The 114,535-nt window shown below is 70.9% G+C and carries 98 protein-coding genes, 1 tRNA gene and 1 riboswitch (1 of these 100 running past the window's edge); of the genes, 49 read left to right on the top strand and 50 right to left on the bottom strand.

Translation table 11 applies throughout. The features are described from left to right. Positions 1-187 carry the final stretch of a thiopeptide-type bacteriocin biosynthesis protein gene (locus ACIBAE_RS20660; RefSeq protein WP_399287391.1) on the top strand. 812 nt of this gene lie to the left of the window's left edge, so only the last 187 of its 999 coding nucleotides appear in the window; its start codon lies off the left edge, out of view; the stop codon is at positions 185-187. Between the two features lie 548 nt (positions 188-735). Here the strand turns inward: ACIBAE_RS20660 and ACIBAE_RS20655 are convergent. The 6 genes from ACIBAE_RS20655 to ACIBAE_RS20630 form a co-directional block, all read right to left on the bottom strand. Further along, a complete protein-coding gene (locus ACIBAE_RS20655; RefSeq protein ID WP_399287388.1) occupies positions 736-1,425 on the bottom strand; it encodes a type I-E CRISPR-associated protein Cas6/Cse3/CasE in 690 nt (229 codons plus the stop codon). Between the two features lie 59 nt (positions 1,426-1,484). After that, positions 1,485-2,333 (bottom strand): type I-E CRISPR-associated protein Cas5/CasD, encoded by an 849-nt coding sequence (gene cas5e, locus ACIBAE_RS20650; RefSeq protein WP_399287386.1) that lies wholly within the window; start codon positions 2,331-2,333, stop codon positions 1,485-1,487. Continuing rightward, positions 2,330-3,673, bottom strand: coding sequence for a type I-E CRISPR-associated protein Cas7/Cse4/CasC (locus tag ACIBAE_RS20645; RefSeq protein WP_399287383.1), 1,344 nt, complete (start codon positions 3,671-3,673; stop codon positions 2,330-2,332). The genes cas5e and ACIBAE_RS20645 overlap by 4 nt, the downstream gene beginning before the upstream one ends. Before the next feature lie 22 nt (positions 3,674-3,695). Then, positions 3,696-4,286, bottom strand: coding sequence for a type I-E CRISPR-associated protein Cse2/CasB (casB, locus tag ACIBAE_RS20640; RefSeq protein ID WP_399287380.1), 591 nt, complete (start codon positions 4,284-4,286; stop codon positions 3,696-3,698). Then, the gene (locus tag ACIBAE_RS20635) at positions 4,279-5,892 is read right to left on the bottom strand and encodes a type I-E CRISPR-associated protein Cse1/CasA (protein WP_399287377.1); all 1,614 of its coding nucleotides are present in this window, start codon (positions 5,890-5,892) and stop codon (positions 4,279-4,281) included. Before ACIBAE_RS20635 ends, casB begins: the two co-directional genes overlap by 8 nt. A gap of 715 nt (positions 5,893-6,607) precedes the next feature. Next, complete coding sequence (locus ACIBAE_RS20630) at positions 6,608-6,784, bottom strand: hypothetical protein (RefSeq protein WP_399287374.1); 177 nt, start codon at positions 6,782-6,784, stop codon at positions 6,608-6,610. Between the two features lie 221 nt (positions 6,785-7,005). Between ACIBAE_RS20630 and ACIBAE_RS20625 the strand changes: the two genes are divergently transcribed. After that, positions 7,006-10,842: a hypothetical protein gene (locus tag ACIBAE_RS20625; protein ID WP_399287372.1), complete on the top strand. Its 3,837-nt coding sequence runs from the start codon at positions 7,006-7,008 to the stop codon at positions 10,840-10,842. 1,850 nt (positions 10,843-12,692) lie between these two features. Here the strand turns inward: ACIBAE_RS20625 and ACIBAE_RS20620 are convergent. From ACIBAE_RS20620 to ACIBAE_RS20595, 6 genes are all read right to left on the bottom strand, one after another. Beyond that, positions 12,693-13,298, bottom strand: coding sequence for a DNA sulfur modification protein DndB (locus ACIBAE_RS20620; RefSeq protein WP_399287425.1), 606 nt, complete (start codon positions 13,296-13,298; stop codon positions 12,693-12,695). Between the two features lie 563 nt (positions 13,299-13,861). Further along, positions 13,862-14,692: an SDR family NAD(P)-dependent oxidoreductase gene (locus tag ACIBAE_RS20615; RefSeq protein ID WP_399287369.1), complete on the bottom strand. Its 831-nt coding sequence runs from the start codon at positions 14,690-14,692 to the stop codon at positions 13,862-13,864. Positions 14,693-14,727: 35 nt separating this feature from the next. Beyond that, positions 14,728-16,164, bottom strand: coding sequence for a hypothetical protein (locus ACIBAE_RS20610; RefSeq protein ID WP_399287366.1), 1,437 nt, complete (start codon positions 16,162-16,164; stop codon positions 14,728-14,730). 75 nt (positions 16,165-16,239) lie between these two features. After that, entirely contained in the window at positions 16,240-16,884 is a 645-nt protein-coding gene (locus ACIBAE_RS20605) for a guanylate kinase (protein ID WP_399287363.1), read from the bottom strand. Next, positions 16,881-17,483, bottom strand: a complete 603-nt coding sequence (locus ACIBAE_RS20600) for an AAA family ATPase (RefSeq protein WP_399287360.1) — start codon at positions 17,481-17,483, stop codon at positions 16,881-16,883. Before ACIBAE_RS20600 ends, ACIBAE_RS20605 begins: the two co-directional genes overlap by 4 nt. A gap of 794 nt (positions 17,484-18,277) precedes the next feature. Next, positions 18,278-19,633, bottom strand: coding sequence for a cytochrome P450 (locus ACIBAE_RS20595; protein ID WP_399287357.1), 1,356 nt, complete (start codon positions 19,631-19,633; stop codon positions 18,278-18,280). A 163-nt stretch (positions 19,634-19,796) separates the two neighbouring features. Between ACIBAE_RS20595 and ACIBAE_RS20590 the strand changes: the two genes are divergently transcribed. Both ACIBAE_RS20590 and ACIBAE_RS20585 read left to right on the top strand, forming a co-directional pair. Next, entirely contained in the window at positions 19,797-20,303 is a 507-nt protein-coding gene (locus ACIBAE_RS20590; protein WP_399287354.1) for a DUF5949 family protein, read from the top strand. 9 nt (positions 20,304-20,312) lie between these two features. Continuing rightward, positions 20,313-20,948: a vitamin K epoxide reductase family protein gene (locus ACIBAE_RS20585; protein WP_399287351.1), complete on the top strand. Its 636-nt coding sequence runs from the start codon at positions 20,313-20,315 to the stop codon at positions 20,946-20,948. A 182-nt stretch (positions 20,949-21,130) separates the two neighbouring features. Here ACIBAE_RS20585 and ACIBAE_RS20580 read toward each other — a convergent pair whose 3' ends face one another. Together ACIBAE_RS20580 and ACIBAE_RS20575 are read right to left on the bottom strand one after the other, a co-directional pair. After that, the gene (locus ACIBAE_RS20580; RefSeq protein ID WP_399287348.1) at positions 21,131-21,412 is read right to left on the bottom strand and encodes a hypothetical protein; all 282 of its coding nucleotides are present in this window, start codon (positions 21,410-21,412) and stop codon (positions 21,131-21,133) included. Positions 21,413-21,704: 292 nt separating this feature from the next. Further along, the gene (locus ACIBAE_RS20575) at positions 21,705-21,944 is read right to left on the bottom strand and encodes a chaplin (protein ID WP_399287346.1); all 240 of its coding nucleotides are present in this window, start codon (positions 21,942-21,944) and stop codon (positions 21,705-21,707) included. Positions 21,945-22,437: 493 nt separating this feature from the next. Between ACIBAE_RS20575 and ACIBAE_RS20570 the strand changes: the two genes are divergently transcribed. From ACIBAE_RS20570 to ACIBAE_RS20535, 8 genes are read left to right on the top strand one after another with little or no spacing between them, the layout of a single operon-like run. After that, positions 22,438-23,634, top strand: a complete 1,197-nt coding sequence (locus ACIBAE_RS20570; protein ID WP_399287344.1) for a glycosyltransferase — start codon at positions 22,438-22,440, stop codon at positions 23,632-23,634. Further along, positions 23,631-25,265, top strand: a complete 1,635-nt coding sequence (locus ACIBAE_RS20565) for a sugar transferase (protein ID WP_399287342.1) — start codon at positions 23,631-23,633, stop codon at positions 25,263-25,265. The genes ACIBAE_RS20570 and ACIBAE_RS20565 overlap by 4 nt, the downstream gene beginning before the upstream one ends. Next, positions 25,265-26,647 carry an O-antigen ligase family protein gene (locus ACIBAE_RS20560; protein ID WP_399287340.1) on the top strand — a complete coding sequence of 461 codons (1,383 nt, stop codon included), beginning with the start codon at positions 25,265-25,267 and terminating at the stop codon, positions 26,645-26,647. The genes ACIBAE_RS20565 and ACIBAE_RS20560 overlap by 1 nt, the downstream gene beginning before the upstream one ends. Then, on the top strand, positions 26,644-28,428 hold the full coding sequence (gene murJ / locus ACIBAE_RS20555; RefSeq protein ID WP_399287337.1) for a murein biosynthesis integral membrane protein MurJ: 1,785 nt from the start codon (positions 26,644-26,646) through the stop codon (positions 28,426-28,428). The genes ACIBAE_RS20560 and murJ overlap by 4 nt, the downstream gene beginning before the upstream one ends. Beyond that, complete coding sequence (locus ACIBAE_RS20550) at positions 28,418-29,230, top strand: polysaccharide deacetylase family protein (protein WP_399287335.1); 813 nt, start codon at positions 28,418-28,420, stop codon at positions 29,228-29,230. Before murJ ends, ACIBAE_RS20550 begins: the two co-directional genes overlap by 11 nt. Further along, complete coding sequence (locus ACIBAE_RS20545) at positions 29,227-30,399, top strand: glycosyltransferase (protein WP_399287333.1); 1,173 nt, start codon at positions 29,227-29,229, stop codon at positions 30,397-30,399. The genes ACIBAE_RS20550 and ACIBAE_RS20545 overlap by 4 nt, the downstream gene beginning before the upstream one ends. A 7-nt stretch (positions 30,400-30,406) precedes the next feature. Then, a complete protein-coding gene (locus tag ACIBAE_RS20540) occupies positions 30,407-31,072 on the top strand; it encodes a lipopolysaccharide biosynthesis protein (protein WP_399287330.1) in 666 nt (221 codons plus the stop codon). Positions 31,073-31,104: 32 nt separating this feature from the next. Continuing rightward, complete coding sequence (locus tag ACIBAE_RS20535) at positions 31,105-32,346, top strand: GNAT family N-acetyltransferase (RefSeq protein WP_399287328.1); 1,242 nt, start codon at positions 31,105-31,107, stop codon at positions 32,344-32,346. 68 nt (positions 32,347-32,414) lie between these two features. Here ACIBAE_RS20535 and ACIBAE_RS20530 read toward each other — a convergent pair whose 3' ends face one another. The 4 genes from ACIBAE_RS20530 to ACIBAE_RS20515 form a co-directional block, all read right to left on the bottom strand. Further along, positions 32,415-33,623 carry a glycoside hydrolase family 26 protein gene (locus ACIBAE_RS20530; RefSeq protein WP_399287325.1) on the bottom strand — a complete coding sequence of 403 codons (1,209 nt, stop codon included), beginning with the start codon at positions 33,621-33,623 and terminating at the stop codon, positions 32,415-32,417. Between the two features lie 262 nt (positions 33,624-33,885). Further along, positions 33,886-34,800 (bottom strand): chaplin, encoded by a 915-nt coding sequence (locus ACIBAE_RS20525; RefSeq protein WP_399287323.1) that lies wholly within the window; start codon positions 34,798-34,800, stop codon positions 33,886-33,888. 108 nt (positions 34,801-34,908) lie between these two features. Then, a complete protein-coding gene (locus tag ACIBAE_RS20520; RefSeq protein ID WP_399287422.1) occupies positions 34,909-35,100 on the bottom strand; it encodes a chaplin in 192 nt (63 codons plus the stop codon). Positions 35,101-35,496: 396 nt separating this feature from the next. Further along, the gene (locus ACIBAE_RS20515) at positions 35,497-35,907 is read right to left on the bottom strand and encodes a rodlin (protein WP_399287419.1); all 411 of its coding nucleotides are present in this window, start codon (positions 35,905-35,907) and stop codon (positions 35,497-35,499) included. Between the two features lie 203 nt (positions 35,908-36,110). On the opposite strand from ACIBAE_RS20515, the gene ACIBAE_RS20510 reads away from it, so the two are divergent. The 3 genes from ACIBAE_RS20510 to ACIBAE_RS20500 all read left to right on the top strand — a co-directional run bounded on the left by ACIBAE_RS20510 (position 36,111) and on the right by ACIBAE_RS20500 (position 38,030). Next, complete coding sequence (locus ACIBAE_RS20510; RefSeq protein WP_399287320.1) at positions 36,111-36,521, top strand: rodlin; 411 nt, start codon at positions 36,111-36,113, stop codon at positions 36,519-36,521. Positions 36,522-36,713: 192 nt separating this feature from the next. Then, a complete protein-coding gene (locus ACIBAE_RS20505; protein ID WP_399287317.1) occupies positions 36,714-37,121 on the top strand; it encodes a rodlin in 408 nt (135 codons plus the stop codon). Between the two features lie 111 nt (positions 37,122-37,232). After that, a complete protein-coding gene (locus ACIBAE_RS20500) occupies positions 37,233-38,030 on the top strand; it encodes an exodeoxyribonuclease III (protein ID WP_399287313.1) in 798 nt (265 codons plus the stop codon). Here the strand turns inward: ACIBAE_RS20500 and ACIBAE_RS20495 are convergent, their stop codons facing one another. Further along, the gene (locus ACIBAE_RS20495) at positions 38,031-38,711 is read right to left on the bottom strand and encodes a MerR family transcriptional regulator (protein WP_399287416.1); all 681 of its coding nucleotides are present in this window, start codon (positions 38,709-38,711) and stop codon (positions 38,031-38,033) included. A gap of 147 nt (positions 38,712-38,858) precedes the next feature. Here ACIBAE_RS20495 and ACIBAE_RS20490 point away from each other — a divergent pair, with 147 nt between their 5' ends. The 4 genes from ACIBAE_RS20490 to ACIBAE_RS20475 all read left to right on the top strand — a co-directional run bounded on the left by ACIBAE_RS20490 (position 38,859) and on the right by ACIBAE_RS20475 (position 42,597). Beyond that, positions 38,859-40,376 carry a flavin-containing monooxygenase gene (locus tag ACIBAE_RS20490; protein WP_399287311.1) on the top strand — a complete coding sequence of 506 codons (1,518 nt, stop codon included), beginning with the start codon at positions 38,859-38,861 and terminating at the stop codon, positions 40,374-40,376. Further along, positions 40,373-41,332 carry an alpha/beta fold hydrolase gene (locus ACIBAE_RS20485; RefSeq protein ID WP_399287308.1) on the top strand — a complete coding sequence of 320 codons (960 nt, stop codon included), beginning with the start codon at positions 40,373-40,375 and terminating at the stop codon, positions 41,330-41,332. The genes ACIBAE_RS20490 and ACIBAE_RS20485 overlap by 4 nt, the downstream gene beginning before the upstream one ends. Next, positions 41,329-42,222 carry an SDR family oxidoreductase gene (locus tag ACIBAE_RS20480; protein ID WP_399287305.1) on the top strand — a complete coding sequence of 298 codons (894 nt, stop codon included), beginning with the start codon at positions 41,329-41,331 and terminating at the stop codon, positions 42,220-42,222. Before ACIBAE_RS20485 ends, ACIBAE_RS20480 begins: the two co-directional genes overlap by 4 nt. A 75-nt stretch (positions 42,223-42,297) precedes the next feature. Further along, positions 42,298-42,597, top strand: a complete 300-nt coding sequence (locus ACIBAE_RS20475) for a hypothetical protein (RefSeq protein WP_399287302.1) — start codon at positions 42,298-42,300, stop codon at positions 42,595-42,597. A 146-nt stretch (positions 42,598-42,743) separates the two neighbouring features. On the opposite strand, the gene ACIBAE_RS20470 is transcribed toward ACIBAE_RS20475, so the two are convergent. Next, positions 42,744-46,094: a S41 family peptidase gene (locus ACIBAE_RS20470; protein ID WP_399287299.1), complete on the bottom strand. Its 3,351-nt coding sequence runs from the start codon at positions 46,092-46,094 to the stop codon at positions 42,744-42,746. Between the two features lie 184 nt (positions 46,095-46,278). Here ACIBAE_RS20470 and ACIBAE_RS20465 point away from each other — a divergent pair, with 184 nt between their 5' ends. Together ACIBAE_RS20465 and ACIBAE_RS20460 are read left to right on the top strand one after the other, a co-directional pair. Beyond that, positions 46,279-46,851, top strand: a complete 573-nt coding sequence (locus ACIBAE_RS20465) for a TetR/AcrR family transcriptional regulator (RefSeq protein WP_399287296.1) — start codon at positions 46,279-46,281, stop codon at positions 46,849-46,851. A 159-nt stretch (positions 46,852-47,010) separates the two neighbouring features. Beyond that, entirely contained in the window at positions 47,011-49,275 is a 2,265-nt protein-coding gene (locus ACIBAE_RS20460) for an MMPL family transporter (RefSeq protein WP_399287293.1), read from the top strand. Between the two features lie 206 nt (positions 49,276-49,481). Here the strand turns inward: ACIBAE_RS20460 and ACIBAE_RS20455 are convergent, their stop codons facing one another. Continuing rightward, on the bottom strand, positions 49,482-49,895 hold the full coding sequence (locus ACIBAE_RS20455) for an SsgA family sporulation/cell division regulator (RefSeq protein WP_399287290.1): 414 nt from the start codon (positions 49,893-49,895) through the stop codon (positions 49,482-49,484). Between the two features lie 284 nt (positions 49,896-50,179). Here ACIBAE_RS20455 and ACIBAE_RS20450 point away from each other — a divergent pair, with 284 nt between their 5' ends. The 5 genes from ACIBAE_RS20450 (at position 50,180) to ACIBAE_RS20430 (ending at position 54,976) form a co-directional block, all read left to right on the top strand. Beyond that, on the top strand, positions 50,180-51,325 hold the full coding sequence (locus ACIBAE_RS20450) for an energy-coupling factor ABC transporter permease (protein ID WP_399287287.1): 1,146 nt from the start codon (positions 50,180-50,182) through the stop codon (positions 51,323-51,325). A 1-nt stretch (position 51,326) separates the two neighbouring features. Next, positions 51,327-52,088 carry a cobalt ECF transporter T component CbiQ gene (cbiQ, locus tag ACIBAE_RS20445; protein ID WP_399287284.1) on the top strand — a complete coding sequence of 254 codons (762 nt, stop codon included), beginning with the start codon at positions 51,327-51,329 and terminating at the stop codon, positions 52,086-52,088. Further along, entirely contained in the window at positions 52,085-52,891 is an 807-nt protein-coding gene (locus ACIBAE_RS20440) for an energy-coupling factor ABC transporter ATP-binding protein (RefSeq protein ID WP_399287281.1), read from the top strand. The genes cbiQ and ACIBAE_RS20440 overlap by 4 nt, the downstream gene beginning before the upstream one ends. A gap of 149 nt (positions 52,892-53,040) precedes the next feature. Further along, positions 53,041-54,219, top strand: coding sequence for a serine hydrolase domain-containing protein (locus ACIBAE_RS20435; RefSeq protein WP_399287278.1), 1,179 nt, complete (start codon positions 53,041-53,043; stop codon positions 54,217-54,219). After that, on the top strand, positions 54,206-54,976 hold the full coding sequence (locus tag ACIBAE_RS20430) for an SDR family NAD(P)-dependent oxidoreductase (RefSeq protein WP_399287275.1): 771 nt from the start codon (positions 54,206-54,208) through the stop codon (positions 54,974-54,976). The genes ACIBAE_RS20435 and ACIBAE_RS20430 overlap by 14 nt, the downstream gene beginning before the upstream one ends. Positions 54,977-55,062: 86 nt before the next feature. Here the strand turns inward: ACIBAE_RS20430 and ACIBAE_RS20425 are convergent, their stop codons facing one another. From ACIBAE_RS20425 to ACIBAE_RS20410, 4 genes are all read right to left on the bottom strand, one after another. Next, positions 55,063-55,419 carry a YrdB family protein gene (locus ACIBAE_RS20425; RefSeq protein WP_399287272.1) on the bottom strand — a complete coding sequence of 119 codons (357 nt, stop codon included), beginning with the start codon at positions 55,417-55,419 and terminating at the stop codon, positions 55,063-55,065. A gap of 11 nt (positions 55,420-55,430) precedes the next feature. Further along, complete coding sequence (locus tag ACIBAE_RS20420) at positions 55,431-56,282, bottom strand: EamA family transporter (RefSeq protein WP_399287270.1); 852 nt, start codon at positions 56,280-56,282, stop codon at positions 55,431-55,433. Positions 56,283-56,431: 149 nt separating this feature from the next. After that, positions 56,432-58,075, bottom strand: coding sequence for a penicillin-binding transpeptidase domain-containing protein (locus ACIBAE_RS20415; RefSeq protein ID WP_399287267.1), 1,644 nt, complete (start codon positions 58,073-58,075; stop codon positions 56,432-56,434). A gap of 173 nt (positions 58,076-58,248) precedes the next feature. Further along, positions 58,249-59,970 carry a dolichyl-phosphate-mannose--protein mannosyltransferase gene (locus ACIBAE_RS20410; protein WP_399287264.1) on the bottom strand — a complete coding sequence of 574 codons (1,722 nt, stop codon included), beginning with the start codon at positions 59,968-59,970 and terminating at the stop codon, positions 58,249-58,251. Positions 59,971-60,052: 82 nt separating this feature from the next. Here ACIBAE_RS20410 and rsmI point away from each other — a divergent pair, with 82 nt between their 5' ends. The 9 genes from rsmI to ACIBAE_RS20365 all read left to right on the top strand — a co-directional run bounded on the left by rsmI (position 60,053) and on the right by ACIBAE_RS20365 (position 70,839). Then, positions 60,053-60,931, top strand: a complete 879-nt coding sequence (gene rsmI, locus ACIBAE_RS20405) for a 16S rRNA (cytidine(1402)-2'-O)-methyltransferase (RefSeq protein ID WP_399287262.1) — start codon at positions 60,053-60,055, stop codon at positions 60,929-60,931. Positions 60,932-61,059: 128 nt separating this feature from the next. Further along, positions 61,060-61,491, top strand: a complete 432-nt coding sequence (locus ACIBAE_RS20400; RefSeq protein WP_399287260.1) for a hypothetical protein — start codon at positions 61,060-61,062, stop codon at positions 61,489-61,491. Positions 61,492-61,548: 57 nt separating this feature from the next. After that, positions 61,549-62,415 carry a TatD family hydrolase gene (locus ACIBAE_RS20395; protein ID WP_399287257.1) on the top strand — a complete coding sequence of 289 codons (867 nt, stop codon included), beginning with the start codon at positions 61,549-61,551 and terminating at the stop codon, positions 62,413-62,415. A gap of 134 nt (positions 62,416-62,549) precedes the next feature. Further along, positions 62,550-63,449 carry a 16S rRNA (adenine(1518)-N(6)/adenine(1519)-N(6))-dimethyltransferase RsmA gene (rsmA, locus tag ACIBAE_RS20390; protein WP_399287254.1) on the top strand — a complete coding sequence of 300 codons (900 nt, stop codon included), beginning with the start codon at positions 62,550-62,552 and terminating at the stop codon, positions 63,447-63,449. Beyond that, positions 63,446-64,354, top strand: coding sequence for a 4-(cytidine 5'-diphospho)-2-C-methyl-D-erythritol kinase (locus ACIBAE_RS20385; protein WP_399287251.1), 909 nt, complete (start codon positions 63,446-63,448; stop codon positions 64,352-64,354). The genes rsmA and ACIBAE_RS20385 overlap by 4 nt, the downstream gene beginning before the upstream one ends. A gap of 119 nt (positions 64,355-64,473) precedes the next feature. After that, positions 64,474-66,303 carry an ABC-F family ATP-binding cassette domain-containing protein gene (locus ACIBAE_RS20380; protein WP_399287249.1) on the top strand — a complete coding sequence of 610 codons (1,830 nt, stop codon included), beginning with the start codon at positions 64,474-64,476 and terminating at the stop codon, positions 66,301-66,303. A gap of 178 nt (positions 66,304-66,481) precedes the next feature. Continuing rightward, positions 66,482-68,086 (top strand): PQQ-binding-like beta-propeller repeat protein, encoded by a 1,605-nt coding sequence (locus ACIBAE_RS20375; RefSeq protein ID WP_399287246.1) that lies wholly within the window; start codon positions 66,482-66,484, stop codon positions 68,084-68,086. A gap of 81 nt (positions 68,087-68,167) precedes the next feature. Further along, positions 68,168-69,985 (top strand): hypothetical protein, encoded by a 1,818-nt coding sequence (locus tag ACIBAE_RS20370; protein ID WP_399287243.1) that lies wholly within the window; start codon positions 68,168-68,170, stop codon positions 69,983-69,985. A 176-nt stretch (positions 69,986-70,161) separates the two neighbouring features. After that, positions 70,162-70,839: a response regulator transcription factor gene (locus tag ACIBAE_RS20365; protein ID WP_399287240.1), complete on the top strand. Its 678-nt coding sequence runs from the start codon at positions 70,162-70,164 to the stop codon at positions 70,837-70,839. Between the two features lie 198 nt (positions 70,840-71,037). On the opposite strand, the gene ACIBAE_RS20360 is transcribed toward ACIBAE_RS20365, so the two are convergent. After that, entirely contained in the window at positions 71,038-71,364 is a 327-nt protein-coding gene (locus ACIBAE_RS20360) for a hypothetical protein (protein ID WP_399287237.1), read from the bottom strand. Positions 71,365-71,405: 41 nt separating this feature from the next. Beyond that, positions 71,406-73,076, bottom strand: a complete 1,671-nt coding sequence (locus ACIBAE_RS20355) for a sodium:solute symporter family protein (protein ID WP_399287234.1) — start codon at positions 73,074-73,076, stop codon at positions 71,406-71,408. A gap of 217 nt (positions 73,077-73,293) precedes the next feature. On the opposite strand from ACIBAE_RS20355, the gene galT reads away from it, so the two are divergent. The 4 genes from galT to ACIBAE_RS20335 all read left to right on the top strand — a co-directional run bounded on the left by galT (position 73,294) and on the right by ACIBAE_RS20335 (position 77,975). Beyond that, positions 73,294-74,337 (top strand): galactose-1-phosphate uridylyltransferase, encoded by a 1,044-nt coding sequence (gene galT, locus ACIBAE_RS20350; RefSeq protein WP_399287232.1) that lies wholly within the window; start codon positions 73,294-73,296, stop codon positions 74,335-74,337. 8 nt (positions 74,338-74,345) lie between these two features. Continuing rightward, the gene (galE, locus tag ACIBAE_RS20345) at positions 74,346-75,338 is read left to right on the top strand and encodes a UDP-glucose 4-epimerase GalE (RefSeq protein ID WP_399287229.1); all 993 of its coding nucleotides are present in this window, start codon (positions 74,346-74,348) and stop codon (positions 75,336-75,338) included. Positions 75,339-75,355: 17 nt separating this feature from the next. Beyond that, positions 75,356-76,615, top strand: coding sequence for a galactokinase (galK, locus tag ACIBAE_RS20340; RefSeq protein WP_399287413.1), 1,260 nt, complete (start codon positions 75,356-75,358; stop codon positions 76,613-76,615). Between the two features lie 508 nt (positions 76,616-77,123). After that, positions 77,124-77,975 (top strand): LuxR C-terminal-related transcriptional regulator, encoded by an 852-nt coding sequence (locus ACIBAE_RS20335; protein ID WP_399287226.1) that lies wholly within the window; start codon positions 77,124-77,126, stop codon positions 77,973-77,975. Here ACIBAE_RS20335 and ACIBAE_RS20330 read toward each other — a convergent pair. Continuing rightward, a complete protein-coding gene (locus ACIBAE_RS20330) occupies positions 77,934-78,431 on the bottom strand; it encodes a MarR family winged helix-turn-helix transcriptional regulator (protein WP_399287222.1) in 498 nt (165 codons plus the stop codon). The two genes, ACIBAE_RS20335 and ACIBAE_RS20330, sit on opposite strands and share 42 nt — an antisense overlap. Positions 78,432-78,562: 131 nt before the next feature. Between ACIBAE_RS20330 and ACIBAE_RS20325 the strand changes: the two genes are divergently transcribed. Further along, on the top strand, positions 78,563-79,387 hold the full coding sequence (locus ACIBAE_RS20325) for a trans-aconitate 2-methyltransferase (RefSeq protein WP_399287219.1): 825 nt from the start codon (positions 78,563-78,565) through the stop codon (positions 79,385-79,387). Positions 79,388-79,415: 28 nt separating this feature from the next. Here the strand turns inward: ACIBAE_RS20325 and ACIBAE_RS20320 are convergent, their stop codons facing one another. From ACIBAE_RS20320 to ACIBAE_RS20310, 3 genes are all read right to left on the bottom strand, one after another. Next, positions 79,416-80,015, bottom strand: a complete 600-nt coding sequence (locus tag ACIBAE_RS20320) for a Uma2 family endonuclease (protein ID WP_399287217.1) — start codon at positions 80,013-80,015, stop codon at positions 79,416-79,418. A 134-nt stretch (positions 80,016-80,149) separates the two neighbouring features. Then, on the bottom strand, positions 80,150-80,845 hold the full coding sequence (locus ACIBAE_RS20315; RefSeq protein ID WP_399287410.1) for a TetR/AcrR family transcriptional regulator: 696 nt from the start codon (positions 80,843-80,845) through the stop codon (positions 80,150-80,152). Then, positions 80,845-81,837, bottom strand: coding sequence for an acyl-CoA desaturase (locus ACIBAE_RS20310; RefSeq protein ID WP_399287214.1), 993 nt, complete (start codon positions 81,835-81,837; stop codon positions 80,845-80,847). The genes ACIBAE_RS20315 and ACIBAE_RS20310 overlap by 1 nt, the downstream gene beginning before the upstream one ends. Positions 81,838-82,050: 213 nt before the next feature. On the opposite strand from ACIBAE_RS20310, the gene ppc reads away from it, so the two are divergent. Then, positions 82,051-84,780, top strand: coding sequence for a phosphoenolpyruvate carboxylase (ppc, locus tag ACIBAE_RS20305; protein ID WP_399287211.1), 2,730 nt, complete (start codon positions 82,051-82,053; stop codon positions 84,778-84,780). 159 nt (positions 84,781-84,939) lie between these two features. Here the strand turns inward: ppc and ACIBAE_RS20300 are convergent, their stop codons facing one another. The 7 genes from ACIBAE_RS20300 to ACIBAE_RS20270 all read right to left on the bottom strand — a co-directional run bounded on the left by ACIBAE_RS20300 (position 84,940) and on the right by ACIBAE_RS20270 (position 90,641). Further along, positions 84,940-85,410, bottom strand: a complete 471-nt coding sequence (locus tag ACIBAE_RS20300) for a hypothetical protein (protein ID WP_399287208.1) — start codon at positions 85,408-85,410, stop codon at positions 84,940-84,942. Positions 85,411-85,507: 97 nt separating this feature from the next. Beyond that, on the bottom strand, positions 85,508-86,104 hold the full coding sequence (pth, locus tag ACIBAE_RS20295; RefSeq protein ID WP_399287206.1) for an aminoacyl-tRNA hydrolase: 597 nt from the start codon (positions 86,102-86,104) through the stop codon (positions 85,508-85,510). Positions 86,105-86,229: 125 nt separating this feature from the next. After that, a complete protein-coding gene (locus tag ACIBAE_RS20290) occupies positions 86,230-86,823 on the bottom strand; it encodes a 50S ribosomal protein L25/general stress protein Ctc (RefSeq protein ID WP_399287203.1) in 594 nt (197 codons plus the stop codon). A gap of 209 nt (positions 86,824-87,032) precedes the next feature. Beyond that, entirely contained in the window at positions 87,033-88,010 is a 978-nt protein-coding gene (locus tag ACIBAE_RS20285; protein ID WP_399287200.1) for a ribose-phosphate diphosphokinase, read from the bottom strand. A gap of 109 nt (positions 88,011-88,119) precedes the next feature. Continuing rightward, entirely contained in the window at positions 88,120-89,577 is a 1,458-nt protein-coding gene (glmU, locus tag ACIBAE_RS20280; RefSeq protein WP_399287197.1) for a bifunctional UDP-N-acetylglucosamine diphosphorylase/glucosamine-1-phosphate N-acetyltransferase GlmU, read from the bottom strand. Between the two features lie 109 nt (positions 89,578-89,686). Further along, a tRNA-Gln gene (locus ACIBAE_RS20275) sits at positions 89,687-89,757 on the bottom strand. 11 nt (positions 89,758-89,768) lie between these two features. Next, on the bottom strand, positions 89,769-90,641 hold the full coding sequence (locus ACIBAE_RS20270) for a hypothetical protein (RefSeq protein ID WP_399287195.1): 873 nt from the start codon (positions 90,639-90,641) through the stop codon (positions 89,769-89,771). A gap of 129 nt (positions 90,642-90,770) precedes the next feature. On the opposite strand from ACIBAE_RS20270, the gene ACIBAE_RS20265 reads away from it, so the two are divergent. Continuing rightward, positions 90,771-92,087, top strand: coding sequence for a sensor histidine kinase (locus ACIBAE_RS20265; protein ID WP_399287191.1), 1,317 nt, complete (start codon positions 90,771-90,773; stop codon positions 92,085-92,087). A gap of 138 nt (positions 92,088-92,225) precedes the next feature. Here the strand turns inward: ACIBAE_RS20265 and ACIBAE_RS20260 are convergent, their stop codons facing one another. Together ACIBAE_RS20260 and ACIBAE_RS20255 are read right to left on the bottom strand one after the other, a co-directional pair. After that, positions 92,226-92,714, bottom strand: a complete 489-nt coding sequence (locus tag ACIBAE_RS20260; RefSeq protein WP_399287188.1) for an SUKH-3 domain-containing protein — start codon at positions 92,712-92,714, stop codon at positions 92,226-92,228. Between the two features lie 2 nt (positions 92,715-92,716). Continuing rightward, on the bottom strand, positions 92,717-93,217 hold the full coding sequence (locus ACIBAE_RS20255) for a YwqJ-related putative deaminase (protein ID WP_399287185.1): 501 nt from the start codon (positions 93,215-93,217) through the stop codon (positions 92,717-92,719). Between the two features lie 314 nt (positions 93,218-93,531). On the opposite strand from ACIBAE_RS20255, the gene ACIBAE_RS20250 reads away from it, so the two are divergent. The 3 genes from ACIBAE_RS20250 to ACIBAE_RS20240 all read left to right on the top strand — a co-directional run bounded on the left by ACIBAE_RS20250 (position 93,532) and on the right by ACIBAE_RS20240 (position 98,141). Further along, positions 93,532-94,509 carry an SMI1/KNR4 family protein gene (locus tag ACIBAE_RS20250; protein ID WP_399287182.1) on the top strand — a complete coding sequence of 326 codons (978 nt, stop codon included), beginning with the start codon at positions 93,532-93,534 and terminating at the stop codon, positions 94,507-94,509. Further along, on the top strand, positions 94,506-96,926 hold the full coding sequence (locus ACIBAE_RS20245) for an SUKH-4 family immunity protein (RefSeq protein ID WP_399287179.1): 2,421 nt from the start codon (positions 94,506-94,508) through the stop codon (positions 96,924-96,926). The genes ACIBAE_RS20250 and ACIBAE_RS20245 overlap by 4 nt, the downstream gene beginning before the upstream one ends. 324 nt (positions 96,927-97,250) lie before the next feature. Next, positions 97,251-98,141, top strand: a complete 891-nt coding sequence (locus ACIBAE_RS20240; RefSeq protein ID WP_399287176.1) for a cellulose-binding protein — start codon at positions 97,251-97,253, stop codon at positions 98,139-98,141. Positions 98,142-98,224: 83 nt separating this feature from the next. On the opposite strand, the gene ACIBAE_RS20235 is transcribed toward ACIBAE_RS20240, so the two are convergent. Next, on the bottom strand, positions 98,225-99,895 hold the full coding sequence (locus ACIBAE_RS20235) for an MFS transporter (protein WP_399287407.1): 1,671 nt from the start codon (positions 99,893-99,895) through the stop codon (positions 98,225-98,227). 655 nt (positions 99,896-100,550) lie between these two features. On the opposite strand from ACIBAE_RS20235, the gene ACIBAE_RS20230 reads away from it, so the two are divergent. The 4 genes from ACIBAE_RS20230 to ACIBAE_RS20215 all read left to right on the top strand — a co-directional run bounded on the left by ACIBAE_RS20230 (position 100,551) and on the right by ACIBAE_RS20215 (position 104,567). Then, positions 100,551-101,339 carry an ABC transporter ATP-binding protein gene (locus ACIBAE_RS20230; protein ID WP_399287173.1) on the top strand — a complete coding sequence of 263 codons (789 nt, stop codon included), beginning with the start codon at positions 100,551-100,553 and terminating at the stop codon, positions 101,337-101,339. Next, the gene (locus ACIBAE_RS20225) at positions 101,336-103,912 is read left to right on the top strand and encodes an ABC transporter permease (RefSeq protein WP_399287171.1); all 2,577 of its coding nucleotides are present in this window, start codon (positions 101,336-101,338) and stop codon (positions 103,910-103,912) included. Before ACIBAE_RS20230 ends, ACIBAE_RS20225 begins: the two co-directional genes overlap by 4 nt. A 116-nt stretch (positions 103,913-104,028) precedes the next feature. After that, a complete protein-coding gene (locus tag ACIBAE_RS20220) occupies positions 104,029-104,301 on the top strand; it encodes a type II toxin-antitoxin system Phd/YefM family antitoxin (RefSeq protein WP_399287169.1) in 273 nt (90 codons plus the stop codon). Beyond that, on the top strand, positions 104,298-104,567 hold the full coding sequence (locus ACIBAE_RS20215) for a type II toxin-antitoxin system RelE/ParE family toxin (RefSeq protein ID WP_399287167.1): 270 nt from the start codon (positions 104,298-104,300) through the stop codon (positions 104,565-104,567). Before ACIBAE_RS20220 ends, ACIBAE_RS20215 begins: the two co-directional genes overlap by 4 nt. A gap of 52 nt (positions 104,568-104,619) precedes the next feature. Here the strand turns inward: ACIBAE_RS20215 and ACIBAE_RS20210 are convergent, their stop codons facing one another. The 9 genes from ACIBAE_RS20210 to ACIBAE_RS20170 all read right to left on the bottom strand — a co-directional run bounded on the left by ACIBAE_RS20210 (position 104,620) and on the right by ACIBAE_RS20170 (position 114,096). Further along, complete coding sequence (locus ACIBAE_RS20210; protein WP_399287164.1) at positions 104,620-105,561, bottom strand: exopolyphosphatase; 942 nt, start codon at positions 105,559-105,561, stop codon at positions 104,620-104,622. Continuing rightward, positions 105,558-106,103, bottom strand: a complete 546-nt coding sequence (locus ACIBAE_RS20205) for a DUF501 domain-containing protein (protein WP_399287160.1) — start codon at positions 106,101-106,103, stop codon at positions 105,558-105,560. The genes ACIBAE_RS20210 and ACIBAE_RS20205 overlap by 4 nt, the downstream gene beginning before the upstream one ends. A gap of 147 nt (positions 106,104-106,250) precedes the next feature. Then, the gene (locus ACIBAE_RS20200; RefSeq protein ID WP_399287157.1) at positions 106,251-106,724 is read right to left on the bottom strand and encodes a septum formation initiator family protein; all 474 of its coding nucleotides are present in this window, start codon (positions 106,722-106,724) and stop codon (positions 106,251-106,253) included. Between the two features lie 143 nt (positions 106,725-106,867). Continuing rightward, positions 106,868-108,157: a phosphopyruvate hydratase gene (eno, locus tag ACIBAE_RS20195; RefSeq protein WP_399287154.1), complete on the bottom strand. Its 1,290-nt coding sequence runs from the start codon at positions 108,155-108,157 to the stop codon at positions 106,868-106,870. A gap of 319 nt (positions 108,158-108,476) precedes the next feature. Continuing rightward, positions 108,477-109,178, bottom strand: coding sequence for a transglycosylase family protein (locus ACIBAE_RS20190; RefSeq protein ID WP_399287151.1), 702 nt, complete (start codon positions 109,176-109,178; stop codon positions 108,477-108,479). A 2-nt stretch (positions 109,179-109,180) separates the two neighbouring features. Continuing rightward, positions 109,181-109,354: riboswitch (cyclic di-AMP (ydaO/yuaA leader) on the bottom strand. Positions 109,355-109,629: 275 nt separating this feature from the next. Continuing rightward, positions 109,630-110,637, bottom strand: coding sequence for a transglycosylase family protein (locus tag ACIBAE_RS20185; RefSeq protein ID WP_399287148.1), 1,008 nt, complete (start codon positions 110,635-110,637; stop codon positions 109,630-109,632). 253 nt (positions 110,638-110,890) lie between these two features. After that, a complete protein-coding gene (locus ACIBAE_RS20180) occupies positions 110,891-112,132 on the bottom strand; it encodes a cytochrome P450 (RefSeq protein ID WP_399287146.1) in 1,242 nt (413 codons plus the stop codon). A gap of 223 nt (positions 112,133-112,355) precedes the next feature. After that, a complete protein-coding gene (locus tag ACIBAE_RS20175) occupies positions 112,356-113,348 on the bottom strand; it encodes a nucleoside triphosphate pyrophosphohydrolase (protein WP_399287143.1) in 993 nt (330 codons plus the stop codon). 91 nt (positions 113,349-113,439) lie between these two features. Continuing rightward, entirely contained in the window at positions 113,440-114,096 is a 657-nt protein-coding gene (locus ACIBAE_RS20170; RefSeq protein WP_399287140.1) for a SurA N-terminal domain-containing protein, read from the bottom strand. Positions 114,097-114,535 lie beyond the last annotated feature (439 nt).

Here is a 114,535-nt window from a genome sequence, read left to right as displayed (position 1 = left end):
CGAGTCAGTGCACCTCGGAACGCTGGACCGCGGCCTTCGCCAAGTCCTCAGGTACCACGTCCTCTTCCACTGGAACCGTCTCGGCTTCTCGCTCCGCACCCAAAGCACTCTCGCCTGGGCAGCCCGAGCCGCGATCCTGGGTGGGAGTAGGTCTTCCGTGCGCTCAACGACGAAGTCGTCTCCATGAGCACGGCGAGCGGACGCACGTCGCGGACAGCTTGTCGCGCCACACGGGTCCATCCCCGCAGGCGCGGGGAGCGGTCGCGCGGCGGCGGCGTCCAGGAGCCGACCTCGGGTCCATTCCCGCATGCGCGGGGAGCCGGGCGAGCAGATGTTCGTCGTCGACACGATGGTGGGTCCATCCCCGCAGGCGCGGGGAGCGGGCCCGCAGCTTGACCTCCGCCGCGCCCCGCACAGGTCCATCCCCGCATGCGCGAGGAGCAGTACGGCACCGAGTACGGCTACGGGTACGAGTGAGGTCTATCCCCGCGAGCGCGGGGAGCAGAATCACGGGGAATACCTCACCCACCCTTATGCGCCGGCCTCGCAGCCACCACCCGAACGGAACCCCGGTTCGAAACGCATCCCGCATGGTCGGAACGACAACAGCGACTCATCAACCCGCGCGCCACCAAAGCAAAGAACAAAAGAGCGCGTTGGGGGCAACCCCGCACGAGTTCGAATCTCATCTCCTCCGCATCGGCGTATTTGTTCGGGGTACTGCCCAAAGCTGGTTCACCGCACCAGCAGCAGGCCGCAGCTGTACGCCCTGGCGTGGCCGACGCCTCGGGAGAGGGCGGTGACGAAGGCGGTGGGGTCGGTGACGGTGAGGGTGCCCTTGAGTTCTGCTCGGGCGATGCGCAGGTTCTTGTGCGTGGCGGAGCTGGAGACGCGTGGCAGCATACGTACGGCGAGTCTTTCCAGGTCTGTGTCAGCGCCGATGCGGACGCCCCCGTCCGGAGCGGTCGGAGGATGGCCGAGCGGTTGCAGACGACGGGCGAACCAACGCTTCACATGCTCCGGGCGGGTGTGCGGGACCCGGGTTCCACGGGTCTTCGGCGGGGAGCCGGGTGGCGGTGGCATGGCACGGACCGGGTTGACGATCGTACGGAAGTCGACCCGGTCGCCGAGACGGAAAGTGCGATCGAGCGTGAGGGTGTGCGGAGCCTCGGCCAGGGCTGCGGTTGGAAGGCTGGTCCAGTCGGCGGGGACCGATGACTGGACCACCAGGCTGAGCCGGGCCTGACGGAGGTCGACGGTCCAGGTCGACAGGACGCCCATCTGTGCCCGGGGGTCAGGGCTGCCGTCGTCCACCCAACCCGGGAAGCCGCTCATCACGGTCCGGTGCATGTCTTGGGCGTCGACGAGCGACTTGGCAGCGAACGGATGCCGGGCGTCGAGGGTCAGCAGCGTCTGAGTGGCCACGAACCTGGCGAGGCCCGGTGCGGGCGCCGGGGTCGAAGGGGCGGGAGATGGGGTCGTGTTCACAGGATGATGTCCCATCCGGGGGCGTGCGGGGTGATCGTGATGCGGTGGCGGGTCTCCCAGCGGAGGCTGTGGACACCGCCGTCTGCGTCGAATCGGACGGGCTGGTCCGGCACACCGGCGCCGGGCAGCGGCCGGGGGCTCTCGATCCATGCCCGGGGGCGGGTACTCGTGGCACCCTGCGGGACGGCCGCGTCGGGGAGCAGGGCGTGCGACTCGAATGCTTCTCGCAGCGTCCCCGGCACGACGCCGAGGGCCAGGTCGCCGGTGGGTGGGCATGCTTTGCGGCCCAACCAGAGCAGGCGTTTCGGATGCTCCAAGGCGTAGGCGACCCGCCCAAGGAGGGCCGGGTCCGCATACTCCAGGCCGACCAGGAACGCGGCGTCGGCGAGGTACCAGCGCTCGGTGATCAAGGCGTGGCGGCGGACCTCCTTGGAGACCAGGGCTCCGGATGCCGGATCGGTGGTGACGTACTTCGGGGAGCCGTACCAAGCTGGCAGGTCCACTCGGCCGAAGACACTGGGTGGCGCGGTTGTGGTTGCGGTGGCTTTCGCGGCGCGCTGGTGATCGGTGATCAGATCGCGCGGGCGAAGTGGAAAGGTGCCTCCGCCGACGGTGTGGAAGTCGCGGACGCGGGTGCCGGGGCGGTCGGCGCGAACGCCGAAGCGGACCTCGGAGAGTTCTCCGAGCGGTTCCTCACGGTCGAGGCCGAGGGCCGCCGCGCAAAGGCCGATCACCCCTGATTTGGTGGGCCGGCTGTGGGTGTCCCGGTGGGCGAACCGGCCCGCGATTCCCCATGACTGGAGAGGTCCGGACAGCCGGATGAGCAGAACGTGGCGGTCGGTCACGAGGTGAGCTCCTCGGCTCGCGTGACCGATTCGAGGGAAGTCGGAAGCCCGAGGTCCGCCAGCAACGAGTCGATCTCGGCGTCGTAGGTGAGGAGCTTGGCCGCATGGAGATCGTCGCGGCGGCCGCTGACGAAGAGGTGGTGGCGCAGCAGCCTGCTCACGGCGACAGGGCCGGCCGGGCCTTCGGCCGCTTCGTTGACCGGCCGCTGGAACGCGGACGCGTAGTTGTACGGGCGTTCGCCCTCGAACGCGAGGACGAGCACGGGAAGGGAGCCGGTCGAGGCGGTCGAGTTCTTCTTCGCCTCCGGGAATGCTTCCACGAACGCGATCACAAATTCCCGTTCGGCCTCGGACGCAGTCTGCTCTGCCTCTTCCTCCGTCATCCCGGCCACTCGCAGATTGGTGCGGAGTTGTACTCGGTCGAGGACGGCGTGCCGGTAGAACGTTCCGGAGATGAGCGACTGGTAGCCGGTCATTCCCGCGCCCGCGTCGTCGGCGGCGTCAAGAAAGTTGAGAGCGTTGCGTTTACGGTCGAGTTTTGCGTCGTCCGCCGCCGCGTAGAAGTCCTCGATCTGTTCGGACTCATGCACGGTGAAGGCGTGGCCTGTCTGAACCGCGCCGTCGACGTTCGGGGAGTCAGGAATCTCGGCGAGGAAGCGACCATAGAGGGCAATGTCCACGGCGTCGCGGGGAGCGAGGGCGAGCAGAACGGCGTCGCGGGTGGCCTTGGGCAGAGGCGGTGGAGTCGCTTGACCGGGCGCCGCGCCCTCTGTTGACCCTTCCGGCTCCGCCCCTTCGGCCTTCTTCTTGGCAGCGGTACGGCGGGTTTTCTTCGCGGCTTCGGCACGGGCCAAGGCCTCGGCGTACTCGGCGTACCACTCCTCGACCGCGACCTCGTGGGCGGCGAGGTGAGCGGCGATCCTCGTCGCCGTGTCCGACGGCGCGAAGACGAGCACCTTCGTCAGGTTGGCGACGGTCTTCTTCTGCGGGTCGCCGAACTTGAGGCCGCACCCCTCCATGACCGCACGGACGACGGCTACGGCGTGCTCGCGGTTCCATCCATGCGCCGACTCCAGTTCACGGCCGGCCAGCAGTGCCCATTCGCGGGTACGGACCCCCATGCTGCGCCCGTTGAGGGCCCCACGGCCGGCGTTGGCCCGGTTGCGGGCGTGGACCCGCTCGGCACGGCGGCGGGCCTGGCTGGTGATCATGTGCCGTTCCACGCCGCCGAAGACCAGCGTTTTGGGCTGGCCGTTCTCATCGCGGACAGGCAGGACGGCGGCCAGGGTTTCGATGACGTGGAGGGAGAGGAACTGGCTTCTGCTGAGTGGCTCGGTCACGGGGCGGAGTCCTTCCGGGCGTTCAGTTCGTGGGGTCGGCTCCGGGCCGGGAGGCCGGTTCGGACATGGCGCCCCGGGCCATCGACGCGGGCATGTAGAACTCGACCGACCAGTGGTACGAGACGCGCGCCCGGCGGTCGTTCCACTTGATCAGGTCCTCGGTCAGGCCGGTCCAGGAAGGCGGTGGCTGCTCACAGGATCTGAGGCGGGCAACCGCGTGCTGGAGATGCCGCCAGGGGATGCGGCGGCTGGCGGCAACCCTGTCCAGCAGCCGCCGGGCGCCAGGGTTGTTCGGCCCGCGCCCGGCCCCGTCCCCGATCCGGCGGGCCGCCGCGCCCAGGCTGCCTCCGCCGTACGACGCAACGGAACGGCCCTGGTGATAGACGGCGAAGAGAAAGGCCACTCGTTCGAACAGTTCACGATGCTCGTCGCCTCCGTACCAGCCGGCCCGGATGTGGGCACTGGTGCCGGCCCGGGCCCGACGCAGTTCGGCCAGGGTGCCGTATTCGCGGTTGCGGACGAGGGCCGCGAGCCAGGTGGTGAGTCCCGCGCTGTCGTGCGGGAACGGGGCGTGCGCAGGCTCGGGCCCGGCCTGGACCGGAAGTTCATTCATCAGCGGTCTTCCCTCGGAGTTCGGCGGGCGCGTTTCGCGCGGTGACGAGGTTCTCGAAGAGCTGTACGGCACGGGCCCGTGCGAGGTTGTTGTTGGCGCTGAGGAGATGCAGCACGTCAAGGCGTTGATGCAGTTGGGTGCGGGCGGTCGTCAGAAGGAGCGACGCGTATGCGATGCAGGGCTCAGAGACCGGGTCGTCGTCCTCCGGTCCTCGGTCGACCACCTCGTCCAGCAATTCCTCGAAGTGCTCCTCGGCGGCGGGCCAGAACATCTGCCGGGCATCGAGGCTTGCCACCTGGCCCGCTTCGTCCGCCGTACGCATCGCCGGGAACGCCGTCTCGGCCGCCACGATGGCCGCTTTCTTGAGTGACCACGCCAGGTACTCGGCCAGGACGGAGCCCCGATAGGAAGCCTGGTGGAGGTGCCTTTCCATGTGCGGGGCGTAAGGGTAGGAGCCGCACGTCCAGATGATCGGCAGTGTCTTGTTCGCGAGCAACCCCACGGCCCACAGCCGGTACGGGGCTCCGGCATCACTGCTTCGGAGCCGGAGCGAACGCAGCCGGGCGTACAGCCCCGTGCGGTCGTCGCGGACCGCACTGTAAAGAGCGTGGGCATCCTGCCAGAGCGCCCTGGTGGGTGAGGGCCACAACGGCTTGCGCACACCGGCCGCGGTCGTGCTGAAGACAGCGTCCTGGCAGTGGCGGTCCGGATCGAGGGCGAGGACTTCACCGGCGCCGATCAGCACCCGGTCGACCACGGTCTGCCCGTTCGGACCGGCCGCTGGGCGCAGGAGGACCGAACGCCCCAACGCGCTGTGCAGATCCGCCGGGCCACAGGGTACGCGCGGATCGGACGCACCTTCAAAGCCCCGCCGCTGAAATCCGTCCGGAGTGGTCCATGAGGTGTTGAGCGAGCCGGTCGGTCCGTCGGGCGGATAGAGGTTGAGGCGCAGCGTCTCGCCGAGCGTCCGGCCCAGGGCCACGACCCGGATACGGCCGGCAAGCCGGCCGGCGGCGAGATTGGTCACCTTCGCGCCGAGCCGATTCCCCGACATCCTTGCCCGCCCGTAGGGGCCGTAGGCGTGCTGCGTGAGGACGGCCCGGAAAGCTTCGGCCGCAGGAAGGGGATTAAGCCGTTCAAGATGGTGGTGGTCGAAGTGCTGGTTGTAGTCACCCGCATGTTCGATGACCAACTGGGCTGTTCCTGTGCCGTTTTCGTTGAAGTCATCGGCCAGCCTGCTGCTCTGGGCCAGGGGGGAGCTGGGGTGGAACAGGTCCCAGGAGTCGTCGGGGCTGACGTCCAGCCAGTCGGCGGCGGGCGAGAGGTCCCGTCCGGTCTCGATCCAGTCGCGCCACTCCTCGTCGGAGTCCGGGCAGACTCCGGCGGCGAAGCAGATCGCCAACAGGTATTCGATGACCGCCACTCGCTCACCCGGCGACGAGCACTCGACCGTGAACAGGTCGTCGGCGTGCCGGAAGAGGGCACAGAGTGAGTGGTGAGCGGAGTCGCCGTCGAGGGTGACGGTGGGAATACAGGGAGCGTAACGGGGATCCCAGGCGAAGGGACGGACTGGGGGAGCGGGAAGGGCAAGCGAGTCGTTGGGCATTCTTCTCCACCACCGTCCTTGAGCGAGTAAGCGGCGAACCGGAGGGCGATGAGGGCTGTCCGGGAGGCGGCACCCCCGCGGGTGCGGGGAGAAAAGGACTTCCAGAAACGCCCCCGACTGAGTCGCGGGAACATTCCCGCACACGCGGGACCATGCACTGTGCGGTCCTGGCCGGGGATCACCTTCGTCCAGCTCAGCCGACTTCAGGAAGCCAGATGCGTGTACGTCATACACTCGGAAACTGCCGAGTCATCGGCGGTCTCGGCCGCCGCCTCATCGGCATGCCGATGAGGCGGCGAGTGACTCCTGCTCCGCTGACACAGAGCAGGGACCACCACTGGCTGGGACCGGCTGTTCTTGGCGCCGTAGCTGCGCCAAGAACAGCCACCTAGAGGAAGTGGTTGATCACTCCTCCGACCACTGCGGCGATCACGATGAGAACCAGATCGCCTCCGCGTCGTCGCAGCCATGCCCACACGAACCTGCCCATTGATCCCCTTCCGTAGCGACGCCTCGCACCCCTACCCGTCAGGGCAGGGGGCGTCGGTACGGCCGACGGAGCGGGCCGGTCAGGGAACAGTGAACCCTCCGATCGCACCCAGCCGCAGGCGTTTCGAAGGATCGGTCCTGTGCAGCACCTGATGTAGTCGGGTTGCCTCCTTACTTGACGCTGTCGGGTGGAGGGGGCCGGGACGACGGGAAGCAAGGTGCCCCCTCAGCGCGTTCGCCGCCGTACAAGGATGCCGAGCGTCGCACGGGCGTCCTTGCGTCGTTTCGGGCTGGACGCCAGAACGGAGACGAGGACGACGAAGAACAGTGCGCCCATGTAGAGCAGGGCGGCGCAACCGCTCAACAGCGTGGTGCCGCAAACCATTCGTGGGATCTGAAACACGTGCCATCCTTCGGTAGGAGCCGGTTGCCGGCTGCTGCGGTCAGGGACTCAGCATCGGGAAAAGCCGAATTCGGAGCTAGCAGCGGGACGGACAAATCGACGATTTACGCAGATCAGCGAGCTGGCAGAGAACGGTCGCAGCCTGGAGCGGCGAGGGTGTGGATGGGACGGTGACCAAGACGGGGACGGGTACGAGGACGGCGCGAGCCAGGCTGGGCACGATGCTGAGCAGTCTGTTCGCCCGCTCCGGGCTCCGCCTCACACAGGCGTCGTGCGAGTCCGGAGTGACGCTTAGGACTCTGCAAACCTGGACGGACGGGAAGTCGGCGCCAAGCACCCATGGTGAGGACGGCTTCTGGTCGGTCGTGTGGCTGCTGCGGCAGACGGCGGAGCAGGAGGGACCCACCGACGCCCAGTGGACGGAAGCCCTGCGCGCCGCTCAGCGGGAGGGCATGGCCAACCAGTCGCGGCAGCACTACGTCGGTGTGCATCATCCGGCTGACGAGGTGCCCGCCACACCGGCCCGGGACCGCACCGCCGAGCGCGCGGTCATGGACACCTTCGCGCGGAAGACCGATGCCGAAGCACCTGCGTACCTGTGCTGGTGTGCGGACGCCCCGGTGGGGAAAACGTCACTGCTCGCGGACTACGTTCTGCGGCACCCGCCGGCCACCGTGAACATCCTGAGCTTCTTCGCCTCCCCTGCTCACCGCACCGATAACAGGGCCGCGTTCGAATCCGAAATGGCCCGTCAGTTGGGCACGTTCCTCGGAGAACATCCGGCACGGCCGCCACGAGGGGCGGACGAATGGCGCCGCCTCTTCGACCGGGCCGCGGCGAAGAGCAGGAGAGAGAAGCGGAATCTTCTGCTTGTCGTCGACGGGCTGGACGACGATGTGTCCTGGCCCTGGGGGGCCGCTGACAGCGTCGCCGGGCTGCTGCCGTCCGCCCCGCCCCGGGGCATGCGCGTCCTCGTCTCGCTGCGCAGTTGCGTACGTCCCCCCGACGACCTGCCGTCCGGACATCCGCTGCGTGACATGGCGTACCGGCACGTTCTCGAGCCTGTCGCGGGCGCTGCCCATGACCGACAACCCCCGTCCGACCCAGTCGCGTTGGGTGTGCCCGTGGCCGGGCTATTGGCCGTGTCGGGCGGTGGCCTGTGTACGGCGGACCTGGCGAGGCTGGCCGGGGTGCCCACCGACCGACTGGATCGGCTGTTCCAGGGCCCCGCCGGGCGTTCTCTGGTCCTGGACGACCGGGTGGCCGGGACGTACCGCCTGGCCAGTCCACAGCTCGAACGCGAAGTGCGGGAGCAGTTGGGGGACACGGGAGTCGCCCAGTGCAACCAGAAGCTGGTTGCGTGGATTCGACATTGGCAGGAGGCGGGCTGGCCGGCGGGCACACCGCCGTTTCCGCTCGCGGCTCCGCCGGCACTGTTCTCGGACACCCCCGCACGCAGGGCGTACGCCCTTGATCCCGACCGGCTGCGCAGGCTCTCCGTAGCGGCCGGCGTGGGCGTCGCACTGGATCAACTCAGCTCCCTCGAAGCGTCCTTCGCCGATGTCTCCGGCGATCTGGCGGCGCTGGTGTCGCTGGCAGCGGCGCGAGACATGGTGTGCCGGGAAGCCCGTGAGGTGTCCGAAGGGGCTCCCTCGCTCATGACCCGCCTGGGGGATGCGGCGCGGGCACGTACGCTGGCCCTGAGCGCCCCCACGCCTGCCGCACGGGCGGTGCATCTCTCGGACATGGCAGTCGAGTTGGCGCTCGCCAAACTTCCCGGTGCGGAGGTAGTGGTCCGGGAGGCCGTCGAATGCCTGTCGTCGCAGAACCGGGCCGCTCACGCCTCTTCCGTGGTCCACCCGCTGGTCGACGTCTGGGCCCGGCTTCTGGGCTCCGCGCTCCAGATCCACAAGGCTGCTGGTTCCGATACCGCCAAGCCGCTGCTCCTGGCCGTGTTCGGCGGCCACGGCGTGGGAGTCGGTGAACTCGCCGACGCGGGCAGGTTGCTGGCCGAATCCGGTGATCGCGATCTCATGCCGGAGCTGATCTTGCGTGCCGAGACGCTGAGCGCCGGGCCCGCGCGGGCCCAGGCGGCCTCGGTCGATCTCTGGGGAGCGCTGGCACGGACGGGGGCCGTGGACAGCAAAGACGCAGGCGGCCGGATCGAGGGCATCTGCGCCGAACTGCGACGGGACGACGTACTCGGAACGGTGCAGGTGCTGGCAGCGTCGGCGTCGGCGCTCGCGCGGTTTCCCGCGCCGAGGACACGCAAGGCAACCGTTTTGCTGAGCGAAGCTCAGGCTGCACTGGCCGATCTTCTGGAGGCTGAGGGGACCGGGCCAACGGCGGAGGACCAGCGCCCTGAGCTGAAGAGAGCGCTGGTCCGCCTCGCGCAAGCTATGGCCGACAACAAGGCGACGAAAGAGGGCCTGCGCCGCCTCGATCGGCATCTGGAAGCCCTGCCGGAGTTCCTGCGGGTCGGCGGGCTTGGGGAGCTGACAACGGAACGTGGCCAGTGGATCATCGCCGAAGCCGAAAAGCATCTGGCGCACGAGGAGCAGGAGCGGGCGGAGAAGGAGGTGGAGCAGCACGCGCGGCGGCGCGCGAAGAAACAGGAGGAACGGCGGGAGCGAGACCGGAGGAACGCCCGGTACAAGCGCGCAATGGAAATGGGCGGGGACCGCGGGCGACGCGCTCCCAGGCCAGCCTTCGAAGACTCTCCGCGGCCGCGCGTACCGCTTCCTCCGGCCCCGCAGCGTGCTCCCGCGCACCGCAGGACCTGGGGGCTGCCGGCGCCCGCCGATGATCCGCGAACCGTTCCCCTGCACCGCCTGCTGCTCCAGGAGGCGGAGGACCGCCTCTGCGCGGGGAACCAGGAGGAGAGCCGGGACCGTCTGGAGGCAGCGCTACGGACTGCACCCCGTCTCCGGGTTCCGGCGGGCGCCGAAGGCTCTCACGATCCAGAGCTCTGGTCCGCGGATCTCTGCCGGGCCCTCGGCACGGTGGGCGGATTCGACGACGCCACAGCGCTGGTGGCCCAGTTGGCCGAACCAACGGAAAAGGCAGGGCACTTGGCGGCCCTCTCCCTCGGCTGCTCCCTCGGTGGGCACGGTGACGCGGGGGGCGAGTACGCCGCTGCGGCTCGTGACCTGCTGCCGGAAGGCTCCGGTCCCGTCCTGGCCGCCCGGGTAAACCAGGCGCTCGCGTATGCCGGCGCCGAAAGCGCGGCCTTCGTCCCGATCACCGCTGGTAGCAGTACCCAGCGGCGCCAAGCGGACGCGGCCGTCGCCGTCGGCCTCGCCCGGCACCGCCCCGATGAGGCGATGCGCTTCGCCGAAGACCTCGCCACGAAACTGGCCCGACGGATCGCGGCACCGAACCGGACCGGATCGTTCCGGGTCCTCCCCGGGCTGGCGACCCTGCTCCTCGCGACACCGGACGCCCTGCCGCCCGGCTCGCATCTCCGGAAAGCCCTGCACCAAGCCGTACGGGAGGTGACCCGCTCGCCCGCTCCGCAGCATGCGGCGACGATGACCGTCCTCGCCCTCCTCTGGCGGCTCGGCTACCTCTCCGACGAGACCGCTGAAGCCGCTGAAGCCGCTGAAGCCGCTGTCGGCCGATGGCGTTGCTCGCTCCGGCCGGGGCCTGGTTCTGGGCCGGAGATCGCCCTGCTTGCCGCGGTGGATGGTGACATCGCCCTGGCATGGCGGCATGCCGAGTCCCTTCGCACGCCAGCGGAACAGTCGCTGGCTCTCGGTGCCGTCGCGGCGCATCTGGCCGGGGCAGAGACCCCGCCGGCCACAGACCCGCAAGCGGAAGACCGCACTGTCCGGCTCTGCCTCGCGCTAGCCTGGGCCGCCACCAATGGTGAGCCGTCGAGAGGGTCGGCCCAGCAAACGGTGCATCGACTGCTGAGGACAGGCGGCTGGACTCGCGCCTTCCCCGCCCTTCCGCGCACCGCCCCGGAAGCGCTGCCACACCTGGCCGCGATCGCGTTGCACGCCCGCCGCCGGCGGGAGCCAGACCCGGACACCGGTGCGAACGACCCGCCATGCTGAGCCGAGACCCTGGACCTGGTGGGCGCCCCGACCAAACGAGCGGCCCATCTCGCAGTCGGACACCAGGTCGGCTGCCTGCTCACCGCAGTCTGCGGGAGTGTAGGGGCGAGTAATGCTCGCAATTGGCCAGGGTGAGTGCGGAGGATTCATCCCCGCACGCGCGATAGCAGCGCTCGATGGCCTGGATCGGCGTCCTGGCCTTGGATCCATCCCCGCTCGCGCGGGGAGCAGGAAGGCGGGCACAGCGGGACGTGCTCGCTCTTGGGTCCATCCCCGCTCGCGCGGGGAGCAGTCTGCTTGACCTGCGGACCTTCGACGAGACCAGGCCGCGCAGAACCAACTTCAGCGAAAGCAGCAAAGGCAACAAAAGGCACATCCTGCCCTTAGGGTGAGATCCACCTTTCCAGGCAACAGAGTACGGCCGACGAGTAAAGCAGCCAGCCCCTTCCACGAGGGGCTGCAATCCGAGCGGCACCGCGTCAGCATCACCCCGCCCCGACGCCGCACGAGACCACGCCCACCCTGCCCGACCCCAATGCCTGCCACGTGCAAGCGGCGCAGAGCCGGCGACACAGGTGACCCTCCCTACTCACGCAGGTATGCCTACCTTCCTCCGCAGGACCCGGCTTGAGGAACCGCACGCACGGCCCGCAACCACCAGTCCGACCAGGGTTAGCACCCCGCACCCCGGAGGGTTGCAGTTCGGCTTGCATTCACCCCCGTCCACTCCCGTCCAGAGAGTACGCAGGCCCACACGGCACCTCAGCTCAGAACGGTGACGACCCCCAGCGAACCCCCGGCGAGCAGTTGGAAAGCGTGTTGGGGGCAACTCCTCACGCGTTCGAGTCTCGTACCGCCTGCCCCGCCAGCGCTCTTGCCGATAGCTCCCGAGAGCTGCACCATCGTCCATGGTGCAGTCTGACCTCCCAGCGCTGCTGGGCCGCCCTACTGCTGTACAGCAGCGCGGTACAGCAACCAGGCCGTCCAGCAGCGCCCCTCAGTACACCTGGAGCCACCTCCGACCTGCACAGATGACCTCAGCGACCGTCCTGCCTGTAGTTCGCATCGAGGGGGTCAGGGGTTCAAATCCCCTCAGGTCCACCGCAAGGCCGTTCGCGGGTTCACCCCGGAACGGTTCACGAGATCCCGGTCAGACGGTCACCGTCTGACCGGGATCTCGTCGTCTGAGCTCCTGCTTGTGTGAAAGTCAGCCTGCCGGGCTGCCGGGAAGCGCGGCGGCCCGCGTCGGAACGGACCGGGAGTCGGGATGCGGACATGCCGCGGGGACCGCAGGCGTGGCGGCAGGCTCCTGCGGTCTCGCTACGTGTCGATCTTCAATCATTCGGAACGTGCCCGCTCAGGGGCTACGGCTCAGCGCCTGGGAGCGGGGCGGGACCGTCAAGCTGATCGTCGGGTAGGGCAGAAGGACATCGTTCGGCTCGAGGTCGAGGCCTGTGACGGCGCTCTGCTTGCTCGCGGCCAGGAACTGCTCGAGTTGGAGGGCGCGGCCGGCAATTCGGGGTCGGAGTAGGCCTCGGCGGTGTGTGGCCAGGCGATGAGCATCTGGACGACGGAGGCACTTTCGGAGGCATTGCACGCGCTTGCGCCGTGACGGAGCGGACGGCGGGGCCGGAGCCGCTCGGCTACTGACCGCGGATGTTGCGGCCCGCCTCGGTGGCGGGGGTAGAGGATCGCGTCGGCGACCGGTCCGCCCGAATCCTTGACGCCGCCGCTGAAGTTGAGGCGTCCGGCGGCGCCGGCCTTGGCGGCCACGCCGTCCCAGTAGCGGAGCTCGCGGTCCCACTGGATGTCGGCGAGGAGACAGTGCAGGTCGTCGCCCCCGAGCGCGTTCATCGGGTCGGCGCACGGCGTGGTCTGGTGGACGGCGATGCCGAGGCCCGCGAGTACTGCGGGGGCGTGATGGCACTGCGCGAGGCGAAGTGCGGGAAGGGGGCGGAGATCAGCCGGGCCGGCAACGGGACGACGCTCCCCTCCACCTGCTCGGTGTTCGTCCCGGCAGGAAGTTCCTCCTCGTGGACGGTCTCCGCCGAGCGGGACAGCCCGGAGCGCCCGTAGATCGCGGTGATGACGAGGGAGCGCAGCGCGGAGAGGGTGATGACCTCCGGGTCGGCCTTGCCGACCTGCCGCTTAATGGCGTTGACGAGCTTCGTGACCGGTACGAGTTCGCCGTCGATGTCGACCTTCACGGCATCGGCGACACGGTGCGCGAGCCGGGTCGCGAAGTCCCGCTGGTCCATCGACATGGCCAGGTTCTTGGCGACGACGACGCCCTGCGCATTGCGGTCGTAGAAGGTCTGCCGCGCGTCGGCGACGGACAGATCGACGTACAGCTCGAAGGGGATGCGTACCTGGGCGAGTTCGGCGTAGGTGAGCCCGTAGTGCTCGGGGTCCTCGTAGAGCTCGTGCCAGGCGGTCGTCTGCGTCTCGCCGTCGATGGCGACGGCGGAGGTGCCGGGCGTGATGGTCAGGGTCCGCAGTCCGGTGCCCGGCGGCAGCTCGTCGCTGAGGGCGGCGAGCGGTCCGGCGTGCCAGAAGGTGATCGGTGGCGTGGACCAACCGGCACCCAGCTCACCCTTGACGCCATCGGCGATGTACTCGGCGTACGAGCCGACGTTCTTCCCCCTTCTGTGTCGACTTCAGGGCCCGCTGCACGAGCCGCCGCAGCTCGGCATGCGCCGGACAGCGCCGGACGCGGCCTGCTGCCCGCCTTCAACGCGGCCATCGCGGACTCCGAAGTGCGCCGAGTGGCTGTTGTCAATGACGAGGCGAACCTTGGCGAAGTCTTCGACGAGGTCTTCGCCGACAAGGTGGAGGAGCACGTGGGCCTCATCACCGACCTCGGCAAGCGCTACTTCGCGCCGGACAAGGGTTTCCAGTCCTCGCTCAACCGCAGCGCCTGCCGAGCCGCGTGGCGGATGATCCGCCGCGAGGAGGGCGTGGATGACGCGGCCTGACGGTCGACGGCCAGGATCCTCGTCCGTTCATGCGGCCGGCCGCCCTATCGGCCCGGAGCCGTCCCCAGCCCGGCTTGCGGCTGGCCGCCGTCGACCGGGATATGGGCGCCGTTCACGGCTCCGGAGGCCGGTGAGAGGAGGAAGGCGATCACCCGGGCGACTTCCTCGGCGTCCAGCAGGCGCCCGCTGGGGTTGCGTTCCGCGTACGCCCCGTACGCCTCGGGGTCACGCCGGCGCAGGCGGTCCCAGCTCTTGCCCGGCAGGAGAATCGAACCAGGGCTGACGGTGTTGACCCGGACCCCGTAGGGGGCGAGTTCCTGACACAGGGCGCCCGCGAGGTAGATCTCCGACGCCTTGGCCGCCCCGTACTGCGCCGGGAAGCGGGGCTTCCAGCCGGAGATGGAAGCGACGATGACCACGGAGCCGCCGGGACGCAGAGTGTCCAGCGCCGACCGCACGGTGCGCACCGCGTGGCCGCCGTTCAGCTCCCAGGTCGTCTGCCAGTCCTCGCGGGTCGAGTCGAGGAGGCCGCCGCCCCGCTTGCCTCCGATGTTGGCGACCAGGCCGTCGAGGCCGCCGAGTGTGCTCCCGGCCTGCCGGGTGAAGTCTTCCAGTTCGTCCGGCGCCAGGACGTCCACAGCCCCGGCCACAACCTGGGCATCGAAATCCTTGCGCAGCTCGGACGAAGCCTTCGCCAGGGTGTCGGTGTCGCGACCGCAGATCGCGATGGACGCTCCCTCGGCGGCGAGGAGTCGGGCGACCGCGTACCCCAATCCCCTGCTTCCACCGGTCACGAGGAACGATCTGCCGCGCAGTCCGTACGCGACGGCCGGTACTGCCGCCGCGTTCTCCTCAGCCGGTTCACGCTGGTTCATGGGCCTCACTCTGTCACCCGGCCGTCCTCAGGGACTCAACGCACCAGCTTGCGGATGACGATGCCCACAATGAGCGTGGTGAACAGCATTCCCGCCACGGTGAACGAGACCGCGAGTGCTGACCATTCGGCCGTCTTGAGCTCGGACGGCATGCCGGTGCCGACGTTCAGCCACAGGGCGAGGGCCAGAACGAAGCTCTTACCGGCGACGATCCCGTCCGTAAGGTCTCGTCCTGGTTCGCGCACCGCGCCCGCCAGATGGAGCACCAAGCCTGTCAGCACGACCCCTGCCGCCAGCACACGCGCCGGATTGCGCGCGCGCACTCCCCAGCCGAGGATCCCGCCAAGGACGCCCCGTCCGATGGCCCGCCGTAGCGGCGGCAGGGCCGCTGCCTCGCGCTGTCGAGCGAGGTAGTAGAGCTCGTCGACTTCGCGATTCCGGTTCCTTCTGGCCAGAGCCGACCGGACGGACTCCAAGGCGACAGAGGTCACTTCGGTGAAGGAGCGCTCCAGGAAGGAAAGGACTTGGGTGCCGTTGCGGAAGACCTCGCCGGCCAATTCCATGTCACCGACGCTGGAGAAGCTGTCGAGACTGTAGCGGGAGCCGCCGGAAGGAAGTCCGAGGGTGCCTGTGACCGAGGAGCCGTGCAGGCTGATCACGGATGACGCCTCGGACGCCGAAGTGAGTGACATGACGGTCGTGTTGTGGAGGGCGAGGCGAGCGGTCGTTTCAGTCCGCTCGCTGCCCGGACTGTCACAGAGTCCGAGGTTGCGCACCTCCACGGGACCTCTGACAGTGCTGTTCGTGATCGTGCTGTCCTCGGCAGGAATGACCAACCCGTTCACTTGTACCGTCTCGCTGCAGCGAAGCTCGTTCGCCCGCAGGGGCTCGTCGAGTCGCACTCGCCGCAAGGTGAGCTCGGGTGTGTCGACATCGTCGATCTCGATTGCGGACAGCCAGAGATCGTCGAACGTGATGTCCTCACGGGCGCGCAGTCCTCGTACGACCGCACGGGGCCGGCCGAGGCGGCCGCCCGTGGCCTGGCTCCGGACGACGAGCGAGGACACGCGCGTGTTGCTGATCCGGATCGACCCGCGCAGAGCGTTGATCTGCACGAGTTCCTCCACGCGGATGCGCTCCAGCCGAGTTTGCCCGCATGAGTGCAGAGCGAGAAAGTCCAGCGCGGAGTCGGTGACGGTGACCTCACAGCCCATCGACGCGTTGCGGATGGTCAGACGGCCGATCCGGGAGTTCACCACCAGGAGCGCATCCGCCTCCACGTGATCGACGACCAGTTCATCGATGTGGCAGGAGCGCACGGTGAGCACTCCGTCGATGCTCATACGGTCCAGGGAGACACGGTCCGCCGATACGGTGTCCAGCAGAAGGTCCGTCGTGACCTCGTCATGACGCAGATGCACGCTGCGATCGCTGACGGTGCGCTGGCGACCGATTCTCGCCAGCTCCTCCAACGTCCGGACAACTCCCACCGGCATCCCCCTGTTGCTTGTGGCCGTTGATGGCGCTGTACGTGTACTCGGACGTGCTCACACGCGGCGCTGAGCCGCGCTCCGGCGAACCCCGCTTTCGTCCGGGCCGAGCCCGAGAGCCGCGAACAACTCCTCCCTACTCAGGGACTCCGTGGCCTCGTCCAGCGCGTGGGCGATCTGCTCGGCAGCCGTCTGCGGATCCGTACGGTCCGTGCGTATCACCAGGTCGAACAGGTCCCGTACGTCGGAGACGAGAATGTCCTCCGCTGTCTCGTCCCAGGCGGTGAGCCGCTTCGGCGTATCGGTGTCTCCCCGCTCGCGGGACCGTGCCTCGCATACGTTCCTCGGCACCCAGAGGAGGACGCGCAGCCACGAGGTCGCCTGACTGCGGTCCAGCAGCGTGCGCATGTCGGTGACGTTGCCGATGTGGGTGATAGGGGTTCGGCCCCGCTCCTGCGGCTGCGTGAGGGAGAGGTCATCGACCGCGTATACGTTGCCGTAGCGCCGGGTCTCCGCGACGATCCTGCCCTGACGGCGCAGATCATCGAGTTCCTCGGCGGCCACGAACCGGTATCCGGCTGACCGGCCGGTCCCGTGCTTGAGTTTGATGACGGATTCGAAGCGTGGGTCGGCGGAGCAGAGGGCAGCCGTCACGGTGTCCTTGCCGGATGTGGGGGGGCCGTAGAGAACGATCGCGCTCATGAGTGCCCCAGCAGCCGTTGCGCGATGGACTCGACCTGCTCGGCCAGCGGGCGTGAGGCTCCGATGCGGTTGTCGATGACGTGATGAAGCGTCGCTGGTCGCAGGCCGAGATCGAGGCCGCTCGTGTACGTAGGCCAGTGCGTCAGCTTCCACGTGTCACGGGGCGCATTGCGCGAGATCAGCCGGTCTCGCATCGAATCCAGGTCGCTGTCCACCCACAGAGTCTCGAAACGGGCTCCGGTCCTGCGACACCGGCGTGCCACCCGAGACGCCCATTGCGCATCAGCGCTCTCGGCGAGGAACGGCGCCACGGCGACCACAGACGTTCCGCACTCAAGGTTCTCCCAGACCGCCTTCATCAGACACTCGTACTCCAGCGGCCTGGCGTGTTCCAGGTAGGTCGGACTGTGGCGGTCGTCCGGATCTCCGCCCAGTGCCAGCAGCAGTCGCTCGGTCATCGGGCGGCTGATGGTGTCCTTGTCGAGCATGGCCCAACCGGTGGCCGCCGCCAGGAGCTTGCCGGCCTCCGATTTGCCCGAACCGGCATACCCGGCGACAAGAGCAAGGGTGATGGTGCTTGTGCCTAACGCAGTGGCCACGCTGTCCGCCCCCGAGACGTTTCGATGCAACTGGCCTCAGCTTAAAGGCGGCTGGGGACATGGCGCCCACTCTCCTGACATGTTGACGGCAATCAGGACGCACCCGGGGCACCGGATCACGAGGCGTTGAAGGGTCCGAAAACCAGGACCGGCGACCGGCCTGGCAACGAGCCACCCGGCTGACGGGAAAAGGGCGCCTCAGGCCCCGCGAGCGCGCCGCCCCTGGACCCGGATCGCCCCACCGGAGAGACTTGCCCCGACGACATGTGCATGCTGTTCGGCACCGAGGACGAGATGAGCGTCTACATCGCCGAGGCGATCGCCGTGATCCGCCTCGGGCTCGACGGGTCGGTGTCCTGAGAACACGAAGGTCCTCCCACCCGTGCGTGGGACGATCTCGCCAGGGGGGCCGCCATGGGCGACGCCGGCGCTCGGCCCGGGGAGGGATGGAACATGACCACGAAGAACACCGGGGGCAGCAAGGGAAAGGTGGTCCTCCAGGTCCGTCGCTGTCCTCATGAGGGCCGACGAGGTGAGCGAGGGATTCCGCCACGCCCTGATCGACGGTGAGAAGGGTTCAACCACCACGGGAAGGCCCTGGACCACCGCGTCATCCTGGCCCTGGGTCTGAGGAGCCTGGAGGAGTACGAGGCCGCCGAACCGGCGTGGGCGGGGTAGCCGCCTCCCGGCTGCCCAGCGCCCCTGGTATGGCAAACGGGCCAGGTCCGTGCGCGTGGTCCACCGCGGGGGAGCCGCGTGCGGTGTTCCGCTCTCGTCCCACGACATGGTGGCCGCTATGCCCCGCCCCGCGCGTGATCCTGCCCGCCGTCACCGGCGAGTGTCCCGGTGCCGGTGCCGGTGCCGGTGCCGGTGCCGGTGTACGCGCAGCGCAGGGAGCGGACCCGGTTGTCGAAGCTGGAGGGGACCAGGACCGGTGCCTCGGTGGCGTGGAGGCCGGGGGACCGGGTCAGGAGTTCGCGGAACAGGGCCTTCATTTCCTGCTTGGCGAGGTAGGTGCCCAGGCAGTAGTGCGGGCCGCCGCCGCCGTAGCCGACGTGGGGGTTGGGAGTGCGGGTGATGTCGAAGGCGTCCGGGTCCGGGAAGACCGTCTCGTCGCGGTTGGCGGAGGCGTAGAAGAGAACGACCTTGTCGCCACGGCGGAAGTCGTGGCCGTTCATGCGGTGATCCTGGGTGAGGGTACGGCGGAACTGGATGATCGGGGTGGAGTGGCGCACGATCTCCTCCGTCGCCCCTTCCGCGAAGCGGTCGAAATCCTCCACCAGCAGAGCTCGTTGCTCGGGATGACGGGTCAGCAGGTCCAGGCCGTGCGCGATCGCGTTCCGGGTGGTTTCCACGCCCGCGACCATCAGCAGGGAGAAGAACGAGCCGAGTTGCCGGCCGGTCAGTGCCTGGCCGTCGATGTCGGCGTTGACCAGCGCCGAGATCAGGTCGTCCGTGGGGTTCTTCCGGCGCTCGCGGCCGAGATCCGCGACCATGCCCTGCATCGAGGCCAGGGCGCGCAGGCCCTTGCCCGGTACCCGGAACCGGCTTCGGGCCGAGCGGTGGACGCCGGTGTCGCCCGAGGCGCGATTCACCTGGGCGAGGATCGCGGGGCGCTCCCGGTCCGGGATCCCCATCAGATTGCAGATGACCTCGAACGGCATGCGCGAGGCCACCGCACCGACGAAGTCGTCCGGCCGCTCGGCGAGTACGTCGTCCACGATGCGCGTCGCCACCGCGCCGATGTCCGCCTCCGTGCGGCTGAGGATCCTCGGGGTGAAGGCCCGGGAGACGATACGGCGCAGCTGGGTGTGGTGCGGGCCGTCCACATTGACCAGCGAGTCGCCGAACAGGGCACGCACCCAGCGCGCCGGCTCCGGTGTGGTGGCGCCCGGCGCGCTCGCGAACACCTGCGGGGTGCGGCTGGCCTCCACCACGTCGGCGTGCTTGACGAGCGCGTGGAATCCGCGCTCCGGCCGCCACTTGCTTTTCGGGCGTTCGACGAAGTACTGCGGCTCGTCGAGTCGACGGAGAAAAGCGAATGCCTGTGCGCGTTCGGAATGCGGCAGTTCCCAGAACGACGGGTCGCCGAGATCCCGTCTCCGCGGCTGCCCGCCCGGGATCGCCGCCTGGTGAGCGAGCGCCGTCATGTCGATTCCTCCCGGGGGATGCGAGTGCTCGAAGAGCCTGCGAAGAAGTCTCGCACTGAGGAACGAAAACCAGGGGGTTGCGGCGCGAAGTAGCCATCAAACTCGCCCACTCGGGTGAATCGGGCTCACGGAAATTCCCCGTAGGCCACTACTGTGCCGAGACATGACCTCTACCAACACCGCGTCGGGCAGCGTTCAGTACGCCCCTCTGATGGGCACTCTTTCGGTGATTCCCTGGACCAGTGATCCCTCCGAGGGCGAACGCAACGCGCCTTTTCTGCTCGCCTATTCACTCGGTGACGGCCGCGAAGGACCGGTGACCGGCGAGGAGACTCTGCGCACGGTCCTCCAGGAGATCGGCCTGAAGCCCGGCGGCGATCTGGTCGACCTCTCGAATGCTCCCGGCAACACGATCAAGCTCCTGGTGGAGGCGGGACGAGCGGTCCTGACGATGCCGTATCTGAACGCGCAGTGCCCCGTGCCCCCGGAGTGGGAGGCGGACGCCCGCGAGAACGGCCAGGTCTACTTCATGGTCGCCACCCGGCCGTGGACCGAGGGGACGCCCGGAAGGCCGGTCAGCGAGGAGGCGTTGCGTTCTTTCGCGGGCGACGAGCGGATGCTCTCCAGCGCGGCGCACTGCCTGCTGCCCGTACGCAGCCTGCGCGGCTGAGTCACGATCATGGCGACGGCAACCGTCGAGAAGGTGTCAGCGGGCGAGCGGGCGGAGCCCGGCGGTCCCTTGTGGGGCGGCGGCCGGGGGTTCGCACTGCTGCTGGTGATCACGGGAGCGGCCGGGCTGCTGGCCGCGTGGGTCATCACGATCGACAAGTTCACACTGCTGGAGGACCCGAACTTCACCCCGGGATGCAGCCTGAACCCGGTGGTCTCCTGCGGCAACATCATGAAGAGCGCCCAGGCGTCGGTCTTCGGCTTCCCGAATCCCCTGCTGGGACTGGCGGCGTACGCGGTCGTCATCTGCGTCGGGACGGGCCTGCTGGCAGGGGCGCGTCACCGGCGGTGGTTCTGGCTCGGACTGAACGCGGGCACCCTTTTCGGCGTCGGCTTCTGCACCTGGCTGCAGTACCAGTCGCTCTACAACATCAACTCGCTCTGCCTGTGGTGCTGCCTGGCCTGGGCCGCCACCATCGTGATGTTCTGCTACGTGACCGTCCACAACATCGAGCACCGGATCCTCCCCGCCCCCGCCGGCCTGCGCGGCGCGCTGAGCGAGTTCCCCTGGATGCCGCCGGTGGTGTGGATCGGCGGCATCGGGATGCTGATCCTGACCCGCTGGTGGGACTTCTGGACCAGCTGACCGGCCGTCTCTCCCCCCACGGCCGGCCGTCTCTCTCCCCCACGCAGCCGGCCGGACCCGACACGACGGAGCGGCTGCGCAGGGCCCCAACCCCGCGCAGCCGCTCCGTCGTCCGTGCCGCGCGCCTCGTGCCGCGCGCCCCTCTCTCATACGGAACCGCTGCCCGTACGGCGACGAGGGAGCTACTTGCCGAGCGGAAGCCCACCGAGCAGCTTGTTGCCCTGCTGCGGCTTGTTCAGGCTGTCCGTGGCGCCCTTCACCGCGTTCAGGAGCGAGCCCTTGTTCTCGGTGTCCAGCGCGTTGGTGTTCACCGGCTTGGCGTCGCGCAGCCCCTGGCTGGCCACGGTGTCGAGGGCGCCGTTCAGGCTCATGGGGGGCAGGGCCTCGGCGGCGAAGGCGGGGGTGGCGGCACCCAGAGCCATCACGGAACCGGCGACGACGGCGGCAACCTTCATGGGCTTCATGGTCGAATCCTTCTTTCGCGTGTGGATGAGGTTTCCTCTGTGTGGCCTCGGCATCAGTAACGATTCCTTGGCGCGGTGGAAACTCCGTCCGGCGGGAATTCTGGGCAGGCCACACGAATGAAGGGGACTCGACGTGTCCTCGTGTCACATTCGCTTCCGCGTCGTTGGCGCCGTGGCTCGCGGCGGTGTCACCGGCGTCGCGCGGCGTCCTGAGAGGCCGGCACCGGGGCCCGGACAGCAGCGGAGCCGCCCTGCCCCGGGGGGGAAGAGCGGCTCCGCCGGCGAAGTGGCGTCAGCGGTTGACGCAGGTGTTGCCGAAGGCCGGGTTGAGCACACCGATGACGTCGATGGTGTTGCCGCAGAGGTTCACGGGAATGTGGACCGGGATCTGGACGACGTTGCCGGACAGGACACCCGGGGAACCGACGGCCGCGGCACCGGCGGCGCTGTCGGCGGAGGCGATGCCGGAGGCGCCGGCGACAGCGGCGACGGCCGCGGTGGAGAGGACAACGGCCTTGGCGATACGCGACATGGAGAAGGGCTCCTCGGTCGTAATGGGATGGCATAAAGCCGGGCTCGATTGCCCGACTCATGCATCAACGCTGGTGGAACCCTTCGGTTGCGCGCCCGAATGAGTGACGTCGCTCCGGAGGCACGCCCGGGCGTGGCGAAACCAGAACCGGAATCCTTTTGTACGTTCAACGCGTTGCCGCGCGTCTCACGTGATTTTCAGTCCGCCTTCTGTGAAGGTTCCTTCTGGTTTCGTTCTTCGAGACGGAGAGCCCCATGAGTAATTCAGCGGTTCTTGCCGCGAGGCGCGGCTCGCGGTGCGCCCCGGCTCTCCCTTGCCGTGAGGCGCACGCGCCCCCGGCGGCGATCGATTTGGCGTTCGATTCAGCGTCGGGCGTTACTCCGCCCGGTCCGGTGCGTTTTTCATAGTGGCGGAAGCGCGGGGCCGGACTCCGTGTGTCATGAGCCCGCTCGAAAGATCGCTTTCCCGTGCCCACGAGTGGAAAGAGTTGCGCGTGCAGCCACAACGGCACCGGCCCGGGACCGGCTTCACGGCGCTCCACCTCGTCCAGCCGGTCGACGGCGGTGTGGCCAGGGTGGTCATGGACCTGGTCGGGGCGCAGGTGGTCTCCGGGGTACGTGTCGTCGTCGCCTGCCCCGAGGAAGGGCCACTCGCCCGGGCGGTGGCCCGCCGGGGGGCCGAGGTCCACGCGTGGCGGGCCACGCGCGCGCCGGGCCCCAGCCTGCTCGACGAGGTACGGCAGGTCGCCCGGCTGGTCGGCCTGATCCGCCCCGACCTCGTCCACGCCCACAGCGCGAAGGCCGGACTCGCCGGGCGGCTGGCCGTACGGGGCCGTATCCCGACCGTCTTCCAGCCGCACGCCTGGTCGTTCGAGGCGGTCGGCGGCGTGACCGGCCGGCTGGCCAGGCGCTGGGAGCGGTCCGCGACCCGGTGGACCGACCGTGTGGTCTGCGTCAGCGACGCCGAGCGGCGCACCGGAGAGCGCGCGGGTATCGACGCCTCCTGTTCCGTCGTCCACAACGGTGTCGACGTCGGACGGTTCGCGGCCGCCGACTCCGCCGCCGACCCCGCAGACGAGACGCGGACCGCGCGGGCCGGACTGCCGCTGCTGGCGGGGCTGGATCCCGCGGCCCCCGTCGTGGTCTGTGTCGGCCGCCTGTGCAGGCAGAAAGGGCAGGACGTCCTGCTGCGGGCCTGGCAGCCGGTCGTACGGCGGCTGCCCCGGGCGCGGCTGGTGCTCGTCGGCGACGGCCCCGACGCGGCGGCGCTGCGGGGCGCGGCCCCGCCGTCGGTGCTCTTCGCCGGAGCCGTACCGGACACCGTGCCCTGGTACCGGGCGGCCGATCTGGTCGTCCTGCCCTCCCGCTGGGAGGGGATGGCGGTGGCCCCCCTGGAGGCCATGGCCAGCGGCCGGCCCGTCGTCCTCAGCGATGTGGACGGTGCCCGCGAGAGCCTGCCGCCCGGTCGCGAGAGCCTCTGTCTCGTCCCGCCCGAGGATCCGTCGGCGCTGGCGGCCGCCGTGAGCGCTCTGCTCCGCGACGGGCCGCTGCGCGAGGCCATCGGCCGCCAGGGCCGTCAGCACGTACTCAGCACGTACGACGTGCGGCAGACCGCACAGGCCATCGCGGACGTCTACCGCGAAGTCGCCACCGCGCCGCGCACCGAACGCAGGGAGCCGATTCCCCAGTGACCACGGAAAGCACCAGCGTTCCCCCGCCGGCCGGGCGGGCGCGGACGGTGGGACGCTCCCTCGGGCGGATCTCGCTCGCTTCGCCTCCCCGCACCGCCCGGGACCGCACCGCCCCAGAGCCCGCTGCCCGGGACCGCACCGCCCCGCCGTCCCGGCGCCGTCCCGCCGGCGCCCCGCTGCGCTTCGGACTACCGCTGATCGCCGGGGACGGGCTCGCGGCCCTGCTGTCCACCGCCGTCCTGAGCGATGAGCAGCGCGAGGCCGTCCTGCTTCCGCTCCTCGTCTGTGTGACCGTGCTGAACGCGTGCGCGGGGCTGTACCGGCCCGGCGTCGTCCTCTCCGGGCTGGACCAGCTGCCCGCGCTCGGCGCCCGTATCACCGTGTCCTGGTGCGCTGCCGCCGCCGTCCTCGCGGCGCTCCTCCCCGGACACGCCCTGGGGATCGCGGCCCTGCTCGGTGGCGCTGTCGCGCAGCTCGTCGTGGCCTGCTGCTGCCGTTCGCTGGTCCACGGCCGGCGGCGCGCGGCGGCGCGCGGACGGCTGCGCTCCACCCTGGTCGTGGGTACGGGCCCGGCGGCGCGGCGCATGACCGCGCTGCTGGCCCGGCATCCCGAGTACGGCCTGCGGCCCGTCGGGATCGCCGCCCTGACCGGGGATGACGCCGCTCTCGGCGCGAGCCCGGGCAAGGGCGTCACGGACGCCCCCGACCTGCCCGTCCTCACCTCCATCGAGGAGATCCACCGCGCCGTCATCCAGAACGGGGTCGAGGAAGCGGTGTTCCTCGAATCCTGGGACAGCGGCTCCTGGGACAGCGGCTCCCGGGACAGCGGCGGTGCGGGCACCGGCACCGGCGGCGGCACGGACCGCGCTCCGCTCGTCGCGCTCTTCCACGAGTACGGCTGCGCCACCTGGTTCGTCGGCGACGGCCCCCGGGAGTCGCCCGCCGTTCCCCGTAGCTCCGGCGGTCTCACCGCACCCGCCGCGCCCGACGCCATGGCGCGGCACCTGTGGGGGTTCGCCGGCCACCGCGTCGAGCCACCGGCCCCCCGCCGCCGGGGGACGGTCGCCAAACGCGCGCTCGACATGACGATCGCCGCCCCCATCCTGCTCGCGATCTCCCCGTTGCTGCTGGCCTGCGCTCTCGCGGTCCGGCTCTGCGACGGCCCCGGTGTGCTGTTCCGTCAGGAACGCGTCGGCCAGGACGGCCGGCCCTTCACCCTGCTGAAGTTCCGCACCCTGCGCCCCGCCGACGAGCAGGAGGCCGCCACCCGCTGGAACATCGCCCACGACCGCAGGATGAGCGCGGTGGGCCGGCTCCTGCGCCGTACGTCGATGGACGAACTGCCGCAGCTGTGGAACGTCCTGCGCGGCGACATGAGCCTGGTCGGCCCCCGGCCGGAACGTCCCTTCTTCGTCGCCAACTTCAGCAGGACCACCCCCGGTTACGCGGCCCGTCACCGGATGCCCGTCGGCATCACCGGCCTCGCGCAGGTCCACGGACTGCGCGGGGACACCTCCATCGAGGAGCGGTCCCGGTTCGACAACCACTACATCGACCACTGGTCGCTCTGGCAGGACGTGTGCATCCTGGTACGGACCGCCGTCTCCCTCGTCCGTCCGGCGGGCAGCTGATGACGGCCGGCGCCACGGGCGTCCTGATCCGGACGGGCCGTCATGTGCGTCCTGTCCGCCCCGGCGGACGTACCCGGGACGCGCTGCGCCACTGGGCGCCCCTGCTGCCCGCCGTCGCGGTCCTCGCGCTGCTCGCCGTCCCCGCCGCTCCGGCCGGGGACGGCTCCGCCGGTACCGGGACGGTCGCGGACGCCGCCTCCGGGCTTCTGGTCCTGCACTGCCTCGTACGGGTACTCAGGGAGCGGGCCCGCCCGCTGACCCGTACCGCGGCGCTGGTCCTCGGACTTCCGGTGCTCGGCGTGTCCGTGGCGGCGATCACCTCCCACGACCCGGCGGCCAGCCTGCCCGGGGTGGCGCGCTACCTCCAGATCTTCGTCCTGGTGCCGGCCGCGCTGCTGCTGCTGATCCGCGACCGCCGGGACTTCCGGCTCGTGGCCGGGTCGGTGGTCGCCCTCGCGCTGGTCCAGGGCACGGTCGGGGTCGTGCAGTACCTGACCGGCACCGGCGCCTCGTACAGGGGCGAGGACATCCGCGCGGTCGGCACCTTCGGCCCCACCGATGTGATGGGCATGGCCACCGTCGTCGCGTACGGGCTGGTCATCGCCGTCGGATACGCGCTCGGCCAAGGCGGCGACGCGCCACCGGGGCAGCGAGCAGTCGCACTGGCCTGCGCCGGACTGCTCTCCGTCCCGCTCGTGCTGTCGTTCAGCCGGGGCGCCTGGATCGCCACGGTCGCGGCGCTCGTCCTGCAACTCGCGGTCTCCGGGCTGCGCCGCGCGGCGCGGATCGCCCTCGTGGCCGGAGCCCTGGGTGTCGTCCTCGTCGGCGGCCTCGGCATCGGCTCGCAGATGATCACCGAGCGGCTCGACAGCATCACCCGGGTCACCGACGCGCCCGACCAGTCCGTCACCGACCGGTACACCATGTGGGCCGCCGCCACCGACATGTGGCGCGAGGAACCCGTCACCGGCGTCGGGCTGAAGGGCTTCCCCGCCTACCGCGACAGCCACGCCTCGCTGGCGCTCTCCTCCGGCAGCGACACCGAGGGCGCCGGCATGGGCTTCCAGCGCCAGCCCCTGCTCTCGCCGCACAACATGTATCTGCTCGTCCTCAGTGAGCAGGGGCTGATCGGCGCCGTCGCGCTGGTGGGCAGCTGGGCGATGCTCCTCGTCCGCACGCTGCGCCGGCTCCCCGGCGCGCGCCGCACCCGCACCGGGGCCGACTGCGCGCTCGCCGTCACCGGGCTGCTGGCCTGGCAGCTGGTGGACTTCGGTTACGCGGACATCGGCGGGCCCTCGACCGTGCTGACGGCCGTGATGCTCGGTCTGGCCGCCTGGTGGGCGCTGGACCGCCGAGCGAACAGCGGGGCTGCCCCGGCGTGACCGACACACGACACTCCCTCCCCCCGGTACCCACGCCGTCCGCCCCGCCGGCGGCGGAGAGCGACGCGGCGACCGGCGCCCTGTCCGTCCGTTCCGAAACGGCCCCTGCCCGTTCCGAAACGGCCCCTGCCCCTTCCGCAAGCACCGCCGCCGGTACGGCAGGGGCAGGCGCCCCGGCCGCGTCCGAAGCCGCCTCCAGCGGTTCCGAACGCGCCTCCGGCCGCTTCCTGGCGCGGGCCGCGTTCCTCACCGCCCTGCTGACCGCCGCCGGAGCGGTGTTCGGTCTCGTCCGCGACCAGACCATCGCCCATCTCTACGGCGCCGGCCCCGACACCGATGCCTTCCTGGTCGCCTGGACCGTGCCGGAGATGGCCTCCACGCTCCTCATCGAGGACGCCATGGCACTCATCCTCGTACCGGCGTTCAGCCTGGCGCTGGCCCGCCGGGCCGCCGTGCCGGCACCGGGCGGCGACCCCGTACGGCAACTGATGCGGACGACCCTGCCCCGGCTGTGCCTGGCCCTCAGCGCGGGCGCGGCCCTGCTGATGGCCACCGCGCCCTGGGTGGTCGCCGGCCTCGCCCCGGGCCTGCCCGAGCCGGGGCTGGCCGTCGACTGCACCCGGCTGACCGCGACCTGCGTCTTCACCTTCGGCATGGCCGGGTACTGCAGCGCGGCGCTGCGGGCCCACGGGAGCTTCGTGGCACCCGCGATGATCTACGCCGCGTACAACGTCGGCATCATCGCGACGATGCTCGCCTTCCGCGACACGTGGGGTGTCCGGGCCGCGGCCGCCGGGGTCGCCCTCGGCGGCGTCCTGATGGTGCTGGTCCAGGCACCCGTCCTGTGGCGCAGACTCAAGGAACGTCTCCCCGCCGCCGGCCGGGAGACGAAGACCGACGCGGGCGGCCCGCCCGTGGCCTTCGGGCTGCTCGCGCCCGTCGTCGTGTTCGCGCTCAGCCGGCAGTCGCAGGTCCTCATCGAGCGGTTCCAGGCCGCGCCACTGCCGGCCGGTGCCATCTCGCATCTGAACTACGCGCAGAAGGTCGCGCAGATGCCCATGACGCTCTCGCTGATGCTGTGCACCGTCACCTTCCCGGTCGTCGCCCGTGCCATGGCGGCGGGGGAACGGGACGTGGCGCGGCGCCGGGTCGAGCGCGACCTCGCACTCGCCGGGATCATCGTGCTGGTGGGGGCCGCCACGGTCATCTCCTGCGCGCCGCAGTTCGTCGAAGTGCTCTTCCAGCGCGGCGCGTTCGACCGGGCCGACACGGCCGCGACCGCCGCCGTGATCCGGGTCTACGCGCTCGGCCTGCTCGGCCACACCCTGGTCGGGGCACTGGTGCGCTGCTACTTCTCCGCCGCGCGCCCCCTGTGGTTCCCCGCGCTCGCCATGCTGACCGGACTCGCGCTGACCACCGGCGCCGGCGCCCTGCTGGTCGACGTCTGGGGCGTCCTCGGCATCGCCGCCGCCAACGCCCTCGGCATCACCGTCACCGCGATCCTGCTGCTCTGCCGGGTCGGCCGCCACAGCGTGCCCGTCAGGATCCGCCACATGACCGGCGGCCTGGTCAAACTCAGCGCCGCCGCCGCGGCGGCCACCGGTTCGGGCTGGCTGTGCGGAGCCCTCATCCCGTCACCCGTCCTGGGCGCCGCCGCGGCCTGTGTCGTGGTCGCCGCGGTGTTCCTCGTCATCGCCCGCGCCCTGCGCGCACCCGAGATCGACACCATCCTCCGCCCCCTCCTCCGCCCCGTCTCACGAAAGCACGCGCATGCCCGCTGACACGGTGTCCGCACGTCCCCCCTCCGCGGTGCGGGGGGCGCGGCGGAAGTCCCCCGGTCCCCTGTGGGCCGTCATGTACCACTCGGTCGCCGACTGCGCCGACGACCCCTACCAGGTGACCATCTCGCCCGGCCGGCTCGAACGGCAGCTGCGCTGGCTGCGCCGCCACGGCCTGACCGGCGTCAGCATGGGGCGGCTGCTGCGCGCCCGCGCCGAAGGACGCGGCGCCGGCCTCGTCGGCCTCACCTTCGACGACGGGTACGCGGACTTCGTCGACCAGGCCGTCCCGCTGCTGCGCCGGTACGACTGCACCGCCACCGTCTTCGTCCTGCCCGGCCGCCTCGGCGGTACGAACGCGTGGGACAGCCCCGGCCCCCGCAAGCCCCTCCTCACCGAGGAGGGTGTCCGCCGGGCCTGCGAGGCCGGCATGGAGGTCGGCTCCCACGGCCTGTGCCACACCGACCTCACCCGGGCCGGCGACCCGCTGCTCGCCGCCGAGACCGGACAGAGCCGGGCCATGCTGCGCACCATCACCGGCGCCGAGGTGACCGGCTTCTGCTATCCGTACGGTTCGGTCGACGCGCGCGCCGTCGCGGCCGTCCGCGCGGCGGGCTACACGTACGCCTGTGCCATCAGCCCGGGACCGCTCACCGGCATGTTCGCCCTGCCCCGCGTCCATGTCGGGGAGAAGGACACCGGCCTGCGGCTGCACCTCAAACGGCGGCTGCACCGCTGGCGCCGGGAGCCCGTCCCGGCCGCCGCCCGTCCGGCGGTCACCCCGGCGGGAGGGACCGGCTCGTGAAGGTGCTGCACATCATCACCGGCCTCGGCATCGGCGGCGCCGAACAGCAGCTCCGCCTCATGCTGCGGCAGCTGCCGACCGACAGCGACGTCATCACCCTCACCAACCCGGGCGCGGTCGCCCGGGGCATCGTCGCCGACGGCGGGTCCGTCCACGACCTCGCCATGCGCGGCAACCGTGACGTCGGCGCACTGCCCCGGCTGGTGAAGCTGGTGCGCCAGGGACGGTACGACCTGGTCCACACACACCTCTACCGCGCCTGCCTGTACGGCAGGTTCGCGGCACGTCTCGCGGGCGTACGGTCCATCGTCGCCACCGAGCACTCCCTCGGCGCCGTACAGATCGAGGGCCGGCCGCTGTCCACCGGTGCCCGCGCGCTGTATCTCACCGGAGAACGCCTGGGCACGGCGACGGTCGCCGTCTCCGCGACCGTCGCGCGGCGCCTGGAGCGCTGGGGGGTGCGCCGGGACCGTATCCATGTGGTGCCCAACGGCATCGAGGTCGGCCGGTTCGCCTTCGACGAGGGGGCCCGCCGCGCCGCCCGTGCCCGACTGGGCCTGCCCCAGGACGCCTTCGTGGTCGGCGGGGTCGGCCGGCTCACCGAGAGCAAACGATTCGACACACTCATCCGGGCCGTCGCCGATCTGCCGGGCGCCCGCCTCCTCCTGGTCGGCGAGGGCCCCGAGCGCGGGTCTCTGCGCGGACTCGCCGAGGCCCGGGGAGCAGCCGGCCGGATCCTCCTCCACGGCGCCTGCGAGGACCCGCCGCCACTCTCGCGCCCCTCCGCGACCGGGCCGGGGGAGCCCGATCTGCCCGCGCTGCTCGCGGCCATGGACGTCTTCGTCTCCACGTCCCATGACGAGGCGTTCGGGCTCGCCGTCGTCGAAGGACTCGCGGCCGGGCTGCCGGTGCTCCACGTCACCTGCCCCGCCCTCCAGGACCTGCCCGCCGAGGCCGCGCCCGGCGCGCTCCAGATCAGCGGCTCCGTACCCGAACTCGTCGCCGAGCTGCGGCGGTTCCAGCAGGCGGGCCGGGCGCCGGGGACGGCCGGGGCGCGGCGGCTGCCCGTGCCCGCCGCCGCCCGCCACTACGACATCTCCCGCAGCGCCCACCAGTTGATGACCGTCTACGAGAACGCCGTTCGCGGCCCGGTCCCCACCGAGAAGTGAGTTGCTCATGACCCAGCATTCGAGTCCGCCGCGCCGCGCGGCCGCCCGGCCCGCCCACCTGCTGTCACGGCTGACGGCCCTGCCCGTCCGGTGGATCGTCCCGGTCGTGGCCCTGCTCGGGGCGCTGGCCGGCGGTGCGTACGGGATGCTCCGCACCCCTGAGTACTCCGCGACCAGTTACGTCATCGTCGTACCGACGGAGAAGTCCGACCCGGCCGCCGCGCTCGGGTTCGCGACGGCCTACGGGCGGGTCGCCTCCCAGGTCGCGGTCGTCGGCGACGCGCCGGTGTGGGCCGGGGTGTCCGCCCGGACCCTCGCGTCGCACGTCCAGACCGCCACTTCGCCGGACGCCCCCATGATCTCCGTGACGGCGACCGCGTCCCGCGCCCGGACCGCCGTGAACATGGCGGACAGCGTGGCGCGGTCCCTGGTGCTCAACGGGTCGCACATGCAGGGCAGCACGAACGTCAAGGTGCTCCAGTTCTCCCGTGCCCTTGAGCCGACCGGCCCGGTCTCGCCCTCGGCACCGCTCGCGGCCCTGGTCGGCTGCTGCGCGGGCGGGCTGCTCGGCGGTCTCGGCCTGCTGGTCCGTCCCCAGCGCCGGCGCTCCGGGATGCACGCGTCCGTCCCGAACCCGGCGCAGGCCTCCCACCCACAGCCGGAAACGGTGTGATGGCCGCCGAATCGAGCCCACGGACGGCCATCATGTCCGCCGCATTCCCCGTCGCCTCCCCGGCCACCGCGATCACGGTCACACCCGTCACACCCGCCGGATCCGTCACGCTGTCCCCGTCCGCGCGCCCCTCCGTTCCCGTGCCCCCCTCCGTCCCCGTGCCCCCCTCTGTCCCGGTGTTCACGACGGAGGTGGTCCGGGACATCGACCGCTTCGGGGAGATCGGCCCGGCCTGGGACGCCCTGTACCGCCGCTCCCGTACCGCCACCCCCTTCCAGAGCCATGCATGGCTGCACTCCTGGTGGCTGTCGTACGGCACACCAGGCCGGCTCCGCGTCGTGCTGGTCCGCCGGGGTGAGGACCTGGTCGCGGCGGCGGCGCTGACGCTGATCTACCGCCCCGTCCCCGTCCTCGTACAGCTCGGCGGCAGCATCTCCGACTTCTCCGACGTGCTGCTCGACGACCGCTGCGCGGACGCCGCCGCCACCGCGCTGGCGAAGGCCCTCGCGCGCACCGCGCGTACGGCGGTGCTCGACCTGCGTGAGGTACGGCCCGGCGCCGCGATCGAACGGGTCTACGCCTGCTGGCCCGGGCCGCGCCGGCGGCTCGCGGACTCGCCCTGCCTGGAACTGCCCGCCGCCCCGATGGACGAACTGCTCGGCCGGCTGCCCTCCTCCCGCGCCCAGCGTGCCCGCGCGAAGCTCCGCAAGCTGGACGCGCTCGGCATCGACGAGCGCGTGGTGCCCGAGGACGAGATCCCGGCCGCCGTCGAACGGCTGCTGGAACTGCACCGCCTCCAGTGGGAGGGCCGCGGGGTCACCCCCGAGCACCTCAGCACGCGCTTCGCGGAGCACCTGACCAGGTCGGTCAGGTCGATGGCCGGGCGCGGCGACGCGATGGTGACCGAATTCCGGCTGGCCGGCGCGGTGGTGGCGTCGGATCTCACCCTGATGTCGCCGCACCTGGCGGGCGGCTACCTGTACGGAGCGGATCCGGTGCTGCGCGCCAGGAAGGTGGACGTGGCCACGATGCTGCTGCGCAGCTGGGCGCAGCGGATCAGTACGTCCGGCCGCACCACGCTCAGCATGCTGCGCGGGGACGAGCCGTACAAACACCACTGGCGTCCCGACACCGTCCGCAACCAGCGCTATCTGCTGGCGCGGAGCTATCTGGCGCCTTCCTTCCAGCTGCTGCTCGCGCGCGCGGCGGGCCGTGGCCGGGCGGCGGCGTTCGTCAAGCGGCTGCGGCTGCGGCGGGGCGGCGGCAAGGGATGACACCCTCGCCGCTGCCGCTGCCGCTGCCGCTGCCGCTGCCGCTGCCGCCTTCGCGGGAGGGCGGAGTGTCAGGAGCGCCGGTGCTCCCACCAGGGGGAGGGGAGACACACCTTGCGGCCCAGCCACGACTCGATCCAGGAGCCGAGGTCCAGCGGACGGCAGTCCGGCTCGGGCGTCGGGACAGGCGGTGTGGCTTCGGGATCGGGTGTGGTGTCGGGATCGGGGGTCGGCGTGGTCGGGACCGGCACCGGCTCCGTCCCGGGCTCCGCCTTGCGTCCGTAGAGCAGGGAACGGAACACCTTCGACGACTCGGGGTTCTCGTCGCACTGCCAGACGCCGTGCGGGCAGTAGTCCGTGACGGTGTTGTAGAGCGGCTTGTGGGTGTCGATCCACTCGATCATGCGCCGCATGTACTCGGGGTTGTCTCCGTTGCGGAAGAGGCCCCACTCCGGGTAGGAGATGACCTTTCCGTGCTCAGCGGCGAACTCGACGTGCTGTCGGAGCCCGTACGGCTCGTTCACCTGTTCGTCGAAGGTCCTGCCCGGCGGCTGGTCGTAGGAGTCCATGCCGACGATGTCCACGACGTCGTCGCCGGGGTAGCACGCGGTCCAGGGGATGGCGTCCCGGCCACGGTTCGGAGCGAAGTCGAAACGGAACTTCTGGCCGGGCACCGCGCGCATGGTGGTGACGATGCGGTTCCAGTACTGCTTCCACGCCCGTGGGTCGGGTCCGCAGCGATGCGTGTACGTGGTGCCGTTCATCTCCCAGCCGAGCACGATCACCGTATCCGGAGTGCCGAGGTCGACGAGCCGCTCCGCCAGGGCCCTGAAGTGCTCGTCGTACGCACCTCGCGCGCCTTTGCGCAGCTCGCGGCGGACGAGAGTGTCGGGCACGTGCGCCTCGCTGCGTTCGAGCATGGGCACATTGAGGACGAAGAGGCGGTCGTCCCGCGCCTTTCGCCACTCGGCCCAGTCCTTCAGGAAGTCCGGGGCGCCCTCGATGTTGGACCACACGTCCCCGGGGAGGTAGGTGTGTCCGACGCGCAGCTCCGTGCCGCCGAGCCACTTCTGCATGTCGGCGATGCGCCGGACGCCTTGCGGGCCGTAGTCGAGATACGCGCCGAGTGCGGGCGAGGCGACCTGCGGGGCCTTCGTCTTCGCCGGCCCGTCCGGGTCGGCCGCGTGACTCGGAACGGGCTGCACCGCACCTGAAGCAAGGAAGCCGGCCGCGACCACACCCAGGCAGGTGGCCGTCAGCCGTCGACGTCGGTGGGACATGTCAGCTCCTCAGAAAATGGACCCGGTTCCGTGGCCGCGAGGCGTGGTCACGTTGATCCAAAAATATTTCTGATGAGCCGATCGGGAACCTGGCCCGGTCTGTGAGTAGTCCGTTAGGGAATTTGATCCCCCGCATGGGCCACCGGCGCGCGGTCACCGGTCCTTGTCAGCCGGGAGAATCCGTCGTGACTCTCCCGGCCGGCCGGCCCGGTACTGGCCGGCGGGATTCCCGGACACGTCCTGGACGCGCGCCGGGGCGGCACTAGACGCGTGCCGGGGCGGCGCTCCTGCTCCGCCGGTACAGGATTCCGCCGCCGATCAGCAGGCCGGCACTCATCGCGGCCGCCGCGAGGAGGTTGGGGTCGCTGCCGGTGTGCGCGAGCTGCGCGACGGGGTCGGGAGCCTGCGGGAGATGCACCGGGACGGGCTGGACCGGGGGACGCGCGGGGGTGTGCGGGGGGATGGCCCGGCCGTCGGTCGGCGGGGCCACCGGGGGCGCGGGATGCGCGGGAGGCGCCGGGGAGACGGGGGGCGCGGGGACCGGGACCGGGGCGTTGTTCGCGCAGCCGTTGCCGAAGACCGGGTTGAGGATGCCGATCAGATCGACGGAGTCACCGCAGAGGTTCAGCGGGATGTCGATGGGCAGCTCAAGACCGTTGCCGGTCCCGACGCCCGGAGACCCGGTCATGGTGCCCGTGGCGCTGGTGGAACCGGCGGCCTCGTCGTGGGTGTCGCGCGGCGACTGGTGGGCGGCGTGCCCGCCGTGGGTCCCATGTCCCCCGTATCCCTCGTGTCCGTCGTGGGATCCGTACGCGTCAGGCGACTGCGGGGCGGGGACGGGCCGCGGCGCGGAGTGCGGCGCCGGAACCACGTGGGTGGCCGGACCCCCGTACGGCCCGGCCGCCGGGGGGACGGGAGCCTGGAACCTCGGCGCGTCCGACCTATTGGCGCAGACGTTGCCGAAGGCGGGGTTGAGCACCCCGATGGGGTCCACGGTGTTTCCGCAGACGTTGACCGGCACGTCCACGGGGATCTGGACGTTGTTGCCGGAAAGCACGCCCGGGGAATTGGCGGCCACTCCGCCGGCCTCGGTCGCCTGGGCGTAACCACCGCTCATGGACAGCACACTGGTCGCCGCGGCGGCCGTGAGCAGTCCTTTGCTGATGAGGTCTCGCATGTGGTTCTCCTCGTATTATCGGTGCCAACTGAGGCCGGTCCCGAAGCGCGGACAACCAGGTGCGCTTCGGGACCGGCCGTGAACACCCCGCGGGGTGTCTCTATAACGTCAGGCGTTGACGCAGGTGTTGCCGAAGGTGGGGTTCAGCAGGCCGATAACGTTGATGCTGTTACCGCACAGGTTGATCGGAACGTGCACCGGCACCTGGACGACATTGCCCGAGAGGACACCGGGGGAACCGACAGCGGCACCCTCGGCGCCCGCGTCGGCCATGGCCGGAGCCGCGGCCCCCATCGCCATGACCAGACCGGCGACGATTGTTGCGCTCTTCTTGTACTTCATCGTGAGCCCTTTCCGCAGCGGCGAATACGTCCGCACGACTGTCGTGGTACGCGAGCATCGCTATGCCAGCTCCAACGTCCGCTGCTGGAACTCCAACGAGTGCGCGGAAGCCAGGAAACTGGCCAGATTTCCCACTCGCGCAGTTTCACCCGATTGCCGCGTCAAGGATTTACGTTTCTGCGTCGATGCACAACAATCCGGCGGCACGGACCGCGATGACTCTTCGCGCCCCAGGGCCCCGGTCATGCCACGCCGGAATTCGGGGTCGGTGACGGAAAAGGGGCCGGCGGGGGCGCCATTGCCCCCGCCGGCCCAGGCCCGGAGCGGCGTCCGGGCGGTCTCGCGATATGCGGATCAGCTGTTGCCCACGCCGTTGCCCGAGAGCACCGGGATGTCGTCCACGATGTGCGACAGCGGCTCGTCACCCTTGGCCTGGGTGGAGTTCTCCGCGCACTGCTGGTTCTGCGGGGAGGACAGGACGTTGACGTCCTGGACGGCGACCGGCACGAGGAGGCCGACGAGCGACCCGACGTTGGCCTTGACCGGCACGCCGAGGCAGAGCTTGTTCAGCGAGCCCTGGACCAGGTCGGCCGACGGGCTCATGTCGCCATGGGTCTCGACGTTGCCGAACGCCTGGTGGGCGCCGTTGCCGCTGGCGGAGGTGGTGCCGCCCTCGTCGCCGATGGCGAGCGCCGGAGAGGCCGCCGCAGCCGAGACGCCGACCACGGAGGCGGCGACGGCCGCGCCGGCCATAATCTTCTTGATCACGATGTGTTCCTTTTCTCATGAATGCAGGTGGAGCGACCTGAACAACCCGCCCTCGGTCGTTTAGTTGCGCTGCTTCACCCGATCGGCTTGGTGGCCGCCGGTAATAGGCCGTTGGAGTGAAGCAAAAGAACTAATGGCGCGTTGGGAAGTTGCTCAGGGGGCCCCGGGGACTTGGGGCATCCTTCGGAAGGGGACTCATCGTGATCAAGAAGGTCATGGCCGGCGCCGCCATCGCCGCCTCCGTTGTCGGCGTTTCCGCCGCGGCCGCCGCTCCGGCGCTCGCCATCGGCGGCGACGGCGGCACCACCTCCGCCAGTGGCAATTTCGCCAGCCAGCAGTACGGCAACTCGGCGACGTACGGCAACATGAGCCCGCAGATGGCGCTTATCCAGGGCTCGCTGAACAAGCCCTGCATCGGCCTCCCTGCCAAGCTCAACGCCGGCTCCCTCATTGGCCTCGTGCCGATCGCGGTCCAGGACGTCAACGTCCTGTCCTCCCCGCAGAACCAGCAGTGTGTCGAGAACTCGACGCAGGCCAAGGGTGACGAGCCGCTGTCGCACCTCCTCGACAACATCCCGATCCTCTCCGGGAACGGTGTCGCCAACCGCTGAGAAACCGGCTGAGCGGCCGGACCGCCGCTGAATTCCGCGGCGGTCCGGAATTTTCTGCGCAGGGCGGCGCGCGACAGGCAATGAGCCATTCGGGGGAATCTCCTCAGCCACGCCGCAACCAATTCGTCCGTAAGCACGTTGATCAGGTCGAATCTCCACCGGTGGAGTGCGACTTTCTGGAAAGGCATTTAAATGAAGAAGCTGTGGGCAACCGCTGCTGTAGCGGCCTCGATCGTCGGAGCCACGGCCGTCGCCGCGTCGCCGGCTCTGGCCATCGGTGACGAGGGCGGCACGACGTCGTTCAGCGGCAACGGTGCCGAGCAGTCCTTCGGCAACTCCGCGACTCACGGGGACATGAGCCCGCAGCTGGGCCTGGTCCAGGGCTCGCTGAACAAGCCGTGTGTCGGTCTGCCGCTCAAGGCGAACGTCGGCTCCCTCATCGGCCTCGTGCCGATCGCGGTCCAGGACATCAACGTCCTGTCCTCCCCGCAGAACCAGCAGTGTGTCGAGAACTCGACGCAGGCCAAGGGTGACGAGCCGCTGTCGCACATCCTCGACAACATCCCGGTGCTGTCCGGGAACGGTGCGGGCAACAGCTGATCCCCCCAGAAGCCCGGTCCGGCCTCTCGCCGGACCGGGCTTCTGCCATGTGCGGCGCAGGTCACGCCCCACGGGAGGGCTGACGGCGCGGGATGTCGGTAGTGTGCCGGAATGCTCACTGTGACGTCCGTGAATGTGAATGGGCTCCGCGCCGCCGCCAAGAAGGGGTTCGTGGAGTGGCTGGCGGAGACCTCCGCCGAGGTGATCTGTCTCCAGGAGGTGCGGGCCGAGCCGCAGCAGCTTCCCGCAGAGGTACGGGAGCCCGAGGGCTGGCACGTCGTACACGCCCCGGCGACGGCCAAGGGCCGGGCGGGTGTCTCGCTGTACACGCGGCGGCAGCCGGAGCGGACGCGGATCGGGTTCGGCAGCGCGGAGTTCGACGCGAGCGGCCGGTACGCCGAGGTCGACCTGCCCGGTGTCACGGTGGCCAGCCTCTATCTGCCCTCGGGCGAGGTGGGCACGGAGCGGCAGGACGAGAAGGTCCGCTTCATGGACGAGTTCCTGCCGTACCTGGAGCGGCTGAAGAAGAGCGCGGCGGCCGACGGCCGTGAGGTGCTGGTCTGCGGCGACTGGAACATCGCCCACCAGGAGGCCGACCTCAAGAACTGGAAGGCCAACCGGAAGTCCTCCGGCTTCCTCCCCGAGGAGCGCGCCTGGCTGACCCGCGTCTTCGAGGAGACGGGTTACGTCGACGTCGTCCGGGCTCAGCACCCGGAGCAGGAGGGCCCGTACTCGTGGTGGTCGTACCGGGGCCGCGCCTTCGACAACGACGCGGGGTGGCGCATCGACTACCACGTGGCGACCGAGGGCCTGGCCGGGCGCGCGGTGAAGGCCTGGGTGGAGCGCGCGGCCACGCACGGCGAACGCTGGAGCGACCACGCGCCGGTGACGGTGGCGTACGAGGGCTGATCAGCCCTGGCTGTCCGGCCGATCCTCAGTGCCTGAGCGGCCCTGAGCACCTGAGCGGTCCGGGGCGGCGGGGCGCAGGCGGCGGTCCAGGGCCAGGGAGAATTCCGCTTCCACGACGCTCTTCGCCAGCGGGCGCAGTGCGGCCTGGTCCAGTTTTCCGGCGTGGGCGGGGAGGACCGTCGCGAAGAGATCGGCAAGGGCGTCCGCGTGGGCGCGGACCTGGCGGCCGGCTTCCAGGACGGCGGCCAGCGGGATGCCCTCGCGGACCAGGGCCGCCGAGATGTCCAGCAGGCGGCGGCTGATGTGGACGATCTCGTCGCCGTCGGTCGCGAGGTAGCCCAGGTCGAGGGCGGCCGCGAGGTTTTCCGGGGTGACCTCCCCCTCGAAGTGGTCGGCCAGTTCCTCGGGGGTGAGGCGGACCGGGGTCTCCTCGGTGGGTTCGACCAGGCCCAGGGCCTCGCCGACGTCCCGGCCGCTCTCGAAGGCGGTGGCGAGGTCGGCGATACCGTTGAGGGTGTGTCCGCGCTCCAGCAGGCCCGCGATCGTGCGCAGCCGGGCCAGGTGATGGTCGTCGTACCAGGCGATCCGGCCTTCGCGGCGCGGTGGCGGGATCAGGCCGCGCTCGCGGTAGAAGCGCACGGTGCGGACCGTGATGCCCGCCTGGTGGGCCAGCTCCTCCATGCGGTACTCCATGCCCGGCAGCCTATGTCGTACCACCGGTAACTCCTCCTGTCGGACCCCTACCCACGAGTACGGGGCTGCCCTACGCTCGTACCGTGCCAGTGATTGCTGGCGCGATGGGGCGGGCGTCCGCCAGTGGGAGGCGATATGGGCCGGCATGTGCGCGTGGCGGTGATCGGATCCGGATTCGGCGGCCTGGGGGCGGCGGTGCGGCTGCGCCGCGAGGGGATCACCGACTTCGTCGTCCTGGAGCGGGCCGACTCGGTCGGCGGGACCTGGCGGGACAACAGCTATCCGGGGTGCGCCTGCGATGTGCCCTCGCACCTCTACTCGTTCTCGTTCGCGCCCAACCCCGACTGGCCGCGCACCTTCTCCGGTCAGCCGCACATCAGGGCGTATCTGGAGCGGATCGCGGACACCTTCGGGCTGCGGCCGCATCTGCGGCTGGGACACGAGGTGCTGCTGGTGCGCTGGGACAGCGACGCGCTGCACTGGGAGATCGAGACCTCGCGGGGAGCGTTCACCGCCGAGATGGTGGTCTCCGCGACCGGGCCGCTGTCCGATCCGAAGATCCCCGGGATACCGGGGCTCGACCGTTTCCCCGGCAAGGTCTTCCACTCGGCCCGCTGGGATCACGGCTGCGACCTGCGCGGAAAGCGGGTCGCCGTGATCGGTACGGGCGCTTCCGCGATCCAGATCGTCCCGGTGATCCAGCCTGAGGCCGCCCGGCTGACGCTCTTCCAGCGGACGCCGCCCTGGGTGATGCCGCGCGCCGACCGGGAGATATCCGCAGCCGAGCGCGGGCTGCACCGGGCGCTGCCCTTCACCGGCGCCCTGCGGCGCACACTCCTCTGGGGCATCAGGGAGGCGCAGGTCCAGGCCTTCACGAAATGGCCGAACACGCTCGGCCTCGTCGAGTCCCTCGCCAGGGCCAATATGGCGAAGGCCGTCAAGGACCCGGAGCTGCGGGCCAGGCTGACGCCCTCGTACCGCATCGGCTGCAAGCGGATCCTGATCTCCAGCACGTACTACCCGGCGCTCGCCCGGCCCAATGTCGACGTGGTGGCCTCCGGCCTGGCAGGGGTGCGTGGCTCCACGCTGGTCGCGGCGGACGGTACGGAGGCCGAAGCGGACGTGATCATCTTCGGGACCGGCTTCCATGTGACGGACATGCCGATCGCCGAGCGGGTGGTGGGCGCCGACGGGACCACCCTCGCCGAGGCATGGAAGGACGGCATGGAGTCGCTGCGCGGCGCGACCGCCGCCGGCTTCCCCAACTGGATGACGGTCATCGGCCCGAACACCGGCCTCGGAAACTCCTCGATGATCCTGATGATCGAGGCCCAGCTGAACTATCTGGCCGATTATCTGCGGCGGCTGGACGCACTGGGCACCGCCGGGGGGCGCGCGGCGCTGGTGGCCAGGCCGTCGGCCGTGCGCGCCTGGAACGACCGGGTACAGGAACGCATGAAGCGGACCGTGTGGAACACCGGCGGCTGCACCAGCTGGTACCTGGACGAGAACGGCCGCAACACCACCATCTGGCCGGGGACGACGACCGAGTTCCGCAGGGCCACCCGGCAGGTCGACCTCGCGGAGTACGAGGTGATCCGCCCCGCCGGCCACGCGAAGGGGCGGACGGCCGGGAAGGAGACCGTCCGATGAGCCGCCCGCCGCAGCCGCAGCCGCTGCCCCAGCCGCCGGGGAAGGCGCGTGAGCTGACCGCCGTCTCCGCCGACGGCTCCCGTATCCATATCGAGGTGTACGGCTCCGAGGGTCGTCCCGCGGTCGTCCTCGCGCACGGCTGGACGTGTGCGATCCGTTTCTGGGCGGCGCAGATCGCGGAGCTGGCCACCGCCCACCGGGTGATCGTCTACGACCAGCGGGGGCATGGCCGTACGGCGGCGCCCGGCCGGGACGGCTACACGACCGACGCCCTCGCCGACGACCTGGAGGCGGTGCTCGCCGCCACGCTGGAGCCGGGGGAGAAGGCCGTACTCGCCGGGCACTCGATGGGCGCCATGGCGATCATGGCCGCCGCCCGCAGGCCCGCCCTGCGGGAGCACGCCGCCGCCGCACTGCTGTGCAGCACGGGGAGTTCGCGCCTGGTCCCCGAATCCCTTGTGCTGCCGCTGCGCGCCGGGCGCGTACGGACCTGGCTCACCCGGCTCGTCCTCGGGGCGCGCGCCCCGCTGGGACCGGTCACGTCCCTGTCGAAGCGGATCCTGCGCTACGGGACGATGGGCCCCGGCTCCGCGCCGGAGCGCGTCACGGAGTGCGCCAGGATCGTGCACGCCTGCCCCCGGGGCACCCGGGTGGCCTGGTCGCAGGTCCTCGGCACACTGGATCTCGACGCGGATGTGCGGGAGTTGAGGGTGCCCACCGCTGTCCTGGTGGGCACCGCCGACCGGCTGACCCCGCCCGTGCAGGCACGGACGCTCGCCGCCGCGCTGCCCGACTGCGCCGGACTCACCGAACTCGCCGGAATGGGGCATATGACTCCTGTGGAGGCCCCGGAAGCCGTCACCGCCGGCATCCGCCGACTGGTCGCCACGCATCTGGAAGCGCGGCCCGGAACGACGAGCGGAACGACGACCGGAACGAAGGAGGACGTGGCATGAGTCCGAGGGGTCCGGCGAGGGGTCTGGAGGGGCAGGTCGCCGTCGTCACGGGTGCGGCGCGCGGGGTGGGCGAAGCGCTGGCGCGCAAGCTCTCGGCGCGCGGCGCGAAGGTGGCGCTCGTCGGCCTGGAGCCGGACGAGCTGGAGCGGGTGGCGTCCCGGCTGCACTCCGAGGGCGACCACTGGTACGCGGATGTCACCGACCACGAGGCGATGGCGCGGGTGGCCCAGGAGGTCAAGGAGCGCTTCGGCAGGGTGGACATCGTCGTCGCCAACGCGGGTGTGGCGTCCGGCGGGCCGTTCGTGGACTCCGACCCGGACGCGTGGCGGCGGGTCATCGAGGTCAATCTGATCGGCGGGGCGGTGACCGCGCGGGCGTTTCTGCCGCTGCTGATGGAGAGCCGTGGTTACTTCCTCCAGATCGCCTCGCTGGCCGCGATCACGCCGGCGCCGATGATGACGGCGTACTGCGCGTCCAAGTCCGGTGTCGAGGCCTTCGCGCACAGTCTGCGCGCCGAGGTCGGCTACCGGGGCGTGCGGGTCGGCGTCGGCTATCTGTCCTGGACGGACACCGACATGGTGCGGGGCGCGGACCAGGACGAGGTGATGCGGGAGTTGCGGCAGCGGCTGCCGTGGCCGGCGAACCGCACGTATCCGCTCGGCCCGGCCGTGGACCGGATCGTCGCCGGGATCGAGCGCCGCTCCGCCCAGGTCTACGCGCAGTGGTGGCTGCGCGGGACGCGGTCCGTACGCGGCTGGCTCCCTGCCGTCATCGCCACGGTCGGGCGGCGGGAGATGCGGCGCTTCGCTCCGCGTCTGGCGGGCGTGGGCAAGGGACTTGTGGGTGCGGGCGGGGCTGCTGACGAGCGAGCGCGCACGCAGCGTAACTGATCGAAATGCGCTGAATGTCCGTTCGTGAAAGTCTGATCGCGTTCCCACCCCACACCTATCCAGGAGTGAATTTCCATGGGTATTGCCGACCAGTTCAAGGACAAGGCGCAGCAGCTCGACGACGAGGCGCAGGCGCAGGCGCGGCCCGGCGAGCGTCGGGAGCGGTCAGGGCACGACTCGGCCGACCGCCCCTCGCAGGACCGGAAGCAGGGCCAGCAGCAGGGCAGGCCGCAGGGTGAGCAGCAGGGCCAGCGACAGGGTGAGCAGCAGGGCCAGCGCCAGGGCCAGGGCCAGCGGCAGGACCAGGCGCGGCGGGCCTCCCAGCCCCAGTCCCGGGGCGCACGCGACGAGTTCGACGGCAACGTCGGCGCCTGACCCGATGACTGACGGTCGGACGCGCGTCTGACCTACGTGCGAGAGGCGCATCCGGTGCACCGGATGCGCCTCTTTCGCGCTCGTCCGCCCTGCCGCTCGTCCGCCCTGCGGCCCTGCGGCCCTGCGGCCACGGTGGGCCCGCCGCCCTACCGGGGCGGCAGGCCCGGGCGGCGCAGGTCGGGGACCGCTCCGTATCCCGGCGGTGTGGACGCGGGGTGCGCGGCCAGCAGATCCAGCGCCACCCACACCGCGTCGTCGAGCTGGGCGTGCCGGCCCTCCGCCCAGTCGAGCGGGGTACGCAGCGCCTCGATGTCCGGCTCCACGCCCTGGTTCTCGATGGACCAGCCGTACGCGTCGAACCAGGCCGCGTTCATCGGGACGGTGATCACCGTGCCGTCGCCCAGCCGGTGCCGCCCGGTGATGCCGACGACCCCGCCCCAGGTGCGCTGGCCGACCACCGGGCCCAGATTCAGCAGCCGGAAGGCCGCGGTGATCATGTCGCCGTCGGAGGAGGTCGCCTCGTCGGCGATCGCGACGACCGGGCCGCGCGGCGCGTTGGAGGCGTACGAGACGGGCTGGGCGTCACGCGTCAGGTCCCAGCCGACGATCCGCCGGCTGAGCTTCTCCACGACCAGCTCGCTGATATGACCGCCCGCGTTGCCCCGTACGTCCACGATGAGCGCGGGGCGGGAGACCTCCATGCGCAGGTCCCGGTTGAACTGCGCCCAGCCGGAGCCGCCCATGTCGGGGATGTGCAGATAACCGCACTTGCCGCCGCTGATCTCCCTTACGGCCTCCCGGCGTTTGGCCACCCAGTCCTGGTAACGCAGCGGCCGTTCGTTGATCAGCGGGACGACGGCGACCCGGCGGGACGGGCCGCCGTCGCGCTCGGCGGGGCGGAAGGTCAGCTCGACGGTGGTGCCGCCGGCGGCCGACAGCAGCGGGAAGGGGCCCGTCACCGGGTCGACGGGCCGGCCGTCGACGTGGGTGAGGACCGCGCCCTCACGGATCCCCGTACCGGCCAGCGGGGAGCGGGCCTTGGAGTCGGAGGAGTCGCCGGGCAGGATGCGTTTGATCATCCACGCGCCGTCCCGGCAGACCAGGTTGGCGCCGAGCAGGCCCATCGCGCGCTGGTAGTGCGGCGGGCCCTCGTTGCGGCGGGCCGGGGTGACGTACGCGTGGGAGGTGCCCAGCTCGCCCAGGACCTCACGCAGCAGATCCGCGAACTCGTCCGGGGTGGAGACGCGTTCGACCAGCGGGCGGTACTGGTCGAGGACGGCGGTCCAGTCGATGCCGCACATCCCCGGCTCCCAGAAGTAGGCGCGGATGAGGCGGCCCGCCTCCTCGTACGCCTGGCGCCACTCGGCCTCCGGGTCGACGTCGTGCAGGATGCGCCGCAGGTCCAGGTAGACGGTCGAGTCGCTGTCGCCGGTCTCGGTGGCGGGTACGGCACGCAGTTCGCCGTCGTCCACGACGACCAGCCGGGAGCCGTCGCCGCTCAGCGCGAACCAGTCGAGATGGCCGACGAGTTCGGTCTTGCGGGCCTTCGTGAGGTCGAAGTGTTCGAGTGTGGGGCGGCCGGAGGTGTCCGACGGGTTGGCGAACGTCTCGCCGAGCGCGCCGGAGATCGGCCAGCGCAGCCAGACCAGCCCGCCGCCGCTGACGGCTGACAGCGCCGAGTACTTCGACGCGGTGACCGGGAAGGGGGTGACCCGGTCCGCGAGGCCCTCGACCTCGACGGTGACCGTGCCGTCGCCCGAGTTGCTGACGGCCGGGTCCAGTCCGCCCGCCGCGGGCCGGCCTTCCGGCGACAGCGCGAAGGGGGACGGGGTCGCGGAGGACAGCGGTACGAGATAGGGGCGGCAGCCGAGCGGGAAGGAGAGGTCGCCGGTGTGCACGTCGTACACCGGGTCGAAACCACGCCAGGAGAGGAACGCCAGGTAGCGGCCGTCGCTGGTGAAGACCGGATTCTCGTCCTCGAACCGGCCGTTGGTGACATCGAGGATCGTACGGTCGGGGCTGCCGGCGACGCGGGCCATCTTGATCTGGCGCAGTGAGCGGCCGATGCCGGGGTGGGACCAGGTCAGCCACTGGCCGTCGGGCGAGAAGGCGAGGTCGGTCACCGGACCGTTGATGGACCGGATGACCTCGATCACCCCGGTGGCTCCGGCCGCTCCGGTGGCTCCGGTCGGCTCCGTGGCTTCGGCGGACCCGGTCGCGTCGGTGGGCGCGCTGGCCTCGGCCGGTCCGTCGGCGCTCCCGGATTCCGTCGCGTCTATGAGCAGCAGCCTGCCGTCGTGCGAGGCGATCGCGATCCGCTCGCCGTCCGGGTCCGCCTCCAGTTCCAGCACCCGGCCCAGCCGTCCGGCGGCCAGCCGGCGCGGCGCGCGGTCGCCGCTCGCCCGGGGCAGGTAGGCGATCTCGATCGCGTCCTCGCCCTCCGCGTCGGTGACGTACGCGACCTGCCCGCCGCTGCCGAGCATCGCGGGCAGCCGGACCCGTACGCCCGGGGTGTCGGCGATCGTGCGGGCCGGGCCGTCGCGGTGGGTGAGCCAGTACAGGCTGCCGCGTACCGAGACGGCGCTGGCCCGGCCCGTCGTGTCCACCGAGATCGCGGCGACGTGGCTGGCGGCCGGGACCTGGTAGCCGCGCCGTCCGGCGCGCGGGCCGCCCAGCCGTACGTCCAGCTTGCGCGGCACCGAGTCCGGGGTCAGCGCGTCGACCAGCCAGAGATCGCCCGCGCACTGGTAGACGATCCGGCGCCCGTCGGACGAGGCGTGGCGGGCGTAGAACGCGTCATGGTCGGTGTGGCGGCGCAGATCGGTGCCGTCGGGCAGACAGGAGTAGAGGTTGCCGACGCCCTCGTGGTCGGAGAGGAACGCGATGCGTCCGCCGACGAACATCGGGCAGGCGAGATGGCCGCCGAGGTCCGCGAGCAGGCGACGGCCGTGCAGCCAGAGGCGGCCCGTCGCGCCGCCCCGGTAGCGCTTCCAGGCGGCGGGCTCGTGCGGTGGCGTGCCGGTGAGCAGGAGCGTACGGCGCTCGCCGTCGATGTCCGCGACGGCGATGTCGGTCACCGGGCCCCACGGCAGCTTTCCGCCGGGGGAGCCGTCGGTGGGGACGGAGTAGGCCCAGGAGTAGTACGAGAAGGGCTGGCCGTGCGAGGAGACGGCGAGGATCTGGGCGTCGGGCGTCCAGCCGCAGACGCGGGCGTCGGTGGACCCCCAGTAGCCGAGCCGCCGCGCCGGGCCGCCGTCCACCGGGGCGAGATGGATCTCCGGATCGAGGCTGCGCCAGGTCGTGTAGGCGATGTGGCGGCCGTCGGGCGAGAAGCGGGGGTGGCCGATCCTGGTGCGGTCGGCGGTCACCCGCCAGGCGCGCGAGGGCCGCTGCCCGGCCGGCACGAGGGGTGCGACCCAGAGGTCGTCCTCGGCGGCGAAGCACAGCATGTCGTCGTGCAGGTGCGGGAAGCGGAGATACGCGACGTCATCACTCACCCCCCAATGCTTTCCGCGCGAAGGGGGTGCGGCAACTTGTGGCCCGCCACTTATCTGAGGCGAACACCTGTGGCAGAGGACACAAGCGAAACGGGTTCGTTTCGTTCAGGGCAGGGTTATCTTCGTACTGTACGAAACCGTTTCGTTCGCAGGGTGCGGACAGCAGACCGTCAGGAGGTCGACCATGGCACGCACCAGGCTCACCGCCGAGCGCGAGGCCGAGCTGTACGCGGCCGTCCTCGATCTGCTGCGCGAGGTCGGCTACGACGGTCTGACCATGGACGCCGTCGCCGCCCGTACCCACTCCAGCAAGGCCACCCTCTACCGCCAGTGGGGGAGCAAGCCCGAGCTGGTCGCCCGAGCGCTGCGGAACAACAAACCGGTCTCCCCCGGGCAGATCGACACCGGTTCGCTGCGCGGCGACTTCCATGCGATGGCCGCGCGCAACGACTACTGCCAGATGGAGAAGGACTCCGCGCTGATGCGGGGCCTGTTCCATACCGTCCATGAGAACCCCGACCTCCGCCAGGCACTGCGTGAGCTGCTGATCGAGCCCGAGATGGAGGGGCTCGGTGAACTGCTGCGACGCGCCGTGGACCGGGGCGAGATCGCCGCGGACAACCCCGCGCTGTACTACGTCACCCACATGCTGGTCGGCGCCATCGTCGCCCGGCAGCTGATCGAGGACCGTCCGGTCGACCAGGACTTCCTCGTCTCCTATCTCGACGCCGTGGTCCTCCCCGCCCTCGGCGTCTGACGGTCCCTCCCCAGGACCCGCAGGACCCACGGGACCGGCTTCGCCGCTGATCCCCGCGACACACCCGCACGCCCCATCCCCTTACCTGACGCGCGCCGCTCTCGTCGTCGGGCCGGCTCCCCATGCCCTGATCCCTCCATAGACCGGGAGTACGCCCTCGTGGCCACGTTCCTCTACAAGCTCGGGCGGCTCGCCTTCCGGCGCCGCCGCTATGTCCTCCTGGTGTGGGTGGCGCTGCTGGCACTCGCCGGCTTCGGCGCCGCCACCGCGCCCGCCGCCACCTCCAGCTCCTTCTCGATCCCGGGGACGGAGGCCCAGAAGGCCTTCGACCTGCTCGCCCAGCGCTTCCCCGACGCGCGCGCCGACGGAGCGACCGCCCGCGTCGTCTTCAAGGCACCCGCCGGCGAGAAGATGACCGACGCCGGACACAAGGCGGAGGTGCGCGAGATCGCGGACCAGCTGGCGTCCGGCTCCGACCAGGTCTCCTCGGTGACCGACCCGTACACCCAGAACGCCGTCTCCAAGGACGGCTCCACGGTGTACGTCCAGGTCTCGTACAAGGCCGGCTCGATGGAGCTGACCGACGAGACCCGCACGGCGCTGGAAGAGACCGGCGCCGACGCGCGGGAGCAGGGACTGGCGGTGGAGATCGGCGGTGACGCGCTCCAGGCCGTCCCCGAGACCGGGTCCACCGAGATCATCGGTGTGGCCATCGCCGCCGTGGTGCTCGTCATCACCTTCGGATCGCTGATCGCCGCCGGGCTGCCGCTGATCACCGCGCTCATCGGGGTGGGCGTGGGGGTCTCCTCGATCACCGCGCTCGCGAGCGCCCTCGACCTGGGCTCCTCGACGTCCACCCTCGCGATGATGATCGGGCTCGCGGTCGGCATCGACTACGCGCTGTTCATCGTCTCCCGCTACCGCGCCGAACTGGCCGAGGGCCGAGGACGCGAGGAAGCCGCGGGTCGCGCCGTCGGCACGGCCGGATCCGCCGTGGTCTTCGCCGGTCTGACCGTGGTCATCGCGCTCGTCGGCCTCGCGGTCGTCAACATCCCGATGCTGAGCAAGATGGGCTTCGCCGCCGCCGGCACGGTCGTGGTCGCCGTCCTCATCGCCCTCACCCTCATCCCGGCGATGCTGGGCTTCGCGGGCAAGCGGGTGCACGGGCGCAAGGACCGTACGGCGCTGGAGAACAAGCTGGAGCACCGGTCCACCGGGGGCGGGGCAGCCGGGGAGAAGCCCAATCTGGGCACCCGCTGGGCGCGCTTCGTCCTGCGCCGTCCGGTCGCCGTCCTGGTCGCCGGGGTCGTCGGTCTCGGGGTCATCGCGATCCCGGCCACCTCGCTGGAGCTGGGCCTGCCGGACGCCGGCTCGCAGCCGGTCGACACCACCCAGCGCAAGGCGTACGACCTGCTCTCCGACGGTTTCGGCCCCGGGTTCAACGGGCCGCTGATGCTCGTCGTCGACGGCAAGGCCAACGACAACACCAAGGTGGCGGCCGGCCGGATCGCCGACACCGTCAAGAAGATGGACGGCGTCGCCGTCGTCACCCCCGCCAACTTCGACAAGGCCGGCGACACCGCGACCATCACGGTGATCCCCAAGGACCGCCCCTCCTCGGTCAAGACCGAGAACCTGGTCCACTCCATCCGGGAGGCGGGCGGCGACCTCAAGGCGGACAGCGGGGCCGAGGTGCTCGTCACCGGCGCCACGGCGATGAACATCGACTTCTCGCAGAAGATGAACGACGCGCTGCTGCCCTACCTCGCGCTCGTCGTCGGCCTGGCGTTCCTGCTGCTGATGGTGGTCTTCCGGTCCGTGCTGGTGCCGCTGAAGGCGGCGCTCGGCTTCCTGCTCTCGGTGGTCGCGGCCCTGGGCGCCGTCGTCGCGGTCTTCCAGTGGGGCTGGCTCGGCGGTCTCCTGGGGGTCGAGCAGACCGGCCCGGTGATGTCGATGATGCCGATCTTCATGGTGGGCGTGGTCTTCGGTCTCGCCATGGACTACGAGGTCTTCCTCGTCACCCGGATGCGGGAGGCGTACGTCCACGGGGAGCGGCCCGGCGGCGCGATCGTCACCGGTTTCCGGCACGGCGCGCGGGTCGTCTCGGCCGCAGCGGTGATCATGATCGCCGTCTTCGCGGGCTTCATCGGCTCCGGCGAGGCGATGATCAAGATGATCGGCTTCGGGCTCGCCATCGCCGTCTTCTTCGACGCGTTCGTGGTCCGGATGGCCATCGTGCCGGCCGTGCTCGCGCTGCTCGGCAACAAGGCCTGGTGGCTGCCGCGCTGGCTGGACCGCGTTCTGCCGAATGTGGACGTGGAGGGCGAGGCGCTGCGCAAGCGGCTCGCGGCGGCGGACCCGGAGCAGGGTCCCGGCGGTCCTGACGGTGGCGCGGGTCCGGAGCGCGAGCTGGTCCGCGCCTGACGCCCGCACCTCTCTGCCCCGGGACCGCTGCGTGAGCGGCGCGCGGTCCCGGTACGCGCCGGTCACCGTGGGGACGGGAGCCGGGGCGGTGCACGCGGCCCGGTCGTACGCCCTGAAGAGGGTGCGCGACCGGGCCGCTGTACGTAAGCCGCCGTACGCCGTTGTGCGTGAGCGCTGTAGCGCACTCGCGGGGAGTTCGCCGTACGTCAGGTCCGGTGCAGCAGCTTGCTCAGTTCGTTCTCGACCTCGATGTCGTGGCGCTCCTCGCCGATCGGGACCATCGCGTACGAACTCTTCAGGAAGCGGCGCAGGGGCGCCGAGTCGAACTGGACCATGGCCACCCCCTCCGGCGAGTGGAACTCCAGCACGGTCTGGGCCCGGCCGCAGGGCCATACCTGTACGTCGCCGTAGCCGGAGGGCAGCCGCAGGCCCGACTCGAGGAGGTCCCGGGCGAAGGCCCAGACGACCTCGTCGTTGTCGAGCGAGACCTCGGGCGGGAAGACGATGCGCATGGCCAGCGGATCAGCGCCGTCGTAGCGGAGGGTGACCGCGACGGTTTTGGGGTGAGGTGCGTCCGTGATGAGACGGGCCTTGGCGGGCTGCTCGACGACGGGGGGCATCGCTGGCTCCTCTGCGGCTGGGGCGGAACGGGGAGCACGCTTCCTTGAGCTCGGGACCTACCTCGAACCTCTGCGAACTACTCGAACTATCGGATATTTGGGATTTCATTTTACAAAGCACGTCAATTGAGACACAGCTTCACCTCCGGCACACCTCCAGCACGTCTGCGGAACATCGTCCGGGCGACTCGCATACAACCTGCTCTTGCAAGCTGTTCGCAAGAGGGCCCTATCATCAGACGACCCGACCGACCCCGCACTTCCCGCAGAAAGCGGAGCCCGCCATGCATGTCCCCGACGGATTCATCGATGTCCCCGTCTCGGTAGCCACCGGAGTCGTCGCGGCGGGAGCCGTGGCGGTCAGCCTGCGCGGCGCCCGCCGCGAGCTCGACGAGCGCACCGCGCCGCTCGCCGGGCTCGTCGCCGCGTTCATCTTCGCCGTGCAGATGCTCAACTTCCCGGTCGCGGCCGGGACGAGCGGACACCTGCTCGGCGGCGCCCTCGCCGCGATCCTGGTCGGCCCTTATACCGGAGTCCTCTGTATCGCCGTCGTCCTGCTGATGCAGGGCATCCTCTTCGCGGACGGCGGACTCACCGCGCTCGGGGTGAACATCACGGTCATGGGCGTGGTGACCACCGTCGTCTCCTACCTGCTCTTCCGCGGGCTGGTCAGGATCCTGCCCCGGACGCGCCGCTCCGTGACCGTCTCCACCTTCGTGGCCGCGCTGGTCTCCGTACCGGCCGCCGCCGCCGCGTTCACACTGATCTACGCGATCGGCGGGACCACGGACATCCCGATCGGCCGGGTGCTGACCGCGATGGTCGGTGTCCATGTGCTCATCGGGATCGGCGAGGCCGCGATCACCGCGCTGACCGTCGGCGCCGTCATCGCCGTCCGGCCCGACCTCGTGTACGGCGCCCGGGGACTGTCCAGGCCGCTGAAGCTCCGCGTCGGCGGTGAGCTGGTGGACGCGAGGCCGGCCGTTTCCGCCGGGCCCTCCGGTGCGCCCGGAACGTCCGGCGGCCGGGGAGCGGCCGGCGTTTCCGGTTCGCCGGCCGCCCCGGTGGCCGCCCGCTCCACCCGTACGATCTGGGCGACGGGCCTGGTCACCGCCCTCGTCGTGGCCGGCTTCCTCTCCTTCTACGCCTCTGCCAGCCCCGACGGCCTGGAGAAGGTCGCCGCGGACCAGGGCATCGACGAGAAGGCCCAGCCGCACCACTCCGCCGACTCCCCGCTCGCCGACTACGCCATCACCGAGATCTCCGACGCGCGGATCTCCGGGGGCGTCGCGGGCGTGATCGGGGTGGGCGCCACGGTCGTCGTCGGCAGCGGCGTCTTCTACGCGGTGCGCCGCCGCCGTACGTCCGGCGGTTCGGGTTCGGCCGGTTCGGGCTCCGCCGGCATCGCCGCCGCCGGCCGGAGCGTCTGACATGGGCGCGGGGCATGCCCACAAGCTCTACCGGCACGGGCACTCGGTGGTCCATGACCTGCCGCCGCACTGCAAGCTGGCCGCCGTCTTCTGCTTCGTCATCGTGGTGGTCTCCACCCCGCGCGAGGCGATCTGGGCGTTCGGGCTGTACGCGGCGCTGCTCGCGGCGGTGGCGGGCGTGGCCCGCGTTCCCCCCGGGTTCCTGCTGCGCCGGCTGCTGATCGAGGTCCCGTTCGTCGCCTTCGCGGTCCTCATGCCGTTCGTCGTCCCCGGCGACCAGGTCCAGTTCCTGGGGCTGTCGCTGAGCGTTCCCGGCCTCTGGGGCGCCTGGAACGTCCTCGCCAAGGGCACGCTCGGTGTCGCCGCGTCCGTGATCCTCGCCTCGACGACCGAGCTGCGGTCGCTGCTGCTCGGTCTGCAGCGGCTCAAACTGCCGCCCCTGCTGGTCCAGATCGCGTCGTTCATGATCCGGTACGGCGATGTCATCACCGACGAGATGCGCCGGATGTCGATCGCCCGGCGCTCGCGCGGCTTCGAGGCCCGGGGCGTACGGCACTGGGGCGTGCTGGCGAAGTCCGCGGGCGCCCTCTTCATCCGCTCCTACGAGCGGGGTGAGCGCGTCCATCTGGCGATGGTGAGCCGGGGATACGCGGGCACCATGCCGGTCATCGACGAGGTGACCGCGTCCCGGGCGCAGTGGTCGTACGCCGCCGCGCTCCCGTTGTCGGCGCTCGCCGTCTGTCTGCTTGGCTGGTCCCTATGAGTGTGGAACCCGTAGTCGTCCCCCCGCCCCCGGCCTCCGCCGAGGTCTCCCTCCAGGTCAGTGGCCTCGCCTACGCCTACCCCGACGGGCATCAGGCCCTCTTCGGTGTCGATCTGACCGTCGGGCGCGGTGAGCGGGTCGCCCTGCTGGGGCCGAACGGCGCCGGCAAGACCACGCTCGTGCTGCACCTCAACGGCATCCTCACCGCCGGGGCCGGTTCGGTCGCGGTCGCCGGTCTGCCGGTGGCCAAGCGGAATCTCGCCGAGATCCGCCGCCGCGTCGGCATCGTCTTCCAGGACCCGGACGACCAGCTGTTCATGCCGACCGTGCGGGAGGACGTGGCGTTCGGCCCCGCGGCCTCCGGGCTGCGCGGCCCCGAGCTGGAGGCCCGGGTTGTCGCGGCGCTCGCACAGGTCGGGATGGCGGAGTACGCGGACCGGCCGCCGCACCACCTCTCCTTCGGCCAGCGCCGCCGGGTCGCGGTGGCGACCGTGCTGGCGATGGAACCGGAGATCCTCGTCCTCGACGAGCCCTCGTCCAACCTCGACCCGGCGTCCCGGCGTGAGCTGGCGGACATCCTGCGGTCGCTGGACATCACGGTGCTGATGGTCACCCATGACCTGCCGTACGCCCTCGAACTCTGCCCGCGCTCGGTGATCCTGAGCGACGGTGCCATCGCGGCGGACGGGCCCACCCGGGAACTCCTCGGTGACGAGGAACTGATGGGCGCGCACCGGCTGGAGCTGCCGTTCGGTTTCGACCCGCGTTCCGTGTCGTTCGACCCGCGGCCCGTATCGCCCTGACCCGCGCTCCGTGTCGTGCCGCCCCGCTTCCGTGTCGTCCCGACCCGCTTCCCCGCCGTCCCGACCCGCGTACGGTGGCGCCGGGGCACGTTGCACCATAGAGGGGTCGCGCCGCCGGGGCGTGGCGGACGACGGGCGGGAGTGCGGGCGTGGACGTCCAGGGCACGGTGGCGGCGGGCTTCGAGCCGGTCAGGGACGCTTTCGTACGGAATTTCGAACAGCGTGGTGAACGCGGCGCGGCCGTCACGGTCTACCGGGACGGCCGCAAGGTCGTCGACCTGTGGGCCGGGACGCGCGATGTGGACGGCCCCGAGCCGTGGGCCGTGGACACCGCGCAGGTCGTGCGCTCGGCGACGAAGGGCGTCGCCGCCGCCGTACCGCTGCTGCTGCACCAGCGCGGTCAGATCGATCTGGACGCGCCGGTCGGCACGTACTGGCCGGAGTTCAAGGCCGCCGGCAAGGAACGGGCGCTCGTACGGCACCTGCTCTCGCACCGCGCCGGGGTGCCCGTACTCGACCGGCCGCTCACCCCGGCCGAGGCCATCGACGGCGAGTCCGGGGCGCGCGCGCTGGCGGCGCAGCGGCCCGTCTGGGAGCCGGGCACCGACCACGGCTACCACGCGCACACCTACGGCTGGCTGATAGCCGAGCTGATCAGGCGGGTCACCGGCCGCAGCGTCGGCCGGTGGATCGCCGAGGAGATCGCCCGCCCGCTCGGCCTGGACTTCTGGGTCGGACTGCCGGCGGAGGAGGCGCACCGGGTGGGGCGCATAGGCCCGGTGGAGGAGCCGTCCGCCGTCGGGGGCGTCCTCAGACTGCGGCCGAAGCGCTCGGTCTCGGAGGCCTACCAGGACCCGGAGTCGCTCACCCGGCGCGCGTTCGGGGTGATCGATCCGCTGCCGGACGAGAACGACCCGGCCTACCGCGCCGCCGGACTCCCCGCCTCCGGGGGCATCTCGACCGCCCGCGCGCTGGCCCGCTGCTACGCCGCGATGATCGGCCCGGTGGACGGCCAGCGGCTGTTCGCCCCGGCCACGCTCACCCTGGCCCGTACCGAGGAATCCGCAGGACCGGACCGGGTCCTCGTCGTCAACACCCGCTTCGGCCTGGGCTTCATGCTGCACGGCCCGGCGGCCCCGCTGCTCGGCCCCGGCTCCTTCGGACACCCGGGGCGCGGCGGCTCGCTGGGCTTCGCCGACCCCGAGTCGGGGATCGCGTTCGGCTATGTGACGAACGGAATGCGCAAGGGCGTCACGGCGGATCCGCGCGCACAGGCTCTGGTGCGGGCCGTGCGGTCGGCGACATCATCGCCGGATGAAGCGATATGACGGCTACGGCGTACTGATCACCGGCGCGGGGCGCGGCATCGGCGAGGCCACCGCGCGCCGGCTCGCGGACGAAGGGGCCCGCGTCCTGATCACCGACCTCGATGAGCAGCGGGCCGCGACGGCCGCCGGATCCATCCCGGGCGCGGTGGCTCTCGGCTGCGATGTGGCCGACCGCTCCTCGGTCGAGGCGGCGGTGGCGTACGCCGTCGAACGCTTCGGCTCGCTCGACGTCCTGGTCAACAACGCCTACGCGTGCTCGCCGGATGCCGCGCTGTTCGAGGACGAGCCGGACGAGGCGTGGGCGCGTGATCTCGACATCACGCTGACCGGCGCCTTCCGCTGCGCCCGCGCCGCCCTGCCGCACCTGGTGGCGTCGGGCCGGGGCTCGATCGTCATGATCGGCTCGGTCAACGGTGAGCAGGACTTCGGCAACCACGCCTACAGCGCGGCCAAGGCGGGCCTGGCGAGCCTGACCCGTACGCTCGCGGGCCACGCGGCGCCACGCGGCGTCCGCGTCAACCTCGTCGCGCCGGGGACCATCCACACGGACGCCTGGGCGGGCCGCGAACCCGCACTGGCCCGCGCGGCGGCCCACTACCCGATGGGCAGGGTCGGCGCCCCGGCGGACATCGCGGCGGCGGTCGCCTTTCTGGCGTCGGCGGACGCGTCCTGGATCACGGGCGCGACGCTGCCCGTGGACGGCGGGCTCCTGACGAGCAACGCGGGGCTGCGGCGGGCGATCGGGGGCGAGAGCTGACCGCCGCGCGGGCGCGGGTGTCCGTGCGGGTCCCGGGTCGGCGGCGCCGGGAGACGGAGGCGGGCCCGACCCGGCCGCCCGGCGGGTCAGACGGCCTTGCGGAAGACCTCGGCCGTCGCCGTGTTCGCCACGACGACCACGGCCAGGACCGCCGCTGCCGCCGGGTGGCCTATGGACCACAGCGCGCAGGCGGCACCGAGCAGGACCAGCGCCTTGACCGCCAGCACGCCGGGCAGCGGCGGGCGGTATTTCGCCCGGGGAGCCGCGCACAGGCCCCAGAGGACAGCCGCGAGCAGAGGGGTTCCGACGGCGAGGAGGGCGGAGACGGCCGCGTTGCCTCCCACCGTCGTGCCCCACCAGGCCAGCACGCCGAGGGCGACCAACTCCAGCACGAACGCCAGTACTTCGTTGGCCACGTACCACGGCCGGTCGTCGAGCGGCATCTTCGTTCTCCTCAACTCGCGTACAGCATCAGGCTGATGCCCACCACCATCAGGCCCGCCGCCGCGATTCTCGGGCCGCCGAAGCGCTCCTTGAAGACCACCGTGCCGATCGCCGCGCCGACGATGATCGACGATTCGCGGAGTGCGGCGACGGGGGCCAGAGGTGCGCGGGTCTGGGCCCACAGGACCAGGCCGTACGCCAGCATAGAGAGGACCGCGCCGAGGAGGCCGAGGGGGGCGTGCGGGCGTAGCTGGGCGAGGAGTTGGCCGCGCCGTGCGTACACGGCGTACGCCGGGACCAGGACACCTTCCATGATCATCAGCCAGGCGATGTAGCCGATCGGCGAGCCCGACGCGCGGACGCCGACGCCGTCCACGACGGTGTACGCGGCGATCGACAGACCCGTCGCGAGCGCGGCCACCAGGGCCGGCCACTGAGGCTTGTTCTTCGCGCCCTTCATGCCCCACAACGCCACGCCGACCAGCCCCGCGGAGGCGACCGCGACGCCCGCGCCCTGCCAGGCGTCCAGCGACTCACCGACGAAGACGGCGGCCAGCACGGTGACCACCAGCGGTGCCGTGCCGCGCGCGATCGGATACATCTGGCCGAAGTCGCCGAGGCTGAACGAGCGCATCAGCAGGGCCTGGTAGCCGACATGCAGCAGCGCGGAGGCCACCAGGTACGGCCAGGCCGCCGCGTGCGGCAACGGGACGAAGAAGGCGGCGACCGCGCTGATCGCCGTCGCGCCACCGGCGATCAGGGTGAAGGCGACCAGCTGATCCCTGATGGTGTGGGCGATGGCGTTCCACGTGGCGTGGGTGAGGGCGGCGAGGAGCACCGCGACGGCGACGAGGGAGGTCATGCCGCGCGCTCGGACGGGAACTCGACGGAAGAGGGTGGGACGCGAAGGCCGGTATCGCTCATGGTTCGCACGTTAGTGCCATTTCGGGCGCGCTCTGTCCCGTCGCGACACCCGGCACGCGCACGAGGGCCCTCCGCCAGGACCCGCCGTCATCCGGCGGCCAGGACCGCCGCCACCACCGGGCCCGCCGCGTCGCCGCCGTGCCCGCCGGACTCGACGACCGCCGCCGCGGCCAAGTCGTCCTGGAAACCGGTGAACCAGCTGTTGGACGCGGACTGGTTGTCGACCTCGGCCGAGCCGGTCTTCGCGCCCTTGTCGCCGCCCAGCCCCGACATCGCCTTCGTGGCCGTGCCGTACGGACTCGTCGCTGTGAGCCGCATCATGTCCCGCAGCTGTTGGGCCACGGAACCCGGCAGCGGGCGTTCGGCCCGCGCGAGCTCCCGGCCGTCCAGCGACCGCGGCACGATGACGGGCTGTTTGAAGCCGCCGTCCTTGGCGGTGGCCGTGATGGACGCCATGTTCAGGACGTTCATCTGGATCGTGCCCTGCCCGATGTACTGGGCCGCCGCCTCGCCACCGCCGGCCGGGGGGACGCTGCCGTCGAAGGACGTGACGCCGGTACGCCAGTCGAGGCCGATGCCGAAGACCTGCCGGGCCTCGGCGGCCAGCGCCCCGTCGTCCTTGGTCTCGTCGATGAGGTGGATGAAGGCGGTGTTGCAGGAGCGGGCGAAACTCTCCGCGAACGTGCTGTTCCGCAGGGAGAAACCGTTCAGGTTGTGGAAGGTACGGCCCTGATACAGCACGTCCGGGGAGCAGTCGGCCGGCCGGCCGGGGGCGGTGAGGCCCTTCTCCATCAGCATCGCCGCCGTCACGATCTTCATCGTGGAGCCGGGTGCCTGCTGCCCGAGCATCGCCGCGTTCCAGCCGTCCGCGCGGTTGTTGGCGACGGCGATGATCTCACCCGTGCTCGGTCTGACCGCGGCGACCGACGCCTCGCTGAACTTCTTCACGGCCTGCTCGGCGGCCGCCTGCACGCGCGCGTCCAGCGTGGTCCGCAGCGTGCCCGTCCTGCCCTCGGCCAGGGTGAGCAGTGTGTGCGCCGGCACCGTGTCGTCGTCGCTCTCCAGGGCCAGTTCGATGCCGGCCGAGCCTCCGGCGGCGGAGCCGTACCGCTTGCGCAGCTCGTCCAGGACGGGCCCGAGCGACGGGTACTTCTCCTTCGTCAGCTCCGTGCCGTTACGGTCGACCGCCTGGATCGGCGGGGCCGACGCCTCGCTCGTGACCAGGCGGGTGCTCGCGGTCAGGTCGGGGTGGATCACTGTCGGCGCCCAGTCGACCAGCGGGCGCCCGGTGGTCTCTCCGCGCAGCACCGTCAGCTCCGAGCTGTACGCCCAGACCTTGCTCCGGCCCTCGAACTCCACCGTGGCCCTGACGGTGAACGGCACCTTCGCGCCCACCGCCCGGCCCGGTGTGATCACCGCGTCGGCCACATGGGCCGCGTCGCGGTAGCCGCCGATGACCGGCTCGGCGGCGGCCGCGTTGTTGGTCAGCTGAGCGACCACGGCCGCGTCGGTCCCGTCCGCCCACGCCGTGAGGAATTTCTTCGCCGCCTGGTCGACCTCGTCGGCGGTCAGCGGCCCGGTCCTGACCTCGGGCTCCGTGGCGGCCGTCGTCGTGCTGTCGGTGAACCCGCCCGTGAGCCCGCTGTAGACGTTGTAGGCCCCGTAGCTCGCACCCCCGGCGAACACGAGGAACACCCCGCCGATCACGCCGACCTTCACTCCGCTGCGCACGTGCGGTCCCCTCCCCAGGAGCCTCCTTGAACATGTTCAAGGAATTCTGGGCAGCACTCTACGGGACGGGTGTGACACGGTGGGCGACCGTTCGGGTGACCGTTACCGGACTGCGACGATGGCTCTCGGAGGCTCCCGGCAGCGGCCCTGCCGCACCGGGTGCGGCCGCCCCGTCACACCCAGGTGTCGAACCACATCCGGTTGCGCCAGGAGTCCACCGGGATCGCCGTGCCCGTGTACAGCGGCCAGAAGTAGATGAAGTTCCAGATGATCAGCAGGACCAGCACCCCCGCGCCGACCGCGCCGATCGTCCGGCGTCGTTCGTCGGAGCCGGCCGGGCCCACGATCGCACCGATCATCATCGTCACCGCGAGACAGAGGAACGGCACGAAGACGACGGCGTAGAAGAGGAAGATCGTGCGTTCCTGGTAGAGGAACCAGGGCGCCCAGCCCGCCGCGACCCCGCAGGCGATCGCGCCCGCCCGCCAGTCGCGGCGGAAGAACCAGCGCCACAGGACGTAGCAGAGCGCGAAACCGGCCGCCCACCAGAGCAGCGGGGTGCCGATCGCCAGGATCTCGCGGGCGCACTTGCCGGCCGTGTCGGCGGGGCAGCCGTCCTGACCGGCCGCCGGGGACTCGTAGAAGTACGAGACGGGGCGGCCGAGGACGATCCAGCTCCAGGGGTTCGACTGGTAGGTGTGGCCCGAGGTCAGGTTGACGTGGAACTGGTAGACCTCGTACTCGTAGTGCCACAGGCTACGCAGCCAGTCGGGAAGCCAGGTCCAGTCACCTCCCTTGCCGGTGGTGGCCGCCCAGTCCCGGAAATAGCCCTTCGTCGTGTAGATCCACCCGGTCCACGAGGCGATGTACGTGGCGATCGCGACCGGCACCGTCGACAGGAAGGCCGGGACGAGGTCCCTTCGCAGCACCGCCGCGTACGGCCGTACCGCGCCCGCCGTCCGGCGCGCGCCGACGTCCCACAGGACCGCCATGAGCGCGAAGGCGGCCAGGATGTAGAGGCCGTTCCACTTCGTACCGAAGGCCAGGCCCAGCATCACCCCGGCCGCGAGGCGCCACGGCCGGAGGCCGAGCCCGAGGGTCTCGGCGACCGCCGCGTCCGGGCGCAGCACCCCGTCCTCGTCCTCCGGGAGCGCGGCGGCCAGCCGCCGCCGGGCCCAGTCGCGGTCGATCAGCAGACAGCCGAAAGCGCCGAGCACGAAGAACATCAGGACGAGGTCGAGAAGTGCCGTACGACTCATCACGAAGTGCAGGCCGTCGACCGCGAGCAGCGCGCCCGCCAGACATCCCAGGAACGTCGAGCGGAACAGCCGCCGCCCGATCCGGCACAGCATCAGGACCGACAGCGTCCCGAGCAGCGCCACCATGAAGCGCCAGCCGAACGGCGTGAACCCGAAGAGCTGCTCGCCCAGGCCGATGACCCACTTGCCGACCGGCGGGTGCACCACATAGCCCGGCTCGGCCGGGATGGTGATGTGGGAGGGGTCGGCGAGGATCTGTTTGTCGATGTCTTTCGGCCAGCTGGCCTCGTACCCGTGGTTGATGAGCGCCCAGGCGTCCTTGGCGTAGTACGTCTCGTCGAATATCACCGCCTTGGGGCTGCCCAGGTGCCAGAAGCGCAGCACGCCCGCGACCAGGGTCACGAGCAGCGGCCCGCCCCAGGCCGACCAGCGGACCACCCGGTCGGCGACGGCGGGCGGCACCGCGAGCACCGCCCACAGCCGGTCGGAGGGCCGGTTGTACGGCGGCACCAGCCGCTCACGCAGCCCGGTCACCGGCCGCGGCGCATGGCCGAATCGGCGCATCCGCTGAGGCCATGTGGGCGGCTCGTCGCCGGCGTCGTGCCCCTGCAGGGCTTCTGGCGCAGTACTGGTCACCGCGCCATCGTAGGGAACGCCGCTGTGTGGGGGATCCCCGCCGTTGTGCGGGGTGGGCTCCGCGCCCTGCGAGGATGGCGGGGTGAACGGAACGCTGGTACTCGCAGGGACACCCATCGGTGACGTGACGGACGCGCCGCCCCGGCTCGCCGCCGAGCTGGAGACGGCCGACGTGGTCGCCGCGGAGGACACCCGGCGGTTGCGCCGGCTGACCCAGGCGCTGGGGGTGCAGACCCGGGGCCGGGTCGTGTCGTACTTCGAGGGCAACGAGTCCGCGAGAACCCCTGAACTGGTCGAGGCGCTGGCCGGCGGGGCGCGGGTGCTGCTGGTCACGGACGCGGGTATGCCGTCGGTCTCCGACCCCGGCTACCGGCTGGTGGCCGCCGCCGTCGAGCGGGACATCAAGGTCACGGCCGTCCCCGGTCCGTCCGCCGTGCTGACCGCGCTGGCGCTGTCCGGGCTGCCCGTCGACCGCTTCTGCTTCGAGGGCTTCCTGCCGCGCAAGGCGGGCGAGCGGCTCGGCCGGCTCCGGGAGGTCGCGGGCGAGCGGCGCACCCTGGTCTACTTCGAGGCGCCGCACCGGCTCGACGACACCCTCGCCGCGATGGCCGAGGTCTTCGGCGCCGACCGCCGGGCCGCTGTCTGCCGCGAGCTGACCAAGACGTACGAGGAAGTGAAGCGCGGCGGCCTCGGGGAGCTGGCGGCCTGGGCGGCCGAGGGCGTACGGGGTGAGATCACCGTCGTCGTCGAGGGAGCTCCGGAGTCGGGCCCGGGTGAACTGGACCCCGCCGAGCTGGTGCGGCGGGTGCTGGTGAGGGAGGAGGCGGGGGAGCGGCGCAAGGAGGCGATCGCCGCCGTCGCCGCCGACGCCGGGGTGCCCAAGCGTGATGTGTTCGATGCCGTCGTAGCGGCAAAAAACGCGGCGCGCACCGGCCCCCAGGACAGTAAAGGACTATCGTGAAAAGCAAAGCGCAGACCGCGTGCCGTAGCTTTTGGGCATGAGTAGGCCAAGTCCATTCCATTAATCGACAGGCGCTGATGCGCTCCCGCCTTTCAAGGCGTCCACTGGACCAGTGGAGAGGAGCTGGCATGAGTGAGATCACGGGCACCGCCGTAGCCCACGAGGCATATGCCTTTTGTTGCATGCGCTGCGGGCACGGCTGGGAGCAGTCCTACGACATAGAGCACCACGTCGATGGCTCGGGCCAGAATTTCGTTGTTTACAAGGCTGACGGGCAGCGCGTTCCTTCGCCGCTGTCCAGCCCGTCCTGCGAGAACTGCGGCGGGCATGTCGTACGCATCATGAGGTCCGGACAGGTGTCGTCCGTCCGGGCGCTGGCGGATCCCTTCGGCTCCGCCCAGGGGGTCACCGGCAAGGGGAAGCAGATCGGCACGGCCGGGGAGACGGACCCCGTGCAGCCGGCGGGAGGCATATCCGACGGCACCGCCCCGGCGGCCGTGGCGGGCCGCCACCACTGGCACCTCTCGGATCTCCTGCACCCCTTCCAGCACCGCAGGTGAGGTGAGCGGGAGCTCACGCGCGGAACTCATGGACGCGATCCTCGTAGGATCGCGTCCATGAGTTCGAAGCAAGCGCCGCCGCCCCTGCCCGAGCCGCTCCGGGTGCCGGTCGCGGATTCGCACACCCACCTGGACATGCAGGACGGCACGGTCGTGGAAGGCCTCGAAAAAGCCGCCTCGGTGGGCGTCACCACCGTCATCCAGGTGGGCTGCGACCTCAAGGGTTCCCGCTGGGCCGCCGAGACGGCCGCCGCCCACGACCGTGTCCACGCGGCGGTCGCCCTCCACCCCAACGAGGCGCCGCGCATCGTGCACGGGGACCCGGACGGCTGGTCGAAGCAGGGCGAGCGGGCGGGCGGCGCGACGGCGCTGGACGACGCGCTGGCCGAAATCGACCGGCTCGCCGCCCTGCCGCAGGTGCTCGCCGTCGGCGAGACGGGCCTCGATCACTTCCGGACGGGGCCCGAGGGCATGGCCGCGCAGGAGCGCTCGTTCCGCGCGCATATCGAGATCGCCAAGCGGCACGGCAAGACGCTCGTGATCCACGATCGCGAAGCGCACGCCGATGTACTGCGTATTCTGGCCGACGAGGGCGCACCCGAACAAACAGTGTTCCACTGTTATTCCGGTGATGCGGAAATGGCCGGAATTTGTGCCGCCGCAGGCTACTACATGTCCTTTGCGGGAAATGTCACTTTCAAAAACGCTCAGCCGTTGCGCGACGCGCTCACAATAGCGCCGCTGGAGCTCATTCTCGTCGAGACGGATGCGCCCTTTCTCACGCCGGCGCCCTACCGTGGACGGCCTAATGCGCCGTATCTGATTCCGGTCACGCTGCGCGCCATGGCGGATGTGCGGGGGATCGGTGAGGATGCCATGGCCGAGGCCATTTCGCGCAACACGGCGCATGCGTTCGGTTACTGACGCATGACGGCGCGGGTCCGTCCCGGGGAGGTCGCCGCGTCGGGCGGGCACGGCGGGCTCCACCGGTTCGGCACCCGCACCCCGCCCGCCCCCGGCGGGGGCCTGCGGCCCCACCACGGCCGTAGGCTTTACGGGTGAGCACCACTGAGCCCGACGCCCTCTTGGGCCCCGCAGACATCCGCGAGCTGGCCGCAGCGCTGGGCGTACGCCCCACCAAGCAGCGCGGGCAGAACTTCGTCATCGACGCCAACACCGTCCGCAGGATCGTCCGCACCGCCGAGGTGCGCCCGGACGACGTCGTCGTGGAGGTCGGCCCCGGGCTCGGCTCGCTGACGCTGGCCCTGCTGGAGGCCGCGGACCGCGTCACGGCCGTGGAGATCGACGACGTACTGGCCGGCGCGCTGCCCGCCACGATCGAGGCCCGGATGCCCTCCCGCGCCGAACGCTTCTCGCTGGTGCACTCCGACGCCATGCGGGTACGCGAGCTGCCGGGCCCCGCACCGACCGCGCTCGTCGCGAACCTCCCGTACAACGTGGCCGTGCCGGTCCTGCTGCACATGCTGGAGCGCTTCCCGACCATCGAGCGGACGCTCGTGATGGTCCAGGCGGAGGTCGCCGACCGGCTGGCCGCCAAGCCCGGCAACAAGGTGTACGGCGTGCCGTCCGTGAAGGCCAACTGGTACGCGGACGTGAAGCGGGCCGGTTCCATCGGCCGTACCGTCTTCTGGCCCGCGCCCAATGTGGACTCCGGCCTGGTCTCGCTGGTCCGCAGGGCCCAGCCGGTGAAGACGACGGCCTCCAGGGCCGAGGTCTTCGCCGTCGTCGACGCGGCCTTCGCACAACGCCGCAAGACCCTGCGGGCGGCGCTCGCGGGCTGGGCCGGATCCGCCCCGGCGGCCGAGGCCGCGCTCGTCGCGGCCGGAGTCCCACCACAGGCGCGCGGCGAAGCACTGACCGTCGAGGAATTCGCGCGGATCGCCGAATCGAAGCCGGCGGGCGCACCCGGATCGCAGCTGAGGGGGGACGGCGCGTGAGCGTCACCGTACGGGTACCGGCCAAGGTCAATGTGCGACTCGCGGTCGGCGCCGCACGCCCCGACGGCTTCCACGACCTCGCGAACGTCTTCCTGGCCGTCGGCCTCCACGACGAGATCACGGTGACGCCCGCCGACGAGCTGACCGTCACCTGCTCCGGCCCGGACGCGCACCAGGTCCCGCTGGACACCACCAACCTCGCGGCGCGCGCCGCGATCGCCCTGGCCGGACGGCACGGCATCGACCCGCGCGTCCACATCCACATCGCCAAGGACATCCCCGTCGCGGGCGGCATGGCGGGCGGCAGCGCGGACGGCGCGGGCGCCCTGCTCGCCTGCGACGCGCTCTGGTCGCTGAACTCCTCCCGGGACGAACTCCTCGCCATCTGCGCCGAGCTGGGCAGCGACGTGCCGTTCAGCCTGGTCGGCGGCGCGGCACTGGGCGTCGGACGCGGCGAACAGCTCACCCCCCTCGACACCGGCGGCGACTTCCACTGGGTGTTCGCGATGGCCGACGGAGGGCTGTCGACGCCCGCCGTCTTCCGGGAGTTCGACCGCCTCACCGAGGGCACCGACGTACCGGCCCCGACCGCCGACCCCGCGCTCCTCGAAGCCCTGCGCGCCGGCGACGCCGTCGCCCTCGCGAGCACCCTGGCCAACGACCTCCAGCCGGCGGCCCTCTCGCTGCGCCCCTCCCTGGCCGACACCCTCAGCGCCGGTACCGCCGCCGGCGCCCTGGCCGCCCTGGTCTCCGGCTCCGGCCCGACGACGGCCTTCCTCACCAAGGGCCCGGACGCGGCGGCCGAGGTGGCCGAAGCCCTCCTGGCCTCAGGCACCTGCCGCACGGCCCGCGTCGCCCAGGCCCCGGCCCCCGGCGCGACGGTCGTACGACACGGCGCCGCCTGACGCGCGCCGAGAGCGGCCGCCCTGTTCCCCCGGCCGCCGGGAGAACAGGGCGGTAGGACGGCGGGTCGCGCGCGGCGACTACCCTGGGACGTCGATCGATCCCCCCGTACAGGAGTGAAATGGCCGTCAATCTGGTCAATGTCGAGGCAGTCACCAAGGTGTACGGCACCCGTGCGCTGCTGGATGGTGTCTCTCTCGGCGTCTCCGAGGGGGACCGGATCGGGGTCGTGGGCCGCAACGGCGACGGCAAGACCACCCTCATCCGGATGCTCGCCAAGCTGGAGGAGGCCGACACCGGGCGCGTCACCCACAACGGCGGACTGCGGCTCGGCGTGCTCACCCAGCACGATTCGCTCGACCCCGAAGCCACGATCCGGCACGAGGTCATCGGTGATCTCGCCGACCACGAGTGGGCCGGCAACGCCAAGATCCGGGACGTGCTCACCGGGCTGTTCGGCGGGCTGCACCTGCCCGGATTCCCGCAGGGACTCGACACCGTCATCGCGCCGCTCTCCGGTGGCGAGCGGCGCCGGATCGCGCTCGCCAAGCTGCTCATCGGCGAACCGGACCTGATCGTGCTCGACGAGCCCACCAACCACCTCGACGTCGAGGGCATCGCCTGGCTCGCCGAGCATCTGCGGGCCCGGCGGTCCGCGCTCGTCTGCGTCACGCACGACCGGTGGTTCCTCGACCAGGTCTGCACACGGATGTGGGACGTCCAGCGCGGCGCGGTGCACGAGTACGAGGGCGGCTACTCCGACTACGTCTTCGCCCGCGCCGAGCGTGAGCGCATCGCCGCGACCGAGGAGGTCAAGCGGCAGAACCTGGTCCGCAAGGAGCTGGCCTGGCTGCGGCGCGGCGCCCCCGCCCGTACCTCCAAGCCGCGCTTCCGGGTCGAGGCCGCCAACGAACTCATCGCGGACGTGCCGCCGCCCCGGGACACCTCCGAGCTGATGAAGTTCGCCAATGCCCGCCTCGGCAAGACCGTCTTCGACCTGGAGGACGTGACGGTCCAGGCCGGCCCCAAGGTGCTGCTCACGCACCTCACCTGGCAGCTCGGCCCCGGCGACCGGATCGGCCTGGTCGGCGTGAACGGCGCGGGCAAGACCTCACTGCTGCGCGCGCTCGCGGAGGCCGCCCGCACCCAGGGCGACACCCAGCCCGAAGCCGGAAAGGTCGTCGTCGGCAGGACCGTCAAGCTCGCCTACCTCTCGCAGGAGGTCACCGAACTCAAGCCGACCCTGCGGGTACTGGAAGCGGTCCAGCAGATCCGGGACCGGGTCGACCTCGGCAAGGGCCGGGAGATGACCGCGGGCCAGCTGTGCGAGCAGTTCGGCTTCACCAAGGAGAAGCAGTGGACGCCGGTCGGCGACCTCTCCGGCGGCGAGCGCCGCCGCCTCCAGCTGCTGCGGCTGCTCATGGACGAACCGAACGTCCTCTTCCTCGACGAGCCCACCAACGACCTCGACATCGAGACGCTCAACCAGCTGGAGGACCTGCTCGACGGCTGGCCGGGATCGATGATCGTCATCTCCCACGACCGGTTCTTCATCGAGCGGACCACCGACAAGGTGATGGCGCTCCTCGGCGACCAGGCGCTACGGATGCTGCCGCGCGGGATCGACGAATATCTGGAGCGCCGCCGCAAGGTGGTCGCCTCCGCCGCCCCGGCGCCCGCACCGGTCACCTCTGTGGAGCGCCCCGGCGGTTCGGGATCCGCGTCCGGGGCCGTCTCGGCCAAGGACGGCCGTGCGGCGAAGAAGGAGCTGCAGAAGATCGAGCGGCAGCTCACCAAGATGTCCGACCGCGAGACCACTCTCCATCAGCAGATCTCCGAACACGCCACCGACTTCGGGAAGGTGGCGAAGCTGGACGCCGAGCTGCGGGAACTGGTCGGCGAGCGCGACGAGTTGGAGATGCGCTGGCTGGAGCTGGCGGAAGACGCGTAGGAACGCGCGGAAGACGCGCGGAAGACGCGCGGGAACGCGCGGCAACGGCGGGCGGAACGCCCGGCAAGCGCCTGACGGGCCGGTCCTCCCCTGGGAAGAGGGGCGGGGACCGGCCCGTCCCGCGTTCCCGGCCGGGTGATAAAAAGAACCGCCGCTCGACCAAGGGGGAAAGGCGCTGATGACCCAGCCGCCCGGCCAGCAATCGCCGCCGACGCCGCCGGGCGCCATGCCGCCCGCGCGTCCGGGGCCGTATCACCAGCAGCGCCGCCCGTCCCCTCCGCACACCGGCCGTGAGGCCCGCGCGGGCAGGTCCCGCCGCGTCCTCGCCGCGACCGTCGCCGCGCTGCTGGCTGTCGGCGGCGGTACGTGGCTCCTCCTCGGCGGTGGCGCGGCCGGTGGCGAGGCCGGCGGCGGTCCCGAGGCGGTCTCCACGGGCCGGAGCGAGGACGCCGGGCGCGACCCGGACACCGGGCGTACGGCCGGCGAATCCACGGTGTGGATGGTGAAGAACGACGTGGGCCTGCCCGACGGCGGCGCGGACGCCTTCGGGCCGTGGGTGGTGGGCGACACCGTCGCCCAGGCCATGGACCGGCAGATCGTGGGCTATTCCACCGCTGACGGCAAGAAGAAGTGGACGCTCCCGCTGCCCGCCAGGGCATGCGCCGCGACGGACACCCCCACGGCCGACGGCGAGATCACCATCGGGATCCTCAACGGCCCTGCCGACAAGGGCGAATGCGGCGTACTCCGGTCGGTCGACCTCACGACCGGCACGTTCGGCTGGAAGAAGGAGCTGCCCCACAAGGGGAGCTTCGACATCGGGCCGCGGATCGCCCTCACGCACAGTGGCGGCACCGTCGTGGCGGCCCGCCGGGGCGGCACCGACGCCTACCGGATCAGCGACGGCGCGGACCTCTTCCACACCGACGCGCGCGATGCCGGCGAACCGGCCGCGTGTACCCCGTACGCGTACGCCGGCGGCAGCAGGCTCATCGCGGCGGAGCACTGCCCGGCCCCGGGCCCGGATTCCAGCTCCGGCTCCGGCTCCGGCTCCGGCTCCGAGACCGTGGACCAGCTGGCGGAGCTCGACCCGGTCACCGGCCGGGCCAGGTGGACCTACCGGCTCACCAAGGACCGGGAGATCGACAAGGTCTACTCGGTCGACCCGCTGATCGTCTCCGTGACGAACCGTCAGAAGAACAGCTGGACGGTGGTCGCGATCGACGCGGACGGCATCCTGCGCTCACAACTCGACGGGGGCCAGGACAAATTCAGCCCGACATGCGCCGGAAATCCGGTCATCGGTGGTCAGAACCTGGAGGGCTGCACCGGTGTGGCCGCCGATACGGACACCTTCTACATGTCGACGACGCCCACCGAGGGCACCACGTCCGCCACCTCGGCCACTCCGGCCACCCCAGCTACCCCGGCCACCAACGAGATCGTCGCGTTCGATCTGGACACCGGGAAGCCCAGGTGGCGCTCCAGGGCGTCCGACGACCGGGAGATGACCCCGCTGCGCGTCGAGGGCGGCAAGGTCCTGGTCTATCTGGAGGCCACCGCCGGCCGGGGCGGCGCGATCGCGACGCTCGCGGCGAGCGGTGGCGCCCCGAAGGTGATCCAGCAGCACCCGGCGTCCACGGCCGCCGTCGAGTCGTCCTTCTTCTCGCCGAGGCCGGCCTACGCGGACGGCCGTTTCTACCTGGCCGGCGGCCGGGTCCTCGCCACCGGCCACGGCGCCGGGGAGAGGGAGACGCCGACCATGATGGCCTTCGGCGAGTGACCACGGCGGGGCTGACCTCCGCCGCTCCAGGACCCCTTCCCCCCGGGCTTCTTCACAAGTTCCCATCGAGGTACGCACGCCATGACGCAGCCGCCGCCCCCGCCGTCCGACGAGCCCCCGCAGGGAGGGTTCGGCGCCCCGTACGACCCGCGGCCCGGCGGGTTCGGCGACCCGCCGCCACCGCCGCGGTCCGGATACGGGTACCCGGGCCCGAACAGCGGATACGGGTACCCGGGCCCGAACAGCGGATACGGGTACCCGGGCCCGCAGCCCGGATACGGCTATCCGCCGCAGCTCGCGCAGCAGTCCGCACAGCCGCAGCCGCAGCCGCAGTCGACACAGCCCCCGTCCCAGCCACAGCCCTACCAGCAGCCCCCGCAGGACGGCGGCGGGCTCAGGAAGCTGTCCGCGCAGCCGCGGATCATCATCGCCGCGGCCGCCGCCGTGGTGCTGATCATCGGCGCGGGCGTCTGGTTCGCCTCATCCGGTGACGACGGCACGAAGAACGACGCCAAGCGCGGTTCCGCCGGCCGGGCGGGCGGCGCCACGCGCAGCGGTACGAGCAGCGGTACGGACGGCGGCGCGAGCGGTGGCACGGGCGGCGGACGGGTCCTCGGCGGTGGCGGCAAGGAAATGGCACCGCACAACGTCAAGTCCAGGCGGGCCTTCACGCTGCCGGCGCCCCAGCTGGCCGAGCTCACCGGTTTCCAGGGCTCCTGGCTCACCGGCGCCACGTACGTGAAGACCGGCGTCGACGAGATCGTCGGATACCACCCCGACACCGGCGCCCAGCTGTGGACGATCCCCCTCCCGGGCCAGGTCTGCGCGGCCTCGCGGCAGGTCACCGACACCAACGAGACCGCGATCGCCTTCGAGGCCGTCAAACGGACCCCCAAGGACACCTACGCGCCGTGCACGGAGATCGGCGTGATCGACCTCGACGCGGGCAAGCTGCTGTGGAGCCGGTCCGTCCCCGTCTCCCGTACGGGCGACGAGAAGGCGGCCTTCGACGAGGTCACGCTCAGCGGCAGGACGGTCGCGGCCGGAGGCTTGTACGGCGGGGCGGCGTTCGACGTCACCGACGGCACGATCCGCTGGCAGCCGGAGGCCCACGCCGATCAGTGCGCCGACCGGGGATACGGCGGCGGCCAGGCACTGGTCGCCGTCCGCAGATGCGGCCTCTCCGACGACATGACGCTCGTCATCCGCACCCTGAATCCGCTGACGGGCGAGCCGGTCTCCTCGTACACCATGCCGTCCGGCGTCCGGTACGCGAGCATCGTCTCCACCGCACCGCTGGTCGTCGCCGCCGATTCCGGTGGCACCGCGAAGGACGGCAGCGGTATCTCCGAGTTCTTCTCGCTCGACGGGACGACCGGCAAGCTCCGCGCCAGGATCCCGGCCGACCCGGACCGGTACGCGGCGCGGTGTGAAGCGGCCAGGGTCGAGAGCTGCGGGCAGGTCGTGGTCGGCAACGACCGGATCTACCTGCCGACCGAGGACCACGACCGGGGCGAGGACTACGGCGACACCAACGAGATCGTCTCCTTCGACCTCGCCACGGGCAGGGCCACACCGGACCGCGCCGACGCGGCCGCCCTCCGCTCCCTGTTCCCGCTGCGCATGGACGGCGGCAACCTCCTGGCGTACCAGGAGCCTTCGTTCGAGAGGGGCGGCCAGGTCGTCTCCATCGACGGCGGTACCTTCGAGCAGACCGTGCTCATGCGGAACCCGGACGACGCCACCGTCCGTGACGCCGAGGACAGCTACTACCCGAACTCCACCGAGTACCTCTACGGGAACGGCAGGCTGTTCCTCTCCCGGAACTCGCTGAGCAAGTCAGGCACCTCGTCCCTGGACGGGAAGTCCGGCCTCGCCCTCGCGTTCAGCACCGGATGACCCGCCCGAGGGCCTGCCTCTACCCTTCCCCGGCCGTCATCTCGTCCTGAACGGCGGGGAATTCGACAATCCGAGGGGCTTCTGATCGGTAAGGCGCGCGCAGGGTCGAACAAGCGTGTAGCTTGCCGGGTCAGGTGGCCGGGGGGCCAGGGGCAAGCGGGGATGGGGGTTGCCCGATGGGCGTACGGCTCATGGTGGTCGACGATCACCGATTGCTGGCCGAGGCGCTCGCCTCCGCTCTGAAACTGCGCGGGCACCGGGTACTCGCGGCGGCGGCGCCCACCGCCGGCGTCGCCGAACTGGTGGTGAACAGGGCCCCCGAGGTGTGCCTGATGGGCACGGCGGCACCCGGTGAGCCGGGCGTCTTCGACCCGATCGTACGGATCAAACGGGAGCGCCCACAGGTGGCGGTGGTGGTGCTCGGCCCGGTGACCAGCCCGCGCGGGATCGCCGCGGCCTTCGCGGCCGGCGCCTCCGGGTACGTACGGCACGACGAGCGCATCGAAGGCGTCGAGCGGGCCATGGTCAAGGCGCGGGCGGGGGAGGCGGCGGTGGCACCGCAGCTGCTCCGGAGCGCGTTCGCCGAACTGCTCAACCCGGCGGTCCAGCCGGACGACGAGGGGCAGCGGTTGCTGCGGATGCTCACACCGCGTGAGGTCGAGGTACTGATGCGGGTCGCGGAGGGCGAGGACACCCGGCTGATCGCGGCCGGGATGGGTATCGCGCCGAGCACGGCCAGGACCCATGTGCAGCGGGTACTGATGAAGCTGGGGGTGGGCTCCCGGCTGGAGGCGGCGGCACTGGCGGCACGCACGGGCCTGCTGGACAGAGCCGCGCCGACCGGACCGCGCTGACCGGACCGCGCTGACCGGGCCGCGCTGACCGGACCGGGCCGACCGGACCGGGCCGACCGGACCGGGCCGACCGGGCGTACTGGACAGGGTTCCGGCGGCCCCGCCGCGCCGACCGGAGCGCGCCGGCCTCCTGCCGCACGCCGACGGGGCCGGACCCTTCACCAGCGGTGTCGGTAGGTCCGGCCCCGTTCAGCGGTGTTACACGCCCTCGGTGGCTTGCTCGCCGGCGGCCCGCTCGCTCCGGTGCTCGTCCTGCTCCGCCGGCGTGGGCGGCGCTGTCGGGCGCAGCTTCAGCCAGACCAGGAAGAACAGGCCGAGCGCCAGCATGCCCAGTCCCGTCCACAGATTGATGTTGATGTCCTGCGCCTTCTTCAGGTCGGCGTCGGACGCGGTGATTCCCGCGATCGTGACGATGACTCCGTAGAGCACGAAGAGCCCGCCGATGATGCGGCGTACGTCGAAGAGCCGCGCCGCTGTCGCGGACTTCTCTTCCAGCTCCTGGACGTCGTTCCGGTAGTCGCTCATGGTGATGCGTGCCTCTCAGCCCGAGAAGGTCAGAAGGAGAATCAGAAGGAGAAGGGGATGTAGCAGATGGCGGCGAGGACGACCGCGCCCCAGCCCAGCAGGGCCGGCTTGCGGTACCACGCGTCGTCGCCCTCGGCGGCGAGCTCTTCCATCCCGGGCGAGCGGCTGCCGTACACCAGGCCCGCGAGCTTCTCGACGGGCTTGGGCCGGGTCACGTACGAGACGACGACCATCACCACGCCGCCGACGACGAAGGCGACGATGGAGGACACGAAGTTCGCGCCCTGGTCGCTGGGGATGCCGATGACCCCGCCCTTGTACAGCCAGAAGTAGTTCACCATCGCGGCGACCGTGCCGGAGAGCAGCCCCCAGAAACCGGCGGCCGGGGTCGTCCGCTTCCAGAACATGCCGATGATGAAGACCACGAACAGCGGGACGTTGAAGAACGAGAACAGCGTCTGGAGGTAGTTCATGATGTTGCTGAAGCTGGAGGCGATGAACGCCGTACCCATGCCGATCAGCACACCGACCGCCGTGACGACCCGCCCGGTCCTGAGGTAGTAGGCGTCCTCGCGGTCCTTCTTGAGGTACGCGCCCCAGATGTCGTTGGTGAACACGGTGTTGAACGACGAGACGTTGGCCGCCATGCCGGCCATGAAGGCGGCGAGCAGGCCGGTCACGGCGATGCCCAGCACCCCGTTCGGCAGCAGGTCACGCATGAGGACCGGGATCGCGTCGTTGTACTCCAGGCCGCTGCCGGCCTTGCCGAGCGTGGGCTCCATGACGAGTGCGATCAGGCCGGGGACCACGACGACCAGGGGTATGAAGATCTTGGGGAAGGCGGCGATCAGCGGGGTGCGCTTGGCGGCCGAGAGGTTCTTCGCGGACAGGGCGCGCTGCACCTCGGCGAAGTTGGTGGTCCAGTAGCCGAAGCTCATCACGAAGCCGAGGCCGAGCACGATGGTCAGCCAGTTCGCGCCGAGGGGGTTCGAGGAACCGACGCCGGTGCCCTCCCACGCGGTGAGGAATTCGCCGCCGTGCGAGCCGGTGAGGGAGTCGGTCAGGCCGTCCCAGCCGCCGACCCGCTTGAGGCCGACGATGGTCAGGGGTATGAGCGCGGCGAGGATCACGAAGAACTGGAGCACCTCGTTGTAGATCGCCGAGGAGAGTCCGCCGATGGTGATGTACGCGAGCACGAAGAAGCCCGCCACGACGATCGCGACCCACTCGGGCCAGCCCAGCAGCGCTTCCAGCACGATCGCCATCGCGTAGAGGTTGACGCCCGCGATCAGCACGGACGACACCGCGAAGATGATCGAGGAGAGCAGGTGGGAGGAGGGGCCGAACCGGTGCAGCAGGAATTCCGGTACGGAGCGCACCTTGGACCCGTAGTAGAAGGGCATCATCACCAGGCCGAGGAAGACCATGGCGGGGATGGCACCGATCCAGTACCAGTGCACGGTGTACGCCCCGTACTGGGCGCCGTTGGCCGCCATGCCGAGGATCTCGGTGGCGCCGAGGTTGGCGGCGACGAACGCGAGCCCCGTCACCCAGGCAGGCAGCGAGCGGCCGGAGAGAAAGAAGTCGAGACTGGTCTTCACACTGGCCCGGGCGGCGAACCCGATGCCGAGGACCACGACGAAGTAGATCGCCAGGATGGTGTAGTCGAGCCCGTTCGTCGGGAGCCGGAGTCCTTCGGCCAGATATCGCATAGGGGTACTCGCTTCGTCGCAAGAGAAATAACTCCGCCGGAACCCCGCACCGGGCGCGGGCGTCCGGCCGAGGCGTCTGCTCGTCTGCCCAGCGCCGGACCGTTGACGCCACTGTTGGCTTGTGATTTGTTATGTGTGATTCTGTTGAAGTGTGGGTGCGTGTGGACGTGCGTGTGGACGTGCTGATGGGTGTGCGTGTGAGCCTGAGAGGCGACCGATGAAGAAGACGGTGACGAAGCTCGCCGACGGACGCGAGCTGATCTACTACGACTCCCGCGACGACACCGTGCGCGACGCCGTCGACCGCCGGCCCCTCGACCCGATCTCCACCACCTCGGAGATCCGCCACGACCCGCTGATCGGCGACGCGGTGGCCATCGCCTCGCACCGCCAGGGCCGTACGTACCACCCGCCCGCCGACGAGTGCCCGCTCTGCCCCTCCCGCGACGGCCGGCTCAGCGAGATCCCCGACTCCGACTACGACGTCGCCGTCTTCGAGAACCGCTTCCCCTCGCTCGCCGGGGACGCGGGACGCTGCGAGGTCGTCTGCTTCACCTCCGACCACGACGCCTCGTTCGCCGACCTCACCGAGGAACAGGCCGCCCTGGTCCTGGAGGCATGGACCGACCGCACCGCAGCACTCGCCGGACTGGCCCAGGTCGAGCAGGTCTTCGCCTTCGAGAACCGGGGCGCCGAGATCGGCGTCACCCTCGGCCATCCGCACGGACAGATCTACGCCTATCCCTTCGTCACCCCGCGCAGCGAACTGATGCTGCGTTCGGTACGGGCACACAAGGAAGCGACCGGCCGCAACCTCTTCGACGAGGTCGTCCGGCGCGAGAGCGCCGCGGGCACCCGGGTCGTGCTGGAGGGCGAGCACTGGGTCGCGTTCGTCCCGTACGCGGGGCACTGGCCCTACGAGGCACACCTCTACCCCAAGCGCCGGGTGCCCGATCTGCGGGCACTCGACGACGCGGCGCGCGCGGAATTCCCCCGGCTGTACCTGGAACTGCTGCGGCGCTTCGACCGGATCTTCGGCGAAGGCGAACCGCCGACGCCCTACATCGCCGCCTGGCACCAGGCACCGTTCCGGGCCGCCGGACGCGACGACTTCGCCCTTCATCTTGAGCTTTTCACCGTCCGCCGCACCTCGGGCAAGCTGAAGTTCCTGGCGGGTTCAGAATCCGGCATGAGTGTGTTCATCAACGATGTTCCGCCGGAAGCGGCGGCGGAACGACTCCGAGAGGTAGCGAGCGAGTGAGCGACGCCATGTCTTCCCCGGGAACGACCCCCGACCCCTCGAAGTACCTGGTCACGGGCGGTGCGGGCTATGTCGGCAGCGTGGTCGCGGCACACCTGCTGGCGGCCGGTCACACGGTGACCGTGCTCGACGACCTCTCCACCGGCTTCCGCGAGGGAGTCCCGGCGGGCGCCGAATTCATCGAGGGCCGCGTCCAGGACGCGGCCGCATGGCTGGACCCCTCGTACGACGCCGTCCTGCACTTCGCCGCGTCCTCCCAGGTCGGCGAGTCCGTCGTCCACCCGGAGAAGTACTGGGACAACAACGTCGGCGGCTCCATGGCGCTGCTCGCCGCGATGCGCTCCGCCGGGGTCCGCACCCTGGTCTTCTCGTCCACCGCCGCGACCTACGGCGAGCCGGTCTCCACCCCCATCACCGAGACCGACCCGACCGCCCCGACCAATCCGTACGGAGCGACGAAACTCGCCGTCGACCACATGATCAGCGGCGAGTGCGCCGCGCACGGACTCGCGGCCGTCTCGCTCCGCTACTTCAACGTGGCCGGGGCGTACGGACAACACGGCGAGCGCCACGACCCCGAATCGCACCTCATCCCGCTGGTCCTCCAGGTGGCCCTCGGCCGGCGCGAGGCCATCTCCGTCTTCGGCGAGGACTACCCGACGCCGGACGGCACCTGCGTGCGGGACTACATCCACGTCGCGGACCTCGCCGACGCGCACCTGCGCGCGCTGGACGCGGCCACCCCCGGCGAGCACCTGATCTGCAACCTCGGCAACGGCAACGGATTCTCCGTCCGCGAGGTCATCGAGACGGTACGGAAGGTCACCGGGCATCCCGTCCCGGAGATCGTGGCGGAGCGCCGCGCCGGTGACCCCGCCGTCCTGGTCGCCTCCGCCGCGACGGCCCACAGCCGCCTCGGCTGGACCCCGGGCCGTGCCGACCTGGCGGGCATCGTCGCGGACGCGTGGGCGTTCGCACAGCGTACGGAGACACACGAGTGAGCGTGGCCCAGGCGCACATGGCCCAGGTGGCCGGGGAGAGCGTGGCCGAGCGGTTCCGCCAGCTGTACGGGGCAGCGCCGGAAGGGGTCTGGGAGGCCCCCGGCCGGGTGAATCTGATCGGCGAGTACACCGACTTCAACGGCGGCTTCGTGATGCCGCTGGCGCTGCCGCACACGGCGGTCGCCGCGGTCTCCCGCCGTACGGACGGACTTCTGCGGCTGCACTCGGCGGACGTCTCCCGGGGCGTGATCGAGCTCGATGTCGCCGGTCTCGCACCGGCCGACGGCGGCGGGGACAGCGGCGGGGACACGGGTCAGGACAGCGGCGGGGACACGGGTCAGGACAGCGGCGGGGGCACCGGCCGGGGCATCGGCCAGGACATCGGCTGGGCCGCGTACCCGGCGGGCGTCGTCTGGGCGCTGCGCGAGGCCGGTCACCCGGTCACCGGCGCCGATCTCCACCTCGCCTCGGCCGTCCCGACCGGCGCGGGCCTGTCCTCCTCCGCGGCCCTGGAGGTCGTCACCGCGCTCGCCCTCAACGACCTCTACGAACTCGGCCTGACCGCACCCGAATTGGCGGTCCTCGCGCAACGCGCCGAGAACGCGTTCGTCGGCGTCCCGTGCGGCGTCATGGACCAGATGGCCTCGGCCTGCTGCACCGACGGGCACGCCCTGTACCTCGACACCCGCGACCTCACCCAGCACCAGGTGCCCTTCGACCTCGCCGCCCACGGCCTCCAGCTGCTCGTCGTCGACACCCGCGTCAAGCACGCGCTCGGCGACGGCGCCTACGCCGAGCGGCGTGCGGGCTGCGAGACCGGCGCGCGGGCCCTCGGCGTCGACCTGCTGCGCGACATCCCGTACGAGGAACTGCCCGGCGCCCTCGACCGGCTCGCGGACGAGGGCGAGAACGTCCGCCGCTACGTCCGCCACGTCGTGAGCGAAGACCACCGGGTCGAACAGGTCATCGCCCTCCTCGACGCGGGCGACGTCCGGGCGGTCGGCCCGCTCCTCGTCGAGGGCCACGCCTCCCTCCGCGACGACCTGCGCGTCTCCTGCCCCGAACTCGACCTGGCGGTCAGCGCGTCCGTCGACGCCGGCGCCCTCGGCGCCCGCATGACGGGCGGCGGCTTCGGCGGCTCGGCGATCGTCCTGGTGGCGGAGGCCGACGCGGACGCGGTGGCCGGCTCGGTCGCGGAGTCCTTCGCGGCGGCGGGTCACCGGCGGCCGAGGATCTTCCCGGCGGTCCCGTCGAGAGGCGCGCGCCGGGTGTCGTGACCGGGGAGCGGGGCAGCGGAAAGCTGGGTGCGGCCCGTGACACCCCCGGCCCGTGACACCCCCGGCCAGGACACCCCCGGCCCGTGACACCCCCGGCCAGGACACCCCTGGGCTCCTCCAACAGCCACCCGTGCGGGCGGACTTCCTGGCCCGGAGGGCTGTCGCACCGCGCCCCTGCGGCGGCCGGGCGGTCCTCCCGGTGTGGCCGGCCGCTCGCCGAGCAGGGCACGCCGTCCTTGTGGACTTCTGTCTCGGTACGGAACACGAGCCCCACCCTGAACAGGGCCCCCCACGAGTTCTGTGAATGTCCTTCCGCCCCGGGTCCACCGCCGTACGCTGATGCACAGCACCGGTGGGGGCCGGTGCTGATCAGGGGTGGAGACAAGTCGGGTACGACGCCCGGGGTGGGGTAGCGGTCATCACACGGCGGCGGCCGTGCCACTGACGTACCACCGCGCACCGGGCGGCGTGCCCGCGCCGTCCGCTCCCCGCCTTCTGGGGGTGTCGATTGGTACGTATCAGGGTTCTGGTGGTTGACGACCACCGTATTTTCGCCGAGTCGCTCGCGGCCGCACTCGCGGCCGAGCCCGACGTGGACGTCGCGGCGGCCGGCAGCGGTCCCGCCGCGCTGCGGTGTCTGGAACGCGCCGCGGCCGAGGGGCGCGGATTCGATGTGATGCTCGTCGACGGCGACCTCGGCACGGTCGCGGGTGCGGCACCCGGCGTGGCCGCGGGACCGGTTCAGGTGCCGGTCGCCCGCGCCGCGCCGGACAGCGGGGAGGCGGCGCCGGCCGACGGCATCTCACTGGTCGCGGGGGTCCGTTCCGGCCGTCCGTCCGTCCGTACGGTCGTACTCGCCGAGAAGGACGACCCGACCCGCGCCGCGCTGGCGCTCCAGGCGGGCGCCACCGGCTGGGTCGCGAAGGACTGCTCGCTGCAACGGCTGCTCGCGGTGATACGCGGCGTCCTGCGCGACGAGACACACCTGCCACCCGCCCTGCTCACCGGCGTACTCCGGGAGTTGACGGCCGCGCGCAAGCACCGGACGGACAGCGAGCTCCTCGTCGAGTCGCTCACCCCGCGCGAGGCCGAGGTGCTGCGCTGCATGGTGGCCGGACTGGGCCGCAAAGCCGTCGCCGAGCGTCTGTTCCTCTCCCCGCACACCGTCCGCACCCATATGCAGAACGTCCTGGGAAAGCTGGGTGTGCACTCCACGCTGGCCGCCGTCGCCCTGGCCCGCCGGGCCGGGGTCGGACCTGCCTCGCCAGGCCCTGTCCGGCCGGTCTTTGCCGGGGCCGCGAGATCGCCCGGACCGGAGCTAGCTGGGGACGTTGTCGAACGGGGCGGTCAACTGGCGTAGCAGGCCGGCGAGTTCGCCCCGCTGGGCGCGGGACAGCTCGGCGAGGATCGCGCGCTCCTGGGCCAGCAGCCCGGCGAGCGCCTGATCCGCGCGCTCCTGTCCCTCGGCGGTGAGCCGGACCAGCACCCCGCGCCGGTCGCTGGGATCGGGCAGCCGCTCGACGAGGCCCTTCTTGGCCAGCCGGTCGATGCGGTTGGTCATGGTGCCCGAGGTGACCAGGGTCTGCGTCAGCAGTTGGCCCGGGGAGAGCTGATACGGCGCCCCCGCGCGCCGCAGCGAGGTCAGTACGTCGAACTCCCAGGGCTCCAGGCTGTGTTCGGAGAACACCAGCCGGCGCGCGCGGTCGAGGTGCCGGGCCAGCCTGCTGACACGACTGAGCACCTCGAGTGGTTCCACGTCGAGGTCGGGGCGCTCTCGGCGCCATGCTGCGACCAGTCGGTCGACCTCGTCCTCCATGAACATCAGTGTAGAGGGTCCCTCGACATGAAGTCTCTTGACGTCAAGATATCCCCGGGTGCAGGGTGGACCGTGACGGGGCGGGCGGCCCATTCCGCCTGGCCACCCCACATCCACACGGGAGGTAGCACATGCATTCGACGCCCATCTGGGATCCGGATCAGTACCTGAAGCACGCCGGCCACCGCACCCGCCCCTTCCTGGACCTGCTCGCCCATATCCCCGAGCTGCCCTCCGGCAGCGGCGGCCCCGCCAGGATCGCCGACCTCGGCTGCGGCCCGGGGAACGTCACCACGCTCCTCACCGGCCGCTGGCCGGCCGCCCGCATCACCGGCTTCGACAACTCCCCCGAGATGCTCGACCGTGCCCGCGACCAGTACGCGGGGCCCACCCCCGGCGGCGGAACACTGGACTTCCAGGCCGCCGACGCCACGCACTGGGCGCCCGCCGAACCGTACGACCTGATCGTCTCCAACGCCGCCCTGCAGTGGATGCCCGGCCACCCCGACTCCTTCGCGACCTGGACCGGCGCCCTGGCCCCCGGTGGCACCTTCGCCTTCCAGGTCCCCAGCAACTTCACGGCCCCCAGCCACACCCTGCTCGCCGCCCTGTGCGACTCCGAGCGCTGGCGCGACCGCCTCGCCGACCGGACACGGCCCGCCGGGAACGTCCTGGAGCCCGCGGACTACTTCGCCCGCCTCACCGCCCTCGGCTGCGAGACGGACATCTGGGAGACCACCTACCTCCAGCTCCTCACCGGCGAGGACGCGGTCCTGGACTGGGTACGCGGAACCGCCCTGCGCCCCGTCCTCACCGCCCTCGACGACGACGAGAAGGCCAGGGAGGAATTCACCGTTCAATACCGCGACCTGCTCCACGAGGCCTACCCGCCCGGCCCCGGCGGCACGGTCTTCCCGTTCCGCCGCATCTTCGCGATCGCCCGGCGGCCGCACTGACCGCCGGTCCGCCGGGCCGCCGGTCCGGTCAGAGTTCGTTCAGCGCGTCCAGGGTGATGTCCAGATCGATGGTGAACGGGACGCCCGTCTTGAGCCGGTCGTGATGGATACCCGTCAGCGCGTACGACTTCGACAGCGGATCCAGCTCGTAGACCCGCACGACCGGGTGCCGGTCGGCGCCCGCCACCTCGACCAGCCAGAAATTCGGGATGCCGGCCGCCGCGTACTTGTGCGGCTTCGCCTCACGGTCGCGGGCCTCCGAGTCCGGCGAGACCACCTCGACGGCGAGAACCACGTCGGCCGCCGCGAAACTGGTCTGATCCAGACCCGTGACCGCCTCGGCACGGACCACCGTCACGTCGGGCTCGGGACCGTTGCGACGGTCCAGCACGACCGTCATCTCGCGGATCACTTTCAGATCCGGGGGTGCCGTCCGGCGCAGGCCGGACTTCAGCAGGTCGATCATTTCAGCGTGGAAATAGCGCTGCGGACTCACGAAGACGAGACTCCCGTCGATCAGCTCGGTATGGGACGGGAGTCCCGGCAGGGTGAACAGGTCGTCCACGGTGTAGCCGTCCTGCGGGGGCACAGGCCACTGATGTGCGGCCCTGACTGGCTCGGCGGTCATGATTCCTCCCATGGACGGAATTCTCGGCCTGCCCCTTCACGGTAGCGGCCGGAATCCGGACGTGTCATCACAACGAGTGACCGCGCCCCCCCAGGATGACCCCAACGGCGCCCCCGCCGTCACTCAGCGCCCGCTCAGCACTTGCGGTGGCCGATCAGCCGCGGCTTCGGCTCCAGGCCCTCCAGCCCGTGCCAGGCCAGATTCACCAGATGCGCCGCCACCTCGGACTTCTTCGGGCGGCGGGCGTCCACCCACCACTGGCCCGTCAGCGCCACCATGCCCACCAGGGCCTGCGCGTACAGCGGCGCCAGCTTCGGATCGAAGCCACGGGCCTTGAACTCCATACCCAGAATGTCCTCGACCTGCGTCGCGATATCGCTGATCAGCGACGCGAACGTCCCCGTCGACTGCGCGACCGGCGAATCACGCACCAGGATGCGGAAACCGTCCGTACACGTCTCGATGTAATCGAGCAGCGCGAACGCCGCCTGCTCCAGCAGCTCCCGGGGGTGGCCGGCGGTCAGCGCGCCGGTCACCATGTCCAGCAGCTGGCGCATCTCCCGGTCGACGACCACCGCGTACAGCCCCTCCTTGCCGCCGAAGTGCTCGTAGACGACGGGCTTGGAGACCCCGGCCTTCGCCGCGATCTCCTCGACCGACGCCGCCTCGAAACCCTTCTCGGCGAACACGGTGCGACCGATGTCCAGCAATTGCTCGCGGCGTTCCGCGCCGGTCATACGGACACGGCGGGCACGCCGGCCCGCGGGGGGCCGGCCCTTCTCGATGCCGCCCGTGCTGCTCGTACCACCGTCGCTCGCCACGATGCCCATCATGCCGCGTTGGTGGACGCGCTCTCGCGCCGGGAGTCCAGCCGCTCAGCACTGGGCCACCGGACGTTCGTCGCCCAGCCCAGCTGCTCGAACCAGCGGATGATCCGCGCACTGGAGTCGATCTGGCCCCGCAGCACGCCGTGCCGCGCGCTCGTCGGGTCCGCGTGGTGCAGGTTGTGCCACGACTCACCGCAGGACAGCACCGCCAGCCACCACACGTTCCCCGACCGGTCACGGGACTTGAACGGACGCTTGCCCACCGCGTGACAGATCGAGTTGATCGACCAGGTGACGTGGTGCAGCAGCGCCACCCGGACCAGCGAACCCCAGAAGAACGCCGTGAAGGCACCCCACCAGGACATCGTCACCAGCCCGCCCACCAGCGGCGGGATCAGCAGCGACACCAGCGTCCACAGCGCGAACTGGCGCGACACCGCCCTGATCGCCGGGTCCTTGATCAGATCCGGCGCGTACTTCTGCTGCGGCGTCTGCTCCTCGTTGAACAGCCAGCCGATGTGCGCCCACCACAACCCCTTCATCAGGGCCGGCAGCGTCTCACCGAACCGCCACGGCGAGTGCGGGTCGCCCTCCGCGTCCGAGAACTTGTGGTGCTTGCGGTGATCCGCCACCCAGCGGACCAGCGGCCCCTCCACGGCGAGCGAACCGGCCACCGCCAGCGCGATCCGCAGCGGACGCTTCGCCTTGAAGGAACCATGGGTGAAGTAGCGGTGGAAACCGATCGTGATGCCATGGCAGCCCACGTAATACATCACCACCATCAGAGCCAGATCGAGCCAGCTCACGCCCCCCCAGCTCCACGCCAGCGGCACCGCCGCCAACAGGGCCAGGAACGGCACGACGATGAAGAGGAGCAGGGCGAACTGCTCGATGGACCCCTTGCTGTCCCCGCCGAGCGTGGCGGAAGGCAGCGGGGCGCCCGCTGGCGGAGGTGCGGAGGAATCGTCGATCACGTCATCGGGGGTCGTGTTCATGGGAGGTCCCCTGTGGTGAGGAATACGGCAGATGCCCGGATACGGGTGCGTAACCTACGGCATCGTAAGTATGGCAGCGACCAACGGCGCGACATGAGACCTGTGGATAACGCCAGGGGAAGGACACCTATCCTTGGTGTAGTCGGACAGCGCGGTCCGCCAAAGTCTCCAGAAACCTCCAGACGTGCTCAAACACTGCAAGGAGCCGCACCTGTGAGCAGTGCCGACCAGACCCCCTCCGCCAGCGCGGAGCTCCGCTCAGATATCCGCCGTCTAGGTGACCTGCTGGGCGAGACACTCGTACGCCAGGAAGGACCCGAGCTCCTCGAGCTCGTCGAAAGGGTCCGCGCGTTGACGCGCGAGGACGGCGAAGCCGCCGCCGAACTGCTCGGTGCCACCGACCTGGACACCGCGGCCAAACTGGTACGCGCCTTCTCCACCTACTTCCACCTCGCCAACGTCACCGAACAGGTCCACCGCGGCCGCGAGATGCGCGAACGCCGCGCCGCCGAAGGCGGACTCCTCGCCCGCACCGCCGACCGGCTCAAGGACGCCGACCCCGAGCACCTGCGCGAGACCGTCAGGAACCTCAACGTACGGCCCGTCTTCACCGCACACCCCACCGAAGCCGCCCGCCGCTCCGTACTCAACAAACTGCGCCGCATCGCCGAGCTGCTCGAAGCCCCGGTCATCGCCTCCGACCGCCGCCGCCACGACCTGCGGCTCGCCGAATCCATCGACCTCATCTGGCAGACCGACGAACTCCGCGTCGTACGGCCCGAACCCGCCGATGAAGCCCGCAACGCCATCTACTACCTCGACGAACTGCACAGCGGCGCCGTCGGAGACGTCCTCGAAGACCTCAGCGCCGAACTCGAACGCGTCGGCGTCGAACTGCCCCCCGGCACCCGCCCGCTCACCTTCGGCACCTGGATCGGCGGCGACCGCGACGGCAACCCCAACGTCACCCCCGAGGTCACCCGCGAAGTGCTGATCCTCCAGCACGAGCACGGCATCACCGACGCCCTCGAACTGATCGACTACTTGCGCGGCCTGCTCTCCAACTCCATCCGCTACACCGGCGCCACCGCCGAGCTGCTCGACTCCCTCCAGACCGACCTCGCGCGCCTCCCCGAGATCAGCCCCCGCTACAAGCGCCTCAACGCCGAAGAGCCCTACCGCCTCAAGGCCACCTGCATCCGGCAGAAGCTCGTCAACACCCGCGAACGCCTCGCCAGGAACACCCCGCACGAAGACGGCCGCGACTACCTCGGCACCGCCGAACTCCTCGACGACCTCACCCTCATCCAGACCTCCCTGCGCGAACACCGCGGCGGACTCTTCGCCGACGGCCGCATGGACCGCACCATCCGCACGCTGAGCGCCTTCGGCCTCCAGCTCGCCACCATGGACGTCCGCGAACACGCCGACGCCCACCACCACGCACTCGGACAGCTCTTCGACCGGCTCGGCGAAGAATCCTGGCGCTACGCCGACATGCCCCGCGACTACCGGCAGAAGCTCCTCGCCAAGGAACTCCGCTCACGCCGCCCCCTCGCCCCCACCCCGGCCCCCCTCGACGCCGCCGGCGAGAAGACCCTCGGCGTCTTCCACACCGTCCGCCAGGCATTCGAACGATTCGGGCCCGAGGTCATCGAGTCGTACATCATCTCCATGTGCCAGGGCGCCGACGACGTCTTCGCCGCCGCCGTCCTCGCCCGCGAAGCCGGCCTGCTCGACCTGCACGGCGGCTGGGCCAAGATCGGCATCGTGCCGCTCCTCGAAACCACCGACGAGCTCCGCGCCGCCGACGTCATCCTCGACGACATGCTCGCCGACCCCTCCTACCGCCGGCTCGTCTCCCTGCGCGGCGACGTCCAGGAGGTCATGCTCGGCTACTCCGACTCCTCCAAGTTCGGCGGCATCACCACCTCCCAGTGGGAGATCCACCGCGCCCAGCGGCGACTGCGCGACGTCGCCCACCGCCACGGCGTACGCCTCCGGCTCTTCCACGGCCGCGGCGGCACCGTCGGCCGCGGCGGCGGCCCCTCGCACGACGCGATCCTCGCGCAGCCCTGGGGCACGCTCGAAGGCGAGATCAAGGTGACCGAACAGGGCGAGGTCATCTCCGACAAGTACCTGATCCCGTCCCTCGCCAGGGAAAACCTCGAACTGACCGTCGCCGCGACCCTGCAGGCATCCGCCCTGCACACCGCGCCCCGCCAGTCCGACGAAGCCCTCGCCCGCTGGGACGCGGCCATGGACACCGTCTCCGACGCCGCCCACGGCGCCTACCGCAAGCTGGTCGAGGACCCCGACCTGCCCGCGTACTTCTTCGCCTCCACCCCCGTCGACCAGCTCGCCGACCTCCACCTCGGCTCCCGCCCCTCCCGGCGGCCCGACTCCGGAGCCGGACTCGACGGCCTGCGGGCCATCCCGTGGGTCTTCGGCTGGACCCAGTCCCGGCAGATCGTGCCCGGCTGGTTCGGCGTCGGCTCCGGCCTCAAGGCACTGCGCGAAGCCGGCCTCGACACCGTGCTCGACGAGATGTACGGGCAGTGGCACTTCTTCCAGAACTTCCTCTCCAACGTCGAAATGACGCTGGCGAAGACCGACCTGCGCATCGCCCGCCACTACGTCGACACCCTCGTCCCCGACCACCTCCAGCACGTCTTCGCCGACATCGAGGCCGAACACGCCCTCACCGTCCAGGAAGTACTGCGCATCACCGGCGGCGAGAAACTGCTCGACTCCAACCCCGTGCTCCAGCAGACGTTCTCCATCCGGGACGCCTACCTGGACCCGATCTCCTACCTCCAGGTCTCCCTGCTGGCCCGCCAGCGCGCGGCGGCCGAACGGCAGGAATCCCCGGACCCGCTGCTCGCCCGCGCGCTGCTGCTGACCGTCAACGGAGTCGCGGCAGGACTCCGCAACACCGGCTGACACCCACGGCGTCCACCCGGCACGGGCCGCCGCTACGACGACTGCCCGCCTGCCCCCCGATACGACGACTGCCCGCCGCTACGACGACTGCCCCGCTCCGGCACACCGGAGCGGGGCAGTTCTCGTCCCCGCCGTACGCGGAAACCGGCGGAGCGAACCTCAGAGCGCGAAGAACGCGGCCACCAGCAGCGCCCCGCCCGCCAGCGCCGCCACCCACGCCGTCCGCGTCAGCCGCAGCCCACCGCCGATGATCAGCGACGCCAGCAACAACGCCCCGCCGAGCGGCAGCCAGGCATGCAGCAGACCCGCCGTACCCGTACGGACCAGCTCGCGCGTGCCCGGCTTCACCACCACCGCGAACCGCTCGCCCTTCCGGACGGCGACGGAACGCTCGATCGTCATCCCCGCGCGCGGACCCACCGGCCCCTCCGGGTCGTACGGCCCCGTACAGACCTCACCGGAGCAGCCCGTGACCGTCAGCATGCCGTGCTCGCGGCCCTGGGCGAGCACCACATGCTGCGCGGACCCCCAGGACGACCGGACAGCCGCGAAGAGGAGCAGGACAGCGACACAGCCCATCGCGGCCCTGCGGCCGAACACGAGCACGGGGTGGGGCGAACTCCGCTTCATGAGGCGCGATCCTTGGCCATAGGGACGCACGCGGTCAAGCTGACGATCCGACGATCCGCGAGTACCCGCCGAAGAAAGCCAGGAGCCGCCGGCAAGGTCAGGAGTTGTACGCGCCCTGCGCGCGCTCCAACCCCTCCGTCACCAACGCCTCCACCGCGTCCGCCGCCCGGTCCACGAAGTAGTCCAGCTCCTTGCGCTCCGCCGACGAGAAATCCTTCAGCACGAAATCCGCCACCTGCATCCGCCCCGGCGGCCGGCCGATCCCGAACCGCACCCGGTGATACTCCGGACCCATCGCCTTCGTCATCGACTTCAGCCCGTTGTGCCCGTTGTCCCCGCCGCCCAGCTTCACCCGCAGCGCACCGAAATCGATGTCCAGCTCGTCATGGACCGCGATGATGTTCGCCGTCGGCACCTTGTAGAAATCCCGCAGCCCCACCACCGGACCACCGGACAGATTCATGAACGACAGAGGCTTGGCCAGCACCACCCGCCGCTGAGCCGGCCCCGGCGCCCCGATCCGGCCCTCGATCACCTGAGCCTGCGCCTTCTGCGCACGCTTGAACGAACCACCGACACGGCCGGCCAGCAGATCGGCCACCATGAACCCGACGTTGTGCCGGTTGGCCGCGTAACCCGGACCAGGGTTGCCCAGACCCACGATCAGCCAAGGGGCGTTGGCATCCGTCGTCATCAGCGCTGCGTCTCCTCGCCATACCGGCGGTCAGGGATCATCACGAACACAAACGAACGGGGTGGTGGGCCGCGGCCCACCACCCCGCACGGAACAGCTCGGTCATCAGGCCGACAGGCCGATGATCAGGCCGCGGAACCCTCGGTCGCGCCCTCGGCGGACTCGGCGGCCGGCTCCTCGGCCTGCGCGGCCAGAACCTGCAGGACGACAGCGTCCTCGTCGATGATCAGCGTCGTGCCCGACGGCAGCGGGATTTCCTTCGCCAGGATCTGCGCACCGGCTTCCAGACCGGCGATGGAGACCGTCACCGAGTCCGGGATGTGCGTCGCCTCGGCCTCGACGGTCAGCGTCGAGAGCACGTGCTCCAGCAGGTACGCGCCCGGGGCCAGCTCGCCCTCGGTGTGCACGGCCACCTCGACGGTGACCTTCTCGCCGCGCTTCACCGCGAGGAGGTCGACGTGCGTGATGGTGCCGCGGATCGCGTCACGCTGCACGGACTTCGGGATGACCAGCTCCTGGCGGCCCTCGATGTCGAGGCCGATGAGCACGTTCTTCGTCTTGAGCGCCATCATCAGGTCGTGGCCCGGCAGGGTCACGTGGACGGTGTCGGCGCCGTGGCCGTAGATGACCGCGGGAACCTTGTTGGCGCGACGCGTACGGCGGGCCGCGCCCTTGCCGAACTCGTTGCGGACCTCAGCGGTGAGCTTCAGCTCAGCCATGGTGGCACTCCTCGTAGATGTAGAAGGTGACAGAAAAGCGGCTGTCACCCGGCCACGACTGGCCTGCTACGAAGAGCGCGTCGATAACGGATCCACCGCACACAAGTGCGGCCTCCCTCGCCGAGCAACTCCGTGAGTCTACCCGGCGGGGAGGCCGCCCCAGAAATCGATCACCCACGCCCCCAGGCGTCAGGCGTCCACGCGCGTCGTCACGCCTCGTCGTCGAAGAGGCTCGTCACCGAACCGTCCTCGAACACCTCACGCACCGCACGCGCGATCGTCGGCGCGATCGACAGCACCGTGATCTTGTCCAGCTCCAGATTGCCCGGGTCGGGCAGCGAATTCGTGAACACGAACTCACTGACCTTCGAGTTCTTCAGCCGGTCCGCCGCCGGACCCGACAGCACACCGTGCGTCGCCGTCACGATGACGTCCTCCGCACCGTGCGCGAACAGCGCGTCCGCCGCCGCACAGATCGTGCCACCCGTGTCGATCATGTCGTCGACCAGCACACACACCCGGCCGGCCACATTGCCGACGACCTCGTGAACCGTCACCTGGTTCGCGACATCCTTGTCACGGCGCTTGTGCACGATCGCCAGCGGCGCCCCGAGACGGTCGCACCAGCGGTCCGCGACCCGCACCCGGCCCGCGTCCGGAGACACCACCGTCAGCTTCGAGCGGTCCACCTTCCCGGCCACGTAATCCGCCAGCACCGGCAGCGCGAACAGATGGTCCACCGGACCGTCGAAGAAGCCCTGGATCTGGTCCGTGTGCAGATCCACCGTCAGAATCCGGTCGGCACCCGCCGTCTTCATCAGATCCGCCACCAGACGCGCCGAGATCGGCTCACGCCCACGGTGCTTCTTGTCCTGCCGCGCATAGCCGTAGAACGGCACGATCACGGTGATGCTCCGGGCCGAAGCCCGCTTCAGAGCATCGATCATGATCAACTGCTCCATGATCCACTTGTTGATCGGAGCGGTGTGGCTCTGAATCAGGAAGCAGTCCGCACCACGTGCCGACTCCTGATAACGAACATAGATCTCACCATTGGCGAAATCGAAAGCCTTCGTCGGAACAATCCCGACGCCCAGGTACTGGGCCACCTCCTCGGCCAGCTCGGGGTGGGCGCGGCCGGAAAAGAGCATCAGCTTCTTCTCGCCGGTCGTCTTGATCCCGGTCACAGCACTGTCTCCTCAGACGTGTTGACTGCCGCTGCACCCGCGCGTCCCTGCGAGCCAGCCGAATCGTGCAGATATCACGGTACGCCGAGAACGACGCACCTGTTTCCGGTCAGCTTTCGCCCCCGGCCCTCCCCGCAGCTTCCCGAGCCGCCGACGCAGCCTGCGCCGACGCACTCCCCGGGCGCTTCCGAGCCACCCAACCCTCGATATTCCGCTGCTGGCCCCGGGCCACCGCCAACGAACCAGCCGGTACGTCATGAGTGATCACCGACCCGGCAGCGGTGTACGCACCGTCCCCCACCGTGACAGGAGCCACAAACATGTTGTCCGAACCCGTCTTGCAGTGAGACCCGATCGTCGTGTGATGCTTCGACTCACCGTCGTAATTCACGAAGACACTCGCCGCGCCGATGTTGCTGTACTCACCGATCGTCGCGTCACCCACATACGACAGATGCGGCACCTTCGTGCCCTCACCGATCGTCGCGTTCTTCATCTCCACATACGTGCCGGCCTTCGCCCGCGCACCCAACCGCGTACCCGGCCGCAGATAGGCGTACGGACCCACCGAAGCGCCCTCACCCACCACCGCACCGTCAGCGACCGTGTTGTCCACCCGCGCGCCCGCACCGACCGCCGTGTCCCTCAGCCGCGAATTCGGCCCCACCTCGGCACCCTCACCCAGATGCGTCACACCCAGCAACTGCGTCCCCGGATGTACCACCGCGTCCCGCTCGAACGTCACCGTCACATCCACGAACACCGACGCCGGGTCGACCACCGTCACCCCCGCCATCATCGCCCGCTCCAGCAACCGCTCATTCAGCAGCCGCCGCGCCTCCGCCAACTGCACCCGGTTGTTGATCCCCAGGATCTCCCGGTGATCCACCGCGACGGACGCCCCCACCCGGTGCCCGGCCTCCCGCAGGATGCCCAGCACATCGGTCAGGTACTCCTCGCCCTGGCTGTTGTCCGTACGCACCTTGCCCAGCGCGTCCGCCAGCAGCTGCCCGTCGAACGCGAACACCCCGGAATTGATCTCCCGGATCGCGCGCTGCGCGTCCGTGGCGTCCTTGTGCTCCACGATCGCCGTGACCGCGCCGCTCGCGCCGTCCCGGACGATCCGCCCGTACCCGGTCGCGTCCGGCACCTCGGCCGTCAGCACGGTCACCGCGTTGCCGTCGGCGCCATGCGTGGTGGCCAGCGCGGTCAGGGTCTCGCCGGACAGCAGCGGCGTGTCGCCGCAGACGACGACCACGGTCCCGTGCGGCGTGCTCCCCAGCTCCTGCAGGGCCATCCGGACGGCGTGCCCGGTGCCGTTCTGCTCGGCCTGGAAGGCGGTGCGTACGCCGGGGTAAATGGCGGAAAGATGCCCCTCGACCTGCTCACGGGCGTGGCCGACGACCACGACGAGGTGCTCGGGATCAAGCTCACGGGCGGCCGACACGACATGTCCCACGAGCGAGCGCCCGCAGATCTCGTGCAGGACCTTGGGGGTCCTCGACTTCATGCGGGTACCTTCACCCGCTGCGAGGACGACGACGGCTGCCGGGCGGTTGGCGCTCACGGGAATGCCCTTCGGCTTCGGGTGGTGGACACCCGCAGGATACCGGGGGGTTTCGCGGCGGAAACGAAGACGGGTCCTGACCGGTGAGGTCAGGACCCGAACTTCGCGGCTCCCGGGGAAGGAATCGAACCCTCATTCAATGGACCAAAACCATTTGTCCTGCCATTAGACGACCCGGGATGGTTTGCCGCCTATGTCCGATTTTTTGGATCGGACGCGCGTGATGCAGCCCCTACTATGCCGTACCACCAGCCCTCGATGCGACGGTACAAGTCGGCGCTTTGCAGCACGCGGATGTTGAGGCAACCGTGATAGCTGTCGCCGATGTTCTTGCGGTTCGTCTTCGGGTTGTGCCTCTTGAGGGTGGTCTTGCTGAGCGCTGTGACGTCGATCCCGACGACCCCTGCCCAGAAGTGCTCGGAGGCGGTCACGTCGGCCGACTCATGGATCTGTATCTGGAAACGCAGCCGGCCCCGGTCGACGTCCACCAGATCGAGCCAGGCGAGGAAGGTCTCGATCACCTCCGGATCGCTGTTGATGAAGCTCACCCTCTCCTGGGGGTGATGCGGCTTGGACTTGGCTCCCTCGGCCCAGTAGAGCGCGACTCCGGCGACGAACAATTCCCGGTCCGTCATGACGCCGATCTCCCGTTCGGCCTGCTCCTTCGCCTCCCTGCGCTCGGCTTCGCGGCGCTTCATCGTCGGCTCCCAGCCGCGCTTGCTGATCGCGGACGCCTCCTCCGGAGTGCGTTTCGGCGGTTTCGGCAGGTCCCGGACCCACAGGGAGATCGAGCTCTTCGAGCAGCCCAGCTCCAGCTGTATCCGGTCGTACGTGAGGCCCTTCAGACGCAGCTCGCGGGCCTTTTCGCGTTGGTCGTCCTTGGCCCGGGGGCGCTTGGTCCACTCCGGGGCCGGTTCGCCCTTCACGAGGCGGTTGAGGATGTCGTTGTTGTGGATGTGGAGGCGGTCGCGTATCTGGCGCAGGCTGAGGCCTTCCCTGCGCAGGGCGATCGCCTGTTCCCGGAGTCCTTCGAAGTCGGTGTATTTGCTGTTGAGTGCTGTCATGTAGGTGATCGTCCTAGGCAATATGTGCGACTGTCCCGCATAACAGGACGATTCATCAGTTCGAGGGACGGATAGCTGCTTGGTTCGGTAGCCGGAAAATGGGTCGCGGGCGCCCGTACGCTGGGAGACATGACCACAACGGGGGCACTTCAGGACGCGGCGGGCGTGACTGCTCGCGGCTGGTGGTGGGGGCGGCGGCGGAGTGCCGTGCTGGATGTGGGGCTGGCCGTCGTGTCGGCCCTGGAGTGCGGGCTCGAAGGGGCGCGGTTCGCGGATACGACCGGGTTGCTGGTGCCGCTGGGGGTGATCTTCGGGTTGCTGGCCGGTTCGGTGCTGCTGGTGCGGCGGCGGTGGCCGTTCGCGGTGGTGCTGGTCTCGATCGCGATCACCCCGGCGGAGATGGGTTACCTGATGGGGCTGGTGGGGCTGTATTCGCTCGCCGCCTCGGAGGCGCCGCGCCGGATTGTCGGGGCGCTGGCGGGGATGTCGCTGGTGGCGACGTTGATCGTGACGTTCGTGCGGGCGCGGCAGAACGTGACGGACAACGGTTTCGATTCGGCTGCCTGGTACGTGCCTCTGGTGGCGGTCCTGATGTCGCTGGGGCTGACGGCGCCGCCGGTGTTGTTCGGGCTCTATGTGGGTGCGAGACGGCGGTTGATGGAGAGCCTGCGGGAGCGGGCGGACAGCCTGGAGCAGGAGTTGTCGTTGCTCGCGGACCGGGCGGAGCAGCGTGCGGAGTGGGCGCGTACGGAGGAGCGGACCCGGATCGCCCGGGAGATGCATGACGTGGTGGCACACCGGGTGAGTCTGATGGTGGTGCACGCGGCGGCGTTGCAGGCGGTGGCGTTGAAGGATCCGTCGAAGGCGGTGAAGAACGCGGCGCTGGTGGGGGATATGGGGCGGCAGGCGCTGACGGAGTTGCGGGAGATGCTGGGGGTGTTGCGGGCGGGGGAGCAGGTGGCGGCGCGGGAGGCGGCGGGGGTGCCGTTGGCGGCGGTGGGGGTGGCGGCCGCGGCGGCTGCTGCGGCGGCTGCCGAGGATGGTCCGGGTATGGGGGACATAGAGGCGTTGGTGGGCCAGTCCCGGGATGCGGGGATGGTGGTGGAGCTGTCGGTGCAGGGGGCGTGGCGTCCGTATCCGCCGGAGGTGGAGCAGACGGCGTTCCGGGTGGTGCAGGAGGCGTTGACGAACGTCCATAAGCATGCGGCGGGGGCGAAGGTGCGGGTGCGGTTGGCGCATCGGGAGGCGGAGGTCGCGATGCAGGTGGAGAACGGGCCTTCGGACGGTGGTGCGCGGGACGCGGGGTTGCCGAGTGGGGGGAATGGTCTGGTGGGGATGCGGGAGCGGGTGACGGCGTTGGGCGGGGTGTTCGTGTCGGGGGTGACGGACGCGGGTGGTTTCCGGGTGTCGGCGGTGTTGCCGGACGGGCGTGCGGCTGCTGCGTGAGGTCCGGTCTCCGAGGTCCGGTCTTCGAGGCCGGTGTCCGAGGCCGGTGTTCGAGGTCCGGTGTTCGAGTTCTGCCGTCTGAGTTCTGACGTGTGAGGCGGCCGTGCGGGGTGGCCGTGCGGGGTGGGCCGGGGGCTGTCAGCCGGAGGTGAGGCGGGCCGGTTCCATGCCGGTGACCAGGGTGTGGAGTGCCTGGTCGATGTCGGCTCCGAGGTACCAGTCGCCGGTGTGGTCGATGCTGAAGACGCGGCCGGTGATGTCGATGGCGAGGACGGCTTGGCTGTCGCCTTCTTCGCCGAGGGGGCTGATCTCGGTGTCGAGGGCGCGGCCGAGGTCGGCGAGGGTTCGGGCGAGGTGGATGCCTGCCATGGGGTCGATGCGGAGGCTGGTGGGGGCGATCTGCCGGCCGGGTCCTGTGGGGGTGAGGTGCAGGCCGCCGAATTCGGCCCAGACTTCGACGGCGGCGGGGAAGACGGTGTGCCGGTGGCCGGCGGGGGTGGTGTGGGCGCGCAGGGCGTCGGCCCATTCCTCGGCTTGTCTTATGTCCCAGCGTCCGGGTTGCCAGCCTGCGTCGCGCAGTGCGGCGTCGACGGGTACGGGGAAGCGGGTGCTGTCGGGTTCGGGCATGGTCAGCTGTTCTCCGCGGGGTCGACGGGCCGTACGCCGAAGTGGGCGAGGAGCGCTGTGCAGGAGCGGCAGGGCGGGGCGTAGCCGCCGTGCAGGGGGTCGCCGTCCTCGCGGATCCGGCGGGCGGTGAGTTTGGCGCCTTTGAGGGTGCGGCGGGCTTCGCCGTGGGTGAGGGGTTTGCGGCGGGCGCGTTTGGAGCGGGTGGTTTCGGCGCTGGTGAGGTGGCGGGAGAGCAGGATCGCTTCGGGGCAGCGGCCGGTGAAGCGTTCGCGCTGGCCGCTGGTGAGGGTGTCGAGGAAGTCTTGTACGAGGGGGTGCAGGGCGGGCGGCTGGTTGCCTTTGCCCGCGGTGCTGGTGAAGGTTTCGCCGCGGACGGAGAGTGCGGCGGCGACGGCGGGCATGATGCCGTCGCGGCGTTGTCGGAGCGGGGGCGGGTGGTCCGGTTCGGTGCTGCTCCAGGTGAGGCGTGGGTCGCCGGACGTGTCGAGTGGTGCTGTGCGCATGGTGCTGTCCCTCCCGTGCCCGCGGCGGGTGGCCGCGGGAGTACACGTCCCCCGAGTTGGGTCTCAGCCTGCCAAATGTGACAGGGCGTAGGGAAGCTGGGGCGCGGATTGGGGTGTGGTGTCGCCGTTGGGTCACTCGTGCGTGACGGTTGGTCACGGGGATCGTGGGGCGGCGCCGGTGCGGGTGGGCGGGTGGTTGCGGGGTGGTTGCGGGGTGGGGGAGGAGCGTCGGGGTTCCCTCTTGTCGTACCGCTTAGGCTGTCGTGGACCAGGGGCTGTGGTGAACCAGCCGGAAGCAGCAGGGGGCAACCGCCATGACGACAGGTCGGCTCGGGCAGCAAGCCGCGCCACCGAACGCGGCCTATGCCGGGCAGGTCGTGCATTTCCCGGACCCGGTCCGGGCTGCCCGCCATCCCAGGGGTGTGCGGGTGGGTGATGACGGCTATCCGGACTTCTCGCCGTACGCGCGTGCCGCGGCGGAGATCGCGGAGCCTCCTGGGGGGTTCGGCGTGGATGAGTTGCGGCTGACGGACTATGTGTCGGCGAACGCGGCGCTGCACGCCGCGGGTCATGAGCTGTGGGACACGATTCCGCCGGTGGCGACCCCGCACGGCTGGACCTGGCATCATGTGCCGGTTTCGCGGAGGCTGGTGCTGGTGCCGGTCGAGGTGAAGGCGCTGCTGCGTCATCACGGTGGGTTGGCGACGGCGCCGGTGGATCATGACAAGCGGGGGACGCGTCCGCTGCGGGAGGCCCGGCCGGTGCATTTCGGTTTGCCGAAGGGTGCGCTGGCGGTGGGTGAGCAGCAGTTGCTGGGTGTGGAGGAGGATCTCGGTTACCGGCTGCCGGGGGCGTACCGGTCGTTCCTGAAGGCGGCGGGTGGGTGTGCTCCGGTGGGGGCGGCGCTCGATCCGGAGCTGGGGTTGCTGGTGGACCAGCCGTTCTTCACGGTGCGGGACGAGGCGGCGGTCAATGATCTGGTGTACGTCAACAAGTGTCTGCGGGACCATCTGACGAAGGACTATCTGGGCGTGGGTTTCGTCCAGGGCGGCATTCTGGCGGTCAAGGTCCGTGGTGAGCGGGCCGGTTCTGTGTGGTTCTGTGCGTACGACGACGCCCGGGACCGGGACGGCTGGGGTGTTCAGGAGCGTGTGGAGCGGTTGTTGCTGCCGTGCGGTGATGACTTCGACGTGTTTCTGGGGCGGTTGGCGGGTGGTCCGCCGGAGCTGGAGACCGTGGCGAACCTGATGGTGGACGGCGGCTTCGCGCGTGCTGTCCCGGTGGAGGGGTGAGCGCGGTGGTGACCTTCGCGCAGGCGCAGGAGCGCGCGGATGAGTGGGTGAACGGTGATGTGCCCGGTCACCGGCATCGTGAGGTGCGGGTGCGGGAGTTCGAGCTGGGCTTCGTGGTGTGGGCGGAGGACCGGGAGGGCGGTCCGCCGTCGGACGGTGGTCTGCAGCGGCTGGTGATCGCGCGGGACAGTGGTGAGGTCACGTTGTGGCCGGGGGTGCCGGTGGGTGAGGTGATCCGCCGGTACGAGGAGGAGTACGGGGCGCCGGTGGACGCGCCGGTGCCGGGGCCGCCGCAGCGGGTTGATCTGCATCAGACGTCGTTCTTGTTGAGCCCGCCGGAGTGGCTCCAGGACGCGGCGGACAAGCTCGGGATCGCGGACGGGCGGATGCCTCCGGCGCCGGCGGACGCGCCCGTTGACGCGCCTGTGCCTGCGGAGGCGCCTGTGCCTGCCGACGCGCCTGTGCCTGCGGACGCGCCTGTGCCCGTTGACGCACCGGTGCTTGCCGACGCGCCTGTGCCCGTTGACGCACCGGTGCTCGCTGATGCCGCTGTGCCCGCCGGTGTGCCCGTGGCCGATGCCGTGCCCACTGACGTGCCCGTGGCCGATGCTGTGCCCGCTACGCCGCCGGGTGTGCCCACCGGTGCCACGCCGTGGTCGGGGACCGACATGAACGTGGCGCCCGGGTCGGCCCCGGCGGAGGAGGGTTCGGTTCCGCTGCCGGCGACGGTCTTCGCGCCGCCGCTGTCCGGCGACGACATCGAGGACGCCCCGCGGCCCGCCGTTCCCGCGCAGGGCGGGGCCGTGCGACTCCCGGGGGCCGGCTCCGCCGATATCGCCGACGCCGCGACGAGCAAGGCGACCATGCCGCCGCGCGGCGCGCGCGGCGGCGGTCCGACGACTCCGCCGCCGCCGAGCGCCCCGGGTGTGCCGGGCAGGCCGCCGGGGGCGCCTCTGTCGGGAATGGCCCCGCCGCCGGGAATGACCCCACCGCCGGGGGCGACTCCGCCGCCGTCGGGTCCGGGTACGCCCGGGGCTCCGGCGGGCGGGTACCTGCCGACACAGCTCGTGTCGCATCCGGACCCGGAGAGCTCGGGGCCTCCCGGGCCGCCGCGTGTGCCGGGCATGCCGGGGACTCCGCTGCCTCCAGGGCCTCTCGGACCTCCCGGTCAGCCGGGGATGCCCGGGCCCCCACGGCCTCCCGGCTCCCCTGGTCCCGTGGGTGCGCCTCCTGGTCCTGCGGGCGGTGTGCACCAGGCCGCGACCATGTTCGCCGCTCCTGGCCAGGGCGGTCCGCCGCCGGCGGCCCCGCTGCCGCCGGGCCCGCCCGGTCCGCCCGGTATGCCGCCGTCCGCCCCGGGCCACGGCCCCGTACCCGGTCTCGTACAGCAGCCGCGGGCGCCGCGGCCTCCGGCGTACGGCTATCCGCGGCAGCCGGGCGGTCTGCCGGCCGTCGGTCCCGGCTATCAGGCGGTGCTGCGCTACCGGGCACCCGATGGTTCGGAGGCCCGGCTCATCCGCCGTTCCGCGCCCGGCACTCCGCATCCGGAGTGGCAGATCCTGCACGAGCTGCGTGCCATGAACGTGCCGCCGCAGCAGGTGCTGGAGCTGCACACCGAGCTGGAGTCCTGCGAGCTGCCCGGTGCCTACTGTGCCCGGATGATCCGGGAGACCTGGCCGCAGGTGCGGATCACGAGTGTCGCCCCGTACGGTCAGGATCACGCGAGCCGGCAGCAGGGGATGCGGCATCTGCTCACCCACCAGGGCGAGTTGCATCAGGTCGCGGACGGCCCCGCGCGGCCGGCGCCGGTGCGCGCGCCGTTGCCGCCGGTGGCGCCCGCGCCGCCGATCCCGCCGGAGGGGATCGCGCAGGAGCTGATGGGGGCGTTCGGTCCGCAGGCCCTCTGCCGGTACGACCAGCGGGCGGTGTCCCGGCAGGGTGTGCCGGACGTCGTGGCGCGGACACTGATGTGGGCGGGGCTGCCGGCTGATTTCGGGCCGTTCTTCTGGGCGCAGCCGGCTCAGCCCGTGGTGCCGACGCTGGCCGAGCTGGCGGCGCAGCGGCAGGTGCGGGCGGCTGCCGACGCGAGTTCGTATCTGGTGATGGGCAGCGACTTCGGCCGGGCGCTCTGTGTGCAGTACGGCACGGCGCACATCATGGCCGTGCCGGTCGAGGCGGAGGCGGGCGGGCAGGTGCTGCCGGTGCAGTTCGTGAACACCGGGCTGCCGGAGTTCACGCGCTCGCTGGCGCTGCTGGGCCGGATGTGGCGGCTGCGTTTCGGTCTCACCCCGGAGCAGGCGGGCCGTTGGACCGTTGACTTCCAGGCGCAGCTCGCGGCGCTCGACCCGGCGGCGCTGTCGTCGCCGGAGAACTGGTGGTCGGTGCTGCTGGAGCAGATGTGGGACGGGCTGCTGTGATCGGCGACCTGTGATCTGAAATATGTCCGGCCCGGTTCGGCCGAACGGCTGAGGCGCTCACCGCTTGATGCGGTGGGCGCCTCCGTCATTTCCGGCTTTCTCCGCGTGATGCCGCATCCTTGACCGGAATGGATGGCCGGAGTGTCGCATTATGAGCACTTCGCTTCGATCAAGCAGGATTGCGCCGGATGGCATTGTCTGTAGGTGTCTGCCGGTTGTTCCGGCCGCTTGCCGTGCCTCCGTTGTGCCCGTTGCACCTGTTATGTCTGTTGTCCTGGTATCTGTCGGTTGTCTGTCGGTTGTCTGTCGGAGGAAGGCCTCAGGATGAGTGCTGCACAGTTCTCGGCTCATGGCTTCGTGCCCGTGCGCGGTCGTGGCTACCGCCCCGAGCAGGTCGACCAGCGGGTCTCCGTGCTGTGCCAGCAGCGCGACGATCTCTGGGAACGCGCGGCCCGGCTCACGGTCCTCGCGAAGCGGATGGAAGGCGAGACGGATCTGCTGCGGGAGCAGGTGGCGGCGCTCGTACCGCAGACGTACGAGTCGCTCGGCGGCCGTGCCCAGCAGCTCCTGCTCCTCACGGTGGAGGAGGGCGAGGCGGTACGGGGCAGGGCGCGCGACGAGGGCCAGGCGCTGCTCGACGCGGCGGACGCGGCGGGGCGCGACATCCGGGACGCGGCCAGGGCGGCGGCCGACGCGGTACGGGCGGAGGCGGAGGCGTACGCCCAGCAGGTGCTGGAGGCCGCGCAGGGCGTGGCGGACGAGGAGCGGATCGAGGCGCGGCGCGAGATCAAGGAGCGGCGCGGGGAAGTGCTGGGCGTGCTCAAGGAGCGGCGCCTGCGTGCCGAGGCCGCCACCGACGTGCGGGAGCGGGCGCAGGCGGAGCGGCTGGAGGCGCTGGAGCGTGAATTCGCCGCCCGGGAGGCCGTGTTGGATCTCCAGCACGCGGAGCTCGCGGCGTACGCGCAGGCCGGGCTGATGGAGGCGCAGAAGGTGTTCTCCGACGCCGGGGAGCAGGCGCGGGGTGTCCAGGAGGACGCGCAGGCGCGGGCGGCGGAGCTGGTGGCCCAGGCGGAGGCGCGGGCGGAACGGGTGGGACGGGACACGGAGCGGGTGCTGCGGGAGCACACCGAGTCCCGCGAGGAGATGCAGGCGCACATGGCGCATGTACGGAACAGTCTGGCGGCGCTGACGGGACGGGCCCCGGCGGAGGGCTGAGGCCGGGGCGGGCGGCGGTGGCCGGGGACGGGTCTCCCGGGGCGGCGGTGCGCGGCCCCGGGCCGGGCGCCTGTCCCGTCCGGTCAGCCGCTGTCCTTCTCCGACAGGACCGGGAAGCGGCGGGGGGCCACGAAGATGAGGGCCAGCAGGGAGACGGCCGCCGCTGCCGCCGCGCCCAGGAAGACGTGATCGACCGCCGTGTCCACCGCCCGGCGCAGGTAGAGAGCCGCTTCGGCGGTGAGCGCGGCCGGGTTCTCCAGGGCGTGGCTGACCGCGTCCAGGTCCTTCGGCAGGGCCGGGTCGGGCGCGTGGGTGAGCCGGGAGGCGAGTATCCCGTTGGCGATGGCGCCGAAGAGCGCGGCGCCCACGCTCTGGCCGACCTGGCGGCAGAAGAGTATCGACGCGGTGGCCGTGCCGCGTTCCGACCAGCCGACCGTCGACTGGACCCCGACGATCAGGGGGAGCTGGAAGAGGCCGAGCGCACCCCCGAGCAGCAGCATGATCAGTGCCGGCTGCCAGGCCTGTCCGGGGAAGGGCAGGAGGGGGAAGGCGAGCAGGACCAGCAGGGCGCACGAGATGCCGATGATGGCGGTCTGGCGGAAGCCGATGCGGTTGTAGAGGCGGTTGGAGAGGGCCGCGCTGACCGGCCAGCTGAGGGTCATCGCGGAGAGGACGAAGCCGGCGGCGATGGGGCCGAGGCCGAGTACGGACTGGGCGTAGGTCGGCACGAAGACGGTCGGGGCGACCATCAGCAGGCCGAGTGCGCCGAGAGCGAGGTTGACGGCGGCGATGGTGCGGCGGCGCCATACCCAGCCGGGGATGATCGGTTCGGCGGCCCGGCGTTCGATGGTGACGGTGGCGGCGCCGAGGATCGCGGCGGCGCCGAAGAAGGCGAACGAGGGCCCGGAGATCCAGGGCCAGGCCACGCCGCCCTGGACGAGGGCGGTGAGCAGCAGCGCGCCGGTGGCGAAGACGGCCAGGGCGCCCGCCCAGTCGATCCGGGGGCGGGCCGAGGTGGCCGTACGGACCAGCTTGCGGGCGGGTTCGTGCAGGTAGCGGATGACCAGCCAGAGGGCGAGCGCGCCGACCGGGAGGTTGATGAGGAAGATCCAGCGCCAGTCCGCGTATCCCGCGAGCAGCCCGCCGACGGCGGGTCCCGCGACGGCCGAGGTGGCCCAGACCGTGGACAGCTTGGCCTGGATCTTGGGGCGTTCCTTGAGGGGGTAGAGGTCGGCGGCGATGGTCTGCACCGTGCCCTGGAGGGCGCCGCCGCCGAGGCCCTGGACGATGCGGAAGGCGATCAGCGAGGCCATGCTCCAGGCGGTGGCGCAGAGCAGTGAGCCGACGAGGAAGAGGATGATGCCCGCGATCAGGACGGGTTTGCGGCCGAAGGTGTCGGAGAGCTTTCCGTACACGGGCAGGGTGACGGTCACGGCGAGCAGGTAGCCGGAGAAGAGCCAGGAGAAGACGGCGAAGCCGCCGAGGTCGCCGACGATCTGCGGGACGGCCGTGGAGACGATGGTGCCGTCCAGGGCGGCGAGCGCCATGCCGAGCATCAGCGCGGCGACGACGGGTCCCCGGCCGCGCGCGGCGGGGGCTGCCGGGGCGGGATCCGGGGCCGGGCCGGCGGCCGGGGTCGCGGGTGCGGGCTGCGCCGGGGCCGAGGGAGCGGGCTGAGCCGGGATCGCGGGAGCGGGCCGCGCCGGGGTTACGGGCGTGGCCGGGGGAGCGGGCTGAGCCGGGGTCACCGGCATGGCCGGGGGCGGGGGTTCGGGTATCGCTCCGGTACGTCCGGTGTCCTCGGTACTTCCGCCGGCGCCGCTCACAAGATCCCTTCCCTATGCATGTATTTCCTGGGGACACCTTCTCATTCGCAGGTCACGGGCCGGGAGGGCGCACTCCGGGAGGACTCCGCGCGCGGGAACCCCACCCGTGAGCCCCGCCCGGCGGTGGCGCCCCCCAGGACCTGTCGCGAAAGTCCCGCCTGGCTCGCGACGCCTGGCACGCACACGCGCCGCGTTGTCGGAGTCGTCCACGTACGTCCCGTACGAGGACGGTCCTCCGCCCTGCGATGGCACGCACCGGACGCCGTGAGCCCCGCCCTTCGGGCGGACGGCGCTGCTTTCGCAACACCCCCTAGGGACTTCTCCTGACGCCGGACCGGGGGTCGTTCGTCCCGGTGGAGGAGGAGAAGTCCGTCTCGCGTTCCATACCGTGGTCCTACGGCTCGGGCGGGGCAGGCTCTGAGGCCCGCCGCAGGCACGGGGGTGGGGAAAACCCCAGGTGAAGACTGCGCTGCGCACCAGCGCGCCGGGGGCCCCGCGGACAGCAGACTCGGAACACACAGGATCACGCCATGCCGGCTCACGCAGCCGGTATGGCCGACATGGCTGACATAGGAGACTTACCGTGACAACGGCTGTGACCATTCCCAGGCGCGGGGGTGCTGGAGGGCGTACGGCCGTCGCGGCGCGAGCGCGGCAGGTCCTCAAGGCGTACGGGTCCGGGGAGACCCGGGTCGTCGCGCTGGACCACGTCGATGTGGACATCGCCCGGGGGCGGTTCACCGCGATCATGGGCCCGTCCGGGTCGGGCAAGTCGACGCTGATGCACTGCCTGGCCGGTCTGGACACGGTCACATCGGGCGAGATCTTCCTCGACGAGACCGAGATCACGAAGCTGAAGGACAAGCGCCTCACACAGCTGCGCCGGGACCGGATCGGGTTCATCTTCCAGGCGTTCAACCTGCTGCCGACGCTCAACGCCCTGGAGAACATCACCCTGCCCATGGACATCGCCGGCCGTAAGCCGGACGGGCCGTGGCTGCGGCAGGTGGTGGAGACGGTGGGGCTCGCCGACCGGCTGAAGCACCGGCCGACGCAGCTGTCGGGCGGTCAGCAGCAGCGGGTGGCCGTGGCCAGGGCGCTCGCCGCCCGGCCCGAGATCATCTTCGGTGACGAGCCGACCGGGAATCTGGACTCGCGGGCGGGCGCCGAGGTGCTGGGCTTCCTGCGCCGCTCGGTCGACGAGCTGGAGCAGACGATCGTGATGGTCACGCACGACCCGGTCGCCGCCTCGTACGCGGACCGGGTGCTCTATCTGGCGGACGGCCGGATCGTGGACGAGATGTCCCGGCCGACGGCCGACGCCGTTCTCGACCGGATGAAGGACTTCGACGCGCGGGGGCGGACCTCGTGACCGTCTTCACGACCTCGATGCGCAACTTCTTCGCGCACAAGGGACGGATGGCGCTCTCCGCCGTCGCGGTCCTGCTGTCGGTGGCCTTCGTGTCCGGGACGCTCGTGTTCACGGACACCATGAACACGACGTTCGACAAGCTCTTCGCCGCCACCTCCGCCGATGTCACGGTCAGCCCCGAGGCGGCCCGGGGCGCGAGCGACACCCCGGGGACCGGCAGACCCGAATCGCTGCCCGCCTCCGTCGTCGGGACGGTCCGGGCGGCGGACGGCGTCCAGGACGTCGAGGGCGCGGTCATGAGCATGAGCGTGACCGTCGTCGACGCCGACAACAAGAACATGGGCTCGACCAGCGGCGCCCCGACGATCGCCGGTAACTGGAACCGCAACGAACTCCGCTCGATGGAGATCACCTCCGGTCACGCCCCGCGCGGCCCGGCCGAGGTGATGGTCGACGCCGACACCGCCGGGAAGCACCAGCTGGCGATCGGTGACGAGCTGCGCACCATCGCGGTCACGGGGGACCTCACGGCGAAGATCTCCGGTATCGCCACGTTCACCGTCACCAACCCGGGCGCGGCGGTCGTCTACTTCGACACGGCGACCGCCCAGCGTGAACTGCTCGGCGCCCCCGGCCGGTTCACCCATCTCAACGTCACCGCGAAGCCGGGCGTCGGCGACACCGAGCTGAAGCGGGGAGTGGCGGCGGCGCTCGCGGGCGGACCGTACAAGCTCCAGACGCGGCAGGAGGCGGCGGACGCCAACCGCGCGGACGTCGGTTCGTTCCTGGACGTCATGAAGTACGCGATGCTCGGCTTCGCCGGGATCGCCTTCCTCGTCGGCATCTTCCTCATCGTGAACACGTTCTCGATGCTGGTCGCCCAGCGGACCAGGGAAATCGGTCTGATGCGGGCGCTCGGCTCCAGCCGTAAGCAGGTCAACCGCTCGGTGCTGCTGGAGGCGGTGCTGCTCGGTGTGTTCGGGTCGGTCGCCGGTGTCGGCGCCGGTGTGGGGCTCGCCGTCGGGCTGATGAAGCTCATGGCGGCCATGGGCATGGAGCTGTCCACGCGGGATCTGACCGTGCGGTGGACGACCCCGGCGATCGGACTCGCCCTCGGTGTCGTGGTCACCGTCGTCGCGGCCTACGTGCCCGCCCGGCGGGCCGGGAAGATATCCCCGATGGCCGCGCTGCGTGACGCCGGAACCCCGGCAGACGGCCGCTCCGGGTGGATCAGGGCGGTCCTCGGCCTGGTCCTCACCGCCGCCGGGACCGCCGCTCTGCTGACCTCGGCCAGGGCCGACGAGTCGGGCGAAGGGTCGCTGTTCCTCGGGGCCGGTGTCGTCCTCACGCTCATCGGCTTCGTCGTCATCGGCCCGCTGCTCGCGGGCGGGGTGATCCGGGCGCTCAGCGCGGTCGTGCTGCGGGTGTTCGGCCCGGTCGGCCGGATGGCCGAGCGCAACGCGCTCCGTAACCCACGGCGTACGGGAGCGACCGGCGCCGCCCTGATGATCGGGCTCGCTCTGGTGGCCTGCCTGTCGGTCGTCGGCTCCTCGATGGTCGCCTCCGCCGCCGATGAGCTGGACAGATCCGTGGGCGCGGACTTCATCGTCCAGTCCAGCACCGGCCTGCCGATCGTGCCGCAGGTCGAGGCGGCGGTGGAAAAGGTGCCGGGCATCGCACACGTCACCCGGTACAGGAGCATCGACGCGAAGCTGACCGCGCCCGACGGCACGACCGGGAGCGGAGACCTGATCGCGGCCGACCCCACGTACGCCCAGGACCTGCGCCGGGAGACCGTGGCCGGGGAGCTGTCGGCGGCGTACGTGAAGAACGCCATGTCGGTCGGCGACACCTACGCCACCGCGCACGGGATCACGGTCGGCGACAGCATGACGGTCGCCTTCACGGGCGGTGCGACGGCCCGGCTGAAGGTCGCCGCGATCACCTCGGACGACACCAGCATCGACGGCGGCGTGATGTACACGAACATCACGACCGCCGAGCGGTACCTGTCCGCCGACCGGATGCCCAAGAACCTGATCATGTTCGCGGTGGCCGAGGACGGCAGGGAGAAGGAGGCGTACGCGGCTCTCAAGGACTCGCTCGCCGCCTATCCGCAGTACACCGTGCAGGACAGGACCGACTTCAAGCAGGACCTCAAGGACCGGATAGGCCAGCTGCTCAACATCGTCTACGGCCTGCTGGCCCTCGCGATCATCGTCGCCGTGCTGGGCGTGGTGAACACCCTGGCCCTGTCGGTGGTGGAGCGGACCCGCGAGATCGGCCTGCTGCGCGCCGTGGGCCTCTCCCGCCGCCAGCTGCGCCGCATGATCCGCCTGGAGTCGGTGGTCATCGCCCTCTTCGGCGCCCTGCTCGGCCTGGGCCTCGGCCTCGGCTGGGGCACGGCGGCACAGAAGCTGCTGGCCCTGGAGGGGCTCGGCGTCCTGGACATCCCCTGGCCGACGATCGTGGCGGTCTTCGTCGCCTCGGCCTTCGTCGGCCTCTTCGCGGCACTGGTCCCGGCGTTCCGGGCGGGCCGGATGAACGTCCTGGCCGCGATCGCCACGGAGTAGGGGCGGTACGGTGGTGCGGTCCGGCCCGGTGGCGTCCTCCAACGCCACCGGGCCGGACCGCGTACAGCCACCGGCACAGCGCATCCTCGCGTCACCGTGTACACGATGACGCGTATATGGCTGAGAGCACTGTGACCGTACGAGAAGCCCGTGCGCACTTGGCGGACCACATCAATCGTGCCGAGCAGGGCACACCCACGGTGATCACCCGCAACGGCGTGCCCGTCGCGGCCGTGGTGCCGATCGAGGACTTCGACGCGCTGGAAGAAGCGGCCGATGTGCTGCTGGCCCGGGAGGCGGAAGAGGTCCTGGCCACGGGCGGCCCCACCGTGACCATGGCCGAGCTGTTGGCAGACCTGTTCGCCGAGCGCACAGACGACGCGGCATGAAATACGCGTTCCGGTTCACCACAGCGGCCCAGCGGCAGCTTCGTGCCATCGAGCGGCCCGCCGCCATGCGCATCCTCGCCGCGCTGACCGCGCTCGGTGACGATCCGTACCGTGAGGACGCGGACGTCAAGCAACTCAGGGGCTCGTCAGGTCTCTACCGGATCCGGGTCGGCAACCACCGGGTCGCCTACCAGGTCGAGGACGGCGAACTCATCATCCTCGTGGTCACGGTGGGCGACCGGCGCGATAGTTACCGGGGCATCTGACAAGCGGGCCGTCCGGAGCCCCGGGCTCCGGACGGCTACCTGTCCAGGAGCGTCACGCGTCGTCGAGCGCGCACGACCACGCGATGCCGTCGAGGATGTCGTGCTCGCTGACGACGACCTCGCGCGCGCCCGTGCGTTCCATGACCGAGAGCAGGATGAGCGAGCCGGCGGCGATCACGTCGACCCGGCCCGGGTGCATGACGGGGATCGCGGCGCGTTCTTCGTGGGTGGCCGTGAGCAGGCGCTCGGTGATGGCGCGGACCTGCTCGTACGACATGCGGGAGTGGTGGATCGCGGCGGAGTCGTACGCGCTCAGGCCGAGCGCGATCCCGGCCACCGTGGTCACCGAACCGGCGAGGCCCACCAGGGTGCGGGGCTCGCGCAGCGGGACGGTCTCTCCGGCGAGGTCGAGGGCCGCCTCGATGTCGGCACGGATCGCGTCGATCCCGGCGGGGGTGGGCGGGTCGCTGATCACGCCGTCCCGTACGAGGTGGCGTTCCGTCAGCCGTACGCAGCCGACGTCCACGGAGCGCGCGGCCCGTACCTCGGCGTCGCCGACGACGAACTCGGTCGAGCCGCCGCCGATGTCCACGACCAGGTAACTGTCCTGGCCCGGCAGCTCCTTGGTGGCGCCGGTGAAGGAGAACGCCGCCTCCTGGTCGCCGGTGATCACCTCGGGCTCGACGCCGAGGATGTCGCGCACCCCACGGACGAATTCGTCGCGGTTCTCGGCGTCGCGCGAGGCGGAGGTGGCCACGAAGCGGATCCGCTCGGCTCCGTGCTCCTTGATGGCGGCGGCGTACTCGCGGCAGGCGGCGAAGGTGCGCTCCAGCGCCTCGGGGGCGAGGCGGCCCGTCCGGTCGACGTCCTGACCCAGCCGGACGATCGTCATCCGCCGGTCGAGGTCGGTCAGCTCGCCCGTGCCGGGGTGGGCGTCGGCGATGAGCAGGCGGATGGAGTTCGTACCGCAGTCGATGGCGGCGACCCTGGTCATGCGGCTGTCTCCCTCTCACCGGGCGTCAGGCAGGGAGTCACGCAGGGGCCCTTGCTCCACCACTCCGGCAGCATCGCCAGCGCCTCGTCGCCGAGCGGGTTCACCCCGGGGCCCGCCGCCAGCGAGTGGCCGACCAGGACGTGCAGGCACTTCACCCGGTCCGGCATACCGCCGGCGCTGGGGAAGCCCTCCAGCACGTCGATGGCGTCACGGCGGGCGATGTAGTCCTCGTGGGCCGCACGGTACGCGGCGGCCAGCTCGGGGTCGGTCGTGAGGCGCTCGGTCATCTCCTTCATGACGCCGTTCGCCTCCAGCGTGCCGATGGCCGAGGCCGCGCGTGGGCACGTCAGGTAGTACGTCGTCGGGAAGGGGGTGCCGTCGGGGAGCCGGGGGGCGGTCTCGACCACGTCCGGCTGCCCGCAGGGACAGCGGTGCGCGATGGCACGCAGCCCGCGCGGCGGGCGGCCGAGCTGTTCCTTGAAAGCGGCGATGTCCGCCTCGGTGGGCTCGGTGCGTTCGGTCTGCGGAGGGGGCGTGTCCATGCCTGCCTTGGTTCTACGGTTCTACGGTTCTTCGGACTTCGTACGTCGGACTGCTTCGTGTGCTGCTTGAGGCTTCGTACCGCTTCGTGCTGCGGACCGCTTCGGACTCCGGCGTGCCGCGACGTCCGCCGCGGACCTGCGGTCGTCCTACCTGTCCGGGCGGTCGGCGTTGTCGACGCCGTCCAGGACGTTCGAGTACCAGGGGCGGTCGGTCGCTCCCCGTTCCTCGCGCTCCTGCTTCACCGCTGCCGGATCGATCATGGTGAAGGCGGTCTCACCCGGCATCAGGTAGTGCAGATGCTCGCGGGCCTGCCGCTGGATGTACGCGTCGTCCTGGAGCCGCGCCTTCTCGTCGCGCAACTCCTCGACCCGCTGCTTCGCCTCGGCGGTGAGCCGCTCCTGGTCGGCGATCTCGTCCCGCTGCGACACGTACTGCCGCATCGGATACGCGAGCGCCACCACCAGCGTGCAGACGACCAGGGCGAGGAAAGCCGCCCGGCCGGTGAGCCGCGAGCGGCGGTCCTGCCTGCGGCTCTGCGAGCGGTAGACACGGGCGGCGGTCTGCTCACCGAGCACCCGCAGCCTGGTCGCGGTGGAGAACCGGTCCCGGTTCCCGGCCATGTCCCGCCTCCCCTGTTACGTGCGTACGTCCCCGGACACGGTACGGGACCGGGGCCGGGGACGTGACGACGACGGGCGGGTCGGCGCCCGACGGACCTGACGCCCGTTCTGTCACCGACCGCGCGACGCTACCGCCGACCCGCTCAGACGGAGCGGAACCGCGGGAAGGCGCTGCGACCCGCGTACACCGCCGCGTCGTCGAGGATCTCCTCGATGCGCAGCAGCTGGTTGTACTTGGCGACGCGCTCGGAGCGGGCCGGGGCGCCGGTCTTGATCTGGCCGCAGTTGGTGGCGACGGCGAGGTCGGCGATCGTGACGTCCTCGGTCTCACCGGAACGGTGGGACATCATGCACTTGAAGCCGCTGCGCTGCGCCAGCTCGACGGCGTCCAGGGTCTCGGTCAGCGAACCGATCTGGTTCACCTTGACGAGCAGGGCGTTGGCCGAGCCCTCCTCGATGCCACGGGCGAGGCGCTCCGGGTTGGTGACGAAGAGGTCGTCGCCGACGATCTGGACCTTGGTGCCCAGCTTGTCGGTGAGGGTCTTCCAGCCGGCCCAGTCGTCCTCGAACAGCGGGTCCTCGATGGAGACGAGCGGGTACGAGGCGACGAGCTCCTCGTAGTACTCGGTCATCTCGGCGGCCGAGCGGGACTTGCCCTCGAACTCGTAGGCGCCGTCCTTGTAGAACTCGGAGGCGGCGACGTCGAGCGCGAGCGCGATGTCCTTGCCCGGGGTGTAGCCGGCTTCCTTGATGGCCTCAAGGATGAGGTCCAGCGCGGCGCGGTTGGACTCCAGGTTCGGCGCGAAGCCGCCCTCGTCGCCGAGGCCGGTGGACAGGCCCTTCTGCTTCAGGACCTTCTTGAGGGTGTGGTAGACCTCGGCACCCCAGCGCAGCGCCTCGGAGAAGGACTCCGCGCCGATCGGGGCGATCATGAATTCCTGGATGTCGACGTTGGAGTCGGCGTGCGACCCACCGTTCAGGATGTTCATCATCGGAACGGGCAGCAGGTGCGCGTTCGGGCCGCCCAGGTAGCGGAAGAGCGGCAGGTCGGACGCCTCGGAGGCGGCGTGCGCGACGGCGAGGGAGACGCCGAGGATGGCGTTGGCGCCGAGCGACGACTTGTCCGGGGTGGCGTCCAGGTCGAACATGGCCTGGTCGATCAGGCGCTGCTCGGTGGCGTCGTAGCCGACCAGCTCGGGGCCGATCTGCTCGATGACGGCGAGGACTGCCTTCTCGACACCCTTGCCCTGGTAGCGGTTCTGGTCACCGTCGCGGAGCTCAAGGGCCTCGAACGCACCGGTGGAGGCACCGGAGGGGACAGCAGCACGACCCGTGCTGCCGTCGTCGAGGCCGACCTCGACCTCGACCGTGGGGTTGCCTCGGGAGTCGAGGATTTCCCGGGCTACGACGACGTCGATGGACGGCACGAGCATCTCCTTCTGGGATGTGACGCTTGAAGTGCAGGGTCTCTTGGCCTTGCGACATGAGCCTAACGGGCCCGGGGTCTCCGGCCTGCCGGTGCCCGCCCGATGGGACGAAAAGAGGCCCCCATCACGGCCGGAACGGACATAACACCCACGGTGTGGACGGGGCCCGCGCCCGGACGCGCGTCCGGACACGCGCACCGGGAAACGCGCACCGCCCGGTACGCGGGATTCCGCCCGGTACGCGAAACCCCGGCCCGGCGCGATCGGGGGCGTCGCGCCGGGCCGGGGTGGCCGGCCGGGAATGGGGTGACCGGCCGGGAACGGGTCAGCTGAGGTGCAGCCGCTGACCCGGGAAGATCACATCGGCGTCGCGGACGATGTCCTTGTTCAGGTCGAACAGCTTCTTCCAGCCGCCCTTGACGTGGTGCGAGGCGGCGATCTTCGAAAGGGTGTCGCCGGACTTGACCTTGTAGTCGCCGTCGCCCTTCTTGATCGTGGTGGGGCGGCTCGCGCCGCGCGAGGCGTGCTGCTCGGTGGTGCGGGTGGGCTGCGGCGCCTGCGCCTGCCGCTGGGGGGCGGCCTGCTGGGTGCGCTGCGGCTTCGGCTGGGCCTGCTCCTGCGTGCCGGAGCCGGCGGATCCGCCGGTGTACGCGGCGTTGGACAGGTTCACGCCACAGCTCGGCCAGGCGCCCTTGCCCTGACCGGCCAGGACCTTCTCGGCGATGGTTATCTGCTGGGACTTGGACGCCAGGTCGGCGCGGGGCGCGTAGGCGGTGCCGCCGTACGCGGCCCAGGTGGACGAGGTGAACTGGAGGCCGCCGTAGAAACCGTTGCCCGTGTTGATGGACCAGTTGCCGGTGGACTCGCACTGGGCGACCCGGTCCCACTCGGAGGTGGTCGCGGCGGAGGCGGACGTGGTGGCGAACAGCGGGGCCGCGAGAGCGGCACCGGTGATGCCGGCGAGCGTGGCGTAGCGGAAGGCCTTGGACGGACGGGCGTGCTTGGCCTTGACGGAACGCAGCTGCATGAAGTTCTCCTCACCGACGCCTACGAGGTCAGCTGTCGGGTTCGGGCCAAGTGAGTTGCCCGGCCGCGTGCTTGCACACGCGGCTCCACCCCGAGCCGGTCACCGGCCGTCTCTCGACGGCCGTGAACGGCAGCGAACCTTGGGTCCCCCGCTCCTGCCTTCGGCGCTTGACGCGACGACTACTCCCTCGGCCGACGGCAGGATTCGGCGTGCCGGTCGAAGGGGCCCGCGGTGCGAGCGGTTCAGACCGTAATCACAGGCCCACCGGTTGTTCAAAGAAGAACATCCGGGAAAAATCGCCCGTACCCCCCACCGTGAGCCGGTTGTTTCCGCAGGTGGGCGGGGGATCGGGCCAACCGGGGGGCCAAAAGGCCCTAGTTACGGCAAAGAGACCCTTGTCTCACTCGTACAGAAGTGGACATAGGGTCTCTAAGTGCCCGTGGGAGCGGCCTTACTTCACGCCGAGATCAAGGCTCTGGCCAGGGAGGATGAGGTCGGGGTCGGAGCCGACGGTGTCCTTGTTCGCCTCGTAGATCGCGGTCCAGCCGCCGGACACCTTCTGCTGGTCCGCGATGTTCCAGAGGGAGTCGCCGGGGAGGACGGTGTAGGGGGCGTCGGCGGCGTCCGCCGCGCCGGTGCCGCCGCCGGTGATGGCGTCCGTCGAGCCATCCGTCACGCCGTCCGTGATGCCGCCCGCGATGCCATCCGTGACGTTTTCGGACCCTCGTGCCGATCCGTCACCTCGTGAGGCATGGCGGCCGGATTCGCGCTCTTCGTCCGTATTGTCGGATGTGGCATCGTTCGGGGCGGCCGTGCCACGGTGCTTGCCCGTGGCCGGATCGCTGTCGTCCTGGCCGGTGGCGTCCGTCGCGCCCGAGGCTCCGGAGGTGGGCGCCGTGGAGGAACCGGATCCGGTCCGCTCGTCCGCCGACCCCTTCGTACCCGTGCCGGTGCCCGTCGCACTGTCGCCGCCGGTGCTCGCGCCCGGTGAGGGGGTGGACGCCGCGGCGCCGGTGCTCCGGCTCTCCGGCGCGGTCTCGGCGCCCCGGGGCACGGAGCCGGGGTTGACGTCGGGCAGGGTGCCGTCGTTCGTCAGGCCCGAGAGCGGCGCGCAGCTCGCCCAGGCCTTCGGCCCCTGGGCGGCGAGCACCTTCTCCGCTATCGAGATCTGCTGGGCGCGGCTCGCGAGGTCGGCGCGGGCGGCGTACTGCGCGCCGCCGAAGCTGTCCCAGGTCTGCTGGGACAGCTGGAGCCCTCCGTAGTACCCGTTGCCGAGGTCCGCGCTCCACATGCCACCGGTCTCGCAGTCCGCGACGCGGTTCCAGGTGGTGGCGTCGGCGGCACCGGCGGCGCCGGCGCCGAGCAGCGGGATGGCGATGGCCGATCCGGTCACCCCCGCGGCGACGATCAGAGCGGGGGCCTGGCGAGGCCGACGGTGTCTGCCGTTCCCGGAGCGCATGCGGTTGCCTTCCGTGTGACTGTCCGTACGGCCGCGGCGGACGGCCGCCGGGCCGTGGTGATCGTGTAGATCGTCGTGAACGTAGCGGTACTCGAACGCTTGTCACAAGTCGATGCAGCGGAGATCACATGAAAGTCACGGTATTGATGGCGCGTCAGTTCTGCGCAGGCCCGTCGCAGGCCCGTCGTCGGCTCGGCACCGGCCCGCCACCGGCACCGCTGCGGCCGTGTGTTGGCCGGATGCCGGCGCGGCGTCAGCCGGACGTGGGCGTGAACCGCACCGGCAGCGTGCGCAGCCCCCGCATGATGAGTCCGCCGCGCCACCGCAGATCGGCGGGATCCTCCGCGAGCCGGACGTCCGGCAGGCGCGTCAGAAGCGTCGCGAGCGCCGACTGCCCCTCCAGCCGGGCGAGCGGCGCACCGAGGCAGTAGTGGATGCCGTGCCCGTATCCGAGATGCTGGTTGTCGCGCCGCCCGAGGTCGAGGACATCCGCGTCCGCGAAGCGCTCGGGGTCGCGATTGGCGGCCGCGAGGACGACCAGGACGGGATCGCCCGTCGCGATCGGCTGCCCGCCGAGCGTCAGCGGCTCGGTGGCGAACCGCCAGGTCGCGATCTCCACCGGCCCGTCGTACCGCAGCAACTCCTCGATGCCCGTCGCGAGCAGCTCGCCCTCGCCCGCGTGCAGGGAATCCTGGAGCCGTTCGCGCTGTCCGGGGTCGCGCAGCAGGGCGAGCACGCCGTTGCCGATCAGGTTCACCGTGGTCTCGAAACCGGCGAACAGGATGATGAAGGCCATGGCGGCGGCCTCGTTCTCGGTCAGATGTTCGCCGTGATCGCTGGACCGGATCAGATCGGAGATCAGGTCGTCGCCGGGGTTCTCCCTCTTGCGGTGGATGAGCTCGGCGAGATAGGCGCGGATCTTCTTCACGGCGCGTGCCACCCCGCCGCGCGGCCCGCCGCTGTGCCGGATCATCATGCCGGCCCAGTCCCGGAAGTCGTCCTGGTCCTCGGGCGGCACCCCGAGGAGATCGCAGATCGCGTAGATCGGGAGCGGGAAGGCGAAGTCGTGGATCAGGTCCGCCTCGCCCTTGGCGGCGAAGCCGTCGATGAGCTGGTCGGTCAGCTGCTGTACGCGCGGGGCGAACTCGGCGACCCGGCGCGGCGTGAACGCCTTGGACACCAGCCGCCGCAGCCGGGTGTGGTCCGGCGGATCGATGTTCAGCAGATGCGTCATCAGCTCCGCCTTGCGCTCCCCGGGGATCCCCGTCTTCCCCTTCGCGTGCGCCGGCTCGGCGTGATGCACCGGGTTCTTGGAGAGCCGCGCGTCGGCCAGGGCCTGCCGGGCATCCCCGTACCGCGTCACGAGCCACGCCTCGACGCCACTGGGCAGGGCGGTCCTGTGCACGGGCGCGTGCTCGCGCAGCCAGGCGTAGGCGGGATACGGGTCGGTGGCGAACTCCCAGGTGAAGAGCTCGGGCGCGGGGGATGACGACATGCCCCGACAGTAACGCCGGCCGGGCACCGGGCCGCCGGCGCTCCGGGCTTCCGGGCTTCCGGGTTCCCGGGTTCCCGGGCCCCGGACTTCCGGCACTCCGGCCCCTCACGGCTCCCGTTGTACGGCCGTCCGGCGATGCGGCTGTACAACGTATGGCGGCCGTACGCCTGTACGCCTGTACGGCCGTACGGCCGTACGGCGGCACGGCGGCACGGCCGTACGCCTAGACGGCGTGCCCCTCGGCCGCGCGGATCGCCTCCCGGTAGGTACGGGCCGCCGCGCGCAGGGCCGTCTCGGGGTCGATCCCGTCCCGTTCCGCGCGTACGGCGAGGGCGAGGAGCTCGGCGCCGATGCCCCCGCCCGCCGGGAGGGGGACCTCCAGGGCGGCGGTGCGGACGCGGCCCGCGAGCTTGGAGGCGAGGGCGAGGCCGGGCTGGCCCAGGGGGACGCCGTCGGTCACCGAGTCGCGCTGCTTCTCGACCGCCTTGGTCCGGAGCCAGTGCGCCTTGACGTCCTCGGGGGTCTCGGCGGTCTCGTCGCCGAAGACATGGGGATGGCGGTGGATGAGCTTCTCGACGATCGTGGCGGCCACGTCGTCGATGGAGAACGGCTCGATCCCCTCCTCCAGGCCCTCCTGCGCGATCCGGGCGTGGAAGACGACCTGGAGGAGTACGTCTCCGAGTTCCTCGCGCAGCTCGTCGCTGTCGCCGTCCTCGATCGCCTCGACGAGTTCGTACGCCTCCTCGATGCCGTACTTGGCGAGGCCCTTGTGCGTCTGGGTGGACGACCAGGGGCACTCGGTCCTGATCCGGTCCATGACCTGCACGAGGTCGAGGAGCCGGGCGCCGGGCAGGTCGTACGAGCCGGGGAGCAGCTCCAGGTCGGGCATCGACACGCGGCCGGAGCCGGCCAGCCGGGCGAGGCCGTCGGTGAGCGCCGTATCGGTGCCGTCGCCCCCGGAGGCGGGGACGACCACGACCGTACGGCCGCCGGCACACGCGTCGAGCAGTTCACGCGCGGTGGGCGCGGTGTGCTCGACGGTGATGCCGGCCTCGCGCAGATACGGCAGCTGCGGGTGGCCGGCGTCGGCGCACAGCACCCGGTCGGCGGCGTGCAGCGTCTGCCAGGCGGGCCAGGACAGCAGGCCGGGCGCGACCCGGTGGCTGGCGGTCAGCAGGACGATACGGCCGGGGGCCTCGGGAGCTTCGTTTGTCACTCCACGAACCTACCTCCGGCCGGTCCCGGCGTGTCGGCCGCTACCGATGTACGGTCCCGGACACCGGTGGCGGCCGACGGGCCGGCGCCCGTCACGCGTCGGAGGGCTCCTGCTGCGGTGCCTGCACGGTGACCTGCTTGATCCACGGCGTCTCGGCCTCGCCGAGCGTGACCTGCTGGTAGTTCCAGCTGCCGTAGCGCGGATTGACGTCGACACCGAGCTTCTCCGACGTCCTGGTCAGCGCGGCGAGGAACGCCTGCACGCCCTGCGGTGTCGAGACGTCGGTGCCGAGTGCCTGGGCCAGCTTGCCGAGCAGTACGTCACGGCCGATCGCGCTGTCGATCTGCCCCGGGGCGAACGCGCGCTGCTGGAGCAGCATCATCGCGAGCTGCTTCTCGCCGCCCGACTGAGCGGCGGCCTGCTGCCGGGTGGTCTGGATCTCCTTGCGGCTGGTCGTCACCCCGGCGTCGTCGGCGGCCCGCCGCAGAATCCGGTCGAAGATCATGTTGTTCAGTTTGATCTGGTTGAGCTGCCCGGTGTTCTTGATGAGCTGCGCGGACTCCTGCGACGCCTCCTGCGCGGTCCGGACCTCGCGCACCTGGGCCTGCAGTGCGGACACCTCGATCCGCTGCCCCCCGACGACCGCCGCCGCTCCTGGGTGCGCGTCGCTCCCACACGCGGTGAGCAGGGGGGCCGCGGCGAGAAGCGCGGCGGAGAAGGAGAGCGCGGTGCGACGGCGGCGGTGCAAAGGGGGCCTCCCGGCGTGATTGTGCGGCGATGCACAAAGACCTTGCGGTGATCGATGTTAGGCAGTCGGCGTGGCCTGGGCCACTGGTTCGACCAACGATTCACGGGGAGATTCGGGTGCGCGGCCCGGTGGGGCGGCGGTCGGGGGCGTCCGCGGTGCCGTCACCACCGCCTCGCGGGGCCCGTACGGCGGTCCCCTCCGTCGGGCCGGCCGGTAATCCGCGCCCCCACAGCGGCAGTTCACCCCTCGGTCACCTCCACGGCCCCCCTGTTCATTCCGTCGCCGTCGAGCCGTTCACCGGACGCCGCCTACGGTCCCTCTACTGGAAGCTGCCGCCACGCAGGCCTCCCCCCGGGCCTTCCGCGCCCCGCCGGTCTCCTGGCCTTCCGCCGTATCCAGCGCTTCCGGCCCCGCCCGGACGTACGCGGCGGCGCCCCAC

The organism is Streptomyces sp. NPDC051569 (genome assembly GCF_044454085.1).
Classification (GTDB): Bacteria; Actinomycetota; Actinomycetes; order Streptomycetales; family Streptomycetaceae; genus Streptomyces.
Note: the sequence above shows the minus strand (reverse complement) of the source record. Positions and strands in the feature narration are given on the sequence as shown.

Bases quoted from the DNA above. Each gene is read 5' to 3' on its own strand.
- casB (WP_399287380.1), bottom strand. From the start codon at position 4,286: ATGAATGAACTTCCGGTCCAGGCCGGGCCCGAGCCTGCGCACGCCCCG.
- ACIBAE_RS20300 (WP_399287208.1), bottom strand. From the start codon at position 85,410: ATGAAGCGGAGTTCGCCCCACCCCGTGCTCGTGTTCGGCCGCAGGGCC.
- ACIBAE_RS20180 (WP_399287146.1), bottom strand. From the start codon at position 112,132: ATGTCGTCATCCCCCGCGCCCGAGCTCTTCACCTGGGAGTTCGCCACC.
- ACIBAE_RS20480 (WP_399287305.1), top strand. From the start codon at position 41,329: ATGAGTCCGAGGGGTCCGGCGAGGGGTCTGGAGGGGCAGGTCGCCGTC.
- ACIBAE_RS20425 (WP_399287272.1), bottom strand. From the start codon at position 55,419: ATGCCGCTCGACGACCGGCCGTGGTACGTGGCCAACGAAGTACTGGCG.
- ACIBAE_RS20355 (WP_399287234.1), bottom strand. From the start codon at position 73,076: ATGCGATATCTGGCCGAAGGACTCCGGCTCCCGACGAACGGGCTCGAC.
- ACIBAE_RS20210 (WP_399287164.1), bottom strand. From the start codon at position 105,561: ATGACCAGGGTCGCCGCCATCGACTGCGGTACGAACTCCATCCGCCTG.
- ACIBAE_RS20635 (WP_399287377.1), bottom strand. From the start codon at position 5,892: ATGCCCAACGACTCGCTTGCCCTTCCCGCTCCCCCAGTCCGTCCCTTC.
- ACIBAE_RS20380 (WP_399287249.1), top strand. From the start codon at position 64,474: ATGGCCGTCAATCTGGTCAATGTCGAGGCAGTCACCAAGGTGTACGGC.
- ACIBAE_RS20315 (WP_399287410.1), bottom strand. From the start codon at position 80,845: ATGGGCATCGTGGCGAGCGACGGTGGTACGAGCAGCACGGGCGGCATC.
- ACIBAE_RS20475 (WP_399287302.1), top strand. From the start codon at position 42,298: ATGGGTATTGCCGACCAGTTCAAGGACAAGGCGCAGCAGCTCGACGAC.
- ACIBAE_RS20465 (WP_399287296.1), top strand. From the start codon at position 46,279: ATGGCACGCACCAGGCTCACCGCCGAGCGCGAGGCCGAGCTGTACGCG.
- ACIBAE_RS20220 (WP_399287169.1), top strand. From the start codon at position 104,029: ATGGCTGAGAGCACTGTGACCGTACGAGAAGCCCGTGCGCACTTGGCG.
- galT (WP_399287232.1), top strand. From the start codon at position 73,294: ATGAAGAAGACGGTGACGAAGCTCGCCGACGGACGCGAGCTGATCTAC.
- ACIBAE_RS20540 (WP_399287330.1), top strand. From the start codon at position 30,407: ATGACCCAGCATTCGAGTCCGCCGCGCCGCGCGGCCGCCCGGCCCGCC.
- ACIBAE_RS20615 (WP_399287369.1), bottom strand. From the start codon at position 14,692: ATGAACCAGCGTGAACCGGCTGAGGAGAACGCGGCGGCAGTACCGGCC.
- ACIBAE_RS20525 (WP_399287323.1), bottom strand. From the start codon at position 34,800: ATGCGAGACCTCATCAGCAAAGGACTGCTCACGGCCGCCGCGGCGACC.
- ACIBAE_RS20375 (WP_399287246.1), top strand. From the start codon at position 66,482: ATGACCCAGCCGCCCGGCCAGCAATCGCCGCCGACGCCGCCGGGCGCC.
- ACIBAE_RS20330 (WP_399287222.1), bottom strand. From the start codon at position 78,431: ATGGAGGACGAGGTCGACCGACTGGTCGCAGCATGGCGCCGAGAGCGC.
- ACIBAE_RS20190 (WP_399287151.1), bottom strand. From the start codon at position 109,178: ATGCAGCTGCGTTCCGTCAAGGCCAAGCACGCCCGTCCGTCCAAGGCC.
- ACIBAE_RS20505 (WP_399287317.1), top strand. From the start codon at position 36,714: ATGAAGAAGCTGTGGGCAACCGCTGCTGTAGCGGCCTCGATCGTCGGA.
- ACIBAE_RS20360 (WP_399287237.1), bottom strand. From the start codon at position 71,364: ATGAGCGACTACCGGAACGACGTCCAGGAGCTGGAAGAGAAGTCCGCG.
- eno (WP_399287154.1), bottom strand. From the start codon at position 108,157: ATGCTCGTGCCGTCCATCGACGTCGTCGTAGCCCGGGAAATCCTCGAC.
- ACIBAE_RS20490 (WP_399287311.1), top strand. From the start codon at position 38,859: ATGGGCCGGCATGTGCGCGTGGCGGTGATCGGATCCGGATTCGGCGGC.
- ACIBAE_RS20370 (WP_399287243.1), top strand. From the start codon at position 68,168: ATGACGCAGCCGCCGCCCCCGCCGTCCGACGAGCCCCCGCAGGGAGGG.
- ACIBAE_RS20595 (WP_399287357.1), bottom strand. From the start codon at position 19,633: ATGACGGCGCTCGCTCACCAGGCGGCGATCCCGGGCGGGCAGCCGCGG.
- ACIBAE_RS20520 (WP_399287422.1), bottom strand. From the start codon at position 35,100: ATGGCGATGGGGGCCGCGGCTCCGGCCATGGCCGACGCGGGCGCCGAG.
- ACIBAE_RS20215 (WP_399287167.1), top strand. From the start codon at position 104,298: ATGAAATACGCGTTCCGGTTCACCACAGCGGCCCAGCGGCAGCTTCGT.
- ACIBAE_RS20320 (WP_399287217.1), bottom strand. From the start codon at position 80,015: ATGACCGCCGAGCCAGTCAGGGCCGCACATCAGTGGCCTGTGCCCCCG.
- ACIBAE_RS20605 (WP_399287363.1), bottom strand. From the start codon at position 16,884: ATGAGCGCGATCGTTCTCTACGGCCCCCCCACATCCGGCAAGGACACC.
- ACIBAE_RS20560 (WP_399287340.1), top strand. From the start codon at position 25,265: ATGACGGCCGGCGCCACGGGCGTCCTGATCCGGACGGGCCGTCATGTG.
- ACIBAE_RS20500 (WP_399287313.1), top strand. From the start codon at position 37,233: ATGCTCACTGTGACGTCCGTGAATGTGAATGGGCTCCGCGCCGCCGCC.
- ACIBAE_RS20185 (WP_399287148.1), bottom strand. From the start codon at position 110,637: ATGCGCTCCGGGAACGGCAGACACCGTCGGCCTCGCCAGGCCCCCGCT.
- ACIBAE_RS20395 (WP_399287257.1), top strand. From the start codon at position 61,549: ATGAGTTCGAAGCAAGCGCCGCCGCCCCTGCCCGAGCCGCTCCGGGTG.
- ACIBAE_RS20590 (WP_399287354.1), top strand. From the start codon at position 19,797: ATGACCTCTACCAACACCGCGTCGGGCAGCGTTCAGTACGCCCCTCTG.
- ACIBAE_RS20200 (WP_399287157.1), bottom strand. From the start codon at position 106,724: ATGGCCGGGAACCGGGACCGGTTCTCCACCGCGACCAGGCTGCGGGTG.
- ACIBAE_RS20270 (WP_399287195.1), bottom strand. From the start codon at position 90,641: ATGACAGCACTCAACAGCAAATACACCGACTTCGAAGGACTCCGGGAA.
- ACIBAE_RS20530 (WP_399287325.1), bottom strand. From the start codon at position 33,623: ATGTCCCACCGACGTCGACGGCTGACGGCCACCTGCCTGGGTGTGGTC.
- ACIBAE_RS20430 (WP_399287275.1), top strand. From the start codon at position 54,206: ATGAAGCGATATGACGGCTACGGCGTACTGATCACCGGCGCGGGGCGC.
- ACIBAE_RS20420 (WP_399287270.1), bottom strand. From the start codon at position 56,282: ATGACCTCCCTCGTCGCCGTCGCGGTGCTCCTCGCCGCCCTCACCCAC.
- ACIBAE_RS20575 (WP_399287346.1), bottom strand. From the start codon at position 21,944: ATGTCGCGTATCGCCAAGGCCGTTGTCCTCTCCACCGCGGCCGTCGCC.
- ACIBAE_RS20535 (WP_399287328.1), top strand. From the start codon at position 31,105: ATGTCCGCCGCATTCCCCGTCGCCTCCCCGGCCACCGCGATCACGGTC.
- ACIBAE_RS20250 (WP_399287182.1), top strand. From the start codon at position 93,532: ATGACGACAGGTCGGCTCGGGCAGCAAGCCGCGCCACCGAACGCGGCC.
- ACIBAE_RS20485 (WP_399287308.1), top strand. From the start codon at position 40,373: ATGAGCCGCCCGCCGCAGCCGCAGCCGCTGCCCCAGCCGCCGGGGAAG.
- ACIBAE_RS20255 (WP_399287185.1), bottom strand. From the start codon at position 93,217: ATGCGCACAGCACCACTCGACACGTCCGGCGACCCACGCCTCACCTGG.
- galE (WP_399287229.1), top strand. From the start codon at position 74,346: ATGTCTTCCCCGGGAACGACCCCCGACCCCTCGAAGTACCTGGTCACG.
- ACIBAE_RS20260 (WP_399287188.1), bottom strand. From the start codon at position 92,714: ATGCCCGAACCCGACAGCACCCGCTTCCCCGTACCCGTCGACGCCGCA.
- ACIBAE_RS20450 (WP_399287287.1), top strand. From the start codon at position 50,180: ATGCATGTCCCCGACGGATTCATCGATGTCCCCGTCTCGGTAGCCACC.
- ACIBAE_RS20400 (WP_399287260.1), top strand. From the start codon at position 61,060: ATGAGTGAGATCACGGGCACCGCCGTAGCCCACGAGGCATATGCCTTT.
- ACIBAE_RS20550 (WP_399287335.1), top strand. From the start codon at position 28,418: ATGCCCGCTGACACGGTGTCCGCACGTCCCCCCTCCGCGGTGCGGGGG.
- pth (WP_399287206.1), bottom strand. From the start codon at position 86,104: ATGACGACGGATGCCAACGCCCCTTGGCTGATCGTGGGTCTGGGCAAC.
- ACIBAE_RS20310 (WP_399287214.1), bottom strand. From the start codon at position 81,837: ATGAACACGACCCCCGATGACGTGATCGACGATTCCTCCGCACCTCCG.
- ACIBAE_RS20205 (WP_399287160.1), bottom strand. From the start codon at position 106,103: ATGGACACGCCCCCTCCGCAGACCGAACGCACCGAGCCCACCGAGGCG.
- ACIBAE_RS20240 (WP_399287176.1), top strand. From the start codon at position 97,251: ATGAGTGCTGCACAGTTCTCGGCTCATGGCTTCGTGCCCGTGCGCGGT.
- ACIBAE_RS20365 (WP_399287240.1), top strand. From the start codon at position 70,162: ATGGGCGTACGGCTCATGGTGGTCGACGATCACCGATTGCTGGCCGAG.
- ACIBAE_RS20455 (WP_399287290.1), bottom strand. From the start codon at position 49,895: ATGCCCCCCGTCGTCGAGCAGCCCGCCAAGGCCCGTCTCATCACGGAC.
- ACIBAE_RS20495 (WP_399287416.1), bottom strand. From the start codon at position 38,711: ATGGAGGAGCTGGCCCACCAGGCGGGCATCACGGTCCGCACCGTGCGC.
- cbiQ (WP_399287284.1), top strand. From the start codon at position 51,327: ATGGGCGCGGGGCATGCCCACAAGCTCTACCGGCACGGGCACTCGGTG.
- ACIBAE_RS20585 (WP_399287351.1), top strand. From the start codon at position 20,313: ATGGCGACGGCAACCGTCGAGAAGGTGTCAGCGGGCGAGCGGGCGGAG.
- ACIBAE_RS20290 (WP_399287203.1), bottom strand. From the start codon at position 86,823: ATGGCTGAGCTGAAGCTCACCGCTGAGGTCCGCAACGAGTTCGGCAAG.
- ACIBAE_RS20265 (WP_399287191.1), top strand. From the start codon at position 90,771: ATGACCACAACGGGGGCACTTCAGGACGCGGCGGGCGTGACTGCTCGC.
- ACIBAE_RS20625 (WP_399287372.1), top strand. From the start codon at position 7,006: ATGCTGAGCAGTCTGTTCGCCCGCTCCGGGCTCCGCCTCACACAGGCG.
- galK (WP_399287413.1), top strand. From the start codon at position 75,356: ATGGCCCAGGTGGCCGGGGAGAGCGTGGCCGAGCGGTTCCGCCAGCTG.
- ACIBAE_RS20235 (WP_399287407.1), bottom strand. From the start codon at position 99,895: ATGCCGGTGACCCCGGCTCAGCCCGCTCCCCCGGCCACGCCCGTAACC.
- ACIBAE_RS20325 (WP_399287219.1), top strand. From the start codon at position 78,563: ATGCATTCGACGCCCATCTGGGATCCGGATCAGTACCTGAAGCACGCC.
- ACIBAE_RS20440 (WP_399287281.1), top strand. From the start codon at position 52,085: ATGAGTGTGGAACCCGTAGTCGTCCCCCCGCCCCCGGCCTCCGCCGAG.
- ACIBAE_RS20580 (WP_399287348.1), bottom strand. From the start codon at position 21,412: ATGAAGCCCATGAAGGTTGCCGCCGTCGTCGCCGGTTCCGTGATGGCT.